Source organism: Parabacteroides sp. KHUB-03, assembly GCF_056640975.1.
This window is the reverse complement of sequence record NZ_CM153257.1, coordinates 1,052,501-1,167,843: the sequence shown is the minus strand read 5'-3', so window position 1 is coordinate 1,167,843 and position 115,343 is coordinate 1,052,501. Positions and strand designations below refer to the sequence as shown.

Here is a 115,343-nt window from a genome sequence, read left to right as displayed (position 1 = left end):
AAAGTAAGTGAATCCATACTACTGTAAGAAGCAGGATTCATAGGATTTATCTGTTTTGATGAACGTAATCCATAACCAATACCACCCATTGCACGTCCGGCGCCAAACGAGCGGTCGGCCAGTTCACCATACCCAAAACGAGTATAAGGTGAATTAGTATTGTTCTGTGCCATTAAAGACAACTGAGTAAATATAAGAATGCTTGTTATTACGACCTTATTAATTTTCAACATTATACTCTAAGATTCTATTTAATCCTGTCAACACTAAATTAATGTCTGCAAAGATGGAGTTTTTTAGTCTTCTTTCAAAATAAAACGAATGACCGCCTGTTAAAAAAACCAAAAGTTCAGGATATTTCACTCGTAACTCTTCAATGTATCCGTCCATCTCGTAAACAATTCCATTCACAACTCCGGCCTGTATTGCCGTTTCAGTAGAGGTTCCCAGCATAGGAACATTGTCTTGCTCGGTAACTAAAGGCAACTTCTTCGTAAAAAAGTTCAAGGCTTTAAAACGAGTCGTCATCCCCGGAGATATGTTCCCCCCCAGATAAATACCGGAAGCTTCAATTAATTCGTAGGTAATAGCTGTCCCTGCATCTATTACCAGTATATCTTTTCCCGGCTGCAGATAATTTGCTCCTACAACTGCAGCTAAACGGTCTTTTCCCAAAGTAGCCGGAGTTTCATATTGCACAGAGACAGGCAGGGCTACATCTTCATTCAAAAACACAAAATAACGCAACTTACTTCTCAAAAAAGCAAGCAATTCTTCATCCGTATCGACTACTGTAGATAAGATACCTTGCGTCAAGTCGTATGCCTCCATAAGCGGAGCTATAACCGAAACACCGAACTCTTTATATACAAAAGATGCTTCCATCTTTCCTTTATTATATATAGCAACCTTCGATGACGTGTTCCCTTGTTCTATGATAAGATTCACTTCGCTGATATTTTCCGCAAAGAAACATAAAAATGACGAGATAACAACAAGAACAAATAAAAACATTACATTCAAATCCAAAACTAAACCGTAACAAAAACTGTTTAAGCCGAAAATTATTAATATAAAACGCGCTTCCCATAACCGGTTATCTGGCAGCCGTAGTTACGATTCTGGGAGGTATATTTCTTTTATCATCATCTCCGGATCCATCTTTGTTTGTTGCCGGACATGTAATATGCGGAGTTGGACTGATTACTGCCTGTGTAGCTACAACTGCAACCTCATCTACCCGTTTTACCTTAATTCAGGTAAATGCAAAGACAGATGACCCGCGTATTCCTAAGCCCTCTTTTTCAAAGAAACAAGCAGTATCACTTATCCTGGTTGCTGTTATTATAGCTTTAGTTGCCTGGATATGGGCATTTCAACTATTATCCGGAAGCGGACAACATTCGCAATATTCTGTAGCAGGTCATGTAATGGTTGGATTGGCCTGTATATGTACAAGCCTGGTAGCTCTGGTAAGTACCATTGTCAGACAGATAAGAAACACTTATTCCGACTTTGAGCGGAACTGGTGGCCCAGATTCGTACTGTTTTTCGGCACATTAAGTATTTTCTGGGGATTAATTATCATGGGGACATATGACCCGGCTGAAGCAACTACCGGATATATCATGGTTGGACTCGGATTGGTTTGTTACAGCATATCCAGTAAAGTTATCCTTTTAGCCAAAATATGGAAACGGGAATTCAAATTAGCCAACCGTATTCCTTTAATACCCATATTCACAGCACTAGCTTGTTTTTTTCTATCATCATACTTATTTGATTTAGCCGAACTGAGCAGCAATTATTTTGTCCCGGCCAGAGTACTGGCCAGTTTAGGAGGAATTTGTTTTACACTGTTCTCTATCGTTAGTATATTGGAGAGTGGTACATCTTCCCAATAAAGCCGGCACGTTTTATCTTTTCATATCCGTATATTTATAAAAAAGATCGGAACAAATTATTCTTTTGGGCAGGTAGAATTTAATTTTGCCCCAGGTCAAAATTAATTTCCACCTAGCTCAAAATTAATTTTCAGCCGCCCAAAAGATTATTTATACGGGATGTTTTTCTTAAAAACTGCCACACTAAAAAACAAAAGTCCCTATCCTGAAACAGTAATATCACCTAATTAAAAAAATAAATCTACCTTTGTAACATAATAAACAAAGGAATGAGAAAAATAATATATCTGCTACTCTCCCTGCTTATATACACCTCGGGATATGCTCAATTCAAATTAAGCGACAATGCCCGGATAAGCATATTAACAAGTTCGCCGTATGATGATGAGGTATTTACCGTATACGGGCACGCTGCCATACGGGTATTTGACTCGGATCAAAAGCAGGATATAATCTTTAACTATGGAATATTCGACTTTTCCAAACCAAACTTTATTTATCGTTTTGCCAAAGGAGAGACGGATTATAAACTAGGTGCAATAGATTTCCAAAGTTATGTAATAGAATATCAGATGCGGGGCAGCGAAGTAACCGAACAAATTTTAAATCTCACCCCCAAGGAAAAAGACCGCATCCTGCAAGCTTTACTTGAAAACTATAAACCGGAAAACAGAGTTTACCGTTATAATTTCTTTTTCGATAACTGTGCAACACGTCCCGTTGCCATCATAGAAAAATACATAGATGGCAAAATAATATATAATGATCCGCCGGCACCGAAAACATTCCGAGACATGATAAATTATTGTACGCGCAACCATGCCTGGCTGACATTTGGTTGCGATTTAGCCCTTGGCAGTCCAACCGACCGGAAAGCAACAGCCCACGAAATGATGTTCTTACCAGAGTATTTAAAAGACGAATTTGCCAAAGCTACAATACAGAACCCAGACGGTACAACACGCAAACTAATATCCGACACAATCCAGATTACAATAGCTGATGAAAACGCCGAAATAAACAATGACGGCTTCTTTACACCCATCGTTTGCAGTTTGGCACTTTTTTTGCTGGTTGCATTATCGACATATATAGAATGGCGTAAAAAGAAATATTTTCTTATTGTTGACTGTCTTTTGTTTCTGGCTGCCGGATTAGGAGGAGTGATTCTGTTTTTCCTCAGTTTCATATCTGTTCATCCGTGCACATGGCCTAACTGGTCGATGATATGGCTACAGCCTTTGGATTTGATTGCTGTCATATTGTTTTCTGTAAAAAAACTCAAGAAAGCTGCATATTACTATCATTTTATTAACTTTGCGGCGCTTACACTAATGCTGCTGGGATGGCATTTCATCCCGCAACATATGAATATGGCGTTCATTCCTTTGGTAGCAACCTTATGGCTACGCTCTGGATTTGGTATTTACAGACTAAAGGACAAACCTATAAAACGATAGGTTGAAGCCCAATTTGAATATGGAAAATAGAATGAGGAAATTTTTATCGTCGCTTATTGCGATACTAGTGGTTACTAACATGGAGGCACAACAGCATGCTCCCAAATTGGTAGTCTGTATCACAGTAGACCAGTTAAGAGGCGATTATATAGAATATTTTTACAACACTTTCGGCGAACGGGGTTTCAAACGTCTGCTAAACGATGGAGTTGTTTACAACAATATTCGTTTTGAATTTTCGGATATAGACCAGGCCAGTGCTTTCGCAACGCTGTTTACGGGAAGCAATCCGTGTTTCAGCGGAATAACGGGTAACAAGACATTTGATTTTGAGAAAGAACAAGAAATCTCAATCCTGAACGATCCGGAATATCTGGGTAACTATACAAAAGACAACTATTCACCAAAAAAACTGTTCAGTTCTACTATAGGTGACGAATTAAAGATCGCATCCAAAGGCAGAAGTGACGTATATGCCATTGCCCCCGATGCCGAAGGAGCCATTATATCAGCCGGACATGCGGCAAACGGTGCCTTCTGGATGGACAATCTGAACGGCAAATGGGCAACAACCACTTATTATAAAGGCATTCCATGGTATGTAGACCGTTACAACAACGGCCCGGAAGCCCTTTCTGCCCGTTTGGAAACAATGGTATGGACTCCATCCCTGCCACTGGAAAAGTACAATGCCTTTCCATACGTACTAGACGACCTGCCGTTTCGTTACACATTTAAGGAGAATACGGCAAACTGTTATCCTAATTTTAAAACTTCTCCGTTTATCAATAAAGAGATAAACCGCCTTGCCCTTCAATTCCTCGAATACGGAGCATTCGGTACACGCAGTTGCCCGGATATGCTGGCTATTACTTATTATGCCGGCAATTACCGCGGAATATTAAACAAAGAATACACACGTGAAATACAAGATACGTATTATCAGCTAGACGATGATATTTCCAAACTGCTGGACGCAATCGACAAGAAAGTCGGCCTTAACAATACATTAATCGTATTTACAGGCTCAGGGTATTACAGAAGCGAAGAAGAATACCCCGACGGTTTAATGGTGAACGGAGGAGATTTTCATCCGAAGCGTTGCGTAGCCCTACTCAATATGTACCTGATGGCTGTTTACGGACAACAGCACAACTGGGTAAAAGGCTATTATAACAATCAGATATATCTAAACCGTAAAGCAATTGAAGATGCAAAACTGAACTTGAAGGAGATACAGGAGAAATCGGCCGACTTCCTTCTCGAATTCAGCGGTGTGCAGCATGTTACTACCGATTATGCTTTACGTTCGGGCGACTGGAACGAAGGAACGGCAAAATTCCGCCAGGGAACCCATCATCTTGGACGCGGCGATCTGATTATCGAATTGCAACCCGGATGGAAAGTAAACTACGACAATCCGAAAGAAAAAGTAAAAGTAATACGAAATAACGCTGTTATTACTCCATTGGTATTTATGGGCAACGGCCTCAAGCCGCAACATATCTACCGCGAAATAAAAGCCACGGAGGTAGCCCCTACGGTAACCCATGTGCTGAGGATCAGGCCGCCAAATGCAACACTCAGCTTACCGTTAAAAGAGCTGACAGTCGACAAATAACGCAGCAGTCAACTCTGCAGATAACTATTTTAGTAAATAACAAAACAACAATACACACATGGGATTTAATGAATTCATGACGAAGCTGTTCGGCAACAAGTCGCAGCGAGACCTTAAAGAAATCACACCTTACGTAGAGAAGGTTAAGGCCGTATATCCGTCTATCAAAGCACTTTCAAACGACGAATTGCGTGCTAAAACGGAAGAGATAAAACAACGCATCCAGGATTATGTAACCGAAGAACGTGCCAAAGTAGAAGAACTTCGCAAAGGCATTGACGATAAAGAACTGGAAGAACGTGAAGCTATATGGGCGGAAGTAGATAAGATTGAAAAAAGTATCACCGATAAAATGGAGATCGTCCTGGAAGAATCTCTTCCCGAAGTATTCTCTATTATGAAAGATACGGCACGCCGCTTTACCGAAAACGAAGAAATTGAAGTTACTGCAACTCAGTTCGACCGTGATCTGGCTACCAAACACGATTTCGTTCGTATCGAAGGAGACAAAGCGATCTATCAAAACCACTGGAAAGCAGGAGGTAACGAAATCGTTTGGGACATGGTACACTACGATGTACAGTTGTTTGGTGGCGTGGTTCTGCATAAAGGTAAAATTGCCGAAATGGCAACCGGTGAAGGTAAAACATTGGTAGCAACACTTCCTGTATTCCTGAACGCCTTAACCCGCAACGGAGTGCATGTAGTAACCGTGAACGACTATCTGTCAAAACGTGACTCGGAATGGATGGGACCGCTTTACATGTTCCACGGGCTTTCCGTAGATTGTATAGACAAGCATCAACCAAACTCCGACGCGCGCCGTGCCGCTTATAATGCCGATATCACATTCGGTACCAACAACGAATTCGGTTTTGACTACCTGCGCGACAACATGGCTATCAGTCCGAGCGACCTCGTACAACGCAAGCATAACTATGCTATTGTAGATGAGGTAGACTCCGTATTGATTGACGATGCCCGTACGCCGCTGATTATATCAGGTCCTATTCCAAAAGGCGAAGAACAACTGTTTGAACAGTTTCGCCCGAATGTGGAAGTAGTTGTGAATACACAGAAGGAGCTTTGTTCGAAGTTGCTTATCGAGGCAAAGAAAAAGATGGCAAGCAACGATCAGAAGGAAGTGGAAGAAGGAAGCATCCAATTGTATCGTTCCTTCAAAGGCTATCCCCGTAACAAAGCTTTGATCAAATACCTGAGCGAACAAGGTATCAAAGCGCAGATGCTTAAAACCGAAGAATATTTCATGTCTGAGAACATGCGCCATATGCACGAGGCTACAGACGAATTGTACTTCGTGATAGACGAAAAGAATAATAGTATCGAACTTACCGATAAAGGTATCGACCTGCTGACAGGTAAGACCGACGACCCTCACTTCTTCGTATTGCCCGACATCACTTCCGAGCTATCCCAACTTGAGAACTTCAAAGGATCAGACGAAGAGAAACAGGCAAAGAAAGACGAGATACTGGCCAACTATTCTGTAAAAAGCGAACGCGTACATACGATCAACCAATTGCTGAAAGCCTATACCTTGTTTGAGAAGGATGACGAATACGTTGTTATGGACAACAAAGTATTGATCGTAGACGAACAAACAGGACGTATTATGGATGGACGCCGCTATTCGGACGGTTTGCATCAGGCTATCGAAGCAAAGGAAGGCGTAAAGGTGGAAGCTGCCACGCAGACATTCGCAACTATTACGTTGCAGAACTACTTCCGTATGTATCATAAGCTATCCGGTATGACCGGTACGGCCGAAACGGAAGCCGGCGAATTATGGGACATCTACAAACTGGATGTTGTCGTAATACCTACCAACCGCCCTATCGCCCGTAATGACATGAACGACCGTATCTACAAGACCAAGCGCGAAAAATACAACGCCGTGATCGAAGAAATCGTACATTTGACGGAAATAGGACGCCCTGTATTGGTTGGTACTACATCTGTAGAAATTTCCGAGCTGCTGAGCCGTATGCTTACCATGCGTAAGATCAAACACAGCGTACTGAACGCGAAGTTGCACCAGAAGGAAGCCGAGATCGTTGCTACCGCCGGACAGACAGCTGCCGTTACCATTGCCACCAACATGGCTGGTCGTGGTACCGACATCAAACTCTCACCCGAAGTAAAAGCTGCGGGAGGTTTGGCTATCATCGGAACGGAACGCCACGAAAGCCGTCGTGTAGACCGCCAGTTGCGTGGTCGTGCCGGACGTCAGGGTGACCCGGGTTCATCCGTATTCTTCGTATCGTTGGAAGACGACCTAATGCGTCTGTTCGCTTCCGAAAAGATTGCCGGGCTGATGGATAAGTTAGGATTCAAAGAAGGTGAAGTGCTTGAACACAATATGCTGAGCAAGTCGGTAGAACGTGCACAGAAGAAAGTGGAAGAAAACAACTTTGGTATCCGTAAACGTTTGCTGGAATATGATGACGTAATGAACTCACAACGTAACGTAGTTTATACCCGTCGTCGTCACGCATTAATGGGAGAACGTATCGGTCTGGACGTATTGAATACAATCTATGATACGGCTACTGCTATCGTAGAACAGCATGCAGAATTCCAGGATTATGAAGGCTTCAAGCTGGAATTATTCAAGACATTTGCTATGGAGAGCCCATTCACCGAAGAAGAATTCAAGAGTACAAAGCCTGCCCAGTTGACAGAGAAACTGTTTGAAGCCGCATTAGCCCTGTTCAAACGCCGCATGGAACGTATGGCACAGGTTGCCAATCCGGTTATCAAGCAAGTATATGAAAACCAGGGTGCAATGTACGAAAACATCATGATTCCTATTACAGACGGCAAACGCATGTACAACGTTTCATGTAATCTGAAAGAAGCTTACGAAACAGAAAGTAAGGTCATCGCCAAGGCATTCCAGAAATCAATCGTGCTGCATACCATCGACGAATCATGGAAAGAACATCTCCGTGAAATGGACGAACTGCGCCACTCCGTACAGAATGCCAGCTACGAAAACAAAGATCCGTTGTTGATCTACAAACTGGAATCATACAACCTGTTCAAAGGTATGGTAGACGCAATGAACCGTAAAACGGCTGCTGTTTTGATGCGCGGTCAGATACCTGTTCGCGAAGAACCGACCGAAGAAGAAAAGCAGGCTATGATGGCTCGCCAGGCTGCTGCAGAAGCTGCCCGCCAACGCATCGCCGTTCAGCAGGCTACACCCGAACAGCGTCAGGATATGAGCCGATACCGTACGGAAAAAACGGATATCAGTGGCAACAACAACCCTGAAGAACGTGCTCCGCAACAACCCCGCAAGGAACCGGTTCGCGCCGAAAAGCGTGTAGGACGCAACGATCCTTGTCCCTGCGGAAGCGGCAAAAAATACAAAAACTGTCACGGACAGGGTTTATAAAGACAATGTAATTTAAACAAAGGCTATTGCTTTTGTTCCGATAAAAAGAGGAAATTTCCAACAAAGGATTTCCTCTTTTTCTGTTTTTAAACATATATAAAATAGTGGAATCAGGAAATAACACAATGTCAAATATTCTTATTCTGTATATTGCCGGCAAATAAACCTCTAAAACTACCACTATGATCATCGGAGTACCCAAAGAGATTAAGAACAACGAGAATCGCGTGGCTCTTACACCTGCCGGAGCAAAAGAACTAGTAAAAAGAGGCCATACTGTCTATGTACAGCATACGGCGGGAGAAAACAGCGGTTTTCCGGACGCGGCCTACGAGCAGGCGGGAGCGGAAATACTTCCTGCCATCGAAGATGTCTATCCAGGAAGGCGCCCGCTTCCTTGAAAAGCCTCAAGGAGGCAAAGGAGTCTTACTGGGAGGCGTGCCCGGTGTAAAATCCGCCAAGATATTAGTGTTAGGAGGAGGAGTTGTAGGCCAGAATGCCGCCTTGATGGCCGCAGGTCTGGGAGCCGACGTTACGATTGCAGATATTTCATTGCCCCATCTCCGCTATCTGAGTGAAACGATGCCGGCAAATATCAAGACATTATATTCTTCAGCTTATAATTCGGTCTGCCTTATCATCCTGTCTAACTAAGCTATAGCAAATAAAAAGCATATTTATTCTCATTCAACCTTATTTATTATCCCTGCATATTACCATAACCAATCCAGCAAACGCGTATTCGATAATCTCAATTATCTTTATAGAATTTTAAAAAATAGCAAAATATTTTGTTCCTCTATCTGCACTAAGTACCTTAGCCTACGTTAACATTTCAAACTATATTTTATTATCATGAAGAAAATTGTTTTATTATTGGCTCTATGCCTTAGTGCCGGACATATGTTTGCACAAGATGCCGACAAATTCAGAGAAGCAGGTGATGCTGCCTTAAAAGCTAAAGATTATGCAAATGTAGTGACAAACTACAGCAAGTATCTGGAAGCAACCAATTACCAGGATACAGTACGTATTTACAACTGCGGCTTTGCTGCTACCCAGGCAAAGAAACCGGCAGAAGCAGCCAAATTCTTTGACATGGCCATTAAATACAAATACAATATTGATGATGCTTATCTGGGAAAAGCGATGGCTTTACGCAACCAAAACAAAGCTGCCGAATTCACAGCTACCGTAGAAGAGGGCATGAAAGCCATACCTGAAAACAATCCCAAGCGTGGCAATCTGGAAAAATTATTGTATGTATATTGCATTAAATCGGGTCAAGCAGCACAAAAAGCCGGTAAATATGACCAGGCAGAAGAACTATTCAAAGATGTATTGACCGTGTCAAACAAAAAATACAAGACAAATGCTCTTTACAGTGCAGGAGTTATGTATTACAACAAAGCAGCAAAAGTCCTGCAGGAAGTAACTCCCCTAGCAACCTCGGAGCCGGATAAATATAAGACAGCCAAAGCAGCAGCCGATGCAGATATGGCAAAAGCCAAAGATTTTATCCAGCAAGCTCTGGCCATTACTCCCGGCGATGCAAACTCTAAGAAAATACTAGATGCTATCAATGCAACTAAATAAATAAACAGACTATATCTCTTTTTTAAAACAAACAAGCCTGCTGGTGATGATAAACCAGCAGGCTTGTTTGTTTTAAATTAAATATATAATTCTACTTTATAAAGAACCGGAATATATCATTTCCGTTTGCATAGAGCAGCAAAGCAAACAAAATAGCCATACCTGTCATCTGTGCATATTCCAAGAATTTATCACTTGGCTTACGACGTGCGATTACCTCATAAAGAAGGAACATCACATGTCCTCCATCCAAAGCCGGAATAGGCAGGATATTCATAAATGCCAGAATAATTGAAAGAAATGCAGTACGTTCCCAGAACAAACGCCAGTTCCATTCGGAAGGAAACAGTCCACCTATTGTACCGAATCCGCCCAGGTTAGAAGCACCTTCTTTTGTAAAGACATACTTCATATCGCTTATATACCCTTTCAGCGTATTAACCCCCAACATAATACCGGCAGGGAATGACTCGAAGAAACCATATTTACGTGTTACCGTCTGATAAAGATCTTGCGGAAGCATAATGAATACGCCTAATTTGCCTGCCGAATCCGTTGTTAGCGTAAGATTTTGGAGTTGACCGTTACGGAAAAAGCCCAGTTCTATCTCCTTATTTTTATTCTGAGCCAATATTTTAGATGCATCATCAAAAGTAGGGACAGACGTTCCATTAATAGAAACGATGCTATCTTTTGGCTGCAGGCCTGCAATTGCGGCAGGAGTATTTCCAGATTCCACTTCACGTACAATCATAGGTATACGGAATGGATCTGCAAACCCCTTTTTATCATGCATAACACGCTGCATCATATCTTCCGGCATAGCAATAACAGTTTCCACGCCATCACGCAAAACAGTTACATTTTTTGCATTTACCACCGCACGGAAAGCCGCTTCGTTATATCGTTCCAGATCAACATCATCGGCTTTTAATAAAATATCGCCATCACGAAAACCTATCTCCTGGAAAGTTTCGCTGTAGTTCATACCCATTTTCATGTTCTTTAATGGCAAGTAGGTATCTCCCCATGTGAAAAGAACCATCGAGTAGATGAACAACGCTAACAAAAAGTTGAATAGCACCCCGGCTACCATAATCATCAATCTCTGTCCGGCTGATTTGGAACGGAACTCATACGGTTTTGCCGGCTGAGCCATCGCCTCTTTATCCATACTTTCATCAATCATACCGGATATTTTACAATACCCTCCCAACGGCAACCAGCCGATACCATATTCCGTATCACTGTTCTTTGGCTTAAATTTGAAGAGTGAGAACCACGGATCAAAGAACAAGTAGAACTTTTCCACACGTACCTTGAATATCCGGGCAAAAATAAAATGCCCGAACTCGTGTACCAACACTAAAATCGACAAGCTCAGAATCAGTTGCAACGCCTTAATCAAAAATGTTTCCATCTATTATCTGTTCTGTTATTAAATTGTTCTTGTTATTTTATCATAGAAGCCGTAAGACGCCGGGCTTCTTCATCTGTTGCCACATAATCTTCATAAGAAGGTGCTGCAACGAAAGTAGCCCGTTCCATTGTCTTTTCAATTATATCACTCATCTGAAGAAAACCTATTTCATCCCGCAAAAAAGAAGCAACAACCACTTCGTTTGCCGCATTCAATATACAAGGCATATTTCCACCTTTTCCGACAGCCTCAAAAGCAAACGCCAGATTACGAAAACGCTTCATATCCGGTTCTTCAAATGTAAGTGTCGAATATTGGCTGAAATCCAGACGCGGAGCCATACTTTTCATGCGCTTCGGAAAAGAAAATGCATAAGCAATAGGCAACTTCATATCCGGAGTGCCCAACTGTGCAATAACCGCCCCATCCTCAAACTGTATCATTGAATGAATAACAGACTGCGGATGAACAACAACCTGTATCTGATCCGGCGACACACCAAACAACCATTTCGCTTCAATCATCTCGAAGCCTTTATTCATCATTGAAGCAGAATCGATGGTTATCTTTGCCCCCATTGTCCAGTTAGGATGTTTTAAGGCCTGTACTTTAGTAACATGGGCCAATTCATCCAATGTCTTTGTTCTGAATGGTCCGCCCGATGCTGTCAGAAGTATCTTCTCCAGCGGATTATCATACCCACAAGCTAAACACTGAAAAATGGCTGAATGTTCGGAATCAACCGGCAAGATAGGTACTTTATGCTCGGTAGCCAGACTGTTAATCAATTCGCCGGCAACAACCAGAGTTTCTTTATTAGCCAAAGCAATGGCTTTACCGGCTTTAATAGCGGCAATTGTAGGCTTCAAACCCGAATATCCCACCATAGCTGTAAGAACCATATCTATAGGTTCTGCCTGTACAACTTGTGCTATTGCTTCCGATCCTGCCCATACTTTGATAGGCAAGTCTTCAAGCGCCTCTTTCAGTTCCGGATATTTTTGTTCATTAGCTATTACTACCACTTCAGGCATAAACTTACGTGCCTGATTAATCAATAAGTCCACCTGATTATTAGCAGTCAGGGCATATACCTCAAACAGATCGGCATGCTCGCTCACTACTTCCAAAGCCTGGGTTCCGATAGATCCCGTGGAACCCAATATTGCTAATTGTCTTTTCATGGATAATTAAAATGCTATATATTCTTCAGGATTGACCGGATTCCCTTTATACCATAGCTCAAAATGCAAATGGGGTCCTGTTGATAATTTACCAGTATTCCCCACCAAAGCAATGGCTTCGCCTGCTACGACATGATCTCCGGTTTCCTTTAAAAGAAGTTCATTATGCTTATAAATGGAAAGAAATCCATTCTTATGTTGTACTTGTATTACATTTCCGTAATTGGGATCATACCCGGTAAAAACAACCGTTCCGTCCAATGTGGATAATACACTTTCTTTTGGGGATGATGCAATATCCACCCCAAAATGCCGGATATCCGTCTCATAATGAGAAGAGACAATTCCGTTTGCCGGTTTATAAAAAAAGATTCCGTCCGTAGGAACGGGATTCGGATTAAGCACTGCCAGGTTATATTTTTCTTCTTCCTCAAAATTCTTGACAAACTTTTCCTCTTCTTTACTACGGGGAATATTATAATCGGCATTGGCATGTGCCAGCGAATCAATCTCACGGATAGAATCAATAGGAGCAGTTCCTGTTAGAATACCTACTACATTTCTTAAATACAGGGATTGTATAGCCATCATCCGTTCCAAAGAATCCGCACGCAAAGCATTCTGCATAATTTCTTTACGAACCTCTACATCCAGATAGCCCGGAAGATAATTTCGGATAGGCGTTTTAATGATAATCAGTGCTGTCACACTTACAAGAAAAAATGCAAACACCCCCAATGTCATAAATGCAGAAAGCTGAGACAGCCGGAAAGACCAAACCTCCTCCAACGTACCTTCATTGAAAAAAGAAAGTTTGTATTTGAAACGAATCCGGTGCCAGAATGATTTAGTATTTTTCTTCTTTTGTTTTTTTGATGCCATGTCCTTTTCTTCACTTTACAAATCCAACAAGCCCTCAGGAAGAGAAACAACGATGTGTTTATCCGCATGATTTATGCTTGTTATCAATTCTTCCACAGCCGGGAAAAGAAGTTCTCTCCCTTTATAGTCCACTTTGAAAAGTACATTAACCGTACTTTCATCAACATCTGATATCTCCCCCAGTTCTCCCAGATGTTCATCTGCCACGGTATAACCGATAAAACTATCCCACGTCATATTTCCGGTCAGATCGTCATCGCCTATCGCATCCAACGGATAATAAACATCCCTGTTGACAAACTCCCGGGCAGCATCTTCATTGTCGACGCATTCCAACTTCAACAAAACCACATTATCACTTTTATAGCGAAATTCCTCGATAAAGAAAGGAACCAGAATGCCGTCAATATCACAAACAATATAAGGATCGTCTGCATCATCAAAGACATCACTGTTTGTAACCAAGGCCAGTTCTCCCTTAATACCATGCGGTTTAGCAAACTGTCCTATCTTAAAAACCTCTTCTTCCTTTATCATGGCATGTTATCTTTAAAGCCGGGTAATCCGGGCACCTATGTTATTCAATCGTTTATCTATATTCTGATATCCACGGTCTATCTGGTCGATATTATGAATACGACTGGTTCCTTCCGCACTCATGGCAGCAATCAGCAATGCAATACCCGCGCGAATATCTGGAGATACCATTGTTGCAGCACGCAACTTAAAACGGTTTCCCAGCCCGATTACCGTCGCCCGGTGAGGATCGCATAATATAATTTGTGCACCCATATCGATCAGTTTATCTACAAAAAACAAACGGCTCTCAAACATCTTCTGGTGGATAAGCACACTGCCTACCGCCTGCGTTGCCACAACAAGAAAAACACTCAGCAAGTCCGGCGTAAGGCCAGGCCAGGGAGCATCTGCAATTGTCATGATAGAACCATCTATAAATGTATCAATTTCATACGAATCATGTGTAGGAACATAAATATCATCACCCTGCTGTTCAACCTGAATACCTAAACGGCGAAAAGATTCGGGGATAATTCCTAATTTATCATATCCTGTATTTTTTATTGTAATGTCAGACCCTGTCATGGCAGCCATACCAATAAAACTGCCTACTTCAATCATATCGGGCAATATGCGGTGTTCAGTTCCACCTAAAGACTCTACGCCTTCAATAGTCAACAGATTGGATCCAACCCCCGATATACGGGCTCCCATGCGGTTAAGCATAGCCGAAAGCTGCTGAAGATAAGGCTCGCAGGCTGCGTTATAAATAGTGGTCACTCCTTCTGCCAGCACTGCTGCCATAAGGATATTTGCAGTTCCGGTTACAGAAGCTTCGTCCAGAAGCATATAAGCACCCTTCAAACGGCGTGCCTCTATTTCGTACAATTGATGTTCGGCATCATAACTAAAGCAAGCCCCCAATTTCTGAATACCTACAAAATGCGTATCCAAACGACGACGGCCTATTTTATCGCCGCCCGGCTTCGGAATCATAGCCTTGCCAAAACGGGCAACCAGCGGACCAACAATCATAACCGAACCACGAAGAGAGGCGCTTTTACGCAAAAAGTCATCCGTCTTCAAATAATCCAGATCAATATCATCTGCCTGGAAAGTGTAAGTATCTGCACTTGGATGCTCCACTTTCACATTCATATCCCGTAAAAGTTGTATCAGGTTATTTACATCCAATATATCAGGAATGTTATGAATAGTCACCTTTTCCGAGGTAAGCAAGATTGCACAAATCACCTCCAAAGCCTCATTTTTAGCACCTTGGGGAGTAATTTCTCCGGATAGTTTATAACCTCCTTCTATAACAAATGAGCTCATCGACTTTTGCGCGTATAGTTTTTCTTACTATTATTATTAGAATTACGAGCCAGAATATCACGACTCTCTGTTAGTTTATGCACCTCTTCATCCAAAACAATCTCACCACTGGACAACTCATCGAGATCTTTAAAAATCTTACGATCATCAACTGATTCTTTATTCCAGGTAAGGAAAGATTTCTTCATTTGGTTTGCCAGCAATTTTATAAGCTGGTCACGCTCTACTCCATTCTCAAATTCAGTCGCTTTGCGAATCATCAGTTCCAATGTCTTTCCGTAATGACGGTAGCGAATACGTGAATTGCCATACGGAATACGTGGAGGACGTGAATAAAGATTTTCCTTCTTCACGATTTCATACGGATAATCAATATCCAGCTTAAAATCGGCCATAATTGCCAAATGATCCCAAAGAATATGCTTAAAGTCATTTACATCACGTAAGTGCGGGAACATATTTCCCATAATATTTATAATCGTATTAGCGCAACGTTTACGTTCTTCCCTATCCTGAATAGAGACACAGTAGTCCACCATATTTTGGATATTACGTCCATATTCCGGCAACGCCAATCTCTTTTCTTCTGTATTGTATTTCATTCCTTCAATATTGTTTAGTTCGCAAATTTACACATTATAATTGACTTATAAGGAAGAGCGCTAATAAAAAACTTCTTAATAACTCTTTAACTATTTGTTTTTTAAATTAGAAAATATACCTTCGCCGTTCGTTTCATTTACCGAACATTATAGACCACGCACATAATGAAAAAACCGAGTGTAATACTCATGTTGCTCTGTGCAACAGTACTATCTGTACAAGCCCAGAAGTCAATGGATGAGATAGACAGGGAAAGCTTCAATGCACAGTATAAACCTTTTCAAAAAGCAGGTATATCTGTCACCCTCAAGCCTCAGGCAATTGTACACAACCAACCCACAAAAGACCTGATGCTTAACGGCAACTGGCAATTAGCAAAAGGCGGTAATGAAAAAGAAAGGCTGGGAGGAAACTGGCCCGATGCCATCACAGCCTCAGTACCGGGCAGTGTGCATGGAAGCCTATGGAAAGCGGGGATAATACCGGATCCTTACCTCAGGCAAAATGATTCTATTGCCACACGACAAAGCTATGAAGCGGCCTGGTGGTATAAAAAAGAATTTTCCATCACGGATAAACTAAATGCTCCCCGTCTGATATTCGACGGCATTGCAAATAAATGTACGGTCTGGCTGAATGGAGTAAAATTAGGCAATCACGAAGGTATGTTTGGTGGTCCATTCTTTGATGTCAATAAGTTATTAAAAGAAAAAAACACGCTTATCGTCAAACTGGAGCCTATCCCCCGCATATTTGAAGAGAACGACAGTACGCTATCTAACACAAGCTGGAGAAACACCGTCGTATTTAACTGTGTATACGGATGGCATTACTCGCGAATTCCGTCTTTAGGGATATGGCGCCCTGTCTATATAAAGAACCATGCCAGTGTAGAAATAGAGCATCCCTTTATTGCCACCCGTAGCCTGGATGGAGACATGTCACTTCAGCTAACTCTCAGAAGTGCATCAGATAAGCCCAAAGGTACTTTAAAAGTTTCCGTTCTTCCTGACAATTTTGAAGGAGAAGAAACATCCTTTGATTACAAAATAGCTTCGTCCCGAAAAGAAGAAACAGTTTGTTTTGATTTTAAGATCAAGAATCCCCGCCTATGGTGGCCCAACGGAAAAGGAGATCCTAATCTTTATAAATTAAAAATATCTTTCGTACCCGACAATCAGGGGACTGCAGATTATGCTGAGACTTCTTTCGGTATCCGGACAATCAAAATGGCTCCATCCCCCGAGGGCGTATCACCGGACAGATACAACTGGACTTTCGTCATCAACGATAAACCTATGTTTGTAAAAGGTACCGGATGGTGTACCATGGACCAACTTATGGACTTCCCCAGAGAAAAATACGATCACCTGCTTTCTATTGCCAAACAGCAAAATATACAGATGCTTCGAGCCTGGGGCGGCGGTATTCCCGAAACAGACGATTTTTATGACCTGTGCAACAGATACGGAATCATGATAATCCAGGAATGGCCAACAGCTTGGGACAGTCACCTCACCCAACCATACAATGTACTGAAAGAAACTGTCGAACTAAACACTTTACGCATTCGCAACAATCCTTGTCTTGTTATGTACGGCGGAGGGAACGAATCACCGGCACCATTCGGAGAAGCAATAGACATGATTGGAAGAACAAGTATAGAACTTGACGGCACACGGCCTTTCCACCGGGGAGAACCCTGGGGAGGAAGTACACACAATTATTATTGTTGGTGGGAAAGGGCACACCTGAACCATGCCTTGAACATGACATCGCCCTTCTGGGGTGAATTTGGTATTGCCTCTCTACCTCAAAAAGAAAGTGTAATGAAATATCTTTCCGATTCTGAAAAGAACGTATGGCCTCTCGGACAAAAGAGCGATTTTGTCCACCATACCCCTATTTTCGGTATAGCAAGCGATTTACAGAGACTAGCCCAGTATTCCGGCTATCTGATGCCCGATAACACAATAGATCATTTCATTACCGGCTCGCAGCTCGCCCAAGTAGTTGCTGTCCGTCATACATTAGAACGAGCCCGTACACGTTGGCCTGAATCGTCAGGCGCTTTATATTATAAACTAAACGATAATTACCCAGCCGCCTCATGGGCTGCTGTAGACTGGTTCGGAGCGATTAAACCGGTTCATTATTTTGTGCAGAATTCTTTTGCACCTTTGGCTTCTGTTATTCTGTTTAATCAAACAAATATGTCCAGCCAGGCTGTATCCCTCCCTGTATTTCTGTTAGACGACAATCTCGATTTAAAAGGAAAAAGCTGGGAAATAAACATTTCCTGTTATAATCATACACTGGCATTGGTTAAACAAAAGTCATTCCAGGGACAGGATAATCAAAAAGAAGTCAATCAATTAGGATCACTCAACCTGGATACGGATCAAACCCGTTCACCTGCTCTGTTATTCGTTTCCGAAGTCAGGTCAGAAGATAAACTGCTGTTTCGTACCTTTTACTTTATGAATTTTGAAGTACAGAAAGGCAGCCTTTTCAATCTTCCCCGCACAACTCTTGCTACCGAACGTTCAGGTAACCGGATAAAAATAACCAACATTGGTAAACTTCCGGCTGTAGGCGTAAATATCCAATGTCCGGAAAATGAATACCGTTTGATTGTCTCGGAAAACTTCTTCTGGTTAAATCCGGGAGAATCGAAAACGGTAGATGTAAACCTGTCCGAAGAAATAAAAACAGATTGTTGGAATCTGGAAGGTAATCCATTCATTAATTAAAATCGTAAAATGAGAATAAAAAAAGATCCCGATGGTTTTTCAAAACCATCGGGATCTTTTTTATAAATGCCCGGGATGATCCGGTAAAAACAGTTTATGCTATTTCCGACGCAACGGTACAGGGCGGAGCCAGGTAAGCACTCTCCAAATCCATTCTATCGGACCATAATAAAAATGCTTAATCCACCAGTTACTATAAAGTACCTGTACCATACAAAAAACAATCCCAACAAGAGCACTTTGCAAATAGTTCAATTCCACAGCACCATTCAAGCCGAAACCATAAAATATAACGACTCCAACCATACTTTGCGCCATATAGTTTGTCACACTCATACGGCCAACAGGAGCTATATAATCCAACACTTTACGACCTCCATATTGGTAATACATTAAAGTAAGCCCGCAAAAATAAATCATCATCTGCCCCAGGTTTCCATATGTTTTAAACATCGTTTTTCCAACCTGCAAAGCAAAGCCGTCTACTCCCATTTTCTGTAAAGAATAAGCAATCGTGTAAAACATGGCAAACCATACAACAGCATAAGGAAGCAATAAACGACTATATTTAATCATCTTTTCTTCACTCTTATGGATTCCTGCACGGCCAATGAGCATACCTACAATAAATAGTCCGAGCAACTGTAAATAACGGAAGTTATTAAAGACCCACAGGATTTTGGCATATTGACCTTTCCAAAGATTGAAGTCTATCACATCACATAATGACCCGTCAATGAAAATACCGGCACAAACCTCATACAAATGATTCATATACGCAACAGCATGAGTTGGTTCATTCGGCACATTGTTTTCAAGTAGGGAAACAAAACTAACAATAGCCGGAATCTGCAAAAACAACAATACCGCCAATACAATCAGCCAACGTGTCGGAACCTTATAAAGCGGAATAAGCAAAACGCCCAATATGGCATAAACTGCAAAAAATTCCCCGAGATAAATAAGGCCGTTAATATATCCGAAAACAAGCAATAATGCCAGGCGCCACAAAAAGCGTCCTCTGAAATCAACACCTTTCGATGCCTGAGAGTCCATCTGCATAAAGAAACTCAGTCCGAACAAAAGGGAAAACATGGCATACGACTTTCCCGAAAAAAGGAAATTAAGAGCATCAAACACAAACGTATCCGCCTGCTGCCAGAATGGATTTTCTACAACCGGAACCAACGTCAGATCAAAACGCTCCATACAATGAAGCAGCATAATTCCCATAAGGGCAAAACCACGCAGTGCATCAATTGAAGTGATCCGTTTGACAGGTATCACAGGTGTGATATATGAGTCATTGCATTATTTACTTGGACAGAGAATTAATAACAGCTTCATTGGCTTTCTTCACGGCAGCTTCATTAATCTTAATAACCTTACGGTCATAAGTCATCAAACCGTTCACTTCGCCTTCCACATCTGTTGTTTGTGTATATACAGCAGCAGAGAATCCTCTCGGAACCAAATTTTTCAATTGATCTGCATATTTTACATATTCGGCAGTTACTTCGTCACTGTTCTTAAACTGTACATAACCCCAGTTACGTTTATTCCACCATAAATGATTTTCTATCGGAAGACCGATTCCACCATATTCGCCTAACACAGTCACACGCTGCGGATCGAACAGGAACATATCGGGTGCAGGATAGTTATGCAAATCCAGGATATCACCACAAGGACGATGGTTGCCGCCACTTGCCGGATTCACCAAACGGGAAGGATCGTAAGATTTAGTCCAGTCAACCACTTTTTCAGTATCGAACTGTCCCCATGCCTCATTGAAAGGCACCCATACAACTACAGATGGATTAGACATACAGAGATCCATGATTTCTTTCCACTCCTGATAATAATTGTCTTTCGATTCGGTGGTACGTTCATGGTCTTTCCCACCATTATACACATGATGTTCCCACATATAAGAGCCATGATCACCGCTAGGCATATCCTGCCAAACCAAGATACCTTCCTTATCACAATGGTAATACCAACGTGCAGGTTCTACCTTTACGTGCTTCCGGATCATATTAAAGCCCCAGTCTTTTGTTTTGATAATATCATAAAGAAGAGCTTCATCCGTAGGAGCCGTATATAAACCATCAGGCCACCAGCCCTGATCCAACGGACCAAACTGGAACAAATCTTCATTATTCAGCTGCATACGCATGATGCCGTTTGCATCTCTCTTTGCAGAGATTTTACGGAAGGCGGTATAAGATTTTACTTCGTCTATCACTTTACCGTTCTTAGACAAAGAAACTTTCATATCATACAAATATGGATTCGCAGGACTCCACAAAGTAGGATTCTGCACTGTTAAACGCAATTCTTTTCCTTGCACACCTTTAGCTGTAGCAACTACATTTCCTTTATCCATCAATTTAACTTCCACAATACCGGCCGGACACTCTACAGAAGTAGCAACCGTTACAGACATAGTCTTCGTATCGATATTCGGAATAGCCTTGATCGACTGGATATGATTTGTTGCAACCGGTTCCAACCATACGGTTTGCCAGATACCGGTTACCGGAGTATACCAGATACTTTCGGGGTTTGACACTTGTTTGCCGCGAGGCTGGTAACCTTTATCGCTCGGATCCCAAACGCGAACCACCAGTTTCTGATTGCTTGTGCCATTCAGGTAAGGAGTAATATTGAAAGAAAACGGAGTAAATCCTCCTTTATGTGAACCTATCAAAATATCATTTACATAAACATCGGCTTTCCAATCCACTGCCCCGAAGTTTATCATCACGTCTTTATTCTTCCAGGAAGAAGGAACTGCAAACGAACGTTTATACCATAATTCATTATTTTCACCGACCTCTTTCTGCACACCGGACAAGGAAGACTCCACTGCAAACGGTACTAATATTTTTCCATCAAATGAAGCAGGCTCCACTTCACCTTTTGGCTTTATAGCATAATCCCATTCGCCATTCAGGTTCACCCAATCGGCCCGTTCCATTTGAGGACGCGGATACTCGGGCAGCACATTTTTCGGATTGATTTGCTCCGCCCATTGTGTCTTGATTTTATCACCTACCGGTTTCCATTGTGCTTGTACGCACATTGCCAAAACCAAGGCACAGCCAATTAATACATTCTTTCTCATGCTAATTCAGATTTATAAGTTAGTAATTAAAAATTTCATTTTAAATAAACTTCCAGTTCCCGACCTTCTCAGGCGGGGAACGGAAGAATCCATCAATAATGTAAATCAAATTAATCGTATGTACCCAATTTTGGCGTTTTCCACTTGGGTATTTTTACATTGAAGAAATATCTTTAGCCATTGCTTGCTCCAACATCTTCATAAAATAACCACCCACTACCGAACGGGCACGGAAACCAACCGAATTACCGTCCGTTGTCTCATGCCAGTCACTCAAAGGCATACGGGTTGTTGTCTCATTCGCATATTTATATACCGGATCAACCAGGCTGTTAAAATCATCCATGTTATTGGTAAGACAAGCTGTCCAAAGAATCCAGTCGGACTTGGTATATGTCTTACGGATATCCAGAGGCAGGCCATATTTATTCTGTTTTGTCAGATAATAAGCCATTTCCTCTGTTGCAATTTCTTCAGGAAAGACATGCAAGCCCAGCAATTTATCCCACACCAAATTATACTTTTGGCTCCAGGTTCCGGGCTGATCAAACGTGAGACGGTAATGGTCTCCATCGTCCGCCATGTTTACCCATTTTTTCGCCATCTCCCTGGCTGCATTGGTGTACTTATCGGCCACCTCTTTTTCGCCCAGCATTTCAGCCAGTTTACCATAACCGGCTATACCTATGATAGCTTTGATAGACAGGTTAGTATTATGGGCAAAGTGTCCTGCAAAGTCGTCAGTGCATAATTGGTTTTCGGGATCCAAGCCTTCTTTCATCAAATAGTTAGCCCAAACCGTCAGCACATCCCAATGTTTTTTCGCATAGCCGGCATTTCCTTCACGTACAGCAATAGCTGTAGTTAATATCAACATATTGCCACTTTCCTCAACAGGCATATCCCCTCCGTAAGTTTGCCCGTTAGCCAACGGATAAGTTCCAACATCATGGGCTGCAAAAGGCTTGTTCCATTTTCCGCTTTCGCTGTAATAGAAAATCGGATTCATCATACCTTTCAATAATTCAGGATTATAAAGTAAAAACAAAGGAGCAGAAGGATAAGTAATATCCACAGTGCCTATAGAACCATTGCTGAAGTTTTCTTTAGAGAAAAACAACAGGTTGCCTTCCTTATCCTGTATCAGTTTATGGGCTGCTATAGCCTGACGGTAAGCCAATGCACACAAATCGGCATATTTTTTCCCTCCGGCATTTTCTGCATCATTCATCATACGGGTATCAAACCCGGCACAACGTTTCATGACAGAAGCATAGTCTTTGCCTGCTTTTTCAAAAGCATTATAAATATTCACCTGGCCGTCATGTTTCCAATATGCCATGCGATTATCCTTAAAATACTGGATAGCATACCCGTCATCATATCCTAGCATAATATATCCGCCAACCGGAGAAACAACATGTCCCAGATTCCGGTTAAAAGCTAAAACATTCATATTTTCAGATTCCGGAGCCATATCAGGATTGAACGTGTTGGCCGATAATTCACCAACTTTAATAAAATCACTCTTCATTTTATGATAATCGCCTATGGCAAGGGATGTATTTTCAGCATCATTTGCAGCCATATAGAAATATCCCCAGTCTATACGTACATCATCCCCTTTCTTTGCCAATACGGGTTGTTCTATCGTACCGGTTTTCAAATAAGTGATACCGTCCCGTTCCTCCCTTTCATACGAAACGGGCTGTCCTTCATTGTCTACTGCCCAATGAGGCGTTGCTTCAACATATAACTGTACGTCATGTTCCTTTCCGTCTAAAGATTGTACCTGATAAGAGATATAATTAACCGGAGTAGTCATCAGATCCAAATCGTTCAATAATAACGGAGAAGTAAAGATCATATCCAGTTGGACAGGACCACATTCAAATGTATAATACGTTTGAGTAGGCAATACGTTGGCAGACGTTTGCCTGGCAACTAAGTCAAAACTACTGCCTCTATCTTCTTTCCTATATAAACCGAAATCCACATAAGCACCGCCAACTGTATTATGGCAATGTGCTGTTATTATATTTTTTCCCGGTTTCAGCGTTGCTTTCACTTCGGCCGGAAGTTCTATTATCACGTTGTTTTTCCATGTATTTCCGGTATTCACAACTTCTATCCCATTCACATAAAGTTCAAAAATATCATCATGAGAATATTCCAGGAAGATTGTCTGTCCGTTATAATCATCTTCCGGTAAATCAAAGGTTCTTCTAATCCAAATATCAGGGCTTATCCAGGAAGTAGAGAGGTTAGGCATTTCAGATGTTCCGAAGGCTGCTTTTCCTTTTGTCCATGATGCATCATTAAAATCCATCGACAACCAGCCGGAAGCAGGTTCTCTTTCAGTATAAGCAGCATCCCATTTTTCTCTGGCTGCTGTAGGCAATATAGCCTTTAAAGCCATATCCTCTTTGCCCATAAAACGATAAGCCTTGCCATCCACACGAACTGCCCCTATTAAAGGATGCTTCTTCCCTGTCCAGTGACGTATGCAATCATCATACAAATGATCCGAAAAAGACCAGGCACTGGTATAAGGGTCTATTGTAATCAATGGATATGCCGGAGCCCGCAGATCGTTTTTCTTTTCAGGTTGAAAAGAAACTCCCGGATCCGAACAACTGCTAAACAACAGTCCAACCAGAAATAAAAACAAATAAAAATGCTTTTTCATGATATATATAGTACACAACTTAAATTCATCTCTGTTTTTCCGATAGCAAAAGAACGGTTTTAACAGGATGAATGCTTTCAGAAATCATTCAAAAGCTTTCAAACATCATTCATTTGTAGTAGATTTGCCCCTGAAAAGCACTTATTTTCCAATATTTATGAAATCTTTCATCCTTGTTGTTATAAATATGATTTGTATTCTGTATTGCCAAGGCAGTACGGCCCGCGAACTCTATTTCAAGCATTATAACAACAAACACGGATTGTCTCATAACTCTGTTTTTTGCTCTTTGCAAGACCAAAAAGGATTCATGTGGTTCGGAACAGACGACGGCTTAAACCGCTTTGACGGATATACATTTAAAATTTACAGATATAATTCGTGGGAAGAATCCAGCATTCCGGGCGATCATATTATTTCTTTATCCGAAGGAACAGACGGGAAAATATGGGTCTGCACAAACCAGGGTACCTGTTATTACGATTATCATACAAACTCATTTCATCCCCTGACCTTCCCCGGTAGGAACAACCACACCGAATACTTTCAATCCGTGCTGGAAGACAAGCGAAACAATTTGTGGTGCATGGAATACAATTATATTGTAAAATATTCTCCAACCGAAAAATCCATACAAGTTTATCCCGCTGAAAAATATTTTCACCCTAACAATATGATTCTGTCGGAAGACGGCTATCCTATCTTTTGTGACGACAGCAACATATATTCATACAGGAACGAAACCAATAGTTTTGATATGACCCCGATTCTGGAAGAAGAAGAAAAGAACCAGCAGATTCATCTTTCTGTCATCTGCCAGATTCCTGAAACCGGCATTTTAATAGGAACAGACAAAGCCGGACTAATGCTATTTCATTACCAAACGCAAAAGATCGAAACAATTATTCCCCAAATACAAGTCAGAGCCATTACCGCATTCAATAAAAACACCTTCTGGATTGCATCCGAATCGGGGATATACATTTATAACATAATAGATAAAAAAATACAACATCTGCAGAAATCGCTTACTAACGAATACACAATTGCCGATAACGCTGTTTATGCATTAACAAAAGACAAAGAAGGAGGCATGTGGGTAGGCACATTCTTCGGAGGAATAAATTACCTTCCTAAAGAATACACTGGATTCCGGTATTTTATCGGAGGGAAAACACATCCTGGTATGCTGGGAAATGCTGTTCGCGAAATATGCCCTGACAAATACGGGCATTTATGGGTAGGCACAGAAGATAACGGTATCAATCGCTATGATCTGCAAACCAACGAGATGGTTAATTTTTCCTTAAACAACCCCAATCACCCTTTATCGGCAACAAACATTCACGGCCTGCTGGCAGATGAGAATAAGCTATGGGTTGGTACATTCAATAACGGAATAGACGTACTGGACATTCCGTCGGGCAAAATAATAAAACGTTACACCCGTTCAAATACACAAAAAGGGTTAATAAGCGATTTTGTCCTTTGTTTCCATAAACTGGACAACGGGAACATGCTCATAGGAACTTCTTCCGGTACGGTTTTCTACAATAAATCGACAGACAGTTTCCAGCCGTGGAAAAATATCAGATCATTAGTCCGCCAGATATATGAAGATAAAAAAAGGACGATCTGGATCATTACAAACGACGGCGTATACCGATATCTTCCCAAAGAAGACAAGGTTGTTCGTTATACATCCGATTTATCCAAATCCCAGGGATTAGGCAGCAATAACGGAAACTCTGTTTATGAAGACAGCAGAGGCAGGATATGGATAACCACAAGCAACGGTTTCTCACGCTATGACGACCAAACCGATTCGTTCAACCGGATCACTTCCGAAAACGGTCTGCCCAGCAACATTATCTATCGCATAGTTGAAGACGACGAACATTTCTTCTGGATTTCAACGGCCAACGGGTTAGTAAAATTTGACCCCGAAACATTTGTAATGCGTACTTATACCTATACGGACGGTTTACAGGAAATGCAGTTTAATTTCAGCTCCTCTTTCAAAGCTCCGGACGGAACAATCTATATGGGAACAATTGACGGTATGCTGGCCTTCAACCCGAAGCATTTCAGGGCAGATACTTATACCCCTCCCATTTACATTACGAATATCAACATTCCAGGTGATCAAAAGCGGAAATACAAGGCTAAAATGTCTCCGATTGAAAGCACTTACCAATTAAAACTGCCATACAACATATCTACATTTACGGTTTCATATATAGCTTTAAGCTTTACTTCTCCGGAAGCAATCGAATATGCCTATAAACTGGAAGGTGTAGACAAAGACTGGATATATATGAATCAAAACAAAGAGGTTACTTTTGCAAATCTTTCTCCCGGCAGCTATCTGTTCAAAGTAAAATCGACCAACAGCGGCAGTGTGTGGCAAGAAAATGAACAGACACTGCAAATAATCATAACCCCTCCTTTCTGGGCAACCGGCTGGGCTATGCTGTTATATTTTATTTTAATAATTGCCTGTATAGCTATCTTTTATTATTATAAAAAAGCGAAGTTGATAGAAAAACACCGCATCAACCAAGAAATATTCGAAAGCAAAAAAGAAAAAGAACTTTACAATGCCAAAATACAATTTTTCACCTTTATCACACATGAAATACGTACCCCGCTGACTCTTATAAAGGCACCGCTGGAAAAGATATTAAAATCCAACGACGGAAACGCCTCTACCAAAGCAAACCTCGAAATCATCGAAAAGAATACCCAGCGCCTACTTAACCTCAGCAACCAATTGCTTGATTTCCGGAAAACCGAAAGTAAAGGTTTCCGTCTCAATTACGTGAAAACGGATGTAAAACTTTGGATTGAAAATATTTTGCAACCTTTCATGCCCATACTTGAGAAGGAGGAAAAAAAGTTCACCCTCCATATTCCCGAGGAATATATCGCTGCTTATATCGACCGCGAAGCTTTCTCTAAAATCATCAGTAACCTGATTGCGAATGCCATCAAATACTCCGATAAAACGGTTTGCCTGGCCCTGACAACTGATAACGAAAAGAAAACTTTTACCGTCTCTGTCACCAACGATGGCTTCCTTATTCCTGAAGAAGAAAAAGAAAATATCTTTACACCTTTCTATCGTCTGAAAGAAACAGAAAACAAACAAGGAAGCGGTATAGGTTTGTCTTTGGCACGCTCGCTGGCCGAATTTCACAGCGGCAATTTGACCTACAGGCACACAACTGATGGCCTGAACTTGTTCTGCCTCACACTGCCCACGGAACAAGCAGACGGCTACACAATGGTGGCCGACGAAACCCCTGAAACCTATCCAACTGAAACGATTTCCATTCCGCAAGCCGGTACACCTGTTGTCCTGATCGTGGAAGACCAAGCCGATATGCGTAAGTTTATTGCACAAGAACTTTCTACCAACTATCAGGTACTGGAAGCTGATAATGGGAAATCCGCACTCGGCCAACTGAAAGAAAATAATGTAAACCTGATCATAAGCGATGTCATGATGCCGGTAATGGATGGCTTTGAACTATGTAATACGGTAAAGAACGACGTAGACTACAGCCATATCCCGTTTATACTTTTAACAGCACAACATAACCTCCAATCCCGTCTGGAAGGTTTAAACAAAGGTGCAGACGCTTATATGGAGAAACCATTCTCCATCGAATTACTGATTGCACAGATACAAAACCTATTAAAAAGCCGGGAAATACTAAATAAAACGTACCTGGAAAAGCCTCTGGCGCCGGCCTCATCATTGGCCGTATCACCCGTAGACGATATTTTCTTAAGCAAATTCAACGCTTACCTGGATGAACACATCACTGATGAAGCCTTGAATGTGGAAATGCTGGCTGCCGAAATGGGTATGAGTACCTCCAGTTTATACCGAAAGGTAAAAGGGCTTTCCGGAATGTCGCCGGTAGACTTTATAAAGATTTCACGTCTGAAAAAAGCAGTCCTACTGATGCAAAACGGAGAAACCCGGATGAACGAAATAGCCTTTCAGGTAGGCTTTTCCTCACCTGCTTACTTCTCAACCTGTTTCCAGAAACAATACGGCAAATCGCCGTCGGAATTTATAAAATCCAGGTAATAAAATCTGAAACCGGGCGATTTGGCTAGTAGTATTTCCACATTGGCCAATTTCCCGGCTTATATTGACGCATATTCAAACACGGGTACTTATAAGTTTATAGTAGGAATTCAGGCAGGAAAGGATGCGTACACCTACAAAAGTATCACCGGAGCTCCGGCGAAAGCTCCGTACCCCTACAAAACCATTACCGGAGTAGCTGCGGCCATTTTGTAGGCCTACAAAACCATTACAGACGCGCCGGCAGCCATTTCGTACCCCTACAAAACCATTGCCGGAGCTCCGGTGATACCTCCGTAGGCCTACAGAGGCTTTACAGACCGGATTTCTCAATTTTCAACCTAATATTAACTCGTTAAATTCAAAGTTATCGTAGCAGATACCAAGATTACTTTTCCGACGTAGGAAATGAAGTTATTCTAAGGCGTGCCGCTCCCATAGGGATAAGGGTTATATCGTCAACCGTATCAGACTTTTTCGCATTTTCATAAGGCAAAACACCACAAAGGCCATATTCGTCTACCTTCCATCCGGGTACAAGACGTCCTTTAGCTTTAAATTCCATAGGTACTTTATCAAAAGTAAACGGATTACCGTCTTCCGGCCAATCTTTACGTAGCAACGTGATCGGCGAGTTCGTTAAGAGCGCATAATTCCAGTTACTTCCCGGATAAATCTCATAAGTAGGCCAAGCCTCTGCATCTGCCCCTTCCTGCCATCTGGAGTCGCCTATTGCCGTAGCACGGCTATCCAGTTTTTTATAATCTTCGTCTATCTTCAATGACAATGTAAGCGGGCCGTAATTCACACTGACACTATTTTTATTAACCTGCCAGTTACGAACGGAATAATCCATCGGGATATTCAGTATTACTTCATCGTTTGCATTCCATTCACGATTGATCCGGATATACTTTCCTGCACTCAAGCCGGCATTTACAGGTTTACCATTCACCAAAACGGAAGCATTTTTACACCAGGACGGAATACGCAAATAAAGAGGAAATGTTACCGCCTCCGGTGTTTCTATTGAGAAACGGACGGTTTCCTCAAACGGATAATTAGTTTGTTCATGCAGGGTAATTTCCGTTCCGTCACCCACTTTTATTTTGGCATGGCATGCATTATAAAGTACGGCAGCAATACCATTATCAGGAGTAGCCAGAACCAAATGCTCTGTATAATAAGGCCAGCCAAAACCGTGATTATGTTGGCAACAACGGCTACTGAACGGATTCATAGCCAGGAACGGGCCACGGTTATCAATACCCGGATGATGGTTTTTGGAATCGCTTATCACATGATTAGGGCAGGTTATATAACGCAATGATTTATAATCGGGCATCATAGAAGCAGGATAACTGTTGAATGCAACATCTTCACAGTTTTCAGCCCAATACGGATCGCCGGTAATCAGAAGCATAATTTCATCTGAAGCCATCTGTTCTACAAAACCGCAAGTCTCCGTTCCTTGTCTAGGGTCAAAGAAACCTGTCCGCGCATTCTCGTCTGCTCCGAACATACCCCCCGGCACCTGGCCGAAAGCCCGGCGTATCAAACTCTGCACATTATAACTAGCCTCCAACATAGCCGAATCTTTATTAAACAAGAAGTAAGTTGCAGGTTCGCGGAAACACTGGGCAATATTCACATTATGCCAGTTGGGCAACTCGGTGGATTTAGTCCAGTCGGCTGTATTTTTATGTAACTTTTCTGCCAGAGCCAACAGTTTTTTGTCTCCGGTACGGTTATAAAGCCATACTACACTCCACAGATTATCCCCGCCACGGCTGTTCTCCCAGTAACTATACAGAAAATCTTCGTCCGGAACAGTCAGCAAATAATTACAATAGTTGGACATAAAATCAATAATCCGTTGATCACCGGAATATTCATAATATGATTGCACAATCCACAGAACGATCATATTCGGCCAAAAATCCTGTTTGCCATCATTCTGATGAACCGGACCAAAATTACCGTCTGCCCGCTGGCTTTTCAGTATACCTTCAATCCAGAACTTTGTTTCTTTCAGCATTGCTTCATCCTTCATAATATAAGAAAGATTGCTGTAACCACGCAACCAGTAGGGAACTTCCTCCCATCCCCACTGCCCTCCGTTTGTCAACCAGGCATTATCGCCTTTTTGCAGCCAGGCACTGATTTCCCCCAAATGTCCGTTCAAGCCATCTTTTTGTAATTCGAGCTGTTTCAGGAGCCATCCTTCCGGTTCAATACTACCTACCGGTAATTTAATAAACTGTTGAGGTTGTAAAGGAGCCTTATTACTCACATAGAACTCGTTCTGAGTAGTTGTCGCCAATCTGTCCATAACTTCCACAGTAGTACTGTCAGGAATGGAGCAGGCAGACAAAGCAACGGACATAAACACTAATGTCTTCTTCATGGTCTCTTTGAGAATTAAATTGATTATTAAAAACGGGGTAAAAATACATTTGTTTCGGCAAACTATAAAATAAATGACGTACATTTGCATCGCAATATTAAATCTGTTATCCTATGAAAGCGCAATCATATATTAATAGCCTGTGTGTACTTCTTTTCCTGAGTTTTATGATAACCGGCTGTAAGCCCGGAACTAGAAAAACTGCAGAAAACAATATCCAGTTCGATTCCATCAGTGTAGACAGAACCTATCATTTACTGGAAAATCCTGATAACCCGAATTGCAACCTGCAAATCAGTTTTACTTTCCCCGTAAAATATTCAAACAAAGAAATACTTCAAAAAATACAAAAGCAATTTGTTCTTTCGTGTTTCGGTGACACGTATGAAAATGCAACCCCGCAAGAAGCAATCGAACGTTATACGCAAGATTACTTAAGTGCATACAAAGATCTGGAAACTGATTTTAAACAGGAATTGGAAAAAGACAAAAACCAACCTGTCGCTTCCTGGTTCTCTTATTACGAAATGGCATCCAATGATATTGTTTATAACGAAAACGACATAATAAGCTACACCGTTAACATGGAAAGCTATACGGGCGGCGCTCATGGATCACATTCGCACATGAATCATGTGTTAAACCTGAAGACAGGCGAGCCCGTCACAGAAGAAGATATATTTGTTGAAAATTTCCAGGACAATTTAAGCCAAATTATTGTAGACAAAATTACCAAACAGAACAATGCCGAAAACCCCAAGGAATTAGAAAATGCAGGATTTTTCAGTATCGAAGAAATCTTCCCCAACGGTAATTTCCTGATCGACTCGACCGGCATCACTTACACATTCAATGAATATGAAATCGCCGCTTATGTTGTAGGAACAATCAATGTACACCTTCCTTTTGACGAAATAAAACATCTACTCAAGAAGGAAAGTCCTATTGCCGGATTAATTGAAAATTAATAGTCGAAAACTTACAAACAAAATGGAGATGGAGCAAAATCAACCGGATGACAAATTATCAATTATCAGTTATCAATTATCAGCTATCAGTACTTATTTCCCGTCACTAACCATAAATCAAAAAGAACAAATTGTAGCTCTTTTTGATTTATACGCAGACTGGAATTCTAAAATAAATGTCATATCAAGGAAAGATATTGACAATTTATATCTCCACCACGTACTGCATTCGCTGGGAATTACCAAGATGCTCCATTTCAAGAATGGTTCGTCGGTGATGGACCTAGGCACCGGCGGAGGTTTTCCCGGGATTCCGTTAGCGATTTTTTTCCCGGAAGTACAATTCCACCTGGTGGACAGTATCGGTAAAAAAATAAAAGTAGGACAAGCTGTTGCCGAAAGCATCGGGCTTACAAACGTAACCTTTCGTCATTGCCGGGGAGAGGAAGAAAAGCAGCTTTTCGATTTCGTAGTAAGCCGTGCCGTAATGCCGCTGGCTGACCTTGCTAAGATTGTACGTAAAAACATACGGAAAGAACAAATGAACGCATTGCCTAACGGACTTATTTGCCTTAAAGGCGGCGAACTGCAACATGAGGTTTTACCTTTCCGCAATCAGGCAGTTACAATTGATTTGAAAGCTCATTTTAAAGAAGAATTTTTTGAAACTAAAAAAGTAGTATATATCCCTCTATGATTTCAATAAAAGCATTTGAAGTAAATTACTTCTCAGAAAACACATACCTTTTGTATGATGAGACAAAAGAAGCAGTCCTCATTGATTGCGGATGCATACGCCGAAACGAAGAAAAAGAAATAAGTGATTTTGTTGCTCAAAACGGACTGACAATTAAACGTTACCTGTGCACACATTTACACTTAGACCATATATTCGGCAATATATTTGTATATAAAACATACGGCCTCAAGCCAGAAGCCCATAAAGCAGACGTAGAAGGCCTGCCCTCTTCCGAAGAACAAGCAAAACAGTTCGGATTACCTGCCGGCATACAAGATGTTCCTGTAGAAAAATACCTGGTAGGAGGAGAAATTATTAAATTCGGCAAATCCGAATTACAGGTAATTACAGTACCCGGGCACTCTCCGGGAAGTGTATGTTTCTATAACTCCAAAAACGGTTTTGTTATTGTAGGCGATGCCTTGTTTTCGGGAAGTATAGGACGGACAGATCTCTGGGGTGGCAATCAGGATGTACTGATTGCAGCCATAAAAAACAAGCTGTTAACATTGCCGGATGAAACAGTTGTTTATCCGGGTCACGGTACGGAGACAACCATTATCAACGAGAAATTAAATAATCCTTATTTATAAGATCAAATATTATGGACACGAACAAATTTGTAAACCGCCATGTAGGCATTTCTACGGAAGACGTTCCATCTATGCTGCAGGCTATTGGTGTAAACTCGCTTGACGAATTGATCGACCAGACAATTCCGGCCAACATCCGTCTTAAAGCCCCCCTGAACCTTCCCGAACCAATGACCGAACGGGAATATGCCGAGCATATTGCCGAATTGGCATCCAAGAACGAAGTATTCACATCTTATATCGGAATGGGATGGTACGATACTATTTGTCCCGCTCCTATCCAACGTAATGTATTCGAGAATCCGGTTTGGTATACATCTTATACTCCTTATCAAGCAGAAGTCTCTCAGGGACGACTGGAAGCTCTAATAAATTTCCAGACAGTTGTCAGCGAATTAACAGGTTTACCTCTGACCAACTGTTCATTGCTTGACGAAGCTACGGCAGCAGCCGAAGCCGTAACCATGTTCCATGGCGCCCGCAGCCGCGCACAAGTAAAAGCGGAAGCCAACACAGTGTTTGTTGACGAGTGTGTATTTGCGTCCACTCTGGCAGTGATCCATACACGCATGATACCACAAGGCATCAAAGTTGTCGTAGGTGATTATAAGAAATTCGAACTAACTCCCGACGTGTTCGGTGCCATCGTACAATACCCGAATGCAAATGGCTCTATAGAAGACTACAAAGAATTTGTTGCCCGTGCCAATGCTAACGATACCAAAGTGGGCGTTGCTGCCGACCTGATGAGTCTTGTATTACTCACTCCTCCGGGAGAATGGGGTGCTGATGCAGTATTCGGTACCACCCAGCGCTTCGGTATCCCTATGTTTTACGGAGGTCCGTCGGCAGCTTATTTTGCTACGAAAGAGGAGTACAAACGTACTATCCCCGGACGTATCATCGGTATCTCTAAAGATGCATACGGACACCCTGCCTACCGCTTGGCTTTGCAGACCCGCGAACAACATATCAAACGCGAAAAAGCAACCTCCAATATTTGCACCGCTCAGGCTTTACTTGCAACAATGGCCGGATTCTATGCCGTTTACCATGGAGCCGAAGGCCTGAAAAACATAGCCAACCGCATCCACTCTTCCGCAGGATTCCTTGCCGGAGAGTTAGAAAAATTAGGATATAAGCAATTAAACAAAAATTATTTCGATACATTGATGATCGAACTTCCTGCCAACGTTTCAATCAATGTTCTTCGCGAAATTGCATTGGAATGCAAAGTAAACCTGCGTTACTTCGAAGGCGGACAAGTTGGTATCAGTGTTGACGAAACAACCCAGCCTACCGATATAGGCGTTCTGTTGTATATCTTCTCTGGCGCAGCAGGCAAAGACTATATGTTGAATGAATCTGTTCCTGCAAAACGCTACTTTGACGATAAGTTCGCACGTACTTCCGAATTCCTGCAACAGGATGTATTCAAGAAGTACCATACAGAAACGGAACTAATGCGTTATATCACCCGTCTGGGACGTAAGGATGTATCATTGGCACATTCAATGATTTCACTAGGTTCGTGTACGATGAAGCTGAATCCGGCATCAACCATGCTGCCGCTAAGCCGTGCCGAATTTATGAATATTCACCCTTATGCTCCGGAAGAACAGGTTGAAGGTTACAAAGAACTGATAGAAAACCTGAGCTCTTATCTGGCAGAAATAACAGGACTTAAAGGAGTTACTTTACAACCCAACTCAGGAGCAGCCGGAGAATATACCGGTTTGCGCGTAATCCGTGCTTATCAGGAAAGTATAGGGCAAGGACATCGTAACATCGTACTTTTGCCGGCATCGGCACACGGAACCAATCCGGCCAGCGCTGTTCAATGCGGATTCTCAACCGTAACAGTAAAATGCGATGAGAACGGAAACATCGATCTGGAAGATTTTCGTGCCAAAGCAGAAGAAAATAAAGATAATCTGGCTGCCAGTATGATCACTTATCCGTCTACCCACGGTATTTTTGAAACAGATATCAAAGAGATGTGCGACATTGTACATGCTTGTGGCGGACAGCTATATATGGATGGTGCAAATATGAACGCGCAGGTAGGTTTGACAAATCCGGGAACTATCGGCGCAGACGTTTGCCACCTGAACCTTCATAAAACATTCTCATCTCCTCATGGCGGGGGTGGTCCGGGCGTCGGTCCGATATGCGTTGCAGAACATCTGATACCGTTCTTACCTCAGCACCCTGTCCTTTGGGGAAGCGATCTGAACACTGTTTCTGCCGCTCCATATGGTAGTGCAGGAATCCTGCCGATCACATACGGTTACATCCGCATGTTGGGAACAGAAGGTTTGACAACAATTACGAAAACGGCCATCCTGAATGCCAATTATCTGGCTTCAAAATTCAAAGACACCTACGGCATTGTTTACACAGGAGCAACCGGACGCGTAGGCCACGAGCTGATTCTGGAATGCCGCACAGTGAAAGAGCGTTCAGGTATCGATGAAGGCGACATAGCCAAACGTTTGATGGACTTTGGCTACCACGCACCCACTCTCTCATTCCCCGTACACGGCACATTGATGATAGAACCGACCGAAAGCGAAAGCAAAGCCGAACTGGATCGTTTTGCCGAAGTTATGGAATGTATTTGGGAAGAGATCAAGGAAGTAGAAGAAGGGAAAGCCTCAAAAGAAGACAACGTACTAAAGAATGCACCGCATCCCGAATATGAAGTAGCTGCCGACGAATGGAAGCACGAATACCCACGTAGCAAAGCTGCATTCCCTCTGGAATGGCTGCATGATGGCAAATTCTGGATCAACGTTGCCCGCGTGGATAATGCTTACGGCGACCGCAACCTGATTCCGACGATCTGCTCTTGCGAAATCTAATTTATAACATTATATTTGCAACAAATGAGAAAGGAAATAGGCAAATGGCTGATGGACGTAACGAAGTATGTAGCTACCGCCGTATTGATCTCTTCTTTTTTAGGAGAGTTTGACGACAAATGGATCATGTACGTAGTTGGTCTAGTCACTGTAGCTTTATGTTTCTCAGTTGGCCTATATTATATTAAAGACAGATAAGAAAGGAGGATAAAATAGGAGCAATTATCATGATGTCTTTTTTATGCGCAATAGCAATAGGCGCATATATTTTCGCTATTACTCCAGAAGGTAAAAAATGGATGAAAGAGAATTAAAAAGTAACATGTAGTACCAAAGGCTATCTGGATATTTATATTTTAGATAGCCTTTTTTATAAACAACAAATCATATCTAAAATGAAAACACTTCTTTTCGCTCTGGCAGCCCTGGCTATGACAGCCTGCTGCAGCAAAGCACCGGAGAAAACGGTAAAAGTCTACGCCTGGCAAGGCGAAGGACAAGACGCAACCGAACAAACCATTCAGGAAGACTTTAGCAAGTGGCATGCGCACGGAGTAGACGGCATGTGCTACAACGTAGGCTATAACCTTGAGAAGATACAACGCGCCGCCAAAATAGCAAAGGCTAACGGCATGGAGTATCACGCATGGATCCCCACTATGCTGAATGGCAACGCCGATTCGTCATGGTATGCCATAAACCGCAAAGGGGAATCGGCTTACAACGTACAGGCCTATGTTCCTTATTACAAATTCATGTGTCCGAACAATGACAGTGTGATTAATTACATTGTTCAGGAATACAGCAACGTGGCCGACATTCCGGAAGTAGATTATATACACCTCGACTATATCCGCTATGTAGACGTGATCCTAGCCAAAGGCTTGTGGGATAAATACGGACTGGTAATGAACGAAGAGTATCCTACGGCCGACTACTGCTACTGCCCTAAATGCGTAGCCGATTTCAAAGCAGCCACCGGCATCGATATCCTGACTGTAGAAGATCCGTCGAAATGTCCGGAATGGGCACAGTTCCGTTGCGACGTAATCACCAACCTGGTAAACAAAATATCCGACGCCGTTCATGCCAAAGGCAAGAAACTGAGTGCGGCTGTATTCCCCGGCCCGGACTCACATGCCAAATGGATGGTTCGCCAGGAATGGGACAAATGGAATCTGGATGCCGTATTCCCGATGAACTATAATGATTTTTATCTGGAACCCGCTTCCTGGCTCGCTCCCATCGTAAAGGAAGAGGTAGAAACGGTTGGCGGTAAATTCCCGGTATACAGTGGCCTGTTTATCTGCCATGACTGGCAAAACAAAGCCAACATCAAAGACCCCGAAGGACACGGCCTGCTGCCCTCCGAAATAGAAGAAGCCGTACGCGGCTCGATGGAAAACGGTGCTGCAGGAATCGCCCTCTTTACGCCCAACAGCATGACGGACGAACACTGGAAAGCGCTCGACAAGGCCATCCATCAGAACTACACAAAGAAATAGATGGAAAAAATAACAATTATCACATGAATACAACAACAAAGAAAGAGAAAATCAAATTCAGCAAAGCATTCTGGGTAGCCAATACCGTAGAACTGTTTGAACGCGCCGCCTACTACGGCGTTTTTATTGTAATAACCCTTTACCTGAGCCGTATCCTCGGGTTCAACGACATTCAGGCAGCCAGTATCGCCGGCATATTCTCAGCCTGCCTTTACCTGCTCCCCACCTTTGCCGGGGCACTTGCCGACAAAATAGGCTTCCGCAACTCCATGCTGCTGGCCTTCACCCTCCTCACTTGCGGCTATCTGGGACTAGCTCTCTATCCTACCTGGCTTCAATCCGCCGGTCTGGTAGAATACGGAACCACCACTACCTTTACAGGATTGCCGGAAAGCAACTTCAGCTACGGAATCATCCCCATCATGGCACTGATCGTATGCGGAGGCGCTTTCATCAAAAGCGTTATCTCCGGAACTGTAGCGAAGGAGACCACCACCGAAACCCGCGCCAAAGGTTTCTCCATCTTCTATGCAATGGTGAATATTGGCGCCTTTTCAGGCAAAACCATCGTAAAGCCCTTACGTGAAGCACTAGGTAACGAAGGGCTTATCACACTAAACTACTTTTCGGCAAGCATGACATTTCTTGCCTTGCTCGCCATCTGGTTCTTCTACAAAAGCAGCCAGCACTCCGGCGAAGGAAAAACGTTCCGTCAAATATGGAATGCCCTGATAAAAGTATGCAGCAACGGCCGGCTCCTGATACTGATCCTCATCATTACAGGTTTCTGGATGGTACAACACCAGCTATATGCCACAATGCCGAAGTACGTCCTCCGTCTGGCAGGCGAAGGAGCATCGCCATCCTGGTACGCCAATGTGAATCCACTAGTGGTAGTCCTCACCGTAAACCTCGTGACGCAAATGATGCGAAAGAAAACGGCACTCACTTCCATGACCGTCGGCATGTTCATCATGCCTGTATCTGCCTTGTGCATGGCATACGGAAATATGCTGGAAGGAAACACCACCATCCTGGGCATGCACCCGGTAGCCTTTATGATGGTAATAGGAATTGTATTTCAGGGATTGGCCGAAACGTTTATCTCACCCCGCTTTCTGGAATATTTCTCCCTGCAGGCTCCTAAAGGGGAAGAAGGGCTTTATCTCGGATTCAGCCACCTGCATTCGTTCCTGTCGTCTATTTTCGGATTCGGCCTGTCAGGCTTCCTGTTGAGCAAATATTGCCCTGAACCAGCCCTTTTCAGCACACATGCCGAATGGCAAGCCGCCAGTGCACATGCGCATTACATCTGGTACTACTTCGGAGCCATTGCTCTGGTATCGGCCATTGCATTGATCGTGTACGGACAAGTGGTGAAGCGGTTAGATGCGAAAAAAGCAACTATATAAAAGTTTAGGATTTTCTTTATAACAGTTTTGTTCAAATCCCATTTTAATTCGGTTAAAGCCCTTAAACAAAACCTGTATAGACAGAAACAACAAAAAGAAAATCTTAATATTATTTCCCTCAAACATCCAGGCCTCAAAACCGATAGCGGTACTGGAAGAATTTTTAAAAGATATCTGTTCCTAAAGTCATCGGGAACATTTGAAAAAATCATCCCGATAATTTCAAAAAAACATCGGGATGATTTTTTTAGTTATTCGTATAAAGATTTGTGCTAAACACCGAATCAAACAATTTAAATCATTTCAATAAAATAATACGAACATTCCAAAACAGGCAAACATCATGCTCAAAACGCCCTTAAGTGTGCACTTTTCAGGGGAAAATACTTTGAGTTAAAGAATGTTTGATTAATTTTGCAAGCCGCTATTCAGCGACTTATAAAAGAAAGAATAATATATTTCCTCTTGGAAAATCTAATATTTCAACAAATATGAGTTTAAAAATTATTGTATTGGCGAAACAGGTTCCGGACACACGCAACGTGGGGAAGGATGCTATGAAGGCTGACGGAACAGTAAACCGCGCTGCCCTTCCGGCTATCTTTAACCCGGAAGACCTGAATGCATTGGAACAGGCATTGCGCCTGAAAGATGCTCACCCCGGGACTACAGTGACGCTGTTAACCATGGGCCCGGGACGAGCTGCAGAAGTAATCCGCGAAGGTTTGTACCGCGGAGCAGACGGCGGCTATTTGTTAACCGACCGTGCCTTTGCCGGGGCAGACACATTGGCTACTTCGTATGCATTGGCTACGGCTATAAAGAAAATCAAAGATTATGATATCATCATCGGCGGCCGTCAGGCTATCGACGGCGATACGGCACAAGTAGGTCCGCAAGTGGCCGAAAAGTTAGGAGTGACACAAATTACATATGCTGAAGAAATTCTGAATGTAGACCAAAAAGCACGCCGTATCACTGTAAAACGTCATATAGACGGAGGCGTGGAAACTGCAGAAGGTCCACTGCCTATCGTAATCACAGTTAACGGATCGGCAGCACCTTGCCGTCCGCGCAATGCAAAACTGGTACAAAAATATAAACGTGCATTAGGCGCACAGGAAAAAGCAGCCATCAACCTGGCAACAGAATACATCCCGTATGCCGACCTCTACGAAAAATATCCATATCTGAACATCACAGAATGGAGTGTTGCCGATGTGGAAGGCGATGTTGCACAATGCGGCCTGTCAGGCTCCCCTACGAAAGTGAAAACGATTGAAAACATCGTATTCCAGGCAAAGGAAAGCAAAACGCTGAGCAGCTCGGACAGAGATATTGAAGATATGATTGTTGAACTGTTGGCTAACCACACGATTGGATAAGATTATGAACAATGTATTTGTATATTGCGAGCTTGAAGGCACTACAGTTGCCGACGTAAGCCTCGAACTTCTGACCAAAGGCAGGAAGTTAGCAAACCAATTAAACTGCCAGCTCGAAGCTATCGTTGCTGGAAAAGGACTGGACGGTGTGGAAAAACAAGTATTGCCTTACGGTGTAGATAAACTGCACATATTTGATGCACCGGGATTGTTCCCCTACACATCACTTCCCCACTCTTCCATACTGATAAACCTCTTCAAAGAAGAAAAACCGCAGATTTGCCTGATGGGGGCAACCGTTATCGGCCGCGACCTGGGACCCCGCGTTTCTTCAGCCTTAACAAGCGGTCTGACAGCCGACTGTACTTCACTGGAAATAGGTAACCACGAAGATAAAAAGGCAGGTATTACATACGAGAACCTGTTATACCAGATACGTCCGGCTTTCGGTGGCAATATAGTTGCTACGATTATCAACCCGGAACATCGCCCACAAATGGCTACTGTCCGCGAAGGTGTAATGAAGAAAGAAATTCTAGATACACATTATAAAGGTAAAGTAGAAAAGCATGACGTTGCCAAATATGTACAGGAAACTGACTACGTAGTAAAAGTAATAGACCGTCATGTAGAAAAAGCCAAGCATAACCTGAAAGGCGCTCCCATTGTTGTAGCCGGAGGTTATGGCGTTGGTTCAAAAGAAAACTTCGACCTGCTGTTTGACCTGGCAAAAGAACTTCATGCAGAAGTAGGCGCAAGCCGTGCTGCTGTAGATGCAGGCTTTTGCGACCATGACCGCCAGATCGGGCAAACCGGTCTTACGGTTCGTCCCAAGCTATATATAGCATGCGGTATTTCCGGACAGATCCAGCACATTGCAGGTATGCAGGATGCAGGTATCATCATCTCTATCAACAACGACGAAAACGCTCCTATCAACACAATCGCAGATTACGTTATCAACGGTACTGTAGAAGAAGTGCTTCCGAAGATGATTAAGTATTACAAGCAAAACACGAAGTAAATTATGGCTAATTTTTATTTAGATAATCCAAGCATGAAGCATCATCTTCATCATCCGTTGATGAAGCGCATCGTTGAACTGAAGGAACGCGGTTATGCCGACAAAGATCAATTCGATTATGCTCCACAGGATTTTGAAGATGCAATGGACAGCTACGAAAAAGTACTGGAAATCGTAGGCGAAATATGCGGTGAGATCATTGCACCCAATGCTGAAGCAGTAGACCATGAAGGCCCCAGTGTTGCAGACGGACGGGTTACATATGCAAAAGGCACGCAAGAAAACCTGAACGCTGTCCGCAAAGCAGGACTGATGGGTATTGCAATGCCACGTCGTTATAACGGGTTGAACTTCCCGATCGTTCCTTACATTATGGCAGCCGATCTGGTCTCACGTGCCGATGCAGGCTTTGAAAACCTGTGGGGATTGCAGGACTGTGCCGAAACATTATATGAGTTCGGTAACGAAGACCAGCGCCAGCGTTTCATCCCACGCGTATGTGCCGGCGAGACAATGTCTATGGACTTAACCGAACCGGATGCAGGTTCAGACCTTCAATCCGTAATGTTGAAGGCTACTTACAATGAAAAGGATGGTTACTGGTATCTGAACGGTGTAAAACGTTTCATCACAAACGGTGATGCAGATATTCACCTGGTTCTTGCCCGCTCGGAAGAAGGGACAAAAGACGGCCGCGGTTTGTCAATGTTTATTTATGACAAGCGCAATGGCGGTGTAAACGTTCGCCGTATCGAGAACAAAATGGGTATTAAAGGTTCGCCTACCTGTGAGTTGGTATTCAAGAACGCTAAAGCAGAACTTTGTGGAGATCGCAAGTTAGGCCTTATCAAATATGTAATGGCCCTTATGAACGGTGCCCGTTTAGGTATTATGGCTCAGGCTGTAGGACTAAGTGAAGCGGCTTACCGCGAAGGCTATGCATACGCAACAGAACGCAAACAGTTCGGCAAAGCTATTATCGAATTTCCAGCCGTATACGAAATGGTTGCATTGATGCGTGCCAAGGCAGATGCTTCACGTGCCATGCTTTACGAAACAGCCCGTTTTGTAGATGTTTACAAAGCATTGGATGACATCTCGAAAGAACGCAAGCTTACCCCCGAAGAACGCCAGGAACAGAAAAAGTATTCAAAGCTGGCAGATGCTTTCACACCGATGGGAAAAGGTATGACTACCGAATATGCCAATCAGAACGCATATGATGCAATCCAGATACACGGTGGTTCGGGCTTCATGAAAGATTATGCCTGCGAACGTTTATATCGTGATGCACGTATTACGAATATTTACGAAGGAACAACCCAGTTGCAGGTAGTTGCCGCTATCCGCCACGTGACAACCGGAACTTATCTGGCCCAGATCCGCGAATACGAAGCAATCAACTACAAGCCGGAATTAGGAGACCTGAAGAATAAACTGCAGGCCATGACCGAAAAGTACGAAAAGATCGTTGCAATGGTTATCAATACCAAAGACAACGAGTATATCGACTTCCAGGCTCGCCGGATGGTAGAAGCTGCAGCCCATTGTATATTCGGATACCTGTTGCTTCAGGATGCAAACCAGAACGAAAGCTTCCGTCGCTCTGCCGAAGTCTATATCAACTACGGACAAGCAGAAGTAGACAAAATCGTTTCTTACATCAGCAAATTCGACCGCGAAGATCTGGGATATTACAAACAGTAATAGCCACCAGATATCATCTTATAAAAAGTCTTTGCCGGAGTCATAATTGACTGCTGGCAAAGACTTTTCTTTTACAACATGCCTACCTTTTTACATTTACATACCTACCCCAATTAATTTAGTCGCCATCCTTTTTTCCCTCAGCATCCGTATTAAAGAAAATTTGATTGAGGCTATTCTTACATAAAAAAACGAAGACCGCAGGATTCACATCCGACGGTCTCCTACACTAACCCTTAACTTTAACCAATGAAAAACAATAATCAATTTTTATTTCAAAGCAGCTATTGCCGCTTCATAATTCGGCTCAGTTGTAATTTCAGAAACCAATTCCGTATATACAACCTTACCAGCTTCGTCTACAACAACCACGCCACGGGCTAATAAACCTTTTAGCGGGCCATCAATAAGAAGCATCCCGTACTTATCTTCAAAACAAGAACAACGGAACATAGATAACGGTATAACCTTATCAATGCCTTCCGTAGTACAGAAACGTCCTTGCGCAAATGGTAAATCTTTCGAAACTGCCAAAACCATAGTGTTGGGAAGAGATGCGGCTTCTTTATTGAACTTCCTTACAGAAGTAGCACATACCGCAGTATCTAAACTCGGAAATATGTTTATTACAATCTTCTTTCCTTTAAGGTCGCTTAACGATAATTCCGTTAAATCACTCTTCACACCTTTAAAGTCCGGAGCCTCTGCTCCGACAACCGGTAATGTTCCACTTGTATGGACCTCATTACCTTTTAACGTTACTTTTGCCATTTTTATGTAGTTTTATGATCACTCCTAAAACTGCTTACAAAGATAAGCAGCTTTGTTTATACGAAACAATAGAAATTAGCTTTTGTTTCACCGTTTAACTTATTTTAATCAACCTTTCTTATTATAGTTTTTTTTATCTTTGAGCTCTAAATTAAATAAAAATGGATTGGTTAATCATCTGTGGAATATTAGTAATTATAGTCATTCAAATACTTCTGCGACCGAAGCAGTTAAAAGAAAAAAACGAAGAATTGGAAAAGCTGCTTAACGAAATGCAACGCTCATTTGAACGTATAGAAAAGAACTTCAGGGAAGACTTCAGGCTAAACAGGGAAGAAAGCCGGCTGGTTTCGCGAGACAACCGGGAAGAACTTGCCCGTTCCGTGAACGAATTCAGGGAAACCTTTGAACGAGGTATTGCCTCGTTCAACAACCTTCAACGAGAAAAATTCTCAGCTCTCGACGAACGGCAGCGTCAACTAGTAGATAATACGGAAAAAAGATTGGAAGAAATCCGTATCACCGTAGATGAAAAACTACAAAAAACACTAAACGACCGCATCGGCCAATCATTTCGTCTTGTAACCGAACAGTTGGAAAATGTTCAGAAAGGATTGGGAGAAATGCAGACACTGGCACAAGATGTAGGCGGACTAAAACGCGTATTAAGTAACGTAAAGACCCGGGGGAATATAGGAGAAATACAATTAAGTATGTTACTGGAACAAATTCTGGCACCTGAGCAATACGAAGCGAATGTACGAACGCGCAAGGGGTCTGACGCTGTTGTTGAATTCGCAGTTAAATTACCGGGCAGAGATGATGTGCGCGAATTTGTTTACCTACCGATAGATGCCAAATTTCCAAAAGATATTTACGAGCAACTTCTCAATGCATACGACAGTTCCGATACGCAGGCAATCGATACGGCAGGCAAATTATTGGAAACAACCATAAAGAAAATGTCTAAAGATATTTCAGATAAATACCTTGCCCCTCCGGCTACTACAGATTTCGGCATAATGTTCCTTCCATTTGAAGGCATATATGCAGAAGTGGTTCGCCGTTCGGCGTTATTAGAAGAATTGCAAAGGGACTACAAAGTCGTAGTTACTGGTCCCACCACACTTGCCGCCATATTAAACAGCCTCCAAATAGGATTCCGTACATTAGCCATACAAAAGCATTCCGGAGAAGTTTGGACTATTTTAGGGGCGGTAAAAAAAGAATTTGAAAAAGTAGGCGGCATGCTTGAAAAAGCACAAAAGAACCTCCAGACAGCCAGTGGACAAATAGAAGAAGTATTGGGTAAGCGTACCCGTGCTATCCAGCGTAAATTAAAAGATGTTGACACACTAAACGATCGGGAAGCCCGTGCTATTTTGCCCGAAATTGGTATATTACCCGAAGAAGAAGAGCTATAAATCGATAACCTGTGTTATCCGAACAAAATCTTAAACCTTGTGAGTCCATCGGAATATGTCCGCAAAGAGAATGTACAATTATGCTTTAAAAGTACCTCACGAATAAAAATAAGACCGATACCCTGCCCGTTAGGTTTAGTAGAAAAGAATGGACTGAACAGTTTCGTTTCCGTCTCTTTGTCGATACCTTTACCGGTGTCGGCTATTTCCAGGCAAACCGGAGAGCCGGATGTAGTGATATAGATTTCACCATCTTGTTCTATAGATTCGGCAGCATTTTTTATGATATTTACTAATACCTGTTCAAAAAGGGAAGGGTCTAAATCGGCAACCGGAGATACTTCCGATAACTCCATCCTGATCCGTATATTACGATTCTGGCAGATCATTTCCATAAAACGCTTGCAATAACTAACTACTTCATTTAACTGTACCGGCTGTAACTGCGGCTCCGGTATACGCACAACGTCCGCAAAATTGGTTATAAACCGGCTCATACTATAACAACGATCCATGGAAACCTGCAACACATCGCCGACTTCAGACATATTATCCATTCCGTCAATGGCAGACTGCAACGTATCCAATGTAGAGGTAATACCTGCAGTGGTATTATTCACTTCATGAGCTATCATACGAATCACCTTCTCATACGCTTTCTTTTCGGCCTTAAACACTTCCTGTGTAAGTGTTTCCACCAGATAGAACGGATGATGAAAGCCTCTGTCTACAAACGAAGAATGAGTACATTTATAAATATTAGCATCATTCAGCCGAACAGTTTGGGAATCATACAACGGAATTTGCAATAGCTCCGAAGCCAATGGGGTATCTATTTCCGACAACTTTTTTCCAACCAGCTCCAATGATGTGTATGCTCCAAATATCTTACATGCAGCCGGATTAACGGACAAAACTTCGCGATCCAAGTTTAATATGACAACGCCCATAGGCGAGGCATTGATCAATAAATCCAGAAAATGGTTTTGTTCGCGAAGATGTAGCCGTTCATTCTTTAATTGTTCCATCATCTTGTTGAAAACATCTACTACACGATCGGCTTCTGTCTGCCCTACACGGCTCAACCGTGAACTAAAGTCCTGCTCCTTCAATAATTCCATACCGTTTCCTATCGTGTGCAACGGCCTGATAATACGACGATAGAAAACGAGCATGTATACAACAGTAAGGACAACCAAGCCTTCTACGAAGAAAAACATCGGTTTGGAATATGAGAAAAAGACAAAATAGGTCAGTATTGCCAATATAATCAGCAATAAAACAGTAAATACCCAAAATAGTCCTTTTACTCTCATCCTATAATCTCAACTATTTATCGACAGGAATATCATATTTTTCCAACCGGCGATACAAAGCCGCCCTGCTAATACCCAAAGCAGTTGCCACATGAGAAAGATTGCCATTATGCGTTTCCAGTGCCTGAAGTATAGTTTGCTTTTCCAATTCATCCAGGGTAAGACCTTCAAAAGAAGTAGGGATAGAGCGCTTTGTTTCCATAACATTATGACATTGTCCTTCAAAATCGGACACATCTATAACAGATTTACCCGACACCAGCATAGTACGTTCAACCAGATTTTTCAGTTCCCGGATATTACCCGGATAGGGCAAACGTTGTAAATAAGTCAAAGCTTCCGAAGAAAACCGCACATTAGCCAGACCATTCATCTCCGATTGTCTGTCTGCGAAATAACGGGCTAGCAAAGGTATATCTTCTCTGCGCTCACGTAAGGCAGGCAGATGAACAGTAATCAAATTTATACGGTAAAACAGATCTTCTCTGAATGTACGTGCCGCCACCATTTCGGAAAGACTGCAATTAGTGGCGCTTACTACGCGGATATCGACTTTCCGGGGACGGCTATCGCCCAATACTTCAAATGTCTGGTCTTGCAACACACGAAGCAACTTTACCTGGCAAGACAACTCCAGATCACCTATTTCATCAAGAAATATCGTACCTTTGTTAGCCATCTCAAAACGTCCGGTGCGGTCAATATAGGCATCTGTAAAAGCCCCTTTCTTATGCCCGAACATTTCACTTTCAAAAAGGCTTTGCGAAAGACCTCCCAAGTTCACTTTCACAAATGCTTCCTTAGCACGCGGACTATTGGCATGAATCGCTTCCGCTATCAGCTCTTTACCTGTACCGCTTTCCCCGGTAATCAATACCGATGCATTGGTAGGAGCTATACGTGAAACTGTTCCCAGCACATCCATCAAGGCAGTGCTTTGTCCTATAATCTTATCAAAATGAAATTTATTATCAGCATCCGTACGGTTAAGAGGCTCCTTCTTCTCCGTTTTCTGTTCGCAAAGTTCCAAAGCCGTATTAATAGATTTCAGAAGCACCAGGTTGTTCCACGGCTTCGTAATAAAATCGAATGCCCCAGCCTGCATTCCCTGTACGGCCAGTGAAATTGATCCCCAAGCCGTCATCAATATTACAGGTACATCGGGGCGGAAAATTTTTACTTGCTTCAAGAGTTGTATGCCCTCCTCGCCTGTCGTAGTCATGGTAAAATTCATATCCATCAGTATAAGCCGGGGAGCTGTTGCACGCACAATCGCCAAAGCCTCTTTTGGACCCGGCACAGCTTCCGTCTCGTAACCTGCACGTTTCAACAAAAAAGTCAGCGAGGAACGTACCACGGCGTCATCATCTATAATCAATATCATAAACTCTTCTGTATTTGATTACAAAGGTAATTTTAATTATTTAATATCGCTTAGCTTAGTAATTAAGTAGAATACTTCTTTCTCTATTCTTAACTACTTGACTACTTTAACTTCTAATATTCCCGACTGCTTAACTCCTCTTTACGATTTCCTCAAAGTCTGCATCCAGATTATGCCTGTTAATAAAGTCGTACAACGTCATACTACGGATGTTGTAAAAGTAATACCAGTAGTTATACAGCTCCTGGATATGCTTCTGGCGCGCATTATCTTTTGAACTCTGCGCATCATTCAAATCGAGAATGTCTATCTTGCCGATCATAAAAGTCTCTATCGAAGTTTTATACCGTTTGCCGGCCAGTGTATCTACCTCTGCTGCTATTTCAAGCTGGGCAGCCTGGTTATTAAAGTTCTCAACCAATAAGAAGACATTCTGATTAAAATTCATCTGCTCCTGTCGCGTCTTAGATAAAACGACCTCGCGGTTAGACTCGGCTACTTTTACCTTTCCCTTCCGTTTTCCCCAGTCGAGAAGAGGAATAGTTACTCCAACTTCCACAATCTGGTTATCTTTTAAATGGTTATAGGCAGCCCCCATCGTATGGTCTTTTCCTGTATATCCGATGGAAGCAAACAGGTTAATGCTACGGCGATTTCCTTTAGCTGTAGCTACATCATAGTCAGCCTCTAGCTGGCGACGAAGAATATTCTTTGCCAGAGAGTTATTTTCCTGAGCCTTTTCCAATACTTCATGATAATCCATCCGCACGCCCGGCACAGTTTCGGGTACTACCGGAACCACTATATCTTGTTCGCTCAAAGCCAGAAAAGAACGAAGCTGGAACATATTTGCATTAAAACCGGATTGTGCTTCGGTAAGCAGTCCTTTTGCCTGCAAAGCCGATTGCTTCAAACGCATTAATTCGCTTTCCGAGATATGTCCTATCTTACGTTTCGCCACAGCAATATCATACAACTTATTGGCATTTTCAAGATTTTGCTGTGCTATATGCATATTCTCCTGGGCAAGCAAAAGACTAAAGAAGTTGTTAATCGTGGTAAGCGTAACTTTCTCTACGCTCTCAATATAAGATGCTTTTGCCTCCTGATAGCGCACAGGCTCGATACGACGTTTCCATTTTTGATCATTCACCCCGAAAATAGGCTGGGTCAAGGTCAAACCAACCGGCACACTCATATATTCGTTATAAGCTCCGGTGCCTAGCTGGCGTGTAAAGTCCAGTGATGTATTCAATGATATCTTACCGCCTGTCAAGGCTATATTCTGTTCGATGGCAAGTTCTCCGGTCAATCCCAACGAATTATCCTGTACGTATGTATAAGCACCGTCCGATTGCTGATATTTACTATATTTCTTATTATAAGAAGGCAGCGTACCGGTAAACATTACTTCAGGAAGCTGGTCTGCACGGTGCGTACGATATTCCCAATAAGCCGTACGCAACTCGTTTAATGCAACAGCAGCATCAACAGACTGAATCTGGGCAATAGTAATAGCATCTTTCAACGTAAGCCTCACTATATGTGTATTATCTTCTGCCCGCAAACAAGCTATGTCAACCAGTAAGCAGGCAATAGCAATATAAACCTTTTTCATGCTCGTATCCGTTTTTGCCACATACAAGGCAAAAGCTATGCCAAAAACGTACCCTATTGATAATCTGAATTGTACTAATCAATGCACTGTTCGGAAACGGACACTGTGTTCGTTTTTGAAATCATCAGGAATTATATATCTTTGCCCGGCATTCAAATAAAACAATTCACCATGTCGGCAACAACACTCTCCATATTATGTACTATTGTAGTCGTACTCATTTGTACCTTCATATATAACTCCTTGATCGGCAAAAGAAATCAAGCTGAAAACGCATTCGCTACTATCGATGTAATGCTAAAAAAACGCTACGACCTGATACCCAGCCTCGTCACCGTAGTCAAGCAATACGCCGCCCACGAGAAAGAACTATTTGCACAGATTGCCGAAACAAGAAGCAAAAATTATGCGGATATGTCGGACAGTGATAAAATGGAACTGGACAAATCGTTCGGTCAGGCCAGCGAAAAGCTCATGATCATAGCCGAAAGCTACCCCGAACTGAAAGCTTCCGATAACTTTATGCAGTTGCAACGTGCCATCAACGAAACGGAAGAACAGCTCTCTGCCGCACGCCGTGCCTACAATGCTGCCGTAACCGACTACAACAATAAAGTAGAAAGCTTTCCTTCCAACCTGATAGCAGGCCTGTTTAAGTTCTCGCGCAAAAACGTTTATACATACAATCATGAATAATATCCTATCTTTTGAAGAAATCATGAACAGGTTGGCTCCGGTTATCCGCGAACTGGAAGAAACCCGTATCGCCCAGCTTACCGATGCCAAGAAGAAAAGTGCAGTCTGGGGATGCTGTATTATCCTGATAGCAGTAATTATCTCACTGATTGCAACATCTGCGCCCGGCCCCGGGGTGTTTTTCGGGCTTTTACTTACCATCCTGGCTACAATGATCATCTTCAACAGCCATTCCAAACGCCTGTCTCCGAAGTATAAGAAAGAATTGATAGGGAAACTGATAGAAGGAATAGTTGAAAACGGAAGATACGAACCCGATTCCGGTCTGTCTGAAAGCGAATTCAACAGCACCGGCCTTTTCAACACCCCCGACCGTTACAAAAGCGAAGACCTGATTAGCGGAAAGATAGGAAAGACCCCCTTCTGCTTTGCCGAAGTGCATGCCGAAGAAAAGCATACTACCACAAACTCGAAAGGACAGACCACTACCACATGGGTTACCCTGTTCAAAGGCTTCATGTTTATTGCCGATTTTAACAAAGACTTCGCCGCACGCACCCTTGTACACCGTAACTCTTTCCTGAACTTTATGATGGGCAACAGGGTTAAACTGGAAGACCCGGTATTTGAAAAGCATTTCGACGTCTTTTCGACCGATCAGGTAGAAGCCCGCTATATCCTGTCGCCAGCCATGATGGAGCGGATGATCAAGCTGGATGAACAGTTCGATAACGACCTCCTGTTCAGTTTCTACCAGTCCAAAGTGGTTATCATGGTGAAGTGCAGCCACGATCATTTCGAATCCAGTATCCTGCGTCCGGTCAACCAGACGAAAACGCTGCAGGAGGAGTACAACACAATAGTATCCCTTGTTTCCATCATCGAGGCACTGGATTTAAACACACGCATCTGGAGCAAAGAATAACCCTAAAAGAACAAATAAATGAAGAACGACGGTTTTACATTCAATAAGAGGCTGCAGAGTTTCAAGTACGCATTCAACGGCATACGCCTGCTGATAACCAAAGAACACAATGCCTGGATTCATTGCTTTGCTGCAATATGCGTAATCATCGCAGGATTCCTTTTCGACCTTTCGCGCATGGAATGGATTGCGGTCTGCATCGTTATCGGGGCAGTATTAGCTGCCGAAGCGGTCAATTCGTCCATCGAGGCCCTGGCCGATCTGGTTTCTCCCGGGTACAATGAAGCGGTCAAACGCACGAAAGACCTGGCAGCAGGAGCTGTATTGATTACGGCAATAGCTGCAGCAGTGGCAGGGGCAATCATCTTTGTTCCCAAGATGATCGGGATGCCTTAACCCTTTTGCAGGAGGAAGTAATAGTAAAGCAATATTATCCCCTATTCCCCGTTACATAACGAAGTCTATATCATCTACAACTTATGAAACAAACAATCATAACCCTATTTACCCTCCTCTTTCTTATCAGTGGAGTGAACGCTCAAAAGATAGAAGTCGGCGGTAGCCGGAAAGCCGTACGTACATCAGGCGACGTACTGGTGTTTCTTACCCCTGTGGCCAGTCTGGCCGCTACATTGGCCATACAGGACTGGCAGGGCTTGAAACAAGGAGCATTGTCAGGAGTAACCACCATAGGGCTTACCTACGCGCTGAAATACATCGTTAAGAAAGAACGGCCGGACCACAGCGACATGCACTCCTTCCCCTCGATGCACACCTCCGTATCGTTTGCAGGAGCAGCCTTTATACAACGCCGCTACGGCTGGAAATGGGGCGTGCCGGCCTACCTGGTATCTACCTACGTCGGATGGAGCCGCGTATATGGCAAAAAGCACGACTGGTGGGACGTAGCCGCCGGAGCCGCCATTGGTGCGGGCAGTGCTTACATCTTTACCCGACCTTTTGCCAGGAAGCACAACCTCTCCATAAGCCCCGTCGCCGGAGACGGGCATTACGGAGTGTATGCATCGATGACTTTCTAGTAAGAGGACAATGGACAGGTAAAATACCGCTCACACAACTGCCAACTGTCAACTGCTTTGTCCATTGCTACATTTTTCTTACCTTTACCCCATCACCAAAAACACTAAACAGCATGGATAAAGCATTACCACCTTCGGAACACCGTCCAAAACCTCAAAAGGTATATATCCGCCTGAGCCAAAGCAATCTGCCCGGACAGGAAGAGACGTTCAAAGGGCACGTAACCCAACGCCCGTCTATCAATGTTGAAGAACTGGCCGAGCGGCTGCACAAGAATGGCTGCGGGTGCCGGCCCGAAACCCTTATCAGCAACTACCGCCTGATGACGAACGAGATATACAACGCCCTGGAAAGAGGCTACAATGTAGACTTCGACCTGGGCAGGGTGGAAATATCGGCAAACGGCAGTTTCAATGGCCACTTCGACCGCTTCGACCCGAAGCGCCATCATTGCATCCCTGTCTTCCGCCCCTCGCCCCGCCTCCGCCAGTTGGCCGGAGACATCCGCGGAGAGGTGTCCGAACTGGGAGCCGTCAATTCTCCCTGGCCAGTCCACGTATCCACCCTGAGTATCATACAGATGGAGCAAGCCGGCCAACACGCCTCCGCCCCCATCCCCGCCGGCTACGACGATCCGCTATGGGTGTACGGCCAACGCCTCAAGATAATGGGCGACCTGCCCGAAGTAGGCGTTTATCTAACCTGTGAAGGAACGGGCGAAACTTGCCTCATCCCTTCCAACAAACTCTATATCAACACAGACAGCGAGTTATGCTTTGCCTCACCCCTACCGCTAACGGCCGGAGAGTGGACACTGAACGTATGCACGCAATACAACTACCGCTATCGGTTGTACAAGAAGCCTCGTATGGGATCGATTACCTTTACCGTATCAAACGATGCTCCCTAGGTAGGGAGATAAATTCTCCCTAGGTAAGGAGAAATGTTCTCCCTAAGTAGGGAGATAACTTCCCCCTAGCTAGGGAGCATTGTCTGCTGGCCTAAGCCCAAGGTATTCGGGGTGGTAATGTCACGTACCGTGGGGTAGTAATGTCATGCACCGTGGAGGCCGTTACTCATAGTGAAGCGCATCCGCCGGCTCCATCCGCGAAGCACAGCGCGAGGGATACCAGCAGGCGCCGATGATGATGAGTGCCAAGACAAGCAAAGTAAGTATACTTACCACAGCGAAACGCCAGACCGAGACAGGCAGCACATCTACCGACAGGACTTCCATATAAGCTATATTACCGCAGATAAGAAGAGCCGGCAAGGATGCCAGAAACAAAAGCAGCAATCCTTCGTTTATCATTAAATGGCAAATACCGCGGTGGGTAGAGCCTACAGCCATACGCAACCCCAACTCTGCACGCCGCCGGTTCACACGGAACCAGAAGGTTCCGATTACTGCAAGAAATACGTTAACAAGGAAGAAGCCGGAGATGACAGATAAAACCTTCTGCCCGCTCGATCCTAACGAGTATTCCAGGAAAGAGGAACGTATTTCGGTATATGGCTCCACGTCGGACACCCAATAGTTGCCTGCCGTCAGCGAACGTTTCGTTTCTTTCATAAAGCGCTCGGCAAAACCGGACGGGCTTATTCCGGCACGGGTACGAAAGCAGATCTCCAATGAATTCATATCGTGTTCCTTCAGGTTCAACGTTTCCATGAACCGGTCGTCCAGCATTTCAAAAACCTGAACGTTGCCACTTGTTGCATACTCATCGTTACGCAAGGGTTCGGACACGGCTACGATGGGGTAGCTTATCGAATCTGTCACATAATAACGCTTGCCTACTACATCCGTCCGCCCGAACAACTCTTTTGCAGTAGTGGCAGATATTACCTTTCCTTCCGGTAGACGCCGGGCCAGTTCTTCCATGCTTCCTCCCGAAAGAAGGTGGATGCCGAACACCTTAAAATAGTCGGGGCTTACATTCAAATACCGTACATTAACATTTGTGGAATCGTGATGAATCTGGCTGGTCCAACAACCATAAGTATAGGGTAATGCTACGTAAGACATACAAACGGCCTCTACGTCGGGATGAGCCTTTATCCTCTCTATGATGCGATAGACATTCTGCCGGGGTTCATCGCTTCCCGCTTCATATTTGATAAAAGACCGGGCGTTCTGCGGACGCACGGATATTGTTGCCCGGTATACATTTTCCACATTGAATCCCACCGGACGGCTAGCCAGTATGCCACGCATAAGGAAATAGTCGGTAGTAAACCATAACACAATAAACACGACCAGCAATTCGGCCAACACCCAGCAATTATTGTACAGGTTTGCCTTAATCAGTTTCAGTATATGTAGTATCATAAACAGTTCCTCCCCCGTTATTAATTAGCTGTATTAGTCAGTGCGTCCGTTATGCTTACCTGCAAGGCACGGAAAGCAGGGACTATCGACGACAGCAGGTTCAACACCAGACAAATCATAAAAGCATAGCCAAACACCTGCATATTAATAAGCATCGGCAGGGAAAGGCTCATATCCATTGTTCCCCCGGACAGCATCATCGTAACGAACGACCCCAGCAATAATCCGCGTAATAACCAAACTAACAAATAAGAGAATAACAGTCCGGCAAAGCCGCCCGGCAACATCAACAAGAGGTTCTCGGTGAGAAGCTGCATCAAGAGTGTACCTTTGCGGGCGCCAAATGCCCTGCGGACGCCTAATTCGGGAATGCGGTCGTGTATATGGAACGTGTTCAGCCCGGACAGATTCAACGCAGGGACCAACAGGAACAGCAGAAGGATGATGAGTAGCATGAAGAAGGTCTTTTTCCAGTCCTGCATAAACAACGAATAAAGCATGTTCTGAAAATAGAGAAGAGGCTCCGTTCCTTCCAATTGTCCGTCGACCAACATTGTGTTGTATTGCTTTATCTGCCGTTGCCATTCATCGCGAAATGCTTTCATATCACCCGGGTTGCGCAACAATATACATACGCTAAACGGCCCTATTGATGCTCTTTGCTCTATAGAGGAGAGTTCCGATAAGGCAGGCAGGCTACTGTATGGAACCCAAACATCGGCATAAGCATCCGGCGTAACGGCTGAGACATCTGCCACCACCCCGCATACCGAATATTCAACATCATTGAGTAGAATCGTTTCGTTTACTACATCAGTCTTCCCAAATAGCATACGCGCAGTCTTCTCGTTCACAACAACACGTGAGAGGGAAGAAGAAACAGCCGCTTTATCAAACGGTTTGCCTGCCAGGAAACGATAGCGGAATATCTGCCAGAAACCATCGTCGGTTGCCATCAGGTTTACTTTAGGCGAAATATCCCCTCCCTGCAACCGGGCATAGCTATCACCTATGATATACCGCAAAGGCAGCGGATCAACCTTTATCGCAACAGCTTCCGGCGTTGTCATCGGATATATGCATTCCTTTATTGTTCGTAAGCCGTAGCTATAGGAACTCCGGCTCATATTACTTTGCACGTATGACAGGCCATTCAAATAACACATCCTGTCACGGTGTACCTCTGGCGCAATGTTGGCTGTACGGATATGGTAAACAACAGCCATGACCATAACCATGGATATAGCCAGTCCTGTTCCTATAATGTAAACAGTGCTGAAGAAACGGTTCCGTTCCATCAATTGCCAGGCTTGCCTGAAGTATAGTTTGTACATGGTATTCTTCGTATTATCGGCTATGCCGGTGTTTAATATTATTTACTGTACCTGGCGTCCGTCAAAGAAACGTATGGTTCTGGACGTCTGTTGCGCTTGTTGTTCGTTGTGGGTTACCATCACAATGGTGCGGCCGTCTTCCTTATTGAGTTGGTGAAGCAATTCCATCACTTCGATACCCATCTTCGAGTCCAGGTTGCCGGTCGGTTCATCGGCAAGGATGATGTCGGGATTACCTACAATTGCACGGGCAATGGCCACACGCTGGCACTGACCGCCGGAGAGCTGTGTGGGAAAATGGCGTATGCGGTGCGAAAGGCCTACCTTTTCGAGTACTGCCTCAGCCGCTTTCCTGCGTTCCGAAGCGGACACTTTGCGGTAGAGAAGGGGAAGCTCCACATTATCGAGCACATTGAGCGAGTTGATAAGGTGGAACGACTGGAAGACAAAGCCCAGTTGCTTGTTGCGGAAAGCGGCCAGTTCCTTGTCGTTCATGTTAACCGTGTTCACTCCGTTGATCTCTACTGTTCCCGAAGTAGGCGCATCCAATAACCCCATAATGTTCAGTAACGTGGATTTACCGCACCCCGAAGGGCCCATGATAGATAGAAATTCGCCGTTGCGTACTTCAAGGTTCACATTTTCCAACGCTACCGTTTCTATCTCTTTTGTACGGTAGATCTTCTCGAGGTTTGTTAGCTTAATCATTGTTATTATGTATTAATAGTTTACTTCTTTGTTTATTCATAATGTAACGCTTCCGCCGGTTCTATCTTTGCAATCCTGCGGGCAGGAAACCAGATACCGACAACGATCATCAGTCCGAGCAACAGGAAAGTTCCTCCGAAAGTAACGGTAAACCGCCACCAGGTATAAGGCAGGCGCACCGTATCAGGCATATCGAAATAGAGCATATTTATAATAAAGATCAACACCAATGGTGCAGTAAAAGCCAATAGTGAAATACCTTCTGCATACAGGAAACCTTCCAGGCGGCTACGGCTGGAACCGACAGCTACACGCAATCCCATCTCGCCCCGGCGATACTGCGTGCGGAGCCAGAAGGTGCCGATGATACCGAAGAATACATTCAGCAGCATGAAGCAAACCAGGATGATCTTCTTCATCATCGCATCCCGTCTGTCTTTCAACATCGTATCCCGGAAGTTGCCCAATGGGGTGACACTCGACGCATAAAGGTTGTTTACTGTCAGGCGATCATCCATGCCTTGCAGGAAGTTCTCCATATCTTCCGCGCGGAATCCGTCTTTCATCCGGATCAGACATTCCATATTCTGTACCGGTATGTTATTGGCTTCTTCCACAACGTCCTGGTCTGTCCGCATCAGCAGGTAGAAACAGGGTTCGCTTCTTTCATACTCTGTCCGCCTTATCGGGTTGCACACGGCAGCGATGGTCATCGTTCCGGTGGACGTTGCACTCCATTTCAGTTTACGTCCCATGCCCGATTGCCCGTTATAGAGTTTCGTCTCCATATCTTTCGAGATAACAAGTTCTCCCCCATTCTGCTCGACGACTGCACGTAACGTTTTCCCGTCTTCTGATTTAATCCGGAAGACATCGAAGTAGGAAGGCGTCACCCTAAAGCACTGGAACTGGTCTGTCACTTCCGTCGTATCGGTAGTTCCGGCTTGTGTGACTGACATCCAAGCGGTAGACCAGGTATACGGGCAGGCTGCATACGAGATACAAGCCTCATCCACCTGTGGAGCCTGACGGAGATTATCGACCAGCCGTACCAGGTCTTCTCCATCGGAAGTCTCCTTCAACGAATCAGGCACATACCCCGATGTCGAGGGATTCATCTTCCCCAGGTTCACCCGGTATACATTGCTTATATCGCGCCCCAAGGGAGAGTAATAAGTACAGACGTCCACCAGCAAGGAATCCATTACACTCCAAAGTATGGCCGCCACAACAAGCAGCTCGGCAAATATCCAGCCGTTACTACGGCGCTGGTTCCATATTATCTTAAGGGTATGTATAATCATAATACGTCATTGTCTTTTAAGGATGAAACGATTGGCTGGCGGGCAATGCGCGCTGCCGGTATGCCTGCCGAAAGCAAGTTGAGCAACAGGCTGAACAATAAAGCCACTACAAACACGGCCGGTTGAAAAAGCATATCGCCGTGCAATGCAGTATCGCTATCCTTCAGCAGAAACTCTTTACACAGTGGTAAGAATATGAATGAGCATGCCAGTCCGGTAAATCCACCGAGAAGTGTAATGAGGCAGTTCTCGTACAACACCTGCCGTAGCAGATTCCCTTTTGTTGCACCAAACGCTTTACGTACTCCCATCTCCATACGGCGCTTCTGTACGGCCGAATGCGTAACGCCAAGCAGGTTCAACGCCGGGACGAGAAGCAGGAACAGCAACAAACCACCTGTTTCGGCCAAATAGTCTTTCAGCTCCACTGTCCGTTGTCCGATCGAGCCGATGGCTACATCGAACTGGCTGATCGGGTTGTTCAAAAAGTTGATCTCTGCCTCCTGCTTGGTTGCATTGTAAAGAGCGATATGCTTCTTCAGTTCTGCTTTGATGGGGTTGAAGTCGGCGCGTTTTTTAGCCAGCATACATACAGAGAACCATCCGGACATATTCTCCATAGAACTATTATTCATCAGGTTGATATCTGTTGTATAAGGTATCCAGACATCGCCATAGGCTGTATTAGCGGCACGGCTCACATCATCCACTACGCCGCAGATGGTATATTCTTCCATATCTACCATCACCTGCTTGCCCACCACATCGGTCGTACCATATATTTTCCGGGCCGTCGAAGCAGAAAGTACCAACGCCGGTATAGCCGAATCCATATCGGCCTGCGTAAAGGGTTTACCGGCCAGGAAACGGAATGAAAATATCTTCCAGAAGCCCGGATCAGTGTAGGTAATGGCATACGCTTTATACATTCTCTTGCCGGGAACAGACAAAGGCTTTGACCCCAGAGCATAAGCCGAGACGGCTTCGGGAAGTTGCAGCGAATAAAAACATTCCCTGACAGCCTCTACCGACATACCTCCACGACTCCATCCATTGCTGCTCCGCACCTCTGTTCCTTCATGTACGTAAAGCATACGGTCGCGGTCGTTCTCCGGGTAAAAGCTAGCGAACTGTATCTGAAACACCAACACAACAATCATAATCATCGCTATCGAAATAGCTGTCCCGGCTATGGAGATCACGGTAACGAGCCGGTTCTCCTGTAACATCTGAAAAGCCTGTTTCAAGTATTGTTTAATCATATTACTTTAGTTTCAGTTTGTTTTTGTCTTTATAAGATGCCATATCGGAGACAACCACCTCATCTCCTTCCTGCAAACCACTTACCACTTCCACATATTCAAAGTTGCTGTCGCCTAGTTGTACTTTACGCTTCAACAACCGGTCTCCATGTACAACGAAAAGCTCATATTCGCCCTTACCAACATAATACGAAGCATTGGCAATGCGCATCACATCTTCCTTTACGGCATTCATCACATATACGTCGGTCTTTAAACCTGAACGCAGGCGTTTATGATTATCTTGCAGCAACTGCACGGTGAAGGAGATAACGCCATTCTTCGACAAAGGAGTAACATCGCTTACGGTGCCTTCCAGCTTTTCATTCCCAATCTTGACAACGGCTTTGCTTCCGGCCGCAATGCGGTCGCCATAGGTATCGGCTATCTCGCCCTCTATCTTGAAATGAGACAGATCGGAAACAATCGCCACTTTTGTACCTTGCCCCACTTGTGCGCCAACTTCGTTGTTTACATAAGTCAGGATCGCTTTGCGGGGCGAACGGATTCGGGCATCTTCCAAAGTCCGTTTCGTTTCGGCCAGGCCTTTACGGAATATATTAAGTTCCAGTTCTTTTACTTTCAGGTCGGCTTCGGCAAGTGCTTTCTCGTTCTCGTATTTCTGTTCGTCTTCTTTCAACTGAAGCTGGCTGACGTTATAGTCGAGTTCTGCCTGGCGAACTTTATCGGTCGTACCGGCTCCCAGGCTGTCAAGATAACGCTCGTTACGAAGCTCCACTTCTTTGCGGTTTAACGTCATACGCGACACTTTAAGCTTCATATCCATTTCGGAGAGTTTATTGCGATTGGTAACTTTGAGTTGTTCCAGTTGAAGACGTTTCATCTGCTCTTCATCCAGTAATTTATTATAGTCGGTCTCTGCACTCTGTAAATCCAACTTAAGGATAGGCGTACCTACATCTACAGAATCTCCCCCCTTTTTATATATCTCTACAATACGGGAATTAATCGGCGAGTTTATTATTTCCTCAAAAGCGGGAACCACCTTGCCGGAAGCACTTACCGAGACTTCAATCATACCTTTATCCACTTTGGATAAATTTATATCTTTCCGGTTCAGGCTAGTCTGCATATAAGCAATGACACTCCCAACAGCCACGCAAACAATCAGCACAATCCCGCCAACCTTGATAAACTGCTTACGTTGTTCCTTCTTTTGTACTTCTTTTGAAATCTCCCTGTCCATATTTAGTATTGTTTTTATTCTCTGCCGTCACAAAGGCAAACTTTGTGCCAAAAGCGTAACCAGCTGATAGTGTGATACCAGTAGAACTGCTAAGTGTTCAATATCGAACAGTGTGTTCGCTTTTGTGCAAAACTTTTCGCATCGTACACTTGTTTAGGAAAGAAACTAAACGGAACGTTTACACTCCGCTTTTCATTAATCGCTAAAACTATCAGATATATGAACACAAAATTTGCTCTTTTATCCGTCTTTGCAGGGTTAACCCTATTCTTCGCCAGTTGCAGTAAAGATAACGACGACAATCATGAAGGTATTATTCCGGTAGAAGACGTAGCCAAAGCATTCAGTCTAAAATACCCGAATGCTAAAGATATTACATTTGAAATAGAAGGAAATTATTATGTAGCCGATTTTATGAACGGTACGGTTTCTACCTCTGCCTGGTTTACCGATCAAGGTAAATGGATGATGGAGAAAATTGATATTTTGTACAATCAGCTTCCGGCCCCTGTAACTGCAGCTCTAAAGGCTGGTGCATACTCTGATTGGAAAGTAGACGAGACTGATCTTATCAATCGAACCGGTATGGGAACTGTTTACAAAATTGAAGTGGAAAAAGGAAGCATAGAAACCGACTTGTATTATTCCCAATACGGTAACCTGATTAAAACCGTTGACGATGCTTCAAATAACAGCGATGCTCCTATCGTAATACCGGATGCCGTAACAGAGTTGATGAATCTTACATTCGCCGGAGCCGAACTTCTGGATATCCAACCGAATTCTGAGGGCTATGAGCTGAATATGCTGGATAACAAAGTCTACAAAATTGCCCAGGTGAATAAAGATTACAGATGGCAGAATACAATGTGGCAAATTGCTCCATCCGAAGTTCCGTCCATTATTGCAGAAGCATTTGAGAAATCGGTGTATGCTAACGATGAAGTGAAAGCAATCTTTACATTAATCAATGTTGACGGTTCATTCCAACTCTTCGAAGTCGTACATGGAGGGCAGAATACCTTCGTTACTTTTGATGTATTTGGCAATATTGTCAAGTCTTAAACTATCTGGTAATACAACCGCCTGAAAAAAGCTGCGCAGTTGCCGACCCAAACCTACAAGGCTTCCTGTTTGAAGCTGCGCAACTTTTTTAATTCAGGTGCCTATATAAACTTAATTACATGCTTATGTAAATTACAACAGATGCCTACCGGAATTACTTCCGGTAGGCATCCTGCTTTATGTAATTGCAAACTATTTACTAATCAATTCGATCTTGGCCCCTTTTACGCCGGGTGCCGAAGCTTCAAAGAAGATAATACCCGGTTGTTCCGAGGTCTGGACAATAGCAGTTAATTGCCCGCTAAACAATTTCATATGGGGAGCCTGAAACGATTCCAGGCTGGCACTATTACCATTAGCTGCCGCATGGTAAGAACCGGCGCCGCGCACTTCAAATTTAATCTGGCGTGTATCATTCGGGCACAAATTGCCGTCTTTATCCACTACCCTCACATTTATGAATGAAAGGTCTTTACCATCGGCCGTAAGTTGTTTGCGGTCGGCCGTAAGTTCAATATGGTGAGGTTTACCTGCAGTATGCACTTCCTCTTCGGCAACAGCATTACCATCTTTATCGTAAGCAACCACCTTTAGCGTTCCCGGTTCATATTTGGTATCCATCCACATCAGGCGGTAACGCTTCTGACGTTCAAAAGCCGCCTTTGCAGCATCAGTATAACTGCTGTCGATACCTATTGACAAATCTTTCGTACGCTTGCCCTGGCTTTTTCCGTTGATAAAGAGTTCTGCAGACGGATAGTTGGTATAAACAAACACCGGAGTAGTTTCTCCTTCGCGTCCCGGCCAGGTCCAATGAGGCAAAATATGCAATGTACGCTCTGCTTTATTCCAATGGCTGCGATACAGATAATAACGATCCTTCGGAATACCGGCCAGATCAATGATACCAAACAACGAACTATGGCTTGGCCAGTTGGTATAATAAGGGGTCGGTTCTCCCAGGTAATCGAAACCAGTCCATACAAACTCGCCTATGCAATAAGGTAAATCTTCATGCTGGATAAAGTCGTCTTCCGGCAAATTAGACCAACTGCAATGCTCTACATCATACGAAGAACTTTGGTTGTCATCATACACAGCCATCGCCTTACGCTCTACCGGAAACTTATAAACGCCACGTGAACTTACTGTGGAAGCCGTTTCACTGCCAAGTATAATGCCTTGCGGAAGTTTCTTATAATTCACTTTATAAAGCTGTGGACGATAGTTAAATCCAGCCACATCCATAACAGCGGCAAAATTATTGTTTACTACCGCATCCGGAGCATCCATTCCCTGAGTTACAGGACGAGTCGGATCTTCACGATGACAAATATCCTGCAAACGTTTGGCTATCTTGCAATCTCCTTCATTCCACTGATTAGGCACTTCATTACCGATACACCACATAACGACACTCGGATTATTACGGAAGTTATGGATCAGATTCACCAAATCTTTCTCCACCCATTCGTCAAAGAGAAGGTTATAACCGTTCTTACATTTGGCTACATTCCATTCGTCAAAGCTCTCGGCCATCAACATCATGCCCATTTCATCACAAGCCTTTACCAATTCCGGTGCAGGCATATTATGGGAAGTACGGATGGCATTGCAACCCATATCTTTCAGGATACGTATCTGACGGCGGATAGCCGCATCGTTCACAGCTGCACCCAAAGGCCCGAGGTCATGATGATTACAAACACCTTTGAATACTGTTTTCTCTCCATTCAGGAAGAAACCTTTTTCAGGAATAATCTCAATGGAACGGATTCCGAAAGGCGTTGAATAAATATCTTTTAATGCAGTACTTTCATACAGACGGGCTTCGGCCACATATAAAGCAGGCATATCGGGAGACCAAAGAGCAGGCGTCCTGACTATGAATTCCTGATTAACGGAACCATTATTATATGGCAGTTGCGACAGTGAAGTGGTTGTCTCGGTCAACTTCTGTTTATTTGGATTCCATATACTTGTTACCAAGCTGTACTTTGAAAGATCAGCGCCTTCCGGTAATTCTACCTTTGTTTGCACATTGATCTTGGCAAACTGTTTATTTACCTCAGGAGTAGTTACATACGTACCCCACACCGGGATATGAGCATCTTCTGTTACAATCACATGCACATTTCTGTACAATCCGGCACCCGGATACCAACGGGAAGATTCCGGTAAATTTTCCAAACGGACAGCCAAGGTATTCTTTTCACCCGGTTTCAGATACTTGGTTATATCAAAATGGAAAGAATTATAACCATATGGCCAGTAACCGACCTTTTCACCATTAATATATACATTAGCCTGGCTCATCGCTCCGTCGAAAAGGATAAAAGCCCGCTTTCCGGGAGCAAACTGTGGTACGTCAAACTGCGTACGATACCACCCTACGCCAACAAAGGGCAAACCACCGGTACGTCCGGCATGTTCCATAGCCTCCTTTTGTCCGTCTTGGGCAATAGCAACATCCTGCTTATCGTTCTGCGCACTAAAAGGGCCGTAAATAGCCCAATCGTGAGGGACAGTGACAGACTGCCACTTAGAATCGTTGAAGGATGGATTAACAAATTCGGGATTGTCTTCTCGCGTAAATTTCCAGTTCTTTTCCAAAAGAAATTCATTGCGCACTTGTGCCGGCAGAGTTGTCAACATACCGCATAGCCCCAATAAGACTAAACAGATCTTTTTCATTCTCATTTTTGTGTTTATGTAGTTCATAGCGCAACAAAAATAATTAAATTTGCACGCAATACAAACTAAATCTTCATTTTAAAGAACATGCTGATACAACTTGCCTTCGTCTTAATTGCAATTATAATAGGTGCCCGTCTCGGTGGTATAGGATTAGGCGTATTAGGAGGCGTAGGCCTTGCTATTCTGACCTTTGGTTTCGGACTGGAACCAACTTCACCGCCAATTGATGTAATGCTGATGATTGTTGCCGTTATTGCTGCCGCCAGTTGTATGCAAGCAGCCGGAGGACTTGATCTGATGGTTAAGTGGGCGGAGAAGCTACTTCGTAAAAATCCGCAACAGATCACAATCCTCAGCCCTATCGTTACGTATGTATTTACTTTCATTGCAGGAACGGGGCACGTGGCTTATTCGGTACTACCCGTGATTGCAGAGGTTGCAACAGAAACAAAAATCCGGCCGGAGCGCCCGTTAGGCATAGCGGTAATTGCTTCCCAGCAAGCCATTACTGCCAGTCCTATCTCGGCGGCTACCGTAGCATTACTTAGCATGCTCACAGCACAAGGTTTTAATATTTCCTTATTTAATATACTGATGATTTCGGTTCCTTGTACGCTGGCCGGTGTTTTTGCCGGAGCTTTTTATTCGCTTCGAGTAGGCAAAGAGTTAGTAAACGATCCGGAGTATCAGAAACGTTTAGCCGATGGCGAATTCAATACTAAACATTACGAATTGACAGACGTAAAAAATCAGCGTTCCGCTATTATATCCGTTGTTTTATTCATCCTGGCAACAATAGGAATCATTCTGTTTGGTTCTATAGAAAGCCTCCGCCCAGTATTCACAACCGATGGAATCGCCAGGCCGCTTTCCATGGCTTATATTATAGAGATACTAATGCTATCGGCTGCAGCTTTGATTTTATTAATTACCCGAACGGACGGAATAAAAGCAGTACAAGGCTCTGTCTTCTCCGCCGGTATGCAGGCAGTAGTAGCAATCTTCGGTATTGCCTGGATGGGTGATACTTTCATTGCAGGAAATATGACCGAGTTGAAAGCATCCATCGAAAGTACGGTAACAGCTATGCCATGGTTATTCGGACTGGCACTATTCCTGATGTCAATCTTATTATTCAGCCAGGCTGCCACCGTTCGGGCTTTGCTGCCGTTAGGTATTGCCCTCGGCATTTCTCCTTATATGCTGATAGCTCTTTTTCCGGCAGTCAATGGTTACTTCTTTATCCCGAACTACCCGACTGTTGTTGCCGCCATCAACTTTGACCGTACCGGCACAACGCATATAGGCAAGTATATCCTGAACCATTCATTCATGATGCCGGGGTTAATCGCCACCGGCGTATCGGTAGCATTAGGGTTATTGCTGATACAATTATTTTAGATTTTCACCGGTTTGATTTAACCATAAGTAACGATTTAGTGACCGTTGGTATTTCAGTATTTTGCGATGCAATACTACCAAATAACTGCAAATTTATTGGTTGCGGATTATTTAGGCTTACCACTATTTAACATGACAAAGATTCGGCAGCCCAATAACAATCTCATAATTAGACAACGAAGGACATAGCCACTGATAAATACAATCTTCACAAGGCGCGTGTTCGCGGATACTGAACCATGCTCCATTATCTACAAACTCCTTGTACACAAGCGAATACGGCGAATTATCAATCGTGCCCAAAGGAGGTACATTTACATTGTCATATACATTACCATCAGGCATGATTGTTAACTTTCCAAATTTTCCGGTATTGAGCGATTGTCGCATAAAAATCTCATTTTTCGACAGTTCAATATTTTCCAGCTCATCTCTATCCATATATACATTTTCTTCAAAAAAACGCAAGTTTTGTTTGTTATACAAAGGAATCATATGTATTTTTTGACCTGTTGAAAATGCTTCAAACAAAGTAGAAAACTGCATGTAATCATTGTCTGAAAAAACAAAAGCAGTGATTGAAAAAGGCAAAGATATACCTTGTAATAATGTGACGTCAAAGATAGTGTCAACCAAAATATTAAAACGAATATGCTCAGGCCAGTCTATTTCTTTTATTCTCTGCATAACATCCAACAAATCCTGTATCATTACATGAATGACACACTGAATCGAAAAATCAGAAATATTGGCAAGCAACATATTAAAATCAGGAAATGCAAATATATTCCCAACCAAATTGATATTGCACAAAAAAATATTCCTGCTATTGCTGATAAATGACAGCATTTTTGAGCCGTCCAGCGTTTGACAGTCTTTGACAGGGAAGATTTGTTGCTTGTAATACGCATTATTTCCATGCACACTTCCATTAATATAAAATGTAAGTTCATGCAGATTCTGAAGAACCGCACCTCCTTTCCCATTATTGTGTTGTAATATGTAATGTTTTTTTTTATCCTGAATTTTCAGTACAGGTTTCAGTGATACAGGTCTATTTTCAAAAGTAATATTGTGAGACAAATAACCAGCTTCAATACTGATTAACGATTCAATCCATTGATTGAACTCTTTGTCATTGGTATCTTCATCTGTCAACTCAACCGAATACAGATTATCTATTTGCAGTAATAGCTGACATTTTTTTTTAATGCGATCCGACAAAGTAAACAGAAACTGTTTTTTATTTTTGGTATTGTATACTAAACCAACTTTGCCTTTCAACCACAAAAATGAATCTCCATATAATGTAAACCAGTGTTTTTCCATTGCATTATAAAGTAAAATTAATTTCATTTAAGACTTTCTCATGAAAATGAGGATGTTCGCGCAGATAATCAAATATTTGTTCTTTGTCCTTTTCAAATTCTTCTTGTGTGCAGCAACATTGGCAATGTGGAGATTTATTCCTTATATCGTCAATTTGATACACACATTGAGGACATAATTTAGCAGTTGCGCATCGGATGCACAGACTTTCGCATTTTGACAAAAGATAATTATGCCGTTCTGCCACAAGAGTATAGTCCAATTCTACACCATCTGCATGAATGTAGCCTAATTCAAAGTCATGATCAATTCGTTCACATGTTAATATTGCCCCTGTAGCAGTAACAAACAACCTTTTTGCAAAGGGTGTACAAGTCCCGGTATAAATATCTTCATAATCAGGCTTTGAAAACAACAAGTGATTATAATCAAAAAAAACATTCTCACTCAAATGATATAAAAACTTTGACAGTCTATAACCTTTTGGCATTTCAAAAAAATATTCAGATTCCAAAGCTTTACAATTCGGCGATTTATAGAGACTTTGGCTTTTGCTTTGATACATTTGTTGAAATTCCTGTTTTTTTTCTTCACAAACTCCAGATGTGCTTAATGCGCTAATTTTTGAATCTTTATCAAAAGACGATCTAAAAAAATGATAGACAGGTTCTATATCATTGCGGTTGTGCAATACTGATAAAAAGTGGACTGATTTATTAAAGTATTCAGGATGTTTTTGTTGAAGTAACTTTACATTACGAAAAACATGATTGAATGAATTATTCCCTGCATGATCCGTTCGGTAACTTTGGGCATTTTCGTCGCCATCAAGACTGATAGCCAAAATAAAATTTTTCTCTGCCAAAAAATCCATATATTTATCCAATAACATCCCATTTGTTGTCATGGTATAATGAAACACCCTTCCTATAACTTTTGATTGCTCTACATAATCAATGATTCTTTTTATCAAAGGCATATTCATCAAAGGCTCGCCACCATAAAAACTAACAGCTACATCTATGATTGTATCCGTCACAGTATTGTTTCGCCATAAATTCACAAGATAATCAATCATTAATTTCGCTTTTTCAAAAGGTAAATCTCTGTTTTTCCTCACATCGTGTGCCTGATATAAATCAGAAAGTCCGCAATACCTGCAATTCAGATTACACTTTTCCGTTACTTCAAAAACAAATTGTTTAAGATTTATTAAATTGTTTCGGACTATATTTTCATCTATTTGGCCAATCTTTTTCATTTTACAGAAATTATTATTTGAAATTCACTATCGTTAATACCGGACTATTTTCTACATAAAGTGATTCAAGAATATCCGAAACGTAAATTACTGATACTCCATTGCCCATAGGACTGTACATTAGAGGCATTGATTAGTGATTATTAGTACCTCCCTACATACTTATTATTATGACCTACTGTAGAAGTATACTCACTAAATCCTCCGTCTGTAGAATCCATAACATCGATATCACCCGAACAGAGACACCCTCCACAACCACAAAAACATCCACTACTCGCTCCGCTTAAAGCATTCATCTGCTTCTCATCCAACTCTGATTTGCTGAGTTGGGTTAATTTTAATTTAGTAATCTTTTTCATTATCTTCACTATTTGAAGTTAGTAATATAAATATGTAATAAATTTATATTAATGATTTTATTCTCTTATTGGTATTTTTATACTTTCTTTCAAATCCTCCTTCACAATCGGTACTTTTGTACCTTTTTACAATATCTCATCACATCAACTCGAAATTATTTTGTACTTTCATTTTTCACAAAGCAGGTAAAAAATGAAAAAAACAATCATTATTTCAGTAATGTTCCTGTTTATATTGACAGGATGCGGAAGAAACAGACAAGTGAACAATGAAAGAGATGGTTTAATAACGGTTGATATTACGAAACGTTATCCTAAGAAAGAATTGATCCTTCAAGATATTGCAGAAATAGAATATATTCCGCTGGAAACAACAGACGATGTTTTATTAGGTGATATGCCTCTTCTTTTTCATGTTTCCAACAAATATATACTTGTGCAAGATTTTTTACAAAACAGCATATTTATTTTCGACCGAAACGGAAAAATAATAACTCACTTCAATCAACAAGGGCAAGGAGATAAGGAATATATAAGATTGAATGGAGTGACATTTGATGAAAAGAATGAAGAAATATTTGTGAATGATGCGAGTAGTCAACGATTTTTGGTTTATTCGATAAGTGGCGAATACAAACGAACGTTGAAATATCCCAAAGATTTGTCCATATCAATTGTGCACGATTTTGATGATGAAACATTGCTTGTATACGATAGATACAGATGGTATCTTGACGTCCATAGTGAAAAACCCTATATGCTTCTTTCAAAAAAAGATGGTAGCATTGTTGCCGAATTAAATATCAGTTTGCCTATAAGATATTCAAACAGAACAGCTCTGGAAATAGATCTGGGAGGAGGACAAGAAAAAATGTTTCAGTCTTTATCAATTCCTGTTCCCAATAGCATGCATTATGGACAGGATTTTGTGATTACGGATATATCTTCGGATACAATCTATCGGCTTTCCAAAGACAGAGAATTAACCCCCATGCTTGTTCGTAGGCCTTCAGTTCATTTATCTGAACCCAGGAACGTATGGTCAACTCAATTGACAACTGATAAATTTATAATTTTATCGAAAGTGACATTAGACTTTATTGCTTTAGAAAAAGGTCAATCTATTCCCACCATTACTTTGATCCATGAATTTGGAACCGGAGAAACACACGAAATTTCATTTGTGGACATTAATAATGTAATGAGAGAGTGGGTTCCATCCAGCAACATAATTGCTCCTGCCACACCTAAAAATACGGATGCTGATTTGATTCAGGTACGAAGTTTAAAAAAAGCGTATGATGCACATAAAATGCAGGATGAGTTGAAAGAATTGGTGGCCACGCTTGATATAGAAGATAATCCAATCGTACGGATTGTGAAATTCAAATAAAACAATATACTATTTCGACAGGGAAAACACAATTTGTTTTATTGGTATTCTTCATCTCGATTATACGGACGTTGGATGAAGAAGACAATCCGTTGATGATATTGAAAAACACACGAGATAAAGTAGTTAGCATTATATCAAAAAGTGATTTTCAACATAAGTAATACATTGCAGCATATTTTTGACACCTAATTTTTCAAATAATATCACTTTTTGATTTCGGATGGTTTTGTCGGACAGGCAAAGGAAATCCGCTATCTCTCGAACCGATTTGCCTTGCTTTGTCCATTGTATAATTTTCTTTTCCTGTGGTGTGAGCATAATTTGTGTATCAAGTATCCATTTATAATCCTCTAATGAGTACTTATATCGTTTTCCGTTTTTATAATAAGCGTAAAGATTTCCGGAGGTTTCGAGTATTGAATCGGATACAGTACAAACAGCAAATTGTGCGCCATCACTTACAATCAGTGGCACAACTTTATGACTAACCATCAAGTATTTCCTCCCACCATATATTCTAAAATTGAATACCATGCAAATTAAATTTTCAAGTGCAGTATCTGGAAATGAAAAATAATGAGAAATAACTTGAAATACTTTATTAATCATTGGTAAATCGTCCTGATGAACTACTTCATCGTAAAAATTGAATCTTAACCGCAATACTTCTGCCGATGTGCGGCCACACCAAAAAAGCCCTCTCTCGGAAACAAATCGAAAACATTTCGATTGGAAATCAACTACATATATACTGTCTTTAATCGTTTTTGATAATGATTTCAACAATTCAATATGATGGTCCAATAAATTTTTTGCTTCGATGCCAATATTTATTGTTTCGTCAAACGCAGATGTCACATGCTCTTCATTTTTCATATAAGTATCTATTTATTTGTTCTTTAGTCAATCATTTCTCATTGCATATTGGCATAAAAAAGCACAGATAAAACTCTTTTTATCAGCTTATTTTAAGGTTCTCGACTACCTGTCTGTCAAATAAAAATAAATAATGCCCATGCTGAAACGTGGGTATTTTCGCTTTTCTCTCTTAACGGTCAAGTTGTTCTGCTAACCATACTTGTGTAAAACCATTCTGTCACAAAACATCTATAATACTACTCATTTTCATCGAATTACAATTTTAATTACCTCCAAATACAGGTAGAATCTCGTAAAGATAGGCAAAATCCGGAAGAATACAGTAAATAATTGGTAATTAGAAATGTTCGGCGTTGTTTCGTTATGTTCTTCTCAGGATACTCTTCTCCATACCCTCCAGCTTGTGCGAGAGGATTACCATATCCCGACTTATCTTCTGGTTGGTTATCCGGGCATATATTTGCGTGGTCTTTATATTCATATGTCCGAGAATACGGCTCACTGTTTCGATGGGTACGCCATGCGATAACAGGATAGTCGTTGCTGCGGAATACCTCGCAAGGTGGTAGGTCCATCTTACAACTGAACTGTTTGATTTCACCATCTACGGTCAGACGGCACATTAAAGGTACGTTCCCATCGGGTTTTTCGCTACCTTTCTTTAGATACATTAGAATACGAAATGTACTGCGCATAACTCAATCTTTTTTGGTTACAAAATTAGTTTCCATTGAGTTATCTGTCGATACGCAAACTTGTGCAAATTACTGAATAAGATGCGATTACCAAACTATTTGCAATCTACTCTCGGTAATGACTTAGTAATCAAACTCTGTCCTTGCTTGGCTTTATGATGGCTTTTTATTGTGCCACCCGTAGCTAAAAACAGAGCGTAACGAACACCGATTCAGCTGATTCGCTACGCTCTACTCTTGATTGCAATCTGCGAAGTTATTTATTTTAAAGAAATGCTTAAACAAAAGATGGCGGCTTTCTTATACAAGAAAACCGCCTCCGATCATTAAAACAATTAGATCACAATAATCTCCACTTTACTTCATCGGGATCATTTTCTTAAAACATCAGGATGATTTGTAAAAATGATCCCGATGTTATAATAATTTATCCTCTATCAGTTTCTTTAATTCCTGTTTACCCATAACACCCAAAAGCTGCTCCTTAGGTTTACCTACAGGACAGAGCAAAAGAGTAGGTATGGTTCTGATATTAAAAGCAGCTTCCAACTCTGCTTCCTGATCTACATCTACTTTATAAATATAAATCTTACCGTCAAACTCCTGTGCCATCTCGTCCAACAATGGATTCAGACGTTTACAATAGCCGCACCATGGGGCATGAAAATCTACCAAACACGGTTTATCACCAATATATTCCCAATCTTTCGGGTCCGCTTCAAAGTTCCCGACTCTGGCTATGAAATCATCTTTTGTCAAGTTTGTTACTTCCATGATTCTTTTCTTTTATTGTATATATAACAAAGGTAATAAGAAATATGTTATGGTAAGACTGATATAATACACATAAGTTTTATACTTTTGCACATCGTTTTAACAACAGCAACATGCTCACACTCGACAAAATATATCAGGCTTCATTTGCATTAAGAACAGTAATAAGGCGCACAGACCTTATAAAAGCACCAAATATCAATCCGGAATGCAACATATACCTGAAACCGGAAAACCTGCAAACAACCGGTTCTTTTAAAGTTCGCGGAGCTTGCTTCAAAATATCCCAACTAACAGAAGAAGAGAAAGCAAAGGGTGTTGTGGCCTGCTCTGCCGGAAATCATGCCCAAGGTGTTGCTTTGGCTGCCAGTTCGCAAGATATCCGTTCAATAATCTGTTTGCCTGATAATGCGCCCATTTCTAAAATAGAGGCAACCAAACGATACGGTGCCGAGGTTTGCTTGGTTGAAGGCGTATATGATGATGCTTATAAAAAGGCTTTGGAATTAAGAGACGAAGAAGGCTATACGTTTATTCATCCTTTTGATGACGAAGATGTAATAGCCGGCCAAGGAACAATAGGACTTGAGTTATTGGAACAATTACCGGAACTAGATGCTGTAATTGTGCCTATCGGCGGAGGCGGACTTATTTCAGGTGTTGCATATGCTATCAAAAAACTGGCGCCACATGTAAAAGTGTATGGCGTACAGGCAAACGGTGCACCAAGCATGGCCGAATCTATCGGACGAGGTAGGATACAACGATTAGAAACAGTCCGTACTATAGCAGACGGAATAGCTGTGAAAGAACCGGGATTGCATACTTTTGATTTATGCCAGAAGTACGTCGACGAAATTGTATCCGTTACCGATGACGAAATATCTACAGCAATACTCGCCCTTATCGAACAGCAGAAACTAATTGCGGAAGGTGCCGGCGCCGTTGCAGTAGCTGCTGCTATGTTCAACAAAGTCTCTATCAAAGGGAAAAACGTTGTATGTCTGGTATCAGGAGGTAATATAGACGTGAATATCCTATCCAGGGTAATAGGGCGTGGTTTGCAAAAATCGGGGCGCTCATGTAGCATGACAATCGAATTGGTGGACAAACCGGGACAATTGCAACAAGTTTCCCAGATCATAGCGGAGCTGGGAGCAAATGTAGTCTCCGTATATCACGAACGGGTAAGTCACACAACCGACATCAATGGTTGTTATCTTCGTTTGGAAATGGAAACACGCGACCAGCGCCAGATTAACGAAATCAGACAAGCGCTGGCTATTGCCGGTTATAAAATTGTCGCCATATAAAATTATTCGCGGCCTACCATCTTTGCAGGGTCAACCCATTTATCAAATTCTTCTGCTGTAAGATAACCTGATTCTATGGCAGCCTGTTTTAAGGTTTTATCTTCTTTATATGCTTTCTGTGCAATTTCCGCTGCTTTATAATAGCCGATCTTCGGATTCAAAGCCGTAACAAGCATCAGAGAATCGTCCAAATGTTTCCGGATCGTTGCCGTTACCGGTATTATTCCTACTGCACAGTAATCATTAAAACTGGTACAGCCTTCTCCTATCAACCGGGCACTATGCAAAAAATTATATGCAATCATCGGCTTATACACATTCAGTTCAAAATGTCCGTTAGATCCGCCAATGGAAATTGCCACATCATTCCCCATCACCTGGGCGGCAATCATCGTCAAAGATTCGCACTGGGTCGGATTGACTTTTCCCGGCATAATAGATGACCCCGGCTCATTTTCAGGAAGATGTATTTCTCCTATTCCGGCACGCGGGCCTGAACCCAACATACGGATATCATTAGCTATTTTCATCAGGCTGACAGCAACGCTTTTTAATGCTCCATGAGCCTCGACTAGTGCGTCGTGCGTAGCTAATGCTTCAAATTTATTCGGAGCGGTAACAAATGGCAATCCGGTTAATTCAGAAATCTTCTTGGCTACGTTTTCGGCATAGTCTTTCGGAGTATTAATGCCCGTACCGACAGCAGTTCCGCCCAAAGCTAATTCCGATATATGTGATAATGAATTTCGCACAGCTGAGATTCCATATTCAAGCTGGGCTGCATAACCGCTAAACTCCTGCCCCAATGTCAATGGGGTAGCATCCATAAAATGTGTACGCCCGATCTTTACAACCGGCATGAACTCCCGGCTTTTAAGTAACAGCGTATGATAAAGTTTTTCTAATCCGGGCAAAGTCGTTTCGGCCAACATTTTATATGCAGCAATATGCATTGCAGTAGGAAAAGTATCATTTGAAGATTGAGACTTATTGACGTCGTCATTCGGAAGCAGTATTTTTTCTTTATCCGTAAGTTTTCCACCGGTCAATACCTGTGCACGATTGGCTATGACTTCATTTACATTCATGTTCGTTTGCGTCCCACTGCCTGTCTGCCAAACGACCAAAGGAAAACTACCATCCAGTTTACCTTCCAGAATTTCATTACAAACCTGAACAATCAGGTCGCATTTCTCAGTAGATAAAACACCGGCTTCCTTATTCGTTAAAGCAGCAGCTTTTTTCAGAAAAGCAAATGCTTCGATTATTTCTACAGGCATGCGGTCTGTTCCACGGGCAATCTTAAAGTTCTCCACACTACGTTGGGTCTGTGCTCCATAATAAGCTTGAGCAGGAACTTTCACTTCTCCCATCGTATCTTTCTCTATCCGATAATCCATTTTAATTCCTTTTTTATTATTAAAACTTCTTACCGGAAAGAAATGTTCTCTTTACGAAAATTTAATTTGCATCACGCACAGTAATATGGAAACATCCCTGTTTACGTTCATGCTTTATAAAACAACGGTTTTGCCTGTGTAAATCACGAAGAACTGAAGCCAGAACCATCTTCAACCGGTCTTTATCTATATTCAAAGTATCTTTCTCGTCAATTTTAGTATATCTGGCCCATGAAACATCGAAAGTAGTTCCGTATTGATGGGCTGAGTTAACCGAAGAATTAAAATTTCTTCTTTTTAATTTCTTCACATCATCTACCGTACGGGTTACGCTTGTAACTAATATTTTATACTTAGGAGCATTCAAATTATACAACGAATCCTGAAAGTTTTTACCGATATCCTCCAACAGATCAGCAGCCTGAGGAATGAGGTAAGGAATAGAGTGTTTTAACTCTTCTACTTCATAGTAATCATTAGTTTCTATTTCTTCCATCTTCTTTGATGCCTTTTCTGCCTCTTCTCTGGAGGAAACCGGTTCAATACCTAAACGTTGGGCCTCTGCCAAATGAACATCGTTCAAGTCTTTAAAATCGCGGTTGTAGCTTCCGTTATACCATATTTTTTTCAGTTCGCCACGTTTTTCTTTACAGGAAGGAAAGGCTGTTACTACAGAAAAAGCTATTAGCAACAGTAGAGCATTTATCGTATATTTCATCATGTTTCATTTTTGAATGACAAAAATAAAGAAAAAACGTAACACAGTACCATCGGATTCATAATATTACTACTTTTGTGTTCCATAAAAGATGGTTTCTGAATGATTGAACGAATTTATATCCTGGAAAGCGTAGACCCGGTTATTTTCTATGGAGTTAACAATGCAAATATGCAGTTAATTAAAACTCTGTTCCCGAAATTGCGCATTGTTGCCCGTGGAAATGTAATGAAAGTAATAGGCGACGAAGATGAGTCTGAACTTTTCCTCAAGAAAATCCGCGAAGTCGAAAAGTATTGCGAAGAATTCAATTCTCTTACGGAAGATGTAATTCTTGATATTGTGAAGGGGAAAGCTCCTGTCATAACCAAGCAGGAAAACCTCATTATACACGGAATGAACGGTAAAGCTATCGTTGCCCGGACAGATAACCAACAAAAGCTGGTAAAAGCATTCGAAGAAAACGATCTTGTATTTGCCACAGGGCCGGCCGGTTCGGGCAAAACATTCGTAGCTATAGCGCTAGCTGTAAAAGCGTTAAAAAACAAGGAAGTCCGCAAAATCATATTAAGTCGCCCAGCTGTTGAAGCCGGAGAAAAGCTCGGATTTCTACCAGGCGAAATGAAAGACAAACTAGATCCTTATTTACAACCCTTGTACGATGCTTTGCAAGATATGATACCCGGAGCCAAACTGAAAGAATATATGGAAAACAACATCATACAAATTGCGCCTCTTGCTTTTATGCGCGGACGCACACTGAATGATGCCGTTATTATTCTGGATGAAGCACAAAATACAACTACGCATCAGATAAAAATGTTTCTGACCCGTTTAGGTATGAATGCTAAAATGATTGTAACCGGAGATATTACTCAAATAGATTTACCTCCTACAGCAACTTCCGGGCTTATCCAGGCCATGAACATACTTAAAGGTGTAAACGGAATAGGAAAAATAGAATTCAACAAAAAGGATATTGTCCGCCACAAGTTGGTACAACGTATTGTTGAAGCTTATGATAAATTTGATGACAAGCGCAAGAAAGAAAGTAAAGAATCAAAAGAGAAGAAAAAGGAATCTACAATAATAACTAATTAAATTAAAAAGGTTATGAAGAAGGCGTTAGTTAGAACCGACTTTAATTTCCCCGGACAAAAAAGCGTATATCACGGTAAAGTACGCGATGTATATAACATTAATAATGAAGTTCTGGTAATGGTTGCAACCGACCGCATCTCGGCATTTGATGTTGTTCTGCCGGAAGGTATTCCTTATAAAGGACAAATGTTGAATCAGATTGCAGCCAAGTTTCTTGACGCTACAACCGATATTTGCCCGAACTGGAAACTTGCAACTCCGGACCCAATGGTAACCGTTGGTGTACAATGCAAAGGATTTCCTGTTGAAATGATCGTACGCGGCTACCTTTGTGGTAGTGCTTGGCGCACTTATAAAAGCGGCGTACGCGAAATATGTGGTGTAAAATTGCCGGAAGGTATGCGTGAAAACGAACGTTTCCCTGAACCGATCATCACACCGACAACAAAAGCTGAAATAGGAGAACACGATGCCGACATCTCTAAAGAAGAAATCTTGGCTCAGGGATTGGCTACGCCTGAAGAATATGCTTTGCTAGAGAAGTACACGATGGCTTTATTCAAACGAGGAACCGAAATTGCAGCAGAACGCGGACTTATCCTCGTAGATACCAAATACGAATTCGGAACCAGCAACGGCACTATCTATCTGATGGATGAAATTCATACACCGGATTCTTCCCGTTACTTCTATTCGGAAGGCTACAAAGAACGTTTTGAAAAAGGTGAACCGCAAAAACAGCTTTCCAAAGAATTCGTGCGCGAATGGTTAATGGAAAACGGATTCCAGGGCAAAGCAGGACAAAAGGTTCCCGAGATGACACCGGCCATTGTAGAAGGTATCAGCGACCGCTATATAGAATTATTCGAACACATCACGGGTGAAAAGTTCGTAAAAGTCGACACTGACAATCTAACCAGTCGTATCGAAAAGAACGTAACCGAATATTTGAAAAATAAATAAGGTATGGCGAAGTACGGTTCAGAACAAATTCTTCCATATAATAACGAAGAAAACAAAGGAGCGCAGGTAAAGCGTATGTTTGATAACATCGCCGGAAAATACGACCTACTGAATCATACATTATCACTCGGCATAGATAAAGGATGGCGCAAAAAAGGCATTGCTTTTCTGCGCCCTTTTTCTCCGCAAACCATATTAGATATTGCCACAGGAACCGGCGATCTGGCTATCTCCATGTATCAGACATTGAAAGCTCAGCATATTACAGGAGCAGACATATCCGAAGGAATGATGGAAGTAGGCCGCAAAAAAGTAGCAAAAGCCGGTTATTCGGAATATATATCATTTGAGCAGCAAGACTGCACAAAATTGACTTATCCGGATAACTCGTTCGATGCTGTAACCGCCGCTTTTGGAGTCCGCAACTTCGAGAATATCGAACAAGGGATTGCAGAAATGTATCGTGTGCTAAAGCCCGGTGGTCATCTTATGATTCTGGAATTGTCCACACCGGAACATTTCCCGATAAAACAGCTTTATTGCTTATATTCAAAATTAGTTATCCCTAACGTAGGTAGATTTTTTTCTAAAGAAAAATCAGCATACAGTTACCTGCCGGAATCTATAAAAGTTGTTCCGCAGGGAAAGGTGATGACCGGTTTACTAAGCCGTCAAGGTTTTACCGATGCACATGTACAAACCTTCACCTTCGGAATTTGTTCATTATACACAGGCACTAAATAGTAACGAATATTTGAAAAGACTATGCAGAAATATGGATTATTAGGCTATCCTCTGGGACATTCATTTTCGAAGACATACTTCAATCAAAAGTTTGAAGCAGAAAAGATAGATGCAACATATATCAACTTCGAAATCCCGAACATCAAAGATATAAAAAACGTCTTAAAGGAAAATCCGGAATTGAACGGACTGAATGTCACTATTCCGTACAAAGAACAAATTATCCCTTATCTGGATGATTTGGATGAAGACGCACGCTTGATCGGTGCGGTAAACGTTATTAAATTCTCAAAAGGTCTTTTTGGAAAGACTAAATTAAAGGGTTACAATTCCGATATTATCGGGTTCAAACAATCTATCGAACCATTATTAAAAGAGACACACCATAAAGCACTAATACTTGGTACCGGAGGAGCCTCCAAAGCCGTATTCCAAGGATTAAAACAGCTAGGTGTAGGTGCAACTTTAGTCTCACGCACTCCGAAAAAGTTTTGTATCACCTACGATGAAATTACTCCAAAAACAATGGAGCAATACACCGTAATCGTAAACACAACTCCACTCGGAATGTTTCCAAATATCAATACATGCCCGGACATTCCTTATGACATGCTTACACCGGATCATTTATTATACGATTTACTTTATAATCCGGACGAAACTCTTTTCATGAAGAAAGGGAAAGAAAAAGGGGCAGTAGTTAAAAACGGACTTGAAATGCTCCTGCTACAAGCTTTTGCCGCTTGGGAAATCTGGCAGAAATAACTTGTATGGAAAAAGGTAAGCATCAAAATCCGGCAAGACAAGCATCAAAAAGAATCAATCTAAACTCCAGGTCAGAACAAATCCGGGAGTAACGGAATAACCTAATTTAAAAAAAGCATTTTCCTGTGTGCGTGTTTCCTGAACAACAAAAGTACCGGATTCTGCATACAGGAAAGGTTTTACATGTAAATGACGGCAAAAATCCACGTCTTCCTGCCCTATCATCTTAAACAATGTCTCTTTTGCACACCAATAAATCAAAAGATGTTCAATCTCATGATTCAAATCAATAGCTTCTTCTTCTTCCTGATTCATAAATCGATTCCGTATTTTACATACCCGGTCCGAGCGATACTCAATATCGACACCTGCAGCAGGAGATTCCTGCAATAAGACCGCAGCATATCCCTTCGTATGTGATATACTGATATGTAAAGGTATATCCGGCAAAAACGGTGCTCCGTTCGGAAAATAATCAATTACAGCCTCTTTCTCCAACAACTCCTTCAACAGTACACGGCTAGCTAGCCGTTCCTGTTTACGATGTTCGGCACGTATAGACTGCAAGAAAGAAAGAGAACCGGACGAATTAGGCAGCATAGACAATAACTTGTCTGAGCTTTCGCTTATCTGCCAAACTCCAAGCAAAGGATTATTTTGTTTCTGTAATAAAGGCATTATTTCTTCCAGCTAAAAGATTGGATAAGTTCTATAATATCCTTTCGGAGATATTCGGTTACAGGAGCCAGAGAATCTGCATTAGGTTTGCAATCATAGTACAAGGCTCCGCGGAAAAAGTTTGCTGCACTATCGGTCAGCATAAACTGTATAGGTGAAGCCAATTCGCCTTCCAGCAGGAAAAGAGAGCCATAAACATGTTCATCCGGGTTACTATATGTCTTCTCAACAACGGAAGCTATATCTTTCACCTGGCGAGATACTAATTCCCGGGATTCACTCTCCGCCCGATGCAATGTGGCTGGAGTTATAGGTAAATAACTGCAATATATCTTAGCACCCAATGACGGGTATGAAATATTGATCCATTGGCCGGACGCATTTTCGACTGGCGGTAACTCCACGATAGATAATTGCGATACATCAAACGTATAAGGAAGATTGTCCAGCGGTAACTTCTGATAATGAGCAACGCCTGGCTCTATACGAAAATAGCCACGCGGCTTCGGTGTATATTCTGTACAAGAATAACATGCTAGCGAGCACACACACCAAATAGCCAACCACTTCATAAGAACTAATCTCCATCCTCTGTTTCGTGATTCTGGATGCAATTGAACTTCACCTTCAATATACGGCGATTATCTACTTCCAGTATCTGAAAACGATATTTGTTGTATTCTATAATTTCCCGACGATGCGGAAAATCTCCTTTTATCTCGAGAAGAAGCCCGGCCAGAGTTTCAACCTCTTCTGTCAGCTTGCCAAACTCACCCGGATCGACATCAATAGCACGAAAGAAATCTGTCAGTAATATCTTGGCCTCAAATATAATGCTACCATCAGCCAAACGGATAACTTGCTGTTCATCTTCATCGTATTCGTCTGAAATTTCGCCCACAATTTCCTCCAGAATATCTTCCATCGTTACAATACCGGACGTTCCACCAAACTCGTCTACAACAATCGCCATATGTATTTTATTAGTACGAAACTCTTCCAGCAAATCATCGATCTTTTTCGTCTCCGGTACAAAATAAGCCGGGCGAATCAAACTTTGCCAACGGAATGTATCCGGTTTCTCCAAATAAGGCAACAGGTCTTTGATATATAAAATACCTTTGATATTATCTTCCGTCCCTGCATAAACAGGAATACGGGAATAACCGGATTTTACAATAAACTCTGTAACATCATGAAAACTACTCTTAATATCAATATCTTCCATATCCAGACGAGGTGTCATTATCTCGTCTGCCGTTTTATTATAAAACTTAATAATTTCGGCAAGCATTTCCTTTTCTTCCGGTATTTCCGTAGAAGTTAACTCGAGTGCTTTCGTTAGTTCGTCTACCGATAAATCATATTTTTTCTTCACTAACGCTTTGTTAATAACAGTAGTAGATGTTACTAATAGAGAGGATAATGGTTTACAGAAACGTTCAAGACCGCTTAATACGGGAGCAGCAAAACGAACAAATTTCAAAGCGTTCTTTTGTGCATAAATCTTTGGCATAATCTCACCAAAAAGTAAAAGTAAGAAGGTCAGTATTACAGTTTCCAATACAAACCCCAAAGCAGGAGATGCAGAAAAATTTATCCATGCATTAATACCATAGGTACAAAGCATGACAACAGCTACATTTACAAAATTATTTGCTATCAGTATAGCCGCCAGAAGATGTTCCGATCGCTCAAGAAGGCGTTGGATAACAAGATCGGAAGTTGTTTTCTCTTCGCGGATGTCACTTATGTCACCCGGCGAAAGAGAAAAGAATGCCACTTCGGAAGCCGACACAAAACCGGAGATAAACAGCAACAAAATAGCCAGGCTGAGAGCTATCACAGGCCCCGCTGTAAGCGCCTGTATCGTTATATGACTAAATAAGTCCGAATAATAATCTGAGTCCAAGGGGAACAGTGTTAGTTAAACAATATCAGAACGGGAGATCATCCGCGTCGCTGGTTTCAGAAAAAGCACCCGACTGTGAAGAGGTTGGCTGCTGGTAATTCACAGGTGTATTAGCCGGCTGAGCAGACTGACCTGCTATTGGCTGAACTCCTGCATTCGTATTCTGTTGTGTTCCGTCCGCCGGACGTGTTCCTGTATTATAAAACTCTACACGGTCAGCATGTATTTCTGTTACATAACGTTTCACACCTGTCTGATCATCATAGCTTCTAGTACGGATTTTGCCTTCTACATAAACACCGGAACCTTTCTTTACCCATTTTTCCACAAAAGGGACCAAATCACGACGAACAACAATATTATGCCACTCGGTGCGCTCCGGTACCACTGTTCCGTTAGCCAATGTATAACCTCTTTCAGATGTTGCCAAAGAAAAATTTGCAACAGCGGCTCCACTATCAAAATAACGCACGTCGGGATCTTTTCCCACGTTGCCGATAAGTATAACTTTATTCAACGACATAGTTCTAATTTCTAAATTATTATACAAAGAAACATAAATTCAATCACTCAAACAAGTTTCGGCCGAATTTCTCCAAATAAATATGTACAAGACGTGGCACGGCATATTTATCTATATCCTCACAAGAAATATAGAGATAGCGTTGCAAAGCCTCGGTTTCAAACTCTATCTCCACTTTATAGAAAGTAGCATAAATTATTTGATGGGATAATACATGTTTTACATTTTCCAACTTCACGGAAATATCCAATTTGCCTGCATCTTTAAACAGATACCGGAAAGCATCTGTTTGCTGCAACTCTCCAAAATCCATTATATGGGCTGTTTCGATCAGAGGAAATTCGTATAATCCGGTCCATATATCTTTTCCTTCCCGACGATGAAGCCAGGTTTTGCCTTTATATATAATGTAGAAATAATGAAAGAAACGGTTCCGGATTTTTGTTTTACTTTGTTTAACCGGATATGAATCTACTTTATTTTCGGCAAATGCCATACATTTATCTACAAGAGGACATTTATTACAATCTGGATTTTGAGGAATACATTGTAACGCTCCAAGTTCCATTATAGCCTGATTGTGAAGACCTGCTTTAGAATTGTCCATCAATAATCCGGCTAAATCTGTAAAGGTTTTCTTTCCTTTTGTTGTATCGATCGGAATTTCCAAAGCGTATAAACGCGACAAAACACGAAAGACATTTCCATCGACTACCGGATAAGGCTGATTCCATGCGAATGAAACAATTGCAGCCGCAGTATATTCGCCTATACCTTTCAACGATATAACATCTTCATATTTATCGGGGAATATACCATTGAAGCGATCCATTATGTCACAAGCTGCCATTCTCAGATTACGAGCCCTGCTATAATATCCTAAACCCTGCCAATATTTCAGCACTTCGTCTTCATCTGCAACTGCCAGAGATTCAACATCAGGAAAACGATTAACAAACCGTCTGAAATATTCCAATCCCTGAACAACACGCGTTTGTTGCAATATAATCTCCGATATCCAGATAATATACGGATCATTTGTATTCCTCCAAGGCAAATCTCTTTTATACTCGTTATACCATGCTATCAAAGCACGACTTACTTTTAAATCGTTTTCTATCTGTCTCATAACGACTTGTTTTCACATCAACGTTCAAACCTAACTATTTGATTAATGCAAACATACATAGATATAACGGATTGTAAGGAATGTTTTTTATTAAAAATTGGGCATCAATTCTTTTTACACTTAAATAAAAAGCTATATATTTGCATTCCAAAAAATTAATAGGTCCAAATCAATTAATTAATTTATAGACATGACTAAAGCAGATATTGTTAGCGAAATTTCAAAAAGTACCGGCATTGACAAATCTACGGTATTGGCAAGCGTTGAATCTTTCATGGACATTGTAAAGGATTCTTTAGCTCAAGGTGAGAACGTTTACCTGAGAGGTTTCGGAAGTTTCGTTATTAAGAAAAGAGCTCAGAAAACAGCTCGTAATATTTCTAAAAATACAACGATCATCATTCCGGAACACAACATCCCGTCATTTAAGCCGGCTAAGACTTTCTTAAATGAAGTAAAGTAATCAAGTAATTATACGTTAAATTTAAAATTAAAGAACAATGCCTAGCGGAAAAAAAAGAAAAAGACATAAAATGTCTACGCACAAGCGCAAAAAGAGACTGAAAAAGAATAGACATAAGAAAAAATAAGTCTATCTAGCAAACTCTAAAGAACAAACTTAATAAGAGACCTTTTAAGTTTGTTCTTTGCGTATTTTAAGGTCTGATATTAAAATCCCTCTTTATAGTGATTAGTGAATTAGTAGTTGATGTACAGCCCAAAGAGGTATCTATTGCCGTACTGGAAGACAAGAATCTTGTGGAACTTCAGAAAGAAGCCCGCAACGTGTCTTTCGCTGTAGGCGATATTTATCTTGGTAAAGTAAAAAAACTAATGCCCGGGCTCAACGCTGCGTTCATTGATGTAGGTTATAAAAAGGATGCATTTCTTCACTATCTGGACTTAGGTCCAAATTTCAACACTCAACAGAAATTCCTCAAACAGGCGTTAAGCGATCCTAAAAAAACTCCTCCTATTTCTAAAATGCAGATACTACCTGAAATAGAAAAGGAAGGGAGTATAAGTGACGTACTGAAAGTGGGACAAGAGGTGTTGGTTCAAATTGCTAAAGAACCGATTTCAACAAAAGGACCCAGACTAACTTCCGAGCTATCCTTTGCCGGAAGATATATAGTCCTGATTCCATTTGCAGATAAGGTTTCAGTCTCCACTAAAATCAAATCAAGCGAAGAAAGAGCGCGTCTACGACAATTAATCCAAAGTATTAAACCAAAAAACTTTAGTGTTATTGTCAGAACTTCTTCGGAAGGTAAACGTGTAGCAGAACTCGATCATGAGCTAAAGACATTAGTAAAACGGTGGGAAGATAATATCATTAAAGTGCCTAAAGCAAAAGTTCCCTCTATCATCTATGAAGAGACGGCACGCGCGGTAGCATTATTAAGAGATATATTCAATCCTTCCTTCCAAAACATTCATGTAAACAACTCGGAAGTATATCATAACATACGTGATTATGTTAGCCTGATAGCACCGGGAAGAGAAGACATTGTACAACTGTATACCGGAGAACTTCCTATCTTCGACAATTTTGCTGTAACAAAACAGATCAAATCATTGTTCGGACGTACAGTGACCTATAAAAGTGGAGCCTACCTGATTATCGAACATACCGAGGCAATGCACGTGATAGATGTAAATAGCGGTAACCGCTCAAAAGGCAGTGATGCCCAAGAAAAAACAGCTATCGACGTAAATATTGCCGCAGCCGACGAAATTGCCCGTCAACTTCGTTTGCGTGATATGGGCGGTATTATTGTAGTAGACTTTATCGATATGGCAGAAGCTGCCAATCGGCAAAAGCTATTTGAACACATGTCTAAAGCAATGGCAACCGACCGGGCTAAACACAACATCCTGCCTTTAAGCAAGTTTGGTCTGATGCAAATTACACGCCAAAGAGTACGTCCCGCAATGGACGTAGATACGTCGGAAGCCTGTCCTGCCTGTTTCGGGACAGGAACTGTAAAACCTTCTATCCTATTCACAGATAGTTTGGAAGGCAAAATTGACTGTTTAGTAAATAAGCATCATGTGAAGAAATTCACCCTGCACGTACATCCTTACGTTGCAGCGTATGTGAATAAAGGATTAATTCCTTTAAGTTCTAAGTGGAAATGGAGATATACCAGAGGCTTGAAGGTTATCCCCAACCAGAGTTTAGCTTTTCTTGAATACAAATTTTATGATGAAGACAAGAATGAGCTAGACATGAAAGAAGAAAAAGAGATTAAATAAGAAAATCTTACTGACAAAAGTTCCGGGAGAAATTCATCTCCCGGAACTTTTTTATTCCTTCTATATACATCCAAAATTTCTTCCGGTAGAAATACAAATTTCATCCGAGAGAAACTGAAAATCCATCCGAGTAGCCTACAAAAACATTTTGAAAACACTTTTACATCATTCTGTCAATCTGTCATACGACAGACAAAGAAAAAAGCCATGCTTTCATCAAACAACTTTGGCACGGCGTTTGTAGAATAATCTATGAATCGCTTCGGAAGGCGATGGAAAATTTAGAATAATAACAATTAAAATATTTACGTCATGGGAAAAATTATTGGTATTGACTTAGGAACAACCAACTCTTGTGTTGCCGTATTGGAAGGTAACGAACCGGTTGTTATTGCAAACAGCGAAGGTAAAAGAACAACACCTTCAATTGTTGCATTTGTAGAAGGAGGCGAACGCAAGGTAGGTGACCCGGCTAAACGTCAGGCTATCACAAATCCGGAAAAGACTATATTTTCAATCAAGCGTTTCATGGGTGAAACGTATGACCAGGTACAAAAAGAAATTAATCGCGTACCTTACAAAGTGGTACGTGGCGACAATAACACCCCGCGTGTTGATATTGAAGGCCGTCTCTATACTCCGCAGGAAATATCTGCGATGATCCTTCAAAAAATGAAAAAGACTGCAGAAGATTATCTGGGGCAGGAAGTAACAGATGCCGTAATTACCGTTCCAGCATACTTTAGTGACGCACAACGTCAGGCTACAAAAGAGGCAGGTGAAATTGCAGGTTTGAATGTACGTCGTATTGTAAACGAACCAACAGCTGCATCTCTAGCTTATGGCCTTGACAAGACAAGCAAAGATATGAAGATCGCCGTATTCGACTTAGGTGGCGGTACATTTGATATCTCTATCCTTGAACTGGGTGATGGCGTATTCGAAGTAAAATCAACAAACGGTGACACACATCTGGGTGGTGATGACTTTGACCACGTAATTATCGACTGGTTGGCAGAAGAATTCGAACGTGAAGAAGGTGTTGATCTGCGTAAAGACCCTATGGCTTTGCAACGTCTGAAAGAAGCAGCAGAAAAAGCTAAAATTGAATTATCAAGCACAACAAGTACAGAAATAAATTTACCGTATATCATGCCAGTAAACGGTATTCCAAAGCACTTAGTTAAGACTTTAACCCGTGCTAAGTTTGAACAGTTGGCAGACGGTTTAATCCAGGCTTGTATTGCTCCTTGTCGTCAAGCTTTGTCAGACGCAGGTTTGAGCACTTCTGATATAGATGAGGTTATTTTAGTAGGTGGTTCTACTCGTATTCCTGCTGTACAGGCTATTGTTGAAAAGTTCTTCGGAAAAGCTCCTTCTAAAGGCGTTAATCCCGATGAAGTTGTAGCCGTAGGTGCTGCAATTCAGGGTGGTGTATTGACTGGAGAAGTAAAAGACGTATTGTTGTTGGATGTTACTCCACTATCTCTCGGTATCGAGACAATGGGTGGTGTAATGACTAAGCTGATCGAATCTAACACAACAATTCCGACTAAAAAGTCTGAGACGTTTACAACAGCCGTTGACAACCAACCTTCTGTAGAAATCCATATATTGCAAGGTGAACGTTCTTTGGCAAAAGATAACAAATCAATCGGACGTTTCCATTTGGACGGAATACCTGCTGCACAACGTGGCGTACCCCAGATTGAAGTAACATTCGATATTGATGCAAACGGTATATTAAATGTATCAGCTAAAGACAAAGGTACAGGAAAGACTCAAAGTATCCGTATCGAAGCTTCCAGTGGTTTGAGCGATGATGAAGTAAAACGCATGAAAGACGAAGCTGCAGCTAATGCCGAAGCAGATAAAAAAGAAAAAGAACGTATTGATAAGCTAAATCAGGCCGACAGTATGATCTTCCAGACCGAAAAACAATTAAATGATCTGGGTGACAAATTACCTGCTGACAAGAAAGCTCCGATCGAAGCAGCTTTAAATAAATTAAAAGAAGCTCACAAAGCTCAGGATATTGCAGGTATAGATGCTGCAATGGCAGAGTTGAACACTGTATTCCAAGCAGCTAGCCAAGAAATGTATAATGCTCAAGGTGGAGGAGCTCAACAACCAGGTCCAGACTTCGGACAACAAACTGGTGGTAACGCTGGAAACAATAATAACAGCAACAAAGACGGCAACGTTACTGATGTGGATTTTGAGGAAGTGAAATGATTCCGATAAGGAAACAGATAATAAACAATAAGCAAAAGCGTGCAGCTCAATGAGTTGCACGCTTTTTGCGTTTATGGGGTTCATGGTTGCTATGTGTTTTCTATGGGCTTTTTTATCTCTTATTTGCGACATGTTTGCGACACGTCTTATTTGGCGATAAGGTACAACTTAGATTGATATAAACCATTTAAAACGAGAAGAATATGCCAAGAGGAAATTACACCATTCAAAGAAGTTGCGAGGAGTGTGGTAAAATCTTTACTCCTCCCACATTAGTGTCGAAGTATTGTTGCCCTGCTTGTTCCAAGAGAGCATATAAGAAAAGACAAATCGCAAAAGAGAAAGAAGCGATACGCCAAGCACTGATTAGACGAATACCATCCTGCAAGGGGTATCTAACCGTAAAGGAAGCTATGCTGATTTACGGAATTAGTAAAGACGTTCTTTATCGTATGATACGGCAAGGCTTGATACCGTCATACAATTTTGGTCAGCGTCTGATACGCCTTAGTCGGCAGTATATGGATGAACACTTCAAAACAAAGGCAGGGAGTAGAAAGAGAAAAAAAGAGGCATTATCCTTTGAACCCAAAGATTGTTACACCATCGGAGAGATTGCAAAGAAGTTCCATATCAATGACAGCAGTGTATTTAAGCACATACGCCGTCATTCTATTCCTACACGCCAAATCGGTAACTATGTTTATGTTCCCAAATCTGAAATTGATAGATTATACAAGTCGTTATGAAGAAAGTGTTACCTAATACCAAAGTGACCGTCAAGCTCAGAAGGTCAAATTATAAAGAAGAGTGGTATTTGATTATAGAATCATATCCAGTTTATAAGCGAGGTTCAAGCCGTGCAAGCCGTGTGGTGGAATCCATTAACCGGACTATATCCACACCTGTTTGGGACAAGTCTTCCATAGCACGTATCTTACCGGATGGAACATTCAACTATAAGCCTAAACGTGATTTGAATGGGATTATCCAATGTCGTTCAACGATAGACCAAGAGGCTTGTATCTATGCCGACAATGTGCGTAAGTTGCGGCAACATGAATATGATAGTGCCATCCTATACACTGATAAGGAAAATGAAATCGCTGCACAGAATGAGCGGAGCGAACAGGATTTTATCAAGTATTTCAATGGTATTATAAGCACACGTCATCCCAACAGTTCCGATTCGATTATAGTCAATTGGAGGCGTGTAGGCGAATTATTGAAAATGTATTCACAAGGGCAACCAATTCCATTCAAGGCGATTTCCGTAAAACTGCTTGAAGATATAAAGATGTTCCTTCTCCGTGCTCCAATGGGAGGGAATAAGAAAGGTACTATCTCACAAAACACGGCATCGACTTATTTCTCTATACTCAAAGCCGGATTGAAACAGGCATTCATTGATGAATATCTGACCGTTGATATAAGCGCGAAAGTAAAGGGAATAACAAACATTGAGAAACCTCGTGTTGTGCTTACCATGAATGAAGTGCAAATGTTGGTTGATACGCCGTGCAAGGATGATGTTTTGAAACGTGCGTTCTTGTTCTCTATTCTCACTGGATTGCGGCATAGTGATATTCAAACTTTGAAATGGAAACAAATTCAGCAAACAAGCAAGGGTACATGGCAAGCTGTCGTAATTCAGCAAAAGACAAAAAGGCCCGATTACAAGCCAGTCATTCAACAGGCACTTCAACTATGCGGCATACGTCCAGACGATGATGAAGCACTTGTTTTTGAAGGATTGACTGATGCCTCTTGGATTTCTCGCCCGTTGAAAGTCTGGATAGAAGCATCCGGTATCAAGAAGCACATCACCTTCCATTGTGGCCGCCATAGCTACGCTTCGCTGTTGCTGGAAAATGGCGTTGACATATACACCATCAAGTCTTTGATGGGACATACTAACGTCAAAACCACGCAGATTTATACGCACATCGTAAACGAACAAAAAGAGAAAGCCGCCAATACGCTGCATATAGAAAATTTGGATTTATAGGTTGTGGTGGTTGTATTCACCATTGAGCACCAATGACTTATGTAATACCAATCATATACTTACCACCGTTTACCCCTCATGAAGCATCGGCTTTTTGAGGGGTGTTTTGTAGATTGAAGCTTTCGATAAGGAATGTGTTAGTCCCAATAGTGGTTTATTCCCCTTTTATTATGTCTTCCAATAAATTCTCGTATTAATGAAACTTAAATCTGTCAGTGGTAAATGAGCGGTTGATTGGTGGCGGTCAAGCACCTATTTAGCACCTATAAGCATCCCTATACTTTTGCGGCATAAACTTTAATACGAAGAAAAAATGGCCTATAAAGTAAATTCATTGGAGGAAATGCCGAATGCGTTGTCCTACCTGATTGAGTCCGTAGAAGTACTGCAATCCAAAGTAAATGCCTTACAACATAAGCAGGCAAGTAGCTCACCTAAGTGGATGGATATAGACGAGCTTTGCGCTTATCTTCCATCACATCCAGCCAAGCAGACTGTTTATGGATGGGTATCAACCAAACAGATTCCCGTACATAAAATAAATAAGGCATTAGCTTTCTTGCAATCGGAAATTGATGATTGGTTGAAGAATAAATCGCATAAGACACAGGATGACTTAATGGAAGAAGCCAGACGATTTGTCGAATCTAAAAAGATTATCAGATGATGGGAACGACAGATTATTGCTTTTCGTTCTTTCGCAAGCCCATCCAAAACATCGAACCGATAAGGGCGGTAGGCATTGTGGATGTGTATCGCTATATCATCGGGCATTATGCGCAACCACAAACTGAATCCCTGCGTTTGATGCTATCTTCTTCCGAATCCAAAAGATACAAAGCCACCCATTTTGATTATTGTACTTTTTCGGGATTATTCCGCAAACGGAATGAGAAGGAACTGATTATACACTCAGGATTGATGTGTTTGGATTTCGACCATGTGGAGAATATCGTGGATTTAAAACAGCAATTACTCAATCATGAGTATTTTGATACGGAACTGTTATTTGTCAGCCCATCCGGTAGTGGCTTGAAGTGGATAATACCTGTTGATTTGAAAGGATGGGAACATTCCCGGTACTTCAAGGCTGTTGCCAACTGCATCAAAGCGACAGGTTTGCCATCAGTGGATATGTCCGGCAGTGATGTGGCTCGTTCTTGCTTCCTGCCATACGACCCACAAGCATATATTAACCCTAAATACAAAAATGATGTCGAAGAAAATATTTTCCGCCCAAGATTGGGAGAATATCCCTTCTGAAATGCAGCAAACACATACGCCTGATATTGATCCTATATATAATAAGGTAAAGGATGATGTAGAAAGTGTTGTTCGGGAGATAGAACAACGTGCTATTGATATAGCCCCCAGTTATAAAGATTGGGTGGAGTTGGGTTTCGCGCTTGTGGACGGATTGGAAGAAAGCGGACGAGAATATTATCATCGTATCAGTAGGTTTTACCCTACCTATCAAAGGGAAGAAACAGACAAACAATATACGCATTGTTTGCAATCCAAAGGGCAAGGCATTACTATCCGTTCTTTCTTCCATTTGGCAAATCAAGCCGGAATCCCATTGGTACCGTTCAGCAAAGAATATTTATCCATTTTGCCAAATATCCAAAATGGTAAAACGGGTAAATGGATAAAGTCAGAGGAAGAACTTCCTGCATTTCCTGAATGTGTGTTTGAGCATCTTCCTCCTTTTCTAAATGAGGTTGTCAATAACTCCATTTCGGTAGATGACCGTGACACGATACTGATTGGGGCTATTGTGTGTTTGTCGGTATGCTTTCATAATGTTTGTGGTGTGTACGATGAGCGTATTGTTTATCCGAATCTCTATCTGTTCGTGGTGGCAGATGCCGGTATGGGAAAAGGAGCATTGACCTTATGCCGAGAACTTGTAGCTCCTATCAACCGCCATTTGCATGAACTTTCAAAACGATTGGAACAGGAATACAAGGAAGCGATGAATGCTTATATCAAAGGTAAGAAAGATAGTGGAAGGTCTATGCCAGCCGAACCGCCCATGCGTATGCTCGTCATTCCTGCCAATAGCAGCGCAAGTTCTTTCTTGAAGATATTGGGAGATAATGACGGAATCGGATTGTTATTTGAATCGGAGGGCGACACGTTAAGCCAGACTTTGAAGTCGGACTATGGTAATTATTCCGATGTGTTGCGAAAGGCATTTCACCATGAGTTGGTCAGTTTGAGCCGGCGTAAGGACAGAGAGTATTGTGAAGTAGCTAATCCGAGAGTGTCAGTCGCTTTGGCTGGAACGCCTGAACAGGTAAGAAGGTTGATACCTGATGCGGAAAACGGATTGATGAGTCGCTTTTGTTTCTATATTATCCGCTTCAAACGAGGCATAAGAAATGTGTTTGCCACAAGCGACATTTCTCAATCCAAGAATGCCATATTCAAACTGTTGGGAGATAAATTCTGCCATTTGCATGAGGAATTTGTACGGCAGGGTAATTATTCCTTTTCTCTTCCTTCCGATTTACAGGAACACTTTATAGAATATCTCAGTCGGGTGAATGAGGAATGTTGTGACGAAGTGGATAACAAGATGCAAGGAGTAGTCAGACGGATGGGACTGATTGCTTATCGTATAATGATGGTGTTGACCGCTGTCCGACATTTGGATAATGTGATTCACGAATCTTCTTCTGAAGAGACTGTACAATTGGTTTGCCATAAGTTTGACTATTCTATAGCTATGAGTATTTGCGACACCCTGCTTTATCATGCCGTATTCATTTATCAGAATTTGTCAGGAAATCATTCTAAACGATTCAATACCGCTGCGCCGGAGACAGGCGTTTATGCACGAAGGAACACCCTTTATAATATGTTGCCTGACACTTTCACAAAGAAAGATTATGATGCGGCGGTTTTAACTTTGGGCGAGAATGGAAGTACGGCAAACAAGTGGATAGAAGCCTTTATTAAAGATAGCAAGCTATGCCGAATAGAACAAGGGAAATATAGGAAGATTTTTTGAGTGGCAAGTTTGTGTTTTAGTGTCACTAAAACCTATGCGGCAAGCGGATAGAACTGCCACTCTCAAAAAATCAAATTATGAATTATATAAAGTTTAGATAAGTATGAAGGATAAGAAACTTGGTGGTCGCCCAAAGTTGGCGCGTTATCAGAAACGCACGAAATGTTTTCGGGTTATGTTTACCGAGAACGACTACATTTATATCCAATCCAAAGCGGAACAGGCAGGATTGTCTGTCAATGAATTTTGCCATCAGGCGGCAATGGATTGTCAAGTCTGTCAACGCATCAGTCCTGAAATGGTATCGGCTATTCGTGACCTTTCCGGCATCGCCAATAATGTCAATCAGATTGCCCATCAGATGCATACCTATGGGTTAGAAGCTGTCAAGCAACAATGCTTTTCAATCATATCAGAAGTCAGTAGAATCATCACCCAAGTAAAGAACAATTGCCATGATAGCGAAGATTAAAACAAGAGCGGATTTTGGTGGAATTGTGAATTACGCCAATGACCAAAAGAACAAGAAAAAGAGTGCCACACTTTTGGCGCACGAAGGTGTCTGTGCCATTAGCAATAAAGCCATAGCCGATTCTTTTCAGATACAAGCATCTATGCGCCCGAAAGTAAAAAGTCCGGTAAAACATGTATCACTTGCTTTTTCTTCGCAAGACATTAGCCGTTTTCCCGATAATGAAGAAGGGGATGCGCTTATGGTGGAGATTGCCAAGAAATGGATGGAGCAAATGGGGATTCGCAATACTCAATATATCATAGCCCGACATCACGACACGAAACATCCTCATTGTCATTTGGTATTTAACCGGATAGACAACGAAGGTAATCTCATTTCTGACAGCAATGAAAGAATACGCAATGCAAAAGTCTGTCGTGCTTTGACTAAAGAGTATGGACTTTACTTTGCTCCTAAAAATAGCAAAGCCAGAAATAAGAATCGTTTGCGCCCTTATCAATTACGGAAGTATAATCTACGTTCTGCAACTCTTGATGCGTTGGCTGTATCTCGTTCATGGAATGATTTTCTTGGCATTCTCAAAGGTCAGGGTATAGATATGCGCTTTAATCGTGCTGAGAACTCTGATAAAATTCGTGGTATATTATTCTGTCAAAATGAGTATAGTATAGCCGGTTCTAAACTTGACCGTGATTTGAGCTTTAACAGCCTTTGCGTTACGTTGGGCAATGTGGCATCGGAACTGATTGTTCAACCTCATCAAGCCATAACTTCCGGTGGAGGTGGAGGAACAAATAATGAACAAGGATGGCGAGACGACAAAGACAAGGATAACCAAAGAAACGAACCTTTTTATAAACCCTCAAAACGTAGAAGATAATGAAAGAAGATGTAGTAGCTGCAAATCTTACAAATTTGCGTCAAAGTATTAGTGAATTGAAGGAATGCATTGATAGGCAAAATGTCACTGCTACTCAGCCGGAGCAATGTATAAAAGTGAATTTAGATGAAAAGACCATTTATAATGGAGTCGCCAAAAGTTTCTGTACTTGTTGGAACGATGCGCTATCAGTAGTAAAGAAACATATTTGGAAACAACAGCCGGACACATTGCCGTTTTCACTGTGGTTCCCGAAACTCATTGAACTTTTCAAGCAGAAGTACAAACTTCTTGAATATCTTTATAGGCATGTTTGTGATTACAATCTCAACCGTATGACTATTGAGACAAATACCGAAAGCATATTAAAACGGCAGAATGAGATACTTACGAAAATTAATGAACTGAAAAATCCAGTAACCATTATTCCACCCAATATCAATGGGATGTTTATACGTGGTTATCATATTAAACTCCGATATATTGTAATCTTTATTATCGCTATTATGATGTGGGCAGTTGCTGCTTCTATTAGTAGTATGAAGTATAAAGAAGAATCCTTTGCGCATTATTCAATGTATCGGGCTGTAAAGGAACAATCTGAATTTATATTTAAAAGACTGGAGAACTCAAAATAAAGAAATAGAATCTATTACATATAAAAATACTGCTTATTAAGAATTTATTCTTTTATATCTTTATAAATATGGCTAAAAGGATTTTTCTTGTTATTATGGGAAAGTATAAATAATAAAAAAATGAGAATTATGATTTACGGATACATTAGAGTAAGCAGCGATAAGCAGACAGTAGAGAATCAGCGTTTTGAAATTAATAATTTCTGTGAACGTTATAAACTTGTAATTGATGGTTGGATTGAGGAAACCATTAGTGGTATGAAATCATACAATAAACGTGAATTGGGTAGGCTTTTGCTACAGATTCAGAAAGATGATCTCATTATCTGTGCAGAATTATCACGCTTGGGAAGAAATCTGTTCATGATTATGGAGATATTAAATATTTGTATGACCAAAGAATGTCGTGTGTGGACTATAAAAGACAACTATCGTCTTGGTGATGATATCCAAAGTAAGGTTCTTGCCTTTGCTTTTGGACTATCTGCTGAGATTGAACGTAATCTTATTAGCCAGCGCACGAAGGAGGCTTTGGCAAGAAAAAAAGCTGAAGGTGTGACGCTGGGACGACCAAAGGGAAGAAAAAGTTCTGTAGAAAAATACAAACTTCATGGAAAAGAAAATCTTATCCATGAACTTTTAAAGGCAAAAGTCTCTAAGCGTAAAATTTCAAAATTATGTAAAGTTGATAGAAATACGCTTGACCGTTTTATAAAACAGTTTTTGACGGAATGAAACCGAGCGTTTTCGTGCAGCAACAAGGCTTTGCTTGTAATTTCGGAGGCTCTGATTCGTGGGTGATTCTCTCGCCCATTGAGCAGAATATCAAACGCAAGATTGAGGCTACGGGGACACCTCTCAAAGATTGGGATATCAATATTTGTCGTGGTGTTCTTACTGGCTACAATGAAGCTTTCGTTATCTCTACAGAAAAACGTGATGAGATTCTTTCTAACTGTCAAACTGGAGAAGAACGTGAAAGAACGGCTGAACTTATACGACCGATTCTGCGAGGCAGGGATATAAAGAGATATGGTTATAACTGGACTGGTTTGTGGCTAATCAATACTCATAATGGAGTTAAGGGGAAGCTACCTCGCATTCATATAGAGGATTACCCTGCAGTAAAGGCTCACTTGGACCAACATTGGGATAAAATTTCCACACGTACAGACAAAGGCGATACACCATACAACCTGCGCAACTGCGCATATATGGAGGATTTCTCGCGGCCAAAAATCGTGTGGGGAAACCTTAATCTAACGGCAAGTTATGCGCTGGTTGAAGACGACAGTTTCATCAATGCCCCTTCTCCCATGATAGTGCCAGCAAGCAAATATCTATTGGCTGTACTCAACTCTAAGTTGGCAGATTACTACATTAGGCAACTCGGTGTTACACGCAATGGCGGTTACTTTGAGTATAAGCCCATGTTTGTGGAGAAATTACCTGTGCCCGCTAATTGCAGTAAAGAAACCATGCTTTTTATTGAGGCATGCGTGGATGCTTCAGATGAAACGGCCATAGACAAAACGGTGTATTCTCTTTATGGCTTGACCGATGAGGAGAAACTGCTTGTAGAGGAAAGCACAACACAGGATATATCTATTCTCCGTGAGTTGTCCGACTCGTTGAGTTGAACAATTCACAATTCTGAGTTGGGTGACTCTGAAACAAGCTGGTTTTTATATGAGTATATAAGACTCTTTTCTTCATCAGACAGTTCCAGCTTTTTCTCCAGTAATTTCTCATAATCAGGTTCGGCATACTCCGGAATCACAGGTATGGGCAGTTTCATGAGATATTCTTTCTTATAACGGAATCCGGTATTATCGAATACGGGGCCCATATAAAACCTTACGAAAACGAAGAATCCTATTTCTGAACACAAGAACCTGCATATCTGTTCTATGTGATTGCCTGTCATCATAAAAAGCGTGGCTTCAGGAACAAACTTTTCTGTGTCAAGGGCAAAATAGGGATATTGTTCCATTCGTTCTTTGCTTCGTGGTAGCCTCATTATATCTGGATAGAGAATTTTTGGCCGCGAGAAATCCTCCCAATAGCTGATGCTGTCTTGGGTCTCAAACCACTTATTATTAGTTTTTTTACGCGCTTTCACTTTTTCGCCATTGATGATGTGTGTCTCGCCTGTTTGCTCAAGTCTCTCAATACCGAAAGTTAGGAGATAATTCTTTACCGCAGGGTATTGCTCTATGTCATAATGGCGAGATGGGAATGTAGCAATGAGGTATAAACCAGTCCAGTTATAACCATATCTCTTTATATCCCTGCCTCGCAGAATCGGTCGTATAAGTTCAGCCGTTCTTTCACGTTCTTCTCCAGTTTGACAGTTAGAAAGAATCTCATCACGTTTTTCTGTAGAGATAACGAAAGCTTCATTGTAGCCAGTAAGAACACCACGACAAATATTGATATCCCAATCTTTGAGAGGTGTCCCCGTAGCCTCAATCTTGCGTTTGATATTCTGCTCAATGGGCGAGAGAATCACCCACGAATCAGAGCCTCCGAAATTACAAGCAAAGCCTTGTTGCTGCACGAAAACGCTCAAATTCTTAACGCTGTCTTTATTCTGTTTGTTAGTAACAGCGCACAGCGTCTTATGCTCGTTTGTTCCTTTGTCAAAAAGCAATATATTCGTGTCAACAGTTGCACTTTCAAAGATTTTTACTCCAGCGAAATCAATAAGCAGTTGTGGATTAGTATTCTTGGCAAAAAAATCGCGAGTCTTCTCACCATAACCAGCACGCATCCACTTATTGGATGTTATATAACAAAGGTGTCCATTCGATTTGAGCAACTGCCAACCGCGTTCATAGAAAAGACAATAAATATCTCCTGTTTTGGCAAATGTTTTGTATCCACATGGCTCATAAAGCTTTGCTAATTCACCGCCGTTGTTCTGTAACTGGATGTAAGGAGGATTACCTATTACAATGTCAAATCCATCCTTCACATTGAACATCCATTCTGGGTCAAAAAATTCCGCTACAGCATTTTGGTCATAGGGATTCCAAGCAGCCAATTGTTTTGCATCTTCCGGAGCAAAATTTTCATCATCAGCAAGTAATTTTGCTAACTTTTCACGAAGAGATTTATCCTGCTCACGCAGAGTGCTTTTACGGTTAGCTGTCTTTGCAGAAAAATGCTCATGACGTACTCTTGTCAATTTTTCCTTTGTTGGCTGAATTTCTTGATTTTCAAATAAATTTCTTTGTATGTTGCGTTTCTTTTTTGCAATTAAAGAATTAGCAGCCACGAACTTCGTTTCCAGATTAGGCAATGTCGGAATACCAAAATTTGGTTGAGATACGTCTTTCTCACAATTGCAAATAAGTGAGATAAAGAAACGTAATTTGGTTATCTGTGCAGCGATGCTCTGAATATCACTACCATAGATGCAATTCTCTATGATTGCCAATTTCAAATCGTATATATTTTCATTTGGTGATATACGAATGAGAATATCAATCATACGATTAAGCAACCCCATAGGGAATGCACCTGACCCACAGGCTGGGTCAAGAATCTTGATGGCCTTCAATTTCTCAGCAATAAGATTATAATCCTCTGCCTTACTCTTGTCGAAAGAAAAATCCTGCTCAAACAAGGAGCGAATCAAAGGTGCGTCACCTAAGTATGCAATAAGGCTTTCGTCCACCATATAGTTGACAACCTCACGAGGGGTGTAAAACGAGCCACTTTGATTTCGTGCCGTTTCCTTCGTTTCTGGATTGTATGCGCCTAAAAGATTTTCGAAGACCTTTCCCAACAATTCAGGATCAAGGGCTACTTGTTGTTCTTCTGGAGAATTTTCTTCGATAGTGAAATTGTAGCGACTTAGGATTGAAATTAATCCTTTTTCAGGTTCAAAGAACAGATTATTGGGCACTACTGCACGGTTTCGATAGCGTCCGTCAGCGAAGCATTTTTCGTTTCGACTAAAACCATCATAATTGAAAGCTTGTTCGACCCCATCAATAGTCTTAGTTTTATCAAGACATTCAAAAAGTCCTCCATTAAGAAATGGTACTTCTGAAAACAGATTGATGACCTCATTCTCGCTGATATTAAACATTTCTGCATATCGATATAAGGTTTTAATGTCTCTCTTTACATTAGTGGCAAACTTACGCTTGTTTCCCTGTTCATCCTCAATAGCACGGTTAAGTGTAGCAAAGAAAAGATTTTGAAGAATGGCATTATAGTAATTTCCAACTGTTTGATTGTAGGGATCAAACTCTTTCAGAATAGTTTGTAAATACTCTATGTCAAATAGTTTGTTAGGAATTAAATCTTTTTGTTTGATGAACCATACAAACATAATGCGAGTAATCATACGGATAATTTTTGTTTCTAAATCCTCACGGTCGTCATCTTCTATGGTTGTATTGTTTGGGAAAGATACATGAGAAGAAGGTTCTATTGCCCATTGGTACCATTCAAACAAGTCTTTGTAGAATTGTTTGGTGAGTGCTTCGACAGAAAAAGCAGCTGTAATGTCGCTGAGGGTTTGTTTGCTGTTTTTTAATACACCAAACTGATCAATTGCAGTACGGCATCCACGCCCTTCACCAAGAAGATAGGTGTAACGCTTGGTGTTGGTCGATATTTTCTCATAATCACCTTGCTTATTGAATCCCCACGTTTCACTTACATATGAAAAACGAAGTACACTTTCATTTTTACGGTAACAGAATATAAATGCACCAGCATATCCCATATTACGCCAATCGGAAGTAAGCATATCACGTATACCTCGACGGTTACGTTCTATATCTACTTTTTCTGTAAGTTCTACTTCGTAGATAGCAATAGCTTCACCATCAGAAAGCGAAATCTTACCCAAATTGAGAGCGTCTTTAGCAAGTCTGCTATTTACATGTACTGCTGAAGGACGATTCCAAAAACTTACTTTGTTGAGAAATATGTCGTGAAGTAATTGTTGCCATGCGTCACGGTTATATCGGGATTCTATAACTTCTTTGTAGTTCATATTAATATCTTTATTATTTATGTAAATGATTCTGATAAAATAATTTCAGCTTTAGTCTCCTGTGGATTTAGTAATGCTTCCTGTGCAGTATAATAAGGAGCATACTTTTTTGCCATCTCAATGATTTCAGCAAGTGCTTCATCATGTGTCATACGAGTTTTTCCACCTATGCGGCGTAAGTCTTTTTGTATGCGTTGCAAGCGTTTTGCAATGTAGGTGATAACGCCGCGTTCTGCTAAAGTTTTAAGTTGAACAACTTTTATGTATAAGTCGTTATCATCAATCTCACGGATAAAGTTATTTAATAGGCTTACCGCAGTGCTGACTTGAGCCCCCATGGTTGTTTGTTCATCATGAGCCGTTTCTTGTGAACGCATTTCATCATCTTGTATCGCACGAAACTTCTGTAATGCTATATTTATGTGTTTATGGTGTTGTCCCATACGCTCTACTGGCTGTTCCTCTTTAACAGCCTTGAAATATTTAAGTGCATCAAGCACGGATAACTCTTCTGCTGTTTCAGATACTAAGAAGAATACTTTACGGAAATTTGTTTTCAAAAACACAAGAGTATCATTTGAAAGTGTCACTCCGTCTATTGTTTTTGCTTCACGACCTGTGCGGCTACGTAACGATAATTTGGCTATACGGTTGTATTCCCTCCGATTGGTTTGATAGAGCGTACGGAGTTCTTCATAATAAGGAAGTTCCTGATTACATTCTTCTTTCTGCTGTTTCATTCCTTCATCAAAGAGTTTACTAAGATCACGATCAAGTATTTCTTCTAGTGAATAAATTTGGTTATCTTCTCCAAATGTAGAATGGAAAGTTTGAATTTTACTCAATGCTATTTGATTGAGATTAATTTCACGATTTCCTTCACGTGACGGATAGAATACATAATTATATATATGTTTGGATACAGAGCCAATACGATTTACACGACCAATACGTTGCATTAACCTTGTGCTGTTCCATGGGGTATCATAATTTACAATTACGTTAGCACGATGCAAGTTCACGCCTTCTGCCAAAACATCCGTAGTAAGTATGATGTTGTAATCGTTGAGTTTTGCTTTGTAATTCGCATCAAAATTTTCACGAATAGTTTTGAATTGCTTACTTCTGTTATCAGCAGAGATCACTAATACATCTTTACGGTTGATACGACGAGCTAAATATTTCACCGTATCAACAGATTCTGAAAATACAACAAGTTTTTGTTCGGAATTACGTTCTTTCTTAAACAACTCATGCTTAAGTAATTCATTGAATTTTGCAAACTTAGAATCGTCTTCATCTGTTATATCTTTCCATTCTGCATATAAGTTTTCAAGTATCTTTTGGTCGTTATTGAGCATTTCTATGAATTCAGGTTTGAAATCATCTACTGCAAAGATCGCGTTTTTCGGATTATCTTCCGCTTTGGCATTAAGTTTCTCTTCAATTTCGTCATCACTCAAACCTGATTCTAACAGTACGTTAATGTCGAGATCTGGAGCAATGAAAACTTTATTACGGTCGAACATATCAATCATATTTTGATTCGCTTGTCGGAAATTATCTAAAGATACTTGGAAGGCATAGAAACTACTTTCCAAACGTTTTACTAATCCGTTCTTACGAATACCAGCCAAACTACGGCTTATTAACTCCGCATTGTCATATAGTCCTTGCGCTACTTCTGGTTTAAGATAGGCAATGGCTTGATAGCGAGCGTATGCTAGTTTTTTTTCAAGCGTAAGCATAGCATGTTCAAACAAATCTGCAAGATGCTCATTCAATTCATAACGACTTTCATTAGGTCGTTCGACTTTCGGGAATCCGTTTATATCCTTGTTGTAACGAACAACGCTTTCGATATCTGTTCTTGTTCGGCGAACTGTTAAAGGTTTGATGACTCGGTCACGGACATGTTCTGCCAATTTTTTGAAACGGCTAATGTCAAAATCAGGTTCTCTCCTTAACCGCTTAAACTCTTTGATTAGTGGTGCGAAGAATGCTGTAAGGTTGGAAACTCCGTCAATAGTACAGCGACGTGGGTCTTGAAAGAGTTGTATCTCTGTGTATATATCAGCAGGAGTGTTGTTCATAGGCGTTGCAGATATGAGCATCACCTTCTTTTTATAACCAGATATATTGCCATTTTCAATGCGTGGCATCTTGCAGATTTCCTGTAATTGTTCAAAAGCAGAGGTTGTATGTGACCGGAATTTATGTGCTTCATCCACTAATATTAAATCAAATTCGTCTGCATTCCAATAATTATAATTGTCCTCGTCAAGAACTTTAGATAAACTTCCATTAGAAATAAAGTTTGCATACTTATCAATACCGAAATCTTTGAATGTAGCTTTCCAGTTTTGTTCTACAGCAGGTGGATATATCACAAGAATTTTTGTCTTGTCACGACCATTCTCAATTAAAAACTTTTTGGCTATCATGGTGGCGATGACTGTCTTCCCGAGACCAACAACATCTGCGAGAAAAAAGCCATCATAACGTATAAGTTTCTGAAATCCTTCTTCAACAGCATCCATTTGGTAGTCATATTTTGTGTAACCATCAGGCATATCGAAAGGATTATTGTCATCGGTTGCCATTACTCGGTCGGAGAAATATTCCATGAGCATTTTGATATAAAGATCATAAGGCGAAACATCTCCTTTGAGATAAGTTCTATCAATAGAAATTTTAACATCATCTGCGGTAATCTCACATCCTTCTGCTTCTTTCCACAACAATTCAAATTCATCTTTTGCAAATTTAACATCGTCATATCTATCCAATTTTACATTGAATTCGTATTGTCGTTCTTCTGTAATACCAAGTCCATTACCGGATAAATTACTTGATCCAGTAATAGCCATGCTTTGAGTATACTGGTTAAATTCATCAGGGTAGAGTACATAAATTTTCGCATGAATTCTTTTTGAAGGATGAGCCCGCAGTTCTAATTTTCCATCAATAAGGTCTTGTACCATTTGTAACACACCATCTTCTACTTCTTTATGATAATGTGACTGTTCTATATCTTGACGTATTTTGCGAAGACAGTCTTCTTTAACTTCTTCCTCTGCACCAAAAAATATTTTTCCTTGCCTTGCAGCTTGTGCTATATATTTATCTACATCAATACCTATTAGTATTCTTACTTTATTAATACTATTAAGGAATGGGCGCAAGGAAAAATAACCAGATGCTCGTAAGAATCCGACAACAGCATCAAGATTGCAAATATGAGGATTATGGTGTAGTATGCCCTCAAATTCTTTTATAAGGGTGTTGTTATCTCTATTGGTAAAGAAATTAGAGTGGGTATTTATTTTTTCAGCATTATCCATATTCTTAATAAATTAAAGTTCTATTTCTGACTATTTTCTTTTTCCCTTCTTTCCTTAACTTTTTCCAATCCCGGCATCTTTTTAGCCAATGCACTTTCTCCAGCAGGAAAATAGAGAGGAAAGACTTGAAATAAGAAACTCACAATGTCATTGCGCTTCTTGCCCATGTTGAAAAAAGCAGAGCAGATAAAATACATAAGCTCTTGTTGGCTACAAGTGTCTTGTTGTATGACTATTGAAGGAGTTACTATTAGGTCATGTTCTGCAAATGCGTAAGCGCTTGCAAGAATGGATTTCTGTTCTTCTTCAGTGAACATTTTGATTTTTTCAGCCAACCATTCAAGTTCTTCTCTTTGAAGTGCTTGTTGTTTTTCATTTTGGTGTTCCAGTAAAATAGATACTTTTTCTTGTTCTTTTTCGGTCAATGCATTTTCCAATGCTTGATTCTTCCGTTTAAGAACGTTGAATTTCAGCAATGCTGCAATGTACATACAGAAATATCCTACTGCAATATCGAATATTAGGACAAGCAGATAATTGTTGCTTGAATTTTGGGTATTTCCAGCCATATACTCACTGATAGGAATGACGGCTAATAGCATGATGATGGCTATTACATAAAGCACCCTATATCGCGTTTTATGGCTTACCTGCGGCAAGGAGGCAAACAAAAAGGCGATAATCAAAACGGCAATTATTGCACAGAGTGGTATGAAAGATGTTCCCATAGGTTTATTGTTCTATTTGAGGACTAATTACAATGCGCCAATAGCCAGTCTTATCCGAACCTTCATGAGCCAAAATTCCTATATCCCTAAGGTTCTTGATGTTTTTCTCTATAGCGCGTTTAGTTACACCAACCTTGTTAGCCATATTATCGGCTGTGATTGATGGGTCAGAAATAACGAGGTCGATTATCTTTTGTGCAGTTTTACTGACTTTCTTAGGTATTTCCGATGTGTCTCCGAACATTTTTGCATTTACACCGAACTTTTTCACCGAACTTTTGCTGTTTACACCGAACATTTTTGCATTTACACCGAACTTTTCGACCGAACTTTCTTCGTTTATAGGGTACTTTTCGAGGGTGCTATTTACCCTGTTAGCCACTTCCTCAACAGGTATTCTTCCGTTATCACCCCAGTTCAGATTATAAAAAGTGGTGAAGAAAGAAGTTGCTTCCGTCTGATATTGCGGTTCTTTTCCTTGCAGGAAGTTGGGTAGTTTTTCTGTAAGCTCTCGCATTTTACGCAAACCGGAACCACGTTTCTCCATATAGTCCAATTGTGTAAATACATCTGCAATGACAGGGTTACGACGCATGGACGGCACTTTGTATATATCACGGTCTTGGATTTGTGTACCATCAAGCATCGCACCGGGTGATACCAATTCTACTCGGTCGTCATAGATATCAATATGTACTTCACCACCCATTACAGTATAATCTCTATGGATAAGATGGTTTACTAACCCTTCAAAGATAGCACGGTCTGAATAGTCGGGAAGGTTCAAGCGATAGTTCGGCATCTTCACCCATCCGCTCATGGTGTAGTTCTTAATGAAGTCCATGCCATATTTCAAAAGCAATACAAGATTTGCTCGATGTTCTACGGAACTGATGGCATCGTCTTTATATAGTCCCGTCCAACGGGTACAGAAAATACGTGATTGGAATACGGTACAATTATCCACAAACAGCAATCCGGCATTGGTTAGTTTACCGTCAGATGCGACCAGTCCGAATGATTCCAAATACTTATCGTTCCATTCCTGATGAGTTTGCTCACGGAATGTATTGGCAAGAATGATGAAAGAGTGCTTGTCTGCATCCACTTGTGTAGGCAACGAATCCCAAGTCATGTGCGTGCCCTTTAATACTAACGAAAGAAGTTGTTGCGAATTGCACTCTACACTTTCATTACCGACTCTTGTATAAGCTGTACGTGTTCCGTCTTGATAATAATAATAAGGTGTCAGCGTTCCTGCCTTTACTTTCACTTCAAGCAGGGTACGTCCTTCGTGTTCAATCGGAATAAGCTGTACGTCCGGTACAGGATCAAGTCTTGCTTTTATCATTTCACTGATAAAGTCGGCATCTGCTTGCGGATTCTCCAAACCTACAATCACTCCGTCATCATTTACTCCATAGAATAAACTGCCACCGTTCGTATTGGCAAAAGCCGATACGGATTTAAGCCATGATTTTACTTTCTTTCGTTCAAGCATTTCCTTGAAATCGTAAGACGAGCATTCAGCTATCAATGTATTGTTATGAATTTGCATCGTTTTCTTTTTGTTGTTTGGGTATAAAGCCCGATTTTATATACAAAGGTAAGGATAAAACCGAATATTCTGTTAAAATCGCCCCATTGATTTGATTATTATGTGTTTATATTCTATTTAAAATGATAAAATCCATATTTTTGTAATTAAGAAATTCTCTTTGCATGAAACTATAATGTTACATGTGTTAGATTCTAATATGTGAATGATAGATAATGTCTTATATCTGATTTAATTTTTAATTGAAATATTTGATATCAGAGTGACTAACAAAATCGTAAAATTATACTAAAAGATAAATTACTTATGACAACATATAATAATCCATCAGTTGGTGATATTATTCGCGTAAGAATTACCGGTATAAAACCGGATCTCGGAGCATTTGCAAGAATGCCCAATGGAGTTGACGGTTTGATAAGACTTCATGATATATCTTGGTCTAATCAGTCTGTGATTCTTTCTTCATTATCGGAAGGTGATGTTCTTGATGTAAAAGTTATCAAAGAATTACCAGATGGAAAGTTGAATCTAAGCCGAAAAGATCTTCTACCCAATCCAAGAACAGTTGAAAAAGGTACCATATACAAGGTTACTATAAAATCAGTTGAGAGTTTCGGTCTTATTGTAAACTTAGGAGACAGCACGGCACTTGTTCATATAAGTGAACTTCCAACAATAGAGTACAAAGAAGGTGAAGAAATTACTTGTGTTGTAATTGACAACAATTACGACCCAGAGAAGCATCGAAACAAAATTTCGATGAGTGTGTTGGCTCTACATGATTATTATGCAAAAGTACATACTGAGAATGAACGGGTAAAATGTTTGTTTAAAGGTATCATTAAAAATGAAAACTCTACCTCTGCTCTTATTGAAGCAGATGGATTAATAAAGGTAATTGTACCTTCTAAACGTTTTGTTGAACCTTATAAAACCAGACTATTGAACAATGAAATAGAGACTGATGAAGAACTTGAATTTGTTTTCCTTAAATATAATGAAAAGTTAAAAGTTGTTGTTTTGGATATGCGTCCAATCGAGGCCGAGGAAAAGAAAGCTAGAGTTGATTGGTTACGTTCACAACTAAATAAAGGCGATATCATTGATGCTATTGTTAAGAATGTAAACAACAAATTTGCTATTATAGACATTGGTAATACCGGAATCTTAAGCAGTATATATAGAGATGAACTTTCACCAAATAAAGTTATTCGTGCTAGTGATGAAGTTTTTCCAGGAGAACATATCCGTGTTGCATATATGGGAGAAGACAACGGGCAGCTGATTTTTAGTAGGAAGTTTTTTGTTGAAGATAAGTACGAAGAGAGCCTCTACGAACTTAGTCTTACAGATTTATTGGCTACTATGGGATTAACAACCAATCGTTTTATTGGCAAAGTTACAGAGATTAATTCCAAGTATTTTTTCACAGATTTAATGTCTACAGGAGATATTAAAGAAGAAAACAATGGTAAATTACTAGTAGATCCAATTAATGGAAAGTGTCTTATTGCCATCGTTGATGACCGATTGCGTAATTTTTTTGTTTCTGGTAATTATTATGAGATAGAGATTGACATGCCACGCAAAGAATACCGCATAGAACAAGGTTCTCCTTATATGTTTTGTGTGTCATCAAATAAAATTAAAGAAGCAGAAAATCCATATAAGGAGTCTGTTTCCCTTTCCTTTAAGCAACATACAAGTCCAAACACTAATACAAGTGTAGCTAACTTGCTTGAAGAAGTAGGTCAGAACCTCTATACTAGCAAAAAGAGAATGTTTTTTGAACTTCTTCAAAATGCTGATGATGCTGCACCAGAGAACGGCGTTAAAGTAAAGTTACAACTTAGCGATAATTATTTTGTTTTAACACACGATGGATCTGCATTTAATAAACATGACTTTGAATCAATTACATCTGCTGCAAAAAGCACAAAGAGTGCAAACAATAAGAAAACAGGCTATAAAGGTATTGGTTTCAAGTCTGTATTCACAAATTCTGAGTCTGTATTAATTAAAAGTGCCGGCTACAATTTTTCTTTCGACAAAAAATTACCAATCTATAATGATTTCAAAGCCTTTTACTACCATGTTAACGATATTGAGAATGATGTGGAAAAGCAAAAAGAATTTCTTCACAAATATCTAAAATACTTTAGGGAATTCAAAGGTGTAAAGGATATTCCTTGGCAGTTATTACCTATATGGTATGAATCATTAAAAATTGATCCATATGATTCCATTTTCAATCAAAAAGAAAATGTTGCCATTGCATTAAAAATGGATGAAGAAACACTTTCTGAATATCATGAGGCGATTAAAGAAGTGTTTTCTGAACCACGATTTATGTTATTCCTCAGGAACACTAATCGAGTGCAATTGATAGATAAAGATAAATGTCTTACTATTCAAAAAAAAATAGATAGAAAGAACAACATAGTTTCGCTTGTAAATTCTTTCAATGAGGATCATTTATCTGAAGATTTTTGTATTTATTCGTCAGATAATCTTTTAGTAAATGACGATGAATTCAAAAAGGCAGGTATTCAAATCAGAAGAAAAGAAAGGACTAATAATAGGGGTGAAAAAGAAAACTACTTTATTAAACTTGATCAAGATGGTAATGAATTAACAGAAGTTGCAGGTATTCCAGACCGTATTGCATCGGCTAAAGAAACAACTATCTCATTTGCTATCAAGCTTGATGAAGATGGGCTTGTCACACCAATCGGTGGAGATAACCTCTCATTATATGCTTATCTTCCTATGAATGAGCACAGATTCAAATTCCCATTCTATTTGAATGCTGATTTTATTCCCAAGTCTGATAGAGAAGGAATCCAAAGCGACAATCCATGGAATTTCTTCCTGTTCTATATGATTGGAAAGCAAATTGTAAGTATGGTTTCAAACTATGCTTCTGAACTCAATGTAAATTATCTTAATTTACTTCCAACAAAAGAATTCACCTATTTTAGTCAGGATACAGCAGCATTAGTCGATTCGTTTAATCGTGGATATAAGGGTGCTTTAACAAATATATCATTTATACTTAATGATAATAATGATATCGTAGGGCCAGATAATATTATATTTGATGCTTCTGGACTATCTTCTGCAATTGGTGCATCTGATTTCTATAAGCTAATAGGTACAACCAAACATTTACCTCATGAGTCTATTGATTCAAGTTCATTGTCAAAAGAAATATTTGGAATAGAAAAGATTACTACTGAAACTGTTATCACAATTCTATTGAATAATATTGATGCCCTAAAAAAATGGATTATTGATTCTTGTGATGATGGGTTACGTACATCTTTCTATGAATGGTTGGCAAAAGAAGAAAAAGCACATTCTCTAATTCCACTTGTTCCCACGTTTATGTTTGGAAAAGAATGGAAAACAACAAATGAAATTAAGTTAGAAGATAAACTCTTGTTTTCAACAGAGAAAATTTCAACCATAAAGTCAGTATTATCAAAACTTGGTTTTAAATGTTCTAATCATTCTGTTGAAGAACACCCATTATCATTGTTTATTGTTAGCCAAGATGAAAAAGCAATTTTTGAAAAAATAAAGGAAGAATCCTTAGATTCACTCACATTTAATGAGAGATTGCATTTATTTGTTAATATTGCAAAATTTGAAAACATTGGGGTTGAAACACTAAAAAAATGGAAAATCTTTAAAAATCAAAATGGTAACTATAGTCCATTATCTTCAATGTTTGCATATAATTCCAATTGTCCGGTTTGGCTATATGATTATATGTTAAAGCAAGAAGAAAGTAATAACTTAATTACTAAATACCTTGTTGCATCGGCAGATATTTATTCAAGCATTATTGAACCATATATTGATGACTTGATAAGTATTACAGATATTTCAGATATTCATAAAACATTCTTGTCATATTGGAGACCTGGGTTTACGATAACATTGTTTTCGAAAAGCAATATACCTACAGCAAGTTTGCTTCGCATTGTAGAGCAATCTGACCCTAATACTCAGGCAGCATATTCAAAGAGCATAAAAGCTATGCCTCTTTTAAGTACGTCGGAATATGACAAAGAATCTTTCGAATATAGATGGATGAAGATGGCATTATCCAACGATACGGCTGTTACTCATGCACGCTTAATAATAACAATTAATGGTAAAAGTTTGTCAGAATATAATCTTAAAGATGATTTTTCAATAAGTATAGGTGTAAATCTCTATACATTCTCGCTTTCGAAAATACTACCAGCATATTCGTCATCTTCTATACTTAGCAATGTAAGTTCAAAGTTTTCAAGTATAGATGGATTCGAAAAGATATTTGCTCAAAGGGAAGTTAACCCTACTGATGTTCGAAATCAGTTGTATAAGGAACTAACTGCATCAACTCAACTGATCACTGCAGAACAATTCTGTTTTCTTATTGTGTATAGAAAGTTTTGTGGTTACAATTATTTCGATAATATGCTAAAATCATGCATTCGTGCTAATGATCAGGATCTTTTCATCAAAATACTTGATAAGAGTATGGCACTAGATATTGCAGATATATTAAGTCCTATTATTGCAAATGGAGGAGTTCAATATCCTTTTGATAAATTGATTGGAACATATTTCGATAGTAATGAATTCACTTTACCAATAGAACAAGTGCCTCCGTTTATTGAGAACTGGGCTAATACGCTTGAAAAAAAACAATTCTTGATTCAACTTGGATTGCATGACAAAGAAAGCAAAGAGATACTGCGGAGAAAATCATTTAAAGAGGACAAATTAGAGAATATATGGAATCTTAATGATACTAATATAATAAAATCTTTCTTTAATTGGGTAGCCAACTCATTCCAACTTCCTATAGAATCAGAAAACCAAGCAAATATATTGTCAAATCTATACAAAACATTACGTCTAACTGGTTCATATTATGAAGATGATTTCTGTAAAGCAGCAGAATGGTCAAATCAATTGTATTTAGACTGGAAACAGAATTCAAGAATGTCAATATACATAATTGAAGGAGAGCTTCCGTATAGGGGCATTTATAATAATACTTACTTATTTAAAGGTTATGCGGGCGAATATACATATTTTGCAAACACCAGACATATCTATATATCAGCGAACAGAGAACCAGCATCTTCTCTAGCGGATATATACTCCAATACTACATTAAAATGTCCTTTCTCTAAAGAGGATTGGAATATGATATTTCTCGTATCAGCGGATATTGTTCAAGAAAAGGATAAACGCATAGCAGAACTTGAGCGAATGCTTGAAGAAACAAGAAGTAAAAAAAGAATAGACGGTGATTATTATGAGGATGAAGAAAGCTACGGCAATGTTTCCGATCGAGATAATCTCGACAAGGAATCCCGTATAGAGATGAATTTGGAAGCACGTAATGCTGCAAAAGATTACCTTGACTCATTAGAAGATTATGACTGCTTAGGATGGGATCCTAATCTTGGGAATGGTTTGGTTAAAGGTATTATTAAATTTAAAGGGAAATTAATAACCGTAGTCGTAACCAGTTCTATAGGACGAAAGCTATACCTTCATCCTAGATTATTCTCAGAATTAATGATAGATCCAGATAATTTGCTACTCAATTATGGCTATGACAGAAGGATACATCGTATTAGTTTTAATGATACTTTTAAAGACAATAAGGATGTCAACCTTATATTTGACACAGATATCATAACTCCTAAAGAATTTGCATATCTGGCTAATAGATATATGTACTCAAAAAAGACATGCTTCGTTATAGAAAATATAACATATTCTATTTCAGACCAAATAAAGGGTTTTGGACTTGACGAAAAGATGTCAGATTCTGATGTTTATACAAATATTGATACAGATGACTTGTTTGACTTTTAGAATAGAAATATAATGTATTATACAAGAGAGCAACATAAGAGATTTCTTGATAAAGAACTTATAGCAATAAGCGAAGAATATTTAAAGAAACTCAATTCTAAAGCAATAGCATTATTAACAGATAATGAAGTGTATGTTACACAGTTTGTAAAGTTAGACTTAAAAATGGCTGATTCCAATAATGCGGACCGTAGCGTATTGGGTTCTGGGCAACTTATACTTCGTTTTAAGAAGGATAAAGGAATTCCACGCAAGAATGAATATTTTACTGCAGTCGTATTAGAAAAAGAAATGAGTATCCCAAGGTATTGGGGAGAAATCAGTTGGGGTAACTTGCGTCGTCACCAAGTCGAATTTTCGGAAGTACATTGTGTCTGGCAGGGTAAAACAGATGACAATGGTTTCTTACTGTGTGGTTTTACTGGATTGTCAATAGATATGGCTAAATTCCTAGAAAACAAAGAAGGATGTGTAATAGTTCTTGGCCCTCAAGAGCCACCAATGGATTATTATCAGAACCTTATTGATGTCGTTAACAACAACGACACAAATATGGTAGCCAAGGACATCTTGGACTTTGACAAGAAGCTTATTGTATGGAATCCTATTCATATTAATTCAAATAAAGAACAGGTTGAAGAGATAGTCAAGACGTTAGAATCCACTTCTCAACTGATATTTCAGGGCCCTCCAGGTACTGGAAAAACTTATCTTATGGCTGAACTTGTTGCACATTTGCTGAGCCAAAATAGTAGTGTGCTTGTTACTGCCATGACTAACAGAGCATTGATAGAACTTGCAGAAAAGGACAGTCTAAAAAAATACCTCTCTGAGAAGCGGGTAATGAAAACAAATGTATCTTCTGACGAACTTATTACCTGCAAAAATCTTTGTCCTATAGATAGTAAAAAAGTAACATGTATTTCTGGCAATTTGACACTCTCAACATTCTATAATACAAGTGGTTGGGCTAAACAAAGTTATTATGAACAACCATTTGACTATGTAATTATGGATGAGGCAAGTCAGGCTTTGTTTGGAATGATAGCTGCATGTAAGAATCTTGGACAAAAGGTCATATGGATTGGTGATCAAAACCAGATGCAGCCAATCGTATTGTTAAGCGAAGAAACGCTTATGAGGAACGACTACGCTATGCTTGCAAATGGTTTTGTAACACTTTGTGAGAACTTTAACTACAAGTCGTTTATTTTAACAGAAACACATCGTTTATTGAAAAAATCTGCGGATTTGACAAGTATTTTCTATCATACACCTATTAAATCGGTAGCTGACTTTAAGTATGAATTAGTAAATACTACTATACACTATATTCCTAAGGAAGGTGGTACAGTTCTTGTTCCTAAGGATATGCCTATCGGTGAGAAAGCAGATAAAGGTAGCTGTGATTTCACTATTAGAATTATTAATGATTTATTATCATCTTATCCTAAATTGAATATTGCAGTATTAACAAAATTTCGTGCAGCAGTTAGAATGTTGCAGAATAGTTTTATAAGTAAATATGGTAGCAAAAACAATGTTCTCATCGACACCGTTGAACGAGTTCAAGGTATGACTTGCGATGTTTGTATCTATTATATTCCTAACACAATGATAGGAATGTCTCTTGATAGAGCACTGTTTAATGTTGCAACAAGTCGTGCAAAACAACTGACAATAATTGTTGCGGATAAATCAATACTCAATACGTCATGCCATAGAGATGTTCGTTCGTACTTAGTCAAAATAACTTCTGGTATTATACCAGAAAGAAGGGAAGATGATTCAAATAAACTTGAAGATAGTATAATTGAAGGCAACGGGGTAAGTTTGCATCTAAAAGGGAAAATTGATCTTTCACAATTTGAGACTTCAAAACAAAAATCTGTTAAGTCAACCACAAAAAAGAATATATATATCATCGACACTAATGTGTTTGTTAATTGTCCAGATATTATTTCTAAGATTGATGGACATTATCAAGTTGTTATGTCTGCAAAAGTTATAGACGAGTTGGACAAACTTAAAATTAAGCTTGATGCGACAGACAAAAAAAATGTAGAAACAGCTTTACGATTGATAAATAAAGCAATGGATAAGCCGAATGTCTCAATGGAACTTTCTGATCCTGACTTATTGCCAAATGATTTTAATAAAAAATCTCCAGATAATAACATATTAACGGTGGCACTTAAATTTAAAAATGAAAATCCTATTCTTTTAACTTCTGATAATGGCTTACAAGTAAAAGCGAAAGGACTAAGAATTGCAACTATTACACTTAAAGATTTCTTAAAGCATTAGTTATGCATTCGAATTGTATATTCTATAAAATCGCCCATTGATTTGATTATTATGCGTTTATATTACGATATTTATTGGAAAATTTTATATTTTTGCAGTCAAGAGTTGTTGTTGCTTATGGATGCTTATTTTCGGATTTGCGATATAATTGCAACACGTGTACGCAAGTTGCTCATACTGAGATAATGCTGATTTTGAGGAAGTAAAATAACTCATACCATATATAGATAATAAAAAGAGATCGTTTCTGAATATTCGGAAACGGTCTCTTTTTTTATCCTATCAACGGCAATGATCTTTTATGTAGTTCTTTAAAATATGAAATGCAGGTGATGCCATCGAGCTATGATCATAGCCACCTAACTCATACAGATAAGTTTCTTTATGTCCGACAACCTTCATCATACGCCAGAAATATGCATTTTCTTCATAACGGCCAAGCATTTCCATATCACGATCTCCAGAAACAATAATCAAAGGAGGAGCATCCGGGCGAACATAAAATAAAGGAGCAAATTCATCAATACCAGGTTGTGTATTTTTCATTCCCTTTGCCTGACGATAAGCAAAATGACTAATAGCATGTCCACTAAAAGGTATTAAAGCGGCAATAGAATCGGCATCTATATTATAGGCTTTCAACCATTTTTTATCCATACCAATCATATTTGTTAAATAACCTCCGGCAGAATGTCCTGAAACAAATATCTTCTGTTTATTACCTCCATATTTTTCTATTTCCTTGAAAGTCCATGCTACGGCAGAAGCGGCATCGTCTATGCAATCTGAGAGAGAAGCTTTAGGAAGCAAACGATAATTAACTGCTACGACAGCTAAACCACAATTCTTCAATTCCTCAGGAATAAACTTACTTCCAGCGGATAAACCTCCTCCATGAAACCAGACAACTGTACAAAAATCTTTTATATTTTCCGGATAGTAAATATCCAAATTACAACGTTCCTGGCTATACGGATTATTTGTTATATGATATGGAATATCTTTAACTACACGATAAACAATTGTATCCTGAGCATTAGAAAAATGAAAAACTAATAAAAACAGCAATAATAGTGAAAACTTTTTCATGGCACTTTCCTTTTGCCGGCAAAAATAACAATAAATAACTACAAGACAGAATAGGAATACTAATATATCTTCCATAACACACCTATATTATCAAAGCATTCAAAGCAAATGGAAAGAATATCCTCATTTAATAAAACAAAGTACAATACTGTGGGGATTTCCACAAACTAAAAAAGGAGTCCACTCAGATGAATGGACTCCTTCTCTC

At 40.9% G+C, this 115,343-nt stretch carries 86 protein-coding genes and 3 pseudogenes (1 of these 89 cut by a window edge); 48 read left to right on the top strand and 41 right to left on the bottom strand.

What is annotated here, in order from left to right; translation table 11 throughout:
* Positions 1–233 carry the 5' portion of a BamG family beta-barrel-assembly machinery protein gene (bamG, locus tag ACYIB7_RS05035; protein WP_103982967.1) on the bottom strand. It extends 1,051 nt beyond the left edge of the window, so 233 of the gene's 1,284 nt are visible here — the first part of the coding sequence; it begins with the start codon at positions 231–233; its stop codon lies off the left edge, out of view.
* A complete protein-coding gene (locus tag ACYIB7_RS05030; protein WP_234999301.1) occupies positions 220–948 on the bottom strand; it encodes a type III pantothenate kinase in 729 nt (242 codons plus the stop codon). The genes bamG and ACYIB7_RS05030 overlap by 14 nt, the downstream gene beginning before the upstream one ends.
* A gap of 134 nt (positions 949–1,082) precedes the next feature.
* Between ACYIB7_RS05030 and ACYIB7_RS05025 the strand changes: the two are divergent.
* From ACYIB7_RS05025 to ACYIB7_RS05000, 6 genes and pseudogenes are all read left to right on the top strand, one after another.
* Positions 1,083–1,904 (top strand): annotated as a pseudogene (locus ACYIB7_RS05025) (DUF2776 family protein); the annotation flags it as partial.
* A gap of 269 nt (positions 1,905–2,173) precedes the next feature.
* Positions 2,174–3,364 (top strand): lipoprotein N-acyltransferase Lnb domain-containing protein, encoded by a 1,191-nt coding sequence (locus ACYIB7_RS05020; RefSeq protein WP_480338278.1) that lies wholly within the window; start codon positions 2,174–2,176, stop codon positions 3,362–3,364.
* A 31-nt stretch (positions 3,365–3,395) separates the two neighbouring features.
* The gene (locus ACYIB7_RS05015; protein WP_480338277.1) at positions 3,396–4,985 is read left to right on the top strand and encodes an alkaline phosphatase family protein; all 1,590 of its coding nucleotides are present in this window, start codon (positions 3,396–3,398) and stop codon (positions 4,983–4,985) included.
* A gap of 58 nt (positions 4,986–5,043) precedes the next feature.
* Positions 5,044–8,406: a preprotein translocase subunit SecA gene (gene secA / locus ACYIB7_RS05010; protein ID WP_103982972.1), complete on the top strand. Its 3,363-nt coding sequence runs from the start codon at positions 5,044–5,046 to the stop codon at positions 8,404–8,406.
* Positions 8,407–8,588: 182 nt separating this feature from the next.
* Positions 8,589–9,021: pseudogene (locus ACYIB7_RS05005) on the top strand (alanine dehydrogenase); the annotation flags it as partial.
* Between the two features lie 240 nt (positions 9,022–9,261).
* Entirely contained in the window at positions 9,262–10,002 is a 741-nt protein-coding gene (locus ACYIB7_RS05000) for a tetratricopeptide repeat protein (RefSeq protein ID WP_103982973.1), read from the top strand.
* A 91-nt stretch (positions 10,003–10,093) separates the two neighbouring features.
* Here ACYIB7_RS05000 and rseP read toward each other — a convergent pair whose 3' ends face one another.
* Genes rseP through ACYIB7_RS04970 form a run of 6 tightly spaced genes read right to left on the bottom strand, consistent with a single transcriptional unit; the run spans position 10,094 to position 15,944 of the window.
* Positions 10,094–11,422 carry an RIP metalloprotease RseP gene (gene rseP, locus ACYIB7_RS04995; RefSeq protein WP_103982974.1) on the bottom strand — a complete coding sequence of 443 codons (1,329 nt, stop codon included), beginning with the start codon at positions 11,420–11,422 and terminating at the stop codon, positions 10,094–10,096.
* A gap of 32 nt (positions 11,423–11,454) precedes the next feature.
* Positions 11,455–12,606, bottom strand: coding sequence for a 1-deoxy-D-xylulose-5-phosphate reductoisomerase (locus tag ACYIB7_RS04990; protein ID WP_103982975.1), 1,152 nt, complete (start codon positions 12,604–12,606; stop codon positions 11,455–11,457).
* 6 nt (positions 12,607–12,612) lie between these two features.
* On the bottom strand, positions 12,613–13,488 hold the full coding sequence (locus tag ACYIB7_RS04985; RefSeq protein ID WP_103982976.1) for a M23 family metallopeptidase: 876 nt from the start codon (positions 13,486–13,488) through the stop codon (positions 12,613–12,615).
* Positions 13,489–13,503: 15 nt separating this feature from the next.
* Positions 13,504–14,025 (bottom strand): ribosome maturation factor RimM, encoded by a 522-nt coding sequence (rimM, locus tag ACYIB7_RS04980; protein ID WP_103982977.1) that lies wholly within the window; start codon positions 14,023–14,025, stop codon positions 13,504–13,506.
* A gap of 12 nt (positions 14,026–14,037) precedes the next feature.
* Positions 14,038–15,342 carry a UDP-N-acetylglucosamine 1-carboxyvinyltransferase gene (gene murA, locus ACYIB7_RS04975; protein WP_103982978.1) on the bottom strand — a complete coding sequence of 435 codons (1,305 nt, stop codon included), beginning with the start codon at positions 15,340–15,342 and terminating at the stop codon, positions 14,038–14,040.
* The gene (locus ACYIB7_RS04970; protein WP_103982979.1) at positions 15,339–15,944 is read right to left on the bottom strand and encodes a DUF4290 domain-containing protein; all 606 of its coding nucleotides are present in this window, start codon (positions 15,942–15,944) and stop codon (positions 15,339–15,341) included. Before ACYIB7_RS04970 ends, murA begins: the two co-directional genes overlap by 4 nt.
* A 165-nt stretch (positions 15,945–16,109) precedes the next feature.
* Between ACYIB7_RS04970 and ACYIB7_RS04965 the strand changes: the two genes are divergently transcribed.
* Positions 16,110–18,698: a glycoside hydrolase family 2 protein gene (locus tag ACYIB7_RS04965; RefSeq protein WP_480338276.1), complete on the top strand. Its 2,589-nt coding sequence runs from the start codon at positions 16,110–16,112 to the stop codon at positions 18,696–18,698.
* Positions 18,699–18,797: 99 nt separating this feature from the next.
* On the opposite strand, the gene ACYIB7_RS04960 is transcribed toward ACYIB7_RS04965, so the two are convergent.
* The 3 genes from ACYIB7_RS04960 to ACYIB7_RS04950 all read right to left on the bottom strand — a co-directional run bounded on the left by ACYIB7_RS04960 (position 18,798) and on the right by ACYIB7_RS04950 (position 24,517).
* Positions 18,798–19,985 carry a DUF418 domain-containing protein gene (locus ACYIB7_RS04960; RefSeq protein ID WP_480338275.1) on the bottom strand — a complete coding sequence of 396 codons (1,188 nt, stop codon included), beginning with the start codon at positions 19,983–19,985 and terminating at the stop codon, positions 18,798–18,800.
* A gap of 28 nt (positions 19,986–20,013) precedes the next feature.
* The gene (locus ACYIB7_RS04955) at positions 20,014–21,828 is read right to left on the bottom strand and encodes a glycoside hydrolase family 2 protein (RefSeq protein ID WP_480338274.1); all 1,815 of its coding nucleotides are present in this window, start codon (positions 21,826–21,828) and stop codon (positions 20,014–20,016) included.
* Positions 21,829–21,982: 154 nt separating this feature from the next.
* Positions 21,983–24,517 (bottom strand): glutaminase domain-containing protein, encoded by a 2,535-nt coding sequence (locus ACYIB7_RS04950; protein WP_480338273.1) that lies wholly within the window; start codon positions 24,515–24,517, stop codon positions 21,983–21,985.
* 187 nt (positions 24,518–24,704) lie between these two features.
* Here ACYIB7_RS04950 and ACYIB7_RS04945 point away from each other — a divergent pair, with 187 nt between their 5' ends.
* On the top strand, positions 24,705–28,619 hold the full coding sequence (locus ACYIB7_RS04945; RefSeq protein WP_480338272.1) for a hybrid sensor histidine kinase/response regulator transcription factor: 3,915 nt from the start codon (positions 24,705–24,707) through the stop codon (positions 28,617–28,619).
* Between the two features lie 21 nt (positions 28,620–28,640).
* Entirely contained in the window at positions 28,641–28,835 is a 195-nt protein-coding gene (locus ACYIB7_RS04940; protein WP_480338271.1) for a hypothetical protein, read from the top strand.
* Between the two features lie 172 nt (positions 28,836–29,007).
* On the opposite strand, the gene ACYIB7_RS04935 is transcribed toward ACYIB7_RS04940, so the two are convergent.
* The gene (locus ACYIB7_RS04935; RefSeq protein WP_103982985.1) at positions 29,008–31,026 is read right to left on the bottom strand and encodes a beta-L-arabinofuranosidase domain-containing protein; all 2,019 of its coding nucleotides are present in this window, start codon (positions 31,024–31,026) and stop codon (positions 29,008–29,010) included.
* Positions 31,027–31,139: 113 nt separating this feature from the next.
* Here ACYIB7_RS04935 and ACYIB7_RS04930 point away from each other — a divergent pair, with 113 nt between their 5' ends.
* The 10 genes from ACYIB7_RS04930 to ACYIB7_RS04885 all read left to right on the top strand — a co-directional run bounded on the left by ACYIB7_RS04930 (position 31,140) and on the right by ACYIB7_RS04885 (position 43,223).
* Positions 31,140–31,994, top strand: a complete 855-nt coding sequence (locus ACYIB7_RS04930) for a DUF3298 and DUF4163 domain-containing protein (RefSeq protein ID WP_103982986.1) — start codon at positions 31,140–31,142, stop codon at positions 31,992–31,994.
* Between the two features lie 28 nt (positions 31,995–32,022).
* Positions 32,023–32,691, top strand: a complete 669-nt coding sequence (gene rsmG, locus ACYIB7_RS04925) for a 16S rRNA (guanine(527)-N(7))-methyltransferase RsmG (protein WP_103983061.1) — start codon at positions 32,023–32,025, stop codon at positions 32,689–32,691.
* Positions 32,688–33,326 (top strand): MBL fold metallo-hydrolase, encoded by a 639-nt coding sequence (locus ACYIB7_RS04920; protein WP_103982987.1) that lies wholly within the window; start codon positions 32,688–32,690, stop codon positions 33,324–33,326. Before rsmG ends, ACYIB7_RS04920 begins: the two co-directional genes overlap by 4 nt.
* Before the next feature lie 11 nt (positions 33,327–33,337).
* On the top strand, positions 33,338–36,190 hold the full coding sequence (gene gcvP / locus ACYIB7_RS04915; RefSeq protein WP_103982988.1) for an aminomethyl-transferring glycine dehydrogenase: 2,853 nt from the start codon (positions 33,338–33,340) through the stop codon (positions 36,188–36,190).
* A gap of 24 nt (positions 36,191–36,214) precedes the next feature.
* Positions 36,215–36,388: a DUF6722 family protein gene (locus tag ACYIB7_RS04910; RefSeq protein ID WP_160034650.1), complete on the top strand. Its 174-nt coding sequence runs from the start codon at positions 36,215–36,217 to the stop codon at positions 36,386–36,388.
* Between the two features lie 197 nt (positions 36,389–36,585).
* Positions 36,586–37,695: a glycoside hydrolase family protein gene (locus ACYIB7_RS04905; protein ID WP_480338270.1), complete on the top strand. Its 1,110-nt coding sequence runs from the start codon at positions 36,586–36,588 to the stop codon at positions 37,693–37,695.
* A 23-nt stretch (positions 37,696–37,718) separates the two neighbouring features.
* The gene (locus ACYIB7_RS04900) at positions 37,719–39,107 is read left to right on the top strand and encodes an MFS transporter (protein ID WP_103982990.1); all 1,389 of its coding nucleotides are present in this window, start codon (positions 37,719–37,721) and stop codon (positions 39,105–39,107) included.
* A 491-nt stretch (positions 39,108–39,598) separates the two neighbouring features.
* Positions 39,599–40,492 carry an electron transfer flavoprotein subunit beta/FixA family protein gene (locus ACYIB7_RS04895; RefSeq protein WP_103983062.1) on the top strand — a complete coding sequence of 298 codons (894 nt, stop codon included), beginning with the start codon at positions 39,599–39,601 and terminating at the stop codon, positions 40,490–40,492.
* 4 nt (positions 40,493–40,496) lie between these two features.
* On the top strand, positions 40,497–41,516 hold the full coding sequence (locus tag ACYIB7_RS04890; protein ID WP_103982991.1) for an electron transfer flavoprotein subunit alpha/FixB family protein: 1,020 nt from the start codon (positions 40,497–40,499) through the stop codon (positions 41,514–41,516).
* 3 nt (positions 41,517–41,519) lie between these two features.
* On the top strand, positions 41,520–43,223 hold the full coding sequence (locus ACYIB7_RS04885; protein WP_103982992.1) for an acyl-CoA dehydrogenase family protein: 1,704 nt from the start codon (positions 41,520–41,522) through the stop codon (positions 43,221–43,223).
* Between the two features lie 270 nt (positions 43,224–43,493).
* Here ACYIB7_RS04885 and tpx read toward each other — a convergent pair whose 3' ends face one another.
* Positions 43,494–43,994, bottom strand: coding sequence for a thiol peroxidase (tpx, locus tag ACYIB7_RS04880; RefSeq protein WP_480338269.1), 501 nt, complete (start codon positions 43,992–43,994; stop codon positions 43,494–43,496).
* Between the two features lie 161 nt (positions 43,995–44,155).
* On the opposite strand from tpx, the gene ACYIB7_RS04875 reads away from it, so the two are divergent.
* Entirely contained in the window at positions 44,156–45,418 is a 1,263-nt protein-coding gene (locus ACYIB7_RS04875) for a DNA recombination protein RmuC (RefSeq protein ID WP_480338268.1), read from the top strand.
* A gap of 14 nt (positions 45,419–45,432) precedes the next feature.
* On the opposite strand, the gene ACYIB7_RS04870 is transcribed toward ACYIB7_RS04875, so the two are convergent.
* From ACYIB7_RS04870 to ACYIB7_RS04860, 3 genes are all read right to left on the bottom strand, one after another.
* A complete protein-coding gene (locus ACYIB7_RS04870) occupies positions 45,433–46,734 on the bottom strand; it encodes a sensor histidine kinase (RefSeq protein ID WP_103982995.1) in 1,302 nt (433 codons plus the stop codon).
* A gap of 13 nt (positions 46,735–46,747) precedes the next feature.
* A complete protein-coding gene (locus ACYIB7_RS04865) occupies positions 46,748–48,118 on the bottom strand; it encodes a sigma-54-dependent transcriptional regulator (protein ID WP_480338267.1) in 1,371 nt (456 codons plus the stop codon).
* 130 nt (positions 48,119–48,248) lie between these two features.
* Positions 48,249–49,736 carry a TolC family protein gene (locus ACYIB7_RS04860; RefSeq protein WP_099463284.1) on the bottom strand — a complete coding sequence of 496 codons (1,488 nt, stop codon included), beginning with the start codon at positions 49,734–49,736 and terminating at the stop codon, positions 48,249–48,251.
* Positions 49,737–49,907: 171 nt separating this feature from the next.
* On the opposite strand from ACYIB7_RS04860, the gene ACYIB7_RS04855 reads away from it, so the two are divergent.
* The 5 genes from ACYIB7_RS04855 to ACYIB7_RS04835 all read left to right on the top strand — a co-directional run bounded on the left by ACYIB7_RS04855 (position 49,908) and on the right by ACYIB7_RS04835 (position 53,308).
* Positions 49,908–50,432, top strand: coding sequence for a LemA family protein (locus ACYIB7_RS04855; RefSeq protein WP_200817944.1), 525 nt, complete (start codon positions 49,908–49,910; stop codon positions 50,430–50,432).
* Complete coding sequence (locus ACYIB7_RS04850) at positions 50,425–51,357, top strand: DUF3137 domain-containing protein (protein WP_480338266.1); 933 nt, start codon at positions 50,425–50,427, stop codon at positions 51,355–51,357. Before ACYIB7_RS04855 ends, ACYIB7_RS04850 begins: the two co-directional genes overlap by 8 nt.
* Positions 51,358–51,375: 18 nt before the next feature.
* Positions 51,376–51,753, top strand: a complete 378-nt coding sequence (locus ACYIB7_RS04845; RefSeq protein ID WP_099463286.1) for a diacylglycerol kinase family protein — start codon at positions 51,376–51,378, stop codon at positions 51,751–51,753.
* A gap of 83 nt (positions 51,754–51,836) precedes the next feature.
* Entirely contained in the window at positions 51,837–52,397 is a 561-nt protein-coding gene (locus ACYIB7_RS04840) for a phosphatase PAP2 family protein (protein WP_103982997.1), read from the top strand.
* A 113-nt stretch (positions 52,398–52,510) separates the two neighbouring features.
* The gene (locus ACYIB7_RS04835; protein WP_480338265.1) at positions 52,511–53,308 is read left to right on the top strand and encodes a DNA-binding domain-containing protein; all 798 of its coding nucleotides are present in this window, start codon (positions 52,511–52,513) and stop codon (positions 53,306–53,308) included.
* 162 nt (positions 53,309–53,470) lie between these two features.
* Here the strand turns inward: ACYIB7_RS04835 and ACYIB7_RS04830 are convergent, their stop codons facing one another.
* From ACYIB7_RS04830 to ACYIB7_RS04805, 6 genes are read right to left on the bottom strand one after another with little or no spacing between them, the layout of a single operon-like run.
* Positions 53,471–54,730 (bottom strand): ABC transporter permease, encoded by a 1,260-nt coding sequence (locus tag ACYIB7_RS04830; RefSeq protein ID WP_103982999.1) that lies wholly within the window; start codon positions 54,728–54,730, stop codon positions 53,471–53,473.
* 20 nt (positions 54,731–54,750) lie between these two features.
* Complete coding sequence (locus ACYIB7_RS04825; RefSeq protein ID WP_103983000.1) at positions 54,751–56,064, bottom strand: ABC transporter permease; 1,314 nt, start codon at positions 56,062–56,064, stop codon at positions 54,751–54,753.
* Between the two features lie 42 nt (positions 56,065–56,106).
* The gene (locus tag ACYIB7_RS04820) at positions 56,107–56,772 is read right to left on the bottom strand and encodes an ABC transporter ATP-binding protein (protein ID WP_103983001.1); all 666 of its coding nucleotides are present in this window, start codon (positions 56,770–56,772) and stop codon (positions 56,107–56,109) included.
* A gap of 32 nt (positions 56,773–56,804) precedes the next feature.
* Positions 56,805–58,076, bottom strand: coding sequence for an ABC transporter permease (locus ACYIB7_RS04815; protein ID WP_480338264.1), 1,272 nt, complete (start codon positions 58,074–58,076; stop codon positions 56,805–56,807).
* Positions 58,073–59,338 carry an ABC transporter permease gene (locus tag ACYIB7_RS04810; protein WP_480338263.1) on the bottom strand — a complete coding sequence of 422 codons (1,266 nt, stop codon included), beginning with the start codon at positions 59,336–59,338 and terminating at the stop codon, positions 58,073–58,075. Before ACYIB7_RS04810 ends, ACYIB7_RS04815 begins: the two co-directional genes overlap by 4 nt.
* 1 nt (position 59,339) lies before the next feature.
* Positions 59,340–60,584: an efflux RND transporter periplasmic adaptor subunit gene (locus tag ACYIB7_RS04805; protein ID WP_103983004.1), complete on the bottom strand. Its 1,245-nt coding sequence runs from the start codon at positions 60,582–60,584 to the stop codon at positions 59,340–59,342.
* 219 nt (positions 60,585–60,803) lie between these two features.
* Here ACYIB7_RS04805 and ACYIB7_RS04800 point away from each other — a divergent pair, with 219 nt between their 5' ends.
* Positions 60,804–61,649 (top strand): PepSY-like domain-containing protein, encoded by an 846-nt coding sequence (locus tag ACYIB7_RS04800; RefSeq protein WP_103983005.1) that lies wholly within the window; start codon positions 60,804–60,806, stop codon positions 61,647–61,649.
* Between the two features lie 192 nt (positions 61,650–61,841).
* Here ACYIB7_RS04800 and galB read toward each other — a convergent pair whose 3' ends face one another.
* Positions 61,842–64,349, bottom strand: a complete 2,508-nt coding sequence (gene galB, locus ACYIB7_RS04795) for a beta-galactosidase GalB (RefSeq protein ID WP_480338262.1) — start codon at positions 64,347–64,349, stop codon at positions 61,842–61,844.
* A gap of 81 nt (positions 64,350–64,430) precedes the next feature.
* Between galB and ACYIB7_RS04790 the strand changes: the two genes are divergently transcribed.
* Positions 64,431–65,747, top strand: a complete 1,317-nt coding sequence (locus tag ACYIB7_RS04790; RefSeq protein WP_103983007.1) for an anaerobic C4-dicarboxylate transporter family protein — start codon at positions 64,431–64,433, stop codon at positions 65,745–65,747.
* Positions 65,748–65,870: 123 nt separating this feature from the next.
* Here the strand turns inward: ACYIB7_RS04790 and ACYIB7_RS04785 are convergent, their stop codons facing one another.
* From ACYIB7_RS04785 to ACYIB7_RS04775, 3 genes are all read right to left on the bottom strand, one after another.
* Positions 65,871–67,103, bottom strand: coding sequence for a TIGR04150 pseudo-rSAM protein (locus tag ACYIB7_RS04785; protein WP_480338261.1), 1,233 nt, complete (start codon positions 67,101–67,103; stop codon positions 65,871–65,873).
* Positions 67,081–68,337, bottom strand: a complete 1,257-nt coding sequence (locus ACYIB7_RS04780) for a radical SAM peptide maturase (protein WP_480338260.1) — start codon at positions 68,335–68,337, stop codon at positions 67,081–67,083. Before ACYIB7_RS04780 ends, ACYIB7_RS04785 begins: the two co-directional genes overlap by 23 nt.
* Positions 68,338–68,480: 143 nt before the next feature.
* Positions 68,481–68,699 (bottom strand): TIGR04149 family rSAM-modified RiPP, encoded by a 219-nt coding sequence (locus ACYIB7_RS04775; RefSeq protein ID WP_480338259.1) that lies wholly within the window; start codon positions 68,697–68,699, stop codon positions 68,481–68,483.
* A 193-nt stretch (positions 68,700–68,892) separates the two neighbouring features.
* Here ACYIB7_RS04775 and ACYIB7_RS04770 point away from each other — a divergent pair, with 193 nt between their 5' ends.
* Entirely contained in the window at positions 68,893–70,092 is a 1,200-nt protein-coding gene (locus tag ACYIB7_RS04770) for a 6-bladed beta-propeller (protein ID WP_480338258.1), read from the top strand.
* Positions 70,093–70,224: 132 nt separating this feature from the next.
* Here the strand turns inward: ACYIB7_RS04770 and ACYIB7_RS04765 are convergent, their stop codons facing one another.
* From ACYIB7_RS04765 to ACYIB7_RS04755, 3 genes and pseudogenes are all read right to left on the bottom strand, one after another.
* Positions 70,225–70,971: a response regulator transcription factor gene (locus ACYIB7_RS04765; RefSeq protein ID WP_480338257.1), complete on the bottom strand. Its 747-nt coding sequence runs from the start codon at positions 70,969–70,971 to the stop codon at positions 70,225–70,227.
* A 364-nt stretch (positions 70,972–71,335) separates the two neighbouring features.
* Positions 71,336–71,554 (bottom strand): annotated as a pseudogene (locus tag ACYIB7_RS04760) (tyrosine-type recombinase/integrase); the annotation flags it as partial.
* 532 nt (positions 71,555–72,086) lie between these two features.
* On the bottom strand, positions 72,087–72,443 hold the full coding sequence (locus tag ACYIB7_RS04755) for a thioredoxin family protein (protein WP_103983008.1): 357 nt from the start codon (positions 72,441–72,443) through the stop codon (positions 72,087–72,089).
* Positions 72,444–72,556: 113 nt separating this feature from the next.
* On the opposite strand from ACYIB7_RS04755, the gene ilvA reads away from it, so the two are divergent.
* Positions 72,557–73,756 (top strand): threonine ammonia-lyase, encoded by a 1,200-nt coding sequence (gene ilvA / locus ACYIB7_RS04750; RefSeq protein ID WP_103983009.1) that lies wholly within the window; start codon positions 72,557–72,559, stop codon positions 73,754–73,756.
* A gap of 2 nt (positions 73,757–73,758) precedes the next feature.
* On the opposite strand, the gene fumC is transcribed toward ilvA, so the two are convergent.
* Both fumC and ACYIB7_RS04740 read right to left on the bottom strand, forming a co-directional pair.
* Entirely contained in the window at positions 73,759–75,156 is a 1,398-nt protein-coding gene (fumC, locus tag ACYIB7_RS04745) for a class II fumarate hydratase (RefSeq protein ID WP_099463300.1), read from the bottom strand.
* 61 nt (positions 75,157–75,217) lie between these two features.
* A complete protein-coding gene (locus ACYIB7_RS04740) occupies positions 75,218–75,877 on the bottom strand; it encodes a DUF5715 family protein (protein WP_099463301.1) in 660 nt (219 codons plus the stop codon).
* Positions 75,878–75,976: 99 nt separating this feature from the next.
* On the opposite strand from ACYIB7_RS04740, the gene ACYIB7_RS04735 reads away from it, so the two are divergent.
* The 4 genes from ACYIB7_RS04735 to ACYIB7_RS04720 are packed head-to-tail and all read left to right on the top strand — an operon-like array spanning position 75,977 to position 79,447.
* The gene (locus ACYIB7_RS04735; RefSeq protein WP_099463302.1) at positions 75,977–76,975 is read left to right on the top strand and encodes a PhoH family protein; all 999 of its coding nucleotides are present in this window, start codon (positions 75,977–75,979) and stop codon (positions 76,973–76,975) included.
* Positions 76,976–76,987: 12 nt separating this feature from the next.
* Entirely contained in the window at positions 76,988–77,938 is a 951-nt protein-coding gene (locus ACYIB7_RS04730) for a phosphoribosylaminoimidazolesuccinocarboxamide synthase (protein ID WP_099463303.1), read from the top strand.
* A 3-nt stretch (positions 77,939–77,941) separates the two neighbouring features.
* Complete coding sequence (gene ubiE, locus ACYIB7_RS04725) at positions 77,942–78,682, top strand: bifunctional demethylmenaquinone methyltransferase/2-methoxy-6-polyprenyl-1,4-benzoquinol methylase UbiE (protein WP_103983011.1); 741 nt, start codon at positions 77,942–77,944, stop codon at positions 78,680–78,682.
* 21 nt (positions 78,683–78,703) lie between these two features.
* A complete protein-coding gene (locus ACYIB7_RS04720; RefSeq protein ID WP_103983012.1) occupies positions 78,704–79,447 on the top strand; it encodes a shikimate dehydrogenase family protein in 744 nt (247 codons plus the stop codon).
* A 54-nt stretch (positions 79,448–79,501) separates the two neighbouring features.
* Here ACYIB7_RS04720 and ACYIB7_RS04715 read toward each other — a convergent pair whose 3' ends face one another.
* Genes ACYIB7_RS04715 through mutY form a run of 5 tightly spaced genes read right to left on the bottom strand, consistent with a single transcriptional unit; the run spans position 79,502 to position 83,689 of the window.
* Positions 79,502–80,125: a 4'-phosphopantetheinyl transferase family protein gene (locus ACYIB7_RS04715; RefSeq protein ID WP_103983013.1), complete on the bottom strand. Its 624-nt coding sequence runs from the start codon at positions 80,123–80,125 to the stop codon at positions 79,502–79,504.
* Entirely contained in the window at positions 80,125–80,697 is a 573-nt protein-coding gene (gene gldD / locus ACYIB7_RS04710; RefSeq protein ID WP_103983014.1) for a gliding motility lipoprotein GldD, read from the bottom strand. Before gldD ends, ACYIB7_RS04715 begins: the two co-directional genes overlap by 1 nt.
* Before the next feature lie 5 nt (positions 80,698–80,702).
* Positions 80,703–82,037, bottom strand: coding sequence for a gliding motility-associated protein GldE (gene gldE, locus ACYIB7_RS04705; RefSeq protein ID WP_103983015.1), 1,335 nt, complete (start codon positions 82,035–82,037; stop codon positions 80,703–80,705).
* 25 nt (positions 82,038–82,062) lie between these two features.
* A complete protein-coding gene (gene ssb / locus ACYIB7_RS04700; RefSeq protein ID WP_103983016.1) occupies positions 82,063–82,560 on the bottom strand; it encodes a single-stranded DNA-binding protein in 498 nt (165 codons plus the stop codon).
* A gap of 43 nt (positions 82,561–82,603) precedes the next feature.
* A complete protein-coding gene (mutY, locus tag ACYIB7_RS04695) occupies positions 82,604–83,689 on the bottom strand; it encodes an A/G-specific adenine glycosylase (protein ID WP_480338256.1) in 1,086 nt (361 codons plus the stop codon).
* Positions 83,690–83,879: 190 nt separating this feature from the next.
* On the opposite strand from mutY, the gene ACYIB7_RS04690 reads away from it, so the two are divergent.
* The 13 genes from ACYIB7_RS04690 (at position 83,880) to ACYIB7_RS04630 (ending at position 96,840) form a co-directional block, all read left to right on the top strand.
* Entirely contained in the window at positions 83,880–84,152 is a 273-nt protein-coding gene (locus ACYIB7_RS04690; protein ID WP_099463311.1) for an HU family DNA-binding protein, read from the top strand.
* Positions 84,153–84,376: 224 nt separating this feature from the next.
* Positions 84,377–85,948, top strand: coding sequence for an Rne/Rng family ribonuclease (locus ACYIB7_RS04685; RefSeq protein WP_099463312.1), 1,572 nt, complete (start codon positions 84,377–84,379; stop codon positions 85,946–85,948).
* 312 nt (positions 85,949–86,260) lie between these two features.
* Positions 86,261–88,183 carry a molecular chaperone DnaK gene (gene dnaK, locus ACYIB7_RS04680; RefSeq protein WP_103983018.1) on the top strand — a complete coding sequence of 641 codons (1,923 nt, stop codon included), beginning with the start codon at positions 86,261–86,263 and terminating at the stop codon, positions 88,181–88,183.
* 203 nt (positions 88,184–88,386) lie between these two features.
* Positions 88,387–88,932, top strand: a complete 546-nt coding sequence (locus ACYIB7_RS04675; protein WP_264381030.1) for a helix-turn-helix domain-containing protein — start codon at positions 88,387–88,389, stop codon at positions 88,930–88,932.
* The gene (locus tag ACYIB7_RS04670; protein WP_287767305.1) at positions 88,929–90,191 is read left to right on the top strand and encodes a site-specific integrase; all 1,263 of its coding nucleotides are present in this window, start codon (positions 88,929–88,931) and stop codon (positions 90,189–90,191) included. The genes ACYIB7_RS04675 and ACYIB7_RS04670 overlap by 4 nt, the downstream gene beginning before the upstream one ends.
* Before the next feature lie 313 nt (positions 90,192–90,504).
* A complete protein-coding gene (gene mads1, locus ACYIB7_RS04665) occupies positions 90,505–90,858 on the top strand; it encodes a methylation-associated defense system helix-turn-helix domain-containing protein MAD1 (protein ID WP_008658991.1) in 354 nt (117 codons plus the stop codon).
* Positions 90,855–91,454 carry a BT4734/BF3469 family protein gene (locus ACYIB7_RS04660; protein WP_480338255.1) on the top strand — a complete coding sequence of 200 codons (600 nt, stop codon included), beginning with the start codon at positions 90,855–90,857 and terminating at the stop codon, positions 91,452–91,454. The genes mads1 and ACYIB7_RS04660 overlap by 4 nt, the downstream gene beginning before the upstream one ends.
* Positions 91,405–93,207, top strand: coding sequence for a DUF3987 domain-containing protein (locus ACYIB7_RS04655; protein WP_480338254.1), 1,803 nt, complete (start codon positions 91,405–91,407; stop codon positions 93,205–93,207). Before ACYIB7_RS04660 ends, ACYIB7_RS04655 begins: the two co-directional genes overlap by 50 nt.
* A gap of 103 nt (positions 93,208–93,310) precedes the next feature.
* Positions 93,311–93,679, top strand: coding sequence for a MobC family plasmid mobilization relaxosome protein (locus ACYIB7_RS04650; protein ID WP_480338253.1), 369 nt, complete (start codon positions 93,311–93,313; stop codon positions 93,677–93,679).
* Positions 93,663–94,562: a relaxase/mobilization nuclease domain-containing protein gene (locus ACYIB7_RS04645; RefSeq protein ID WP_480338252.1), complete on the top strand. Its 900-nt coding sequence runs from the start codon at positions 93,663–93,665 to the stop codon at positions 94,560–94,562. The genes ACYIB7_RS04650 and ACYIB7_RS04645 overlap by 17 nt, the downstream gene beginning before the upstream one ends.
* A complete protein-coding gene (locus ACYIB7_RS04640; protein WP_480338251.1) occupies positions 94,562–95,200 on the top strand; it encodes a hypothetical protein in 639 nt (212 codons plus the stop codon). The genes ACYIB7_RS04645 and ACYIB7_RS04640 overlap by 1 nt, the downstream gene beginning before the upstream one ends.
* A 129-nt stretch (positions 95,201–95,329) precedes the next feature.
* Positions 95,330–95,935, top strand: a complete 606-nt coding sequence (locus ACYIB7_RS04635) for a master DNA invertase Mpi family serine-type recombinase (protein ID WP_004302103.1) — start codon at positions 95,330–95,332, stop codon at positions 95,933–95,935.
* The gene (locus ACYIB7_RS04630) at positions 95,932–96,840 is read left to right on the top strand and encodes a TaqI-like C-terminal specificity domain-containing protein (protein ID WP_480338250.1); all 909 of its coding nucleotides are present in this window, start codon (positions 95,932–95,934) and stop codon (positions 96,838–96,840) included. Before ACYIB7_RS04635 ends, ACYIB7_RS04630 begins: the two co-directional genes overlap by 4 nt.
* Positions 96,841–96,845: 5 nt before the next feature.
* On the opposite strand, the gene ACYIB7_RS04625 is transcribed toward ACYIB7_RS04630, so the two are convergent.
* The 4 genes from ACYIB7_RS04625 to ACYIB7_RS04610 are packed head-to-tail and all read right to left on the bottom strand — an operon-like array spanning position 96,846 to position 105,847.
* Positions 96,846–100,217 carry an Eco57I restriction-modification methylase domain-containing protein gene (locus tag ACYIB7_RS04625; protein ID WP_480338249.1) on the bottom strand — a complete coding sequence of 1,124 codons (3,372 nt, stop codon included), beginning with the start codon at positions 100,215–100,217 and terminating at the stop codon, positions 96,846–96,848.
* A gap of 17 nt (positions 100,218–100,234) precedes the next feature.
* The gene (locus ACYIB7_RS04620; RefSeq protein WP_287766685.1) at positions 100,235–103,561 is read right to left on the bottom strand and encodes a helicase-related protein; all 3,327 of its coding nucleotides are present in this window, start codon (positions 103,559–103,561) and stop codon (positions 100,235–100,237) included.
* A 20-nt stretch (positions 103,562–103,581) separates the two neighbouring features.
* Positions 103,582–104,289, bottom strand: coding sequence for a hypothetical protein (locus tag ACYIB7_RS04615; RefSeq protein WP_287766687.1), 708 nt, complete (start codon positions 104,287–104,289; stop codon positions 103,582–103,584).
* Between the two features lie 4 nt (positions 104,290–104,293).
* Complete coding sequence (locus ACYIB7_RS04610) at positions 104,294–105,847, bottom strand: RNA-binding domain-containing protein (protein ID WP_287766689.1); 1,554 nt, start codon at positions 105,845–105,847, stop codon at positions 104,294–104,296.
* Between the two features lie 306 nt (positions 105,848–106,153).
* On the opposite strand from ACYIB7_RS04610, the gene ACYIB7_RS04605 reads away from it, so the two are divergent.
* Together ACYIB7_RS04605 and ACYIB7_RS04600 are read left to right on the top strand one after the other, a co-directional pair.
* Positions 106,154–111,739 (top strand): S1 RNA-binding domain-containing protein, encoded by a 5,586-nt coding sequence (locus ACYIB7_RS04605; RefSeq protein ID WP_480338248.1) that lies wholly within the window; start codon positions 106,154–106,156, stop codon positions 111,737–111,739.
* A gap of 12 nt (positions 111,740–111,751) precedes the next feature.
* Positions 111,752–114,046, top strand: a complete 2,295-nt coding sequence (locus ACYIB7_RS04600) for a PIN domain-containing protein (RefSeq protein ID WP_287766693.1) — start codon at positions 111,752–111,754, stop codon at positions 114,044–114,046.
* Positions 114,047–114,328: 282 nt separating this feature from the next.
* Here the strand turns inward: ACYIB7_RS04600 and ACYIB7_RS04595 are convergent, their stop codons facing one another.
* Positions 114,329–115,135 (bottom strand): alpha/beta hydrolase, encoded by an 807-nt coding sequence (locus tag ACYIB7_RS04595; protein WP_480338247.1) that lies wholly within the window; start codon positions 115,133–115,135, stop codon positions 114,329–114,331.
* Positions 115,136–115,343: the final 208 nt, after the last annotated feature.

Bases quoted from the DNA above. Each gene is read 5' to 3' on its own strand.
- ACYIB7_RS04895 (WP_103983062.1), top strand. From the start codon at position 39,599: ATGAGTTTAAAAATTATTGTATTGGCGAAACAGGTTCCGGACACACGC.
- ACYIB7_RS04815 (WP_480338264.1), bottom strand. From the start codon at position 58,076: ATGATTATACATACCCTTAAGATAATATGGAACCAGCGCCGTAGTAAC.
- ACYIB7_RS04595 (WP_480338247.1), bottom strand. From the start codon at position 115,135: ATGAAAAAGTTTTCACTATTATTGCTGTTTTTATTAGTTTTTCATTTT.
- ACYIB7_RS04985 (WP_103982976.1), bottom strand. From the start codon at position 13,488: ATGGCATCAAAAAAACAAAAGAAGAAAAATACTAAATCATTCTGGCAC.
- ACYIB7_RS04675 (WP_264381030.1), top strand. From the start codon at position 88,387: ATGCCAAGAGGAAATTACACCATTCAAAGAAGTTGCGAGGAGTGTGGT.
- ACYIB7_RS04935 (WP_103982985.1), bottom strand. From the start codon at position 31,026: ATGAAGAAGACATTAGTGTTTATGTCCGTTGCTTTGTCTGCCTGCTCC.
- ilvA (WP_103983009.1), top strand. From the start codon at position 72,557: ATGCTCACACTCGACAAAATATATCAGGCTTCATTTGCATTAAGAACA.
- ACYIB7_RS04835 (WP_480338265.1), top strand. From the start codon at position 52,511: ATGGATAAAGCATTACCACCTTCGGAACACCGTCCAAAACCTCAAAAG.
- ACYIB7_RS04855 (WP_200817944.1), top strand. From the start codon at position 49,908: ATGTCGGCAACAACACTCTCCATATTATGTACTATTGTAGTCGTACTC.
- ACYIB7_RS05000 (WP_103982973.1), top strand. From the start codon at position 9,262: ATGAAGAAAATTGTTTTATTATTGGCTCTATGCCTTAGTGCCGGACAT.
- ACYIB7_RS04765 (WP_480338257.1), bottom strand. From the start codon at position 70,971: ATGAAAAATGAAGAGCATGTGACATCTGCGTTTGACGAAACAATAAAT.
- ACYIB7_RS04890 (WP_103982991.1), top strand. From the start codon at position 40,497: ATGAACAATGTATTTGTATATTGCGAGCTTGAAGGCACTACAGTTGCC.
- ACYIB7_RS05015 (WP_480338277.1), top strand. From the start codon at position 3,396: ATGAGGAAATTTTTATCGTCGCTTATTGCGATACTAGTGGTTACTAAC.
- rimM (WP_103982977.1), bottom strand. From the start codon at position 14,025: ATGATAAAGGAAGAAGAGGTTTTTAAGATAGGACAGTTTGCTAAACCG.
- ACYIB7_RS04645 (WP_480338252.1), top strand. From the start codon at position 93,663: ATGATAGCGAAGATTAAAACAAGAGCGGATTTTGGTGGAATTGTGAAT.
- ACYIB7_RS04845 (WP_099463286.1), top strand. From the start codon at position 51,376: ATGAAGAACGACGGTTTTACATTCAATAAGAGGCTGCAGAGTTTCAAG.
- rseP (WP_103982974.1), bottom strand. From the start codon at position 11,422: ATGGAAACATTTTTGATTAAGGCGTTGCAACTGATTCTGAGCTTGTCG.
- ACYIB7_RS04660 (WP_480338255.1), top strand. From the start codon at position 90,855: ATGATGGGAACGACAGATTATTGCTTTTCGTTCTTTCGCAAGCCCATC.
- ACYIB7_RS04910 (WP_160034650.1), top strand. From the start codon at position 36,215: ATGAGAAAGGAAATAGGCAAATGGCTGATGGACGTAACGAAGTATGTA.
- ACYIB7_RS04875 (WP_480338268.1), top strand. From the start codon at position 44,156: ATGGATTGGTTAATCATCTGTGGAATATTAGTAATTATAGTCATTCAA.
- ACYIB7_RS04850 (WP_480338266.1), top strand. From the start codon at position 50,425: ATGAATAATATCCTATCTTTTGAAGAAATCATGAACAGGTTGGCTCCG.
- ACYIB7_RS04730 (WP_099463303.1), top strand. From the start codon at position 76,988: ATGAAGAAGGCGTTAGTTAGAACCGACTTTAATTTCCCCGGACAAAAA.
- ubiE (WP_103983011.1), top strand. From the start codon at position 77,942: ATGGCGAAGTACGGTTCAGAACAAATTCTTCCATATAATAACGAAGAA.
- ACYIB7_RS04905 (WP_480338270.1), top strand. From the start codon at position 36,586: ATGAAAACACTTCTTTTCGCTCTGGCAGCCCTGGCTATGACAGCCTGC.
- ACYIB7_RS04670 (WP_287767305.1), top strand. From the start codon at position 88,929: ATGAAGAAAGTGTTACCTAATACCAAAGTGACCGTCAAGCTCAGAAGG.
- ACYIB7_RS04635 (WP_004302103.1), top strand. From the start codon at position 95,330: ATGATTTACGGATACATTAGAGTAAGCAGCGATAAGCAGACAGTAGAG.
- ACYIB7_RS04900 (WP_103982990.1), top strand. From the start codon at position 37,719: ATGAATACAACAACAAAGAAAGAGAAAATCAAATTCAGCAAAGCATTC.
- ACYIB7_RS04740 (WP_099463301.1), bottom strand. From the start codon at position 75,877: ATGATGAAATATACGATAAATGCTCTACTGTTGCTAATAGCTTTTTCT.
- ACYIB7_RS04600 (WP_287766693.1), top strand. From the start codon at position 111,752: ATGTATTATACAAGAGAGCAACATAAGAGATTTCTTGATAAAGAACTT.
- ACYIB7_RS04840 (WP_103982997.1), top strand. From the start codon at position 51,837: ATGAAACAAACAATCATAACCCTATTTACCCTCCTCTTTCTTATCAGT.
- ACYIB7_RS04990 (WP_103982975.1), bottom strand. From the start codon at position 12,606: ATGAAAAGACAATTAGCAATATTGGGTTCCACGGGATCTATCGGAACC.
- secA (WP_103982972.1), top strand. From the start codon at position 5,044: ATGGGATTTAATGAATTCATGACGAAGCTGTTCGGCAACAAGTCGCAG.
- ACYIB7_RS04780 (WP_480338260.1), bottom strand. From the start codon at position 68,337: ATGAAAAAGATTGGCCAAATAGATGAAAATATAGTCCGAAACAATTTA.
- ACYIB7_RS04920 (WP_103982987.1), top strand. From the start codon at position 32,688: ATGATTTCAATAAAAGCATTTGAAGTAAATTACTTCTCAGAAAACACA.
- ACYIB7_RS04800 (WP_103983005.1), top strand. From the start codon at position 60,804: ATGAACACAAAATTTGCTCTTTTATCCGTCTTTGCAGGGTTAACCCTA.
- gcvP (WP_103982988.1), top strand. From the start codon at position 33,338: ATGGACACGAACAAATTTGTAAACCGCCATGTAGGCATTTCTACGGAA.
- murA (WP_103982978.1), bottom strand. From the start codon at position 15,342: ATGAGCTCATTTGTTATAGAAGGAGGTTATAAACTATCCGGAGAAATT.
- ACYIB7_RS04785 (WP_480338261.1), bottom strand. From the start codon at position 67,103: ATGAAATTAATTTTACTTTATAATGCAATGGAAAAACACTGGTTTACA.
- mutY (WP_480338256.1), bottom strand. From the start codon at position 83,689: ATGAGACAGATAGAAAACGATTTAAAAGTAAGTCGTGCTTTGATAGCA.
- ACYIB7_RS04945 (WP_480338272.1), top strand. From the start codon at position 24,705: ATGATTTGTATTCTGTATTGCCAAGGCAGTACGGCCCGCGAACTCTAT.
- ACYIB7_RS04625 (WP_480338249.1), bottom strand. From the start codon at position 100,217: ATGAACTACAAAGAAGTTATAGAATCCCGATATAACCGTGACGCATGG.
- ACYIB7_RS04820 (WP_103983001.1), bottom strand. From the start codon at position 56,772: ATGATTAAGCTAACAAACCTCGAGAAGATCTACCGTACAAAAGAGATA.
- rsmG (WP_103983061.1), top strand. From the start codon at position 32,023: ATGGAGCAAAATCAACCGGATGACAAATTATCAATTATCAGTTATCAA.
- ACYIB7_RS04715 (WP_103983013.1), bottom strand. From the start codon at position 80,125: ATGCCTTTATTACAGAAACAAAATAATCCTTTGCTTGGAGTTTGGCAG.
- ACYIB7_RS05020 (WP_480338278.1), top strand. From the start codon at position 2,174: ATGAGAAAAATAATATATCTGCTACTCTCCCTGCTTATATACACCTCG.
- ACYIB7_RS04640 (WP_480338251.1), top strand. From the start codon at position 94,562: ATGAAAGAAGATGTAGTAGCTGCAAATCTTACAAATTTGCGTCAAAGT.
- ACYIB7_RS04965 (WP_480338276.1), top strand. From the start codon at position 16,110: ATGAAAAAACCGAGTGTAATACTCATGTTGCTCTGTGCAACAGTACTA.
- tpx (WP_480338269.1), bottom strand. From the start codon at position 43,994: ATGGCAAAAGTAACGTTAAAAGGTAATGAGGTCCATACAAGTGGAACA.
- ACYIB7_RS04805 (WP_103983004.1), bottom strand. From the start codon at position 60,584: ATGGACAGGGAGATTTCAAAAGAAGTACAAAAGAAGGAACAACGTAAG.
- ACYIB7_RS04930 (WP_103982986.1), top strand. From the start codon at position 31,140: ATGAAAGCGCAATCATATATTAATAGCCTGTGTGTACTTCTTTTCCTG.
- fumC (WP_099463300.1), bottom strand. From the start codon at position 75,156: ATGGATTATCGGATAGAGAAAGATACGATGGGAGAAGTGAAAGTTCCT.
- ACYIB7_RS04690 (WP_099463311.1), top strand. From the start codon at position 83,880: ATGACTAAAGCAGATATTGTTAGCGAAATTTCAAAAAGTACCGGCATT.
- ACYIB7_RS04790 (WP_103983007.1), top strand. From the start codon at position 64,431: ATGCTGATACAACTTGCCTTCGTCTTAATTGCAATTATAATAGGTGCC.
- ACYIB7_RS04970 (WP_103982979.1), bottom strand. From the start codon at position 15,944: ATGAAATACAATACAGAAGAAAAGAGATTGGCGTTGCCGGAATATGGA.
- ACYIB7_RS04860 (WP_099463284.1), bottom strand. From the start codon at position 49,736: ATGAAAAAGGTTTATATTGCTATTGCCTGCTTACTGGTTGACATAGCT.
- galB (WP_480338262.1), bottom strand. From the start codon at position 64,349: ATGAGAATGAAAAAGATCTGTTTAGTCTTATTGGGGCTATGCGGTATG.
- ACYIB7_RS04775 (WP_480338259.1), bottom strand. From the start codon at position 68,699: ATGAAAAAGATTACTAAATTAAAATTAACCCAACTCAGCAAATCAGAG.
- ACYIB7_RS04650 (WP_480338253.1), top strand. From the start codon at position 93,311: ATGAAGGATAAGAAACTTGGTGGTCGCCCAAAGTTGGCGCGTTATCAG.
- ACYIB7_RS04615 (WP_287766687.1), bottom strand. From the start codon at position 104,289: ATGGGAACATCTTTCATACCACTCTGTGCAATAATTGCCGTTTTGATT.
- ACYIB7_RS04610 (WP_287766689.1), bottom strand. From the start codon at position 105,847: ATGCAAATTCATAACAATACATTGATAGCTGAATGCTCGTCTTACGAT.
- ACYIB7_RS04630 (WP_480338250.1), top strand. From the start codon at position 95,932: ATGAAACCGAGCGTTTTCGTGCAGCAACAAGGCTTTGCTTGTAATTTC.
- ACYIB7_RS04865 (WP_480338267.1), bottom strand. From the start codon at position 48,118: ATGATATTGATTATAGATGATGACGCCGTGGTACGTTCCTCGCTGACT.
- ACYIB7_RS04885 (WP_103982992.1), top strand. From the start codon at position 41,520: ATGGCTAATTTTTATTTAGATAATCCAAGCATGAAGCATCATCTTCAT.
- dnaK (WP_103983018.1), top strand. From the start codon at position 86,261: ATGGGAAAAATTATTGGTATTGACTTAGGAACAACCAACTCTTGTGTT.
- gldD (WP_103983014.1), bottom strand. From the start codon at position 80,697: ATGAAGTGGTTGGCTATTTGGTGTGTGTGCTCGCTAGCATGTTATTCT.
- ACYIB7_RS04770 (WP_480338258.1), top strand. From the start codon at position 68,893: ATGAAAAAAACAATCATTATTTCAGTAATGTTCCTGTTTATATTGACA.
- ACYIB7_RS04955 (WP_480338274.1), bottom strand. From the start codon at position 21,828: ATGAGAAAGAATGTATTAATTGGCTGTGCCTTGGTTTTGGCAATGTGC.
- ACYIB7_RS04830 (WP_103982999.1), bottom strand. From the start codon at position 54,730: ATGATACTACATATACTGAAACTGATTAAGGCAAACCTGTACAATAAT.
- ACYIB7_RS04655 (WP_480338254.1), top strand. From the start codon at position 91,405: ATGTCGAAGAAAATATTTTCCGCCCAAGATTGGGAGAATATCCCTTCT.
- ACYIB7_RS04870 (WP_103982995.1), bottom strand. From the start codon at position 46,734: ATGAGAGTAAAAGGACTATTTTGGGTATTTACTGTTTTATTGCTGATT.
- ACYIB7_RS04605 (WP_480338248.1), top strand. From the start codon at position 106,154: ATGACAACATATAATAATCCATCAGTTGGTGATATTATTCGCGTAAGA.
- ACYIB7_RS04720 (WP_103983012.1), top strand. From the start codon at position 78,704: ATGCAGAAATATGGATTATTAGGCTATCCTCTGGGACATTCATTTTCG.
- ssb (WP_103983016.1), bottom strand. From the start codon at position 82,560: ATGTCGTTGAATAAAGTTATACTTATCGGCAACGTGGGAAAAGATCCC.
- ACYIB7_RS04825 (WP_103983000.1), bottom strand. From the start codon at position 56,064: ATGTACAAACTATACTTCAGGCAAGCCTGGCAATTGATGGAACGGAAC.
- mads1 (WP_008658991.1), top strand. From the start codon at position 90,505: ATGGCCTATAAAGTAAATTCATTGGAGGAAATGCCGAATGCGTTGTCC.
- ACYIB7_RS04810 (WP_480338263.1), bottom strand. From the start codon at position 59,338: ATGATTAAACAATACTTGAAACAGGCTTTTCAGATGTTACAGGAGAAC.
- ACYIB7_RS04620 (WP_287766685.1), bottom strand. From the start codon at position 103,561: ATGGATAATGCTGAAAAAATAAATACCCACTCTAATTTCTTTACCAAT.
- ACYIB7_RS04735 (WP_099463302.1), top strand. From the start codon at position 75,977: ATGATTGAACGAATTTATATCCTGGAAAGCGTAGACCCGGTTATTTTC.
- ACYIB7_RS04950 (WP_480338273.1), bottom strand. From the start codon at position 24,517: ATGAAAAAGCATTTTTATTTGTTTTTATTTCTGGTTGGACTGTTGTTT.
- ACYIB7_RS04755 (WP_103983008.1), bottom strand. From the start codon at position 72,443: ATGGAAGTAACAAACTTGACAAAAGATGATTTCATAGCCAGAGTCGGG.